This is a genomic window from Xaviernesmea oryzae (assembly GCF_900109605.1).
GTDB classification, from domain to species: domain Bacteria; phylum Pseudomonadota; class Alphaproteobacteria; order Rhizobiales; family Rhizobiaceae; genus Xaviernesmea; species Xaviernesmea oryzae.
This window is the reverse complement of the sequence record NZ_FOAM01000008.1, coordinates 113027-225653: the sequence shown is the minus strand read 5'-3', so window position 1 is coordinate 225653 and position 112627 is coordinate 113027. Positions and strand designations below refer to the sequence as shown.

The 112627-nt window shown below is 62.9% G+C and carries 98 protein-coding genes, 2 tRNA genes and 1 pseudogene (1 of these 101 only partly in view); 27 read left to right on the top strand and 74 right to left on the bottom strand.

The genetic code is table 11. The features are described from left to right. From BMX61_RS12605 to BMX61_RS12530, 16 genes are all read right to left on the bottom strand, one after another. Positions 1-639 (bottom strand): flagellin N-terminal helical domain-containing protein (locus BMX61_RS12605; RefSeq protein WP_092742682.1); only part of this gene is annotated, 639 nt, incomplete at its 3' end. Between the two features lie 369 nt (positions 640-1008). Continuing rightward, complete coding sequence (locus BMX61_RS12600; RefSeq protein WP_092742653.1) at positions 1009-1974, bottom strand: flagellin N-terminal helical domain-containing protein; 966 nt, start codon at positions 1972-1974, stop codon at positions 1009-1011. Positions 1975-2279: 305 nt separating this feature from the next. Continuing rightward, the gene (gene fliP, locus BMX61_RS12595) at positions 2280-3017 is read right to left on the bottom strand and encodes a flagellar type III secretion system pore protein FliP (protein WP_075629389.1); all 738 of its coding nucleotides are present in this window, start codon (positions 3015-3017) and stop codon (positions 2280-2282) included. Continuing rightward, a complete protein-coding gene (locus BMX61_RS12590; protein ID WP_075629390.1) occupies positions 3014-3556 on the bottom strand; it encodes a flagellar basal body-associated FliL family protein in 543 nt (180 codons plus the stop codon). The genes fliP and BMX61_RS12590 overlap by 4 nt, the downstream gene beginning before the upstream one ends. Positions 3557-3623: 67 nt before the next feature. Then, positions 3624-4331, bottom strand: coding sequence for a flagellar basal body L-ring protein FlgH (gene flgH / locus BMX61_RS12585; RefSeq protein WP_075629391.1), 708 nt, complete (start codon positions 4329-4331; stop codon positions 3624-3626). Further along, positions 4328-4885, bottom strand: coding sequence for a MotE family protein (locus tag BMX61_RS12580; protein WP_075629392.1), 558 nt, complete (start codon positions 4883-4885; stop codon positions 4328-4330). The genes flgH and BMX61_RS12580 overlap by 4 nt, the downstream gene beginning before the upstream one ends. Beyond that, positions 4882-5955 carry a flagellar basal body P-ring protein FlgI gene (locus BMX61_RS12575; protein WP_234794674.1) on the bottom strand — a complete coding sequence of 358 codons (1074 nt, stop codon included), beginning with the start codon at positions 5953-5955 and terminating at the stop codon, positions 4882-4884. The genes BMX61_RS12580 and BMX61_RS12575 overlap by 4 nt, the downstream gene beginning before the upstream one ends. 38 nt (positions 5956-5993) lie before the next feature. Beyond that, positions 5994-6491 carry a flagellar basal body P-ring formation chaperone FlgA gene (gene flgA / locus BMX61_RS12570; protein ID WP_075629394.1) on the bottom strand — a complete coding sequence of 166 codons (498 nt, stop codon included), beginning with the start codon at positions 6489-6491 and terminating at the stop codon, positions 5994-5996. Between the two features lie 23 nt (positions 6492-6514). Beyond that, positions 6515-7303: a flagellar basal-body rod protein FlgG gene (gene flgG, locus BMX61_RS12565; protein WP_075629395.1), complete on the bottom strand. Its 789-nt coding sequence runs from the start codon at positions 7301-7303 to the stop codon at positions 6515-6517. Between the two features lie 11 nt (positions 7304-7314). Further along, positions 7315-7671 (bottom strand): flagellar hook-basal body complex protein FliE, encoded by a 357-nt coding sequence (locus tag BMX61_RS12560; RefSeq protein ID WP_075629396.1) that lies wholly within the window; start codon positions 7669-7671, stop codon positions 7315-7317. A gap of 2 nt (positions 7672-7673) precedes the next feature. After that, a complete protein-coding gene (gene flgC, locus BMX61_RS12555) occupies positions 7674-8087 on the bottom strand; it encodes a flagellar basal body rod protein FlgC (RefSeq protein WP_075629397.1) in 414 nt (137 codons plus the stop codon). A gap of 3 nt (positions 8088-8090) precedes the next feature. Next, complete coding sequence (gene flgB, locus BMX61_RS12550) at positions 8091-8471, bottom strand: flagellar basal body rod protein FlgB (protein WP_075629398.1); 381 nt, start codon at positions 8469-8471, stop codon at positions 8091-8093. A 263-nt stretch (positions 8472-8734) separates the two neighbouring features. Further along, positions 8735-9283 (bottom strand): flagellar protein, encoded by a 549-nt coding sequence (locus BMX61_RS12545; RefSeq protein ID WP_234794670.1) that lies wholly within the window; start codon positions 9281-9283, stop codon positions 8735-8737. 2 nt (positions 9284-9285) lie between these two features. Next, positions 9286-10683, bottom strand: a complete 1398-nt coding sequence (gene fliI, locus BMX61_RS12540; protein ID WP_075629579.1) for a flagellar protein export ATPase FliI — start codon at positions 10681-10683, stop codon at positions 9286-9288. 116 nt (positions 10684-10799) lie between these two features. Then, positions 10800-11531, bottom strand: coding sequence for a flagellar basal-body rod protein FlgF (flgF, locus tag BMX61_RS12535; protein ID WP_075629399.1), 732 nt, complete (start codon positions 11529-11531; stop codon positions 10800-10802). 3 nt (positions 11532-11534) lie between these two features. Next, positions 11535-12308: a DUF1217 domain-containing protein gene (locus tag BMX61_RS12530; protein WP_075629400.1), complete on the bottom strand. Its 774-nt coding sequence runs from the start codon at positions 12306-12308 to the stop codon at positions 11535-11537. 176 nt (positions 12309-12484) lie between these two features. On the opposite strand from BMX61_RS12530, the gene motA reads away from it, so the two are divergent. From motA to BMX61_RS12500, 6 genes are all read left to right on the top strand, one after another. Continuing rightward, positions 12485-13363, top strand: a complete 879-nt coding sequence (motA, locus tag BMX61_RS12525; protein ID WP_075629401.1) for a flagellar motor stator protein MotA — start codon at positions 12485-12487, stop codon at positions 13361-13363. A 3-nt stretch (positions 13364-13366) separates the two neighbouring features. After that, entirely contained in the window at positions 13367-14317 is a 951-nt protein-coding gene (locus BMX61_RS12520) for a FliM/FliN family flagellar motor switch protein (protein ID WP_234794669.1), read from the top strand. A 46-nt stretch (positions 14318-14363) separates the two neighbouring features. Then, positions 14364-14921, top strand: a complete 558-nt coding sequence (gene fliN, locus BMX61_RS12515) for a flagellar motor switch protein FliN (protein WP_075629402.1) — start codon at positions 14364-14366, stop codon at positions 14919-14921. Positions 14922-15070: 149 nt separating this feature from the next. Then, complete coding sequence (gene fliG, locus BMX61_RS12510; RefSeq protein ID WP_075629403.1) at positions 15071-16096, top strand: flagellar motor switch protein FliG; 1026 nt, start codon at positions 15071-15073, stop codon at positions 16094-16096. Between the two features lie 285 nt (positions 16097-16381). Further along, on the top strand, positions 16382-17458 hold the full coding sequence (gene flhB, locus BMX61_RS12505) for a flagellar biosynthesis protein FlhB (protein WP_075629404.1): 1077 nt from the start codon (positions 16382-16384) through the stop codon (positions 17456-17458). A gap of 6 nt (positions 17459-17464) precedes the next feature. Beyond that, positions 17465-17893: a hypothetical protein gene (locus tag BMX61_RS12500; RefSeq protein ID WP_075629405.1), complete on the top strand. Its 429-nt coding sequence runs from the start codon at positions 17465-17467 to the stop codon at positions 17891-17893. A 531-nt stretch (positions 17894-18424) separates the two neighbouring features. Here BMX61_RS12500 and visR read toward each other — a convergent pair. The 13 genes from visR to BMX61_RS12435 all read right to left on the bottom strand — a co-directional run bounded on the left by visR (position 18425) and on the right by BMX61_RS12435 (position 31690). After that, a complete protein-coding gene (gene visR / locus BMX61_RS12495; protein ID WP_075629406.1) occupies positions 18425-19156 on the bottom strand; it encodes a transcriptional regulator VisR in 732 nt (243 codons plus the stop codon). 9 nt (positions 19157-19165) lie between these two features. Continuing rightward, the gene (gene visN, locus BMX61_RS12490) at positions 19166-19912 is read right to left on the bottom strand and encodes a transcriptional regulator VisN (protein WP_083639606.1); all 747 of its coding nucleotides are present in this window, start codon (positions 19910-19912) and stop codon (positions 19166-19168) included. A 1094-nt stretch (positions 19913-21006) separates the two neighbouring features. Beyond that, positions 21007-22692: a flagellar basal-body MS-ring/collar protein FliF gene (gene fliF, locus BMX61_RS12485; protein WP_075629407.1), complete on the bottom strand. Its 1686-nt coding sequence runs from the start codon at positions 22690-22692 to the stop codon at positions 21007-21009. A 296-nt stretch (positions 22693-22988) separates the two neighbouring features. Continuing rightward, a complete protein-coding gene (locus BMX61_RS12480; protein ID WP_075629408.1) occupies positions 22989-23381 on the bottom strand; it encodes a hypothetical protein in 393 nt (130 codons plus the stop codon). Between the two features lie 229 nt (positions 23382-23610). Further along, on the bottom strand, positions 23611-24168 hold the full coding sequence (cheD, locus tag BMX61_RS12475; RefSeq protein ID WP_075629409.1) for a chemoreceptor glutamine deamidase CheD: 558 nt from the start codon (positions 24166-24168) through the stop codon (positions 23611-23613). Beyond that, positions 24165-24554: a response regulator gene (locus tag BMX61_RS12470; RefSeq protein ID WP_075629410.1), complete on the bottom strand. Its 390-nt coding sequence runs from the start codon at positions 24552-24554 to the stop codon at positions 24165-24167. Before BMX61_RS12470 ends, cheD begins: the two co-directional genes overlap by 4 nt. Then, complete coding sequence (locus BMX61_RS12465) at positions 24555-25613, bottom strand: protein-glutamate methylesterase/protein-glutamine glutaminase (RefSeq protein ID WP_075629411.1); 1059 nt, start codon at positions 25611-25613, stop codon at positions 24555-24557. After that, positions 25610-26518: a protein-glutamate O-methyltransferase CheR gene (gene cheR, locus BMX61_RS12460; RefSeq protein ID WP_075629412.1), complete on the bottom strand. Its 909-nt coding sequence runs from the start codon at positions 26516-26518 to the stop codon at positions 25610-25612. Before cheR ends, BMX61_RS12465 begins: the two co-directional genes overlap by 4 nt. Further along, positions 26515-26982, bottom strand: a complete 468-nt coding sequence (locus BMX61_RS12455) for a chemotaxis protein CheW (protein WP_075629413.1) — start codon at positions 26980-26982, stop codon at positions 26515-26517. Before BMX61_RS12455 ends, cheR begins: the two co-directional genes overlap by 4 nt. 6 nt (positions 26983-26988) lie before the next feature. After that, the gene (locus BMX61_RS12450; protein ID WP_075629414.1) at positions 26989-29274 is read right to left on the bottom strand and encodes a chemotaxis protein CheA; all 2286 of its coding nucleotides are present in this window, start codon (positions 29272-29274) and stop codon (positions 26989-26991) included. 24 nt (positions 29275-29298) lie between these two features. After that, positions 29299-29664 (bottom strand): chemotaxis response regulator CheY1, encoded by a 366-nt coding sequence (gene cheY1 / locus BMX61_RS12445; RefSeq protein WP_075629415.1) that lies wholly within the window; start codon positions 29662-29664, stop codon positions 29299-29301. A 1-nt stretch (position 29665) separates the two neighbouring features. Then, a complete protein-coding gene (locus BMX61_RS12440) occupies positions 29666-29959 on the bottom strand; it encodes an STAS domain-containing protein (RefSeq protein WP_407703768.1) in 294 nt (97 codons plus the stop codon). 81 nt (positions 29960-30040) lie between these two features. Continuing rightward, positions 30041-31690, bottom strand: a complete 1650-nt coding sequence (locus BMX61_RS12435; protein ID WP_075629417.1) for a globin-coupled sensor protein — start codon at positions 31688-31690, stop codon at positions 30041-30043. A 1048-nt stretch (positions 31691-32738) separates the two neighbouring features. Here BMX61_RS12435 and BMX61_RS12430 point away from each other — a divergent pair. The 7 genes from BMX61_RS12430 (at position 32739) to BMX61_RS12400 (ending at position 37469) form a co-directional block, all read left to right on the top strand. Then, positions 32739-32993: a GlsB/YeaQ/YmgE family stress response membrane protein gene (locus BMX61_RS12430; protein ID WP_075629418.1), complete on the top strand. Its 255-nt coding sequence runs from the start codon at positions 32739-32741 to the stop codon at positions 32991-32993. A 13-nt stretch (positions 32994-33006) separates the two neighbouring features. Then, entirely contained in the window at positions 33007-33198 is a 192-nt protein-coding gene (locus BMX61_RS12425) for a hypothetical protein (RefSeq protein ID WP_075629419.1), read from the top strand. A gap of 186 nt (positions 33199-33384) precedes the next feature. Further along, positions 33385-33846, top strand: coding sequence for a YbaK/EbsC family protein (locus BMX61_RS12420; protein ID WP_075629420.1), 462 nt, complete (start codon positions 33385-33387; stop codon positions 33844-33846). Positions 33847-34329: 483 nt separating this feature from the next. Continuing rightward, entirely contained in the window at positions 34330-34920 is a 591-nt protein-coding gene (locus tag BMX61_RS12415) for a sigma-70 family RNA polymerase sigma factor (protein ID WP_075629421.1), read from the top strand. Then, positions 34907-35677: an anti-sigma factor family protein gene (locus BMX61_RS12410; RefSeq protein WP_075629422.1), complete on the top strand. Its 771-nt coding sequence runs from the start codon at positions 34907-34909 to the stop codon at positions 35675-35677. The genes BMX61_RS12415 and BMX61_RS12410 overlap by 14 nt, the downstream gene beginning before the upstream one ends. 154 nt (positions 35678-35831) lie before the next feature. Beyond that, positions 35832-36551 (top strand): Bax inhibitor-1/YccA family protein, encoded by a 720-nt coding sequence (locus BMX61_RS12405; protein ID WP_075629423.1) that lies wholly within the window; start codon positions 35832-35834, stop codon positions 36549-36551. A gap of 270 nt (positions 36552-36821) precedes the next feature. Then, positions 36822-37469, top strand: a complete 648-nt coding sequence (locus BMX61_RS12400) for a DUF2076 domain-containing protein (RefSeq protein WP_075629424.1) — start codon at positions 36822-36824, stop codon at positions 37467-37469. Positions 37470-37674: 205 nt separating this feature from the next. Here the strand turns inward: BMX61_RS12400 and BMX61_RS12395 are convergent, their stop codons facing one another. The 5 genes from BMX61_RS12395 to BMX61_RS12375 form a co-directional block, all read right to left on the bottom strand. Then, a complete protein-coding gene (locus BMX61_RS12395; protein WP_075629425.1) occupies positions 37675-37893 on the bottom strand; it encodes a hypothetical protein in 219 nt (72 codons plus the stop codon). 104 nt (positions 37894-37997) lie between these two features. Next, positions 37998-38621, bottom strand: coding sequence for a dual specificity protein phosphatase family protein (locus BMX61_RS12390; protein WP_234794668.1), 624 nt, complete (start codon positions 38619-38621; stop codon positions 37998-38000). 299 nt (positions 38622-38920) lie between these two features. Beyond that, on the bottom strand, positions 38921-39649 hold the full coding sequence (locus BMX61_RS12385) for a copper homeostasis protein CutC (RefSeq protein WP_075629427.1): 729 nt from the start codon (positions 39647-39649) through the stop codon (positions 38921-38923). A 55-nt stretch (positions 39650-39704) separates the two neighbouring features. Further along, positions 39705-40637, bottom strand: coding sequence for an ROK family protein (locus tag BMX61_RS12380; RefSeq protein ID WP_075629428.1), 933 nt, complete (start codon positions 40635-40637; stop codon positions 39705-39707). Positions 40638-40857: 220 nt separating this feature from the next. Beyond that, positions 40858-41991, bottom strand: a complete 1134-nt coding sequence (locus BMX61_RS12375; protein WP_075629429.1) for a hypothetical protein — start codon at positions 41989-41991, stop codon at positions 40858-40860. Between the two features lie 332 nt (positions 41992-42323). Between BMX61_RS12375 and BMX61_RS12370 the strand changes: the two genes are divergently transcribed. Beyond that, a complete protein-coding gene (locus tag BMX61_RS12370; protein ID WP_075629430.1) occupies positions 42324-44687 on the top strand; it encodes an Orn/Lys/Arg family decarboxylase in 2364 nt (787 codons plus the stop codon). A 189-nt stretch (positions 44688-44876) separates the two neighbouring features. Continuing rightward, positions 44877-45437: a GNAT family N-acetyltransferase gene (locus tag BMX61_RS12365; RefSeq protein ID WP_075629431.1), complete on the top strand. Its 561-nt coding sequence runs from the start codon at positions 44877-44879 to the stop codon at positions 45435-45437. Positions 45438-45599: 162 nt separating this feature from the next. Here the strand turns inward: BMX61_RS12365 and BMX61_RS12360 are convergent, their stop codons facing one another. The 15 genes from BMX61_RS12360 to BMX61_RS12285 all read right to left on the bottom strand — a co-directional run bounded on the left by BMX61_RS12360 (position 45600) and on the right by BMX61_RS12285 (position 59954). Then, complete coding sequence (locus BMX61_RS12360) at positions 45600-45920, bottom strand: hypothetical protein (RefSeq protein ID WP_234794667.1); 321 nt, start codon at positions 45918-45920, stop codon at positions 45600-45602. Positions 45921-46139: 219 nt separating this feature from the next. Further along, positions 46140-48044, bottom strand: a complete 1905-nt coding sequence (locus tag BMX61_RS12355) for a methyl-accepting chemotaxis protein (RefSeq protein WP_075629582.1) — start codon at positions 48042-48044, stop codon at positions 46140-46142. Positions 48045-48531: 487 nt separating this feature from the next. Then, positions 48532-48607: transfer RNA gene (locus tag BMX61_RS12350), tRNA-Phe, on the bottom strand. 190 nt (positions 48608-48797) lie between these two features. Further along, on the bottom strand, positions 48798-49016 hold the full coding sequence (gene yacG, locus BMX61_RS12345; protein WP_075629433.1) for a DNA gyrase inhibitor YacG: 219 nt from the start codon (positions 49014-49016) through the stop codon (positions 48798-48800). 296 nt (positions 49017-49312) lie between these two features. Then, positions 49313-49942, bottom strand: a complete 630-nt coding sequence (locus BMX61_RS12340) for a Maf-like protein (protein ID WP_075629434.1) — start codon at positions 49940-49942, stop codon at positions 49313-49315. A 319-nt stretch (positions 49943-50261) separates the two neighbouring features. Continuing rightward, positions 50262-50480, bottom strand: coding sequence for a translation initiation factor IF-1 (gene infA, locus BMX61_RS12330; protein WP_004435948.1), 219 nt, complete (start codon positions 50478-50480; stop codon positions 50262-50264). Between the two features lie 289 nt (positions 50481-50769). After that, positions 50770-51186 carry an arsenate-mycothiol transferase ArsC gene (locus BMX61_RS12325; RefSeq protein WP_075629583.1) on the bottom strand — a complete coding sequence of 139 codons (417 nt, stop codon included), beginning with the start codon at positions 51184-51186 and terminating at the stop codon, positions 50770-50772. A gap of 110 nt (positions 51187-51296) precedes the next feature. Next, entirely contained in the window at positions 51297-51788 is a 492-nt protein-coding gene (locus BMX61_RS12320) for a UPF0262 family protein (RefSeq protein WP_075629436.1), read from the bottom strand. Beyond that, positions 51785-53089 (bottom strand): histidinol dehydrogenase, encoded by a 1305-nt coding sequence (gene hisD / locus BMX61_RS12315; RefSeq protein ID WP_075629437.1) that lies wholly within the window; start codon positions 53087-53089, stop codon positions 51785-51787. The genes BMX61_RS12320 and hisD overlap by 4 nt, the downstream gene beginning before the upstream one ends. A gap of 210 nt (positions 53090-53299) precedes the next feature. Next, on the bottom strand, positions 53300-53737 hold the full coding sequence (locus BMX61_RS12310) for a DUF2948 family protein (RefSeq protein WP_075629438.1): 438 nt from the start codon (positions 53735-53737) through the stop codon (positions 53300-53302). Between the two features lie 214 nt (positions 53738-53951). Continuing rightward, a complete protein-coding gene (gene murA / locus BMX61_RS12305; RefSeq protein WP_075629439.1) occupies positions 53952-55247 on the bottom strand; it encodes a UDP-N-acetylglucosamine 1-carboxyvinyltransferase in 1296 nt (431 codons plus the stop codon). 268 nt (positions 55248-55515) lie between these two features. Continuing rightward, positions 55516-56556, bottom strand: a complete 1041-nt coding sequence (locus tag BMX61_RS12300) for an ABC transporter ATP-binding protein (RefSeq protein WP_075629440.1) — start codon at positions 56554-56556, stop codon at positions 55516-55518. Beyond that, complete coding sequence (locus tag BMX61_RS12295; RefSeq protein ID WP_234794672.1) at positions 56553-58130, bottom strand: ABC transporter permease; 1578 nt, start codon at positions 58128-58130, stop codon at positions 56553-56555. Before BMX61_RS12295 ends, BMX61_RS12300 begins: the two co-directional genes overlap by 4 nt. 450 nt (positions 58131-58580) lie before the next feature. Continuing rightward, positions 58581-59603: an iron ABC transporter substrate-binding protein gene (locus tag BMX61_RS12290; RefSeq protein WP_075629442.1), complete on the bottom strand. Its 1023-nt coding sequence runs from the start codon at positions 59601-59603 to the stop codon at positions 58581-58583. A gap of 276 nt (positions 59604-59879) precedes the next feature. Beyond that, positions 59880-59954, bottom strand: a tRNA-Thr gene (locus tag BMX61_RS12285). 179 nt (positions 59955-60133) lie between these two features. On the opposite strand from BMX61_RS12285, the gene BMX61_RS12280 reads away from it, so the two are divergent. The 7 genes and pseudogenes from BMX61_RS12280 (at position 60134) to BMX61_RS12250 (ending at position 76199) form a co-directional block, all read left to right on the top strand. Continuing rightward, entirely contained in the window at positions 60134-60328 is a 195-nt protein-coding gene (locus tag BMX61_RS12280) for a hypothetical protein (RefSeq protein ID WP_075629584.1), read from the top strand. 230 nt (positions 60329-60558) lie between these two features. Continuing rightward, positions 60559-62625 (top strand): putative bifunctional diguanylate cyclase/phosphodiesterase, encoded by a 2067-nt coding sequence (locus BMX61_RS12275; protein ID WP_083639608.1) that lies wholly within the window; start codon positions 60559-60561, stop codon positions 62623-62625. Between the two features lie 574 nt (positions 62626-63199). Then, positions 63200-70687: a type I polyketide synthase gene (locus tag BMX61_RS12270; protein WP_075629443.1), complete on the top strand. Its 7488-nt coding sequence runs from the start codon at positions 63200-63202 to the stop codon at positions 70685-70687. Further along, a complete protein-coding gene (locus BMX61_RS12265; protein ID WP_075629444.1) occupies positions 70684-72099 on the top strand; it encodes an aminotransferase class I/II-fold pyridoxal phosphate-dependent enzyme in 1416 nt (471 codons plus the stop codon). Before BMX61_RS12270 ends, BMX61_RS12265 begins: the two co-directional genes overlap by 4 nt. Then, positions 72096-72941: an SDR family NAD(P)-dependent oxidoreductase gene (locus BMX61_RS12260; protein WP_075629445.1), complete on the top strand. Its 846-nt coding sequence runs from the start codon at positions 72096-72098 to the stop codon at positions 72939-72941. The genes BMX61_RS12265 and BMX61_RS12260 overlap by 4 nt, the downstream gene beginning before the upstream one ends. Before the next feature lie 302 nt (positions 72942-73243). After that, positions 73244-74860 (top strand): annotated as a pseudogene (locus BMX61_RS12255) (LTA synthase family protein); the annotation flags it as partial. 64 nt (positions 74861-74924) lie between these two features. Beyond that, positions 74925-76199 (top strand): capsule biosynthesis protein, encoded by a 1275-nt coding sequence (locus BMX61_RS12250; RefSeq protein WP_075629446.1) that lies wholly within the window; start codon positions 74925-74927, stop codon positions 76197-76199. Between the two features lie 20 nt (positions 76200-76219). Here BMX61_RS12250 and BMX61_RS12245 read toward each other — a convergent pair whose 3' ends face one another. The 7 genes from BMX61_RS12245 to BMX61_RS12215 all read right to left on the bottom strand — a co-directional run bounded on the left by BMX61_RS12245 (position 76220) and on the right by BMX61_RS12215 (position 84757). Continuing rightward, positions 76220-77233, bottom strand: a complete 1014-nt coding sequence (locus tag BMX61_RS12245) for a KpsF/GutQ family sugar-phosphate isomerase (protein ID WP_075629586.1) — start codon at positions 77231-77233, stop codon at positions 76220-76222. Between the two features lie 353 nt (positions 77234-77586). Beyond that, complete coding sequence (locus BMX61_RS12240) at positions 77587-78057, bottom strand: RrF2 family transcriptional regulator (protein ID WP_075629447.1); 471 nt, start codon at positions 78055-78057, stop codon at positions 77587-77589. 407 nt (positions 78058-78464) lie between these two features. Beyond that, entirely contained in the window at positions 78465-78710 is a 246-nt protein-coding gene (locus BMX61_RS12235) for a hypothetical protein (RefSeq protein WP_075629448.1), read from the bottom strand. Between the two features lie 570 nt (positions 78711-79280). Beyond that, positions 79281-81815, bottom strand: a complete 2535-nt coding sequence (secD, locus tag BMX61_RS12230; RefSeq protein WP_075629587.1) for a protein translocase subunit SecD — start codon at positions 81813-81815, stop codon at positions 79281-79283. Positions 81816-81931: 116 nt separating this feature from the next. After that, complete coding sequence (locus BMX61_RS12225) at positions 81932-82327, bottom strand: hypothetical protein (protein WP_075629449.1); 396 nt, start codon at positions 82325-82327, stop codon at positions 81932-81934. Between the two features lie 211 nt (positions 82328-82538). After that, a complete protein-coding gene (locus BMX61_RS12220; protein ID WP_075629450.1) occupies positions 82539-83732 on the bottom strand; it encodes a pyridoxal phosphate-dependent aminotransferase in 1194 nt (397 codons plus the stop codon). 149 nt (positions 83733-83881) lie between these two features. Continuing rightward, on the bottom strand, positions 83882-84757 hold the full coding sequence (locus BMX61_RS12215; RefSeq protein ID WP_075629588.1) for a dimethylarginine dimethylaminohydrolase family protein: 876 nt from the start codon (positions 84755-84757) through the stop codon (positions 83882-83884). A gap of 615 nt (positions 84758-85372) precedes the next feature. Here BMX61_RS12215 and BMX61_RS12205 point away from each other — a divergent pair. The 3 genes from BMX61_RS12205 (at position 85373) to BMX61_RS12195 (ending at position 88574) form a co-directional block, all read left to right on the top strand. Beyond that, a complete protein-coding gene (locus tag BMX61_RS12205; RefSeq protein WP_075629451.1) occupies positions 85373-86482 on the top strand; it encodes a hypothetical protein in 1110 nt (369 codons plus the stop codon). A 125-nt stretch (positions 86483-86607) separates the two neighbouring features. After that, positions 86608-87765, top strand: a complete 1158-nt coding sequence (locus tag BMX61_RS12200; protein WP_075629452.1) for a DegT/DnrJ/EryC1/StrS family aminotransferase — start codon at positions 86608-86610, stop codon at positions 87763-87765. A gap of 56 nt (positions 87766-87821) precedes the next feature. Then, positions 87822-88574 (top strand): cephalosporin hydroxylase family protein, encoded by a 753-nt coding sequence (locus tag BMX61_RS12195; RefSeq protein WP_075629453.1) that lies wholly within the window; start codon positions 87822-87824, stop codon positions 88572-88574. 450 nt (positions 88575-89024) lie between these two features. On the opposite strand, the gene BMX61_RS12190 is transcribed toward BMX61_RS12195, so the two are convergent. The 9 genes from BMX61_RS12190 to BMX61_RS12150 all read right to left on the bottom strand — a co-directional run bounded on the left by BMX61_RS12190 (position 89025) and on the right by BMX61_RS12150 (position 98462). After that, on the bottom strand, positions 89025-89684 hold the full coding sequence (locus BMX61_RS12190; RefSeq protein ID WP_075629454.1) for a GNAT family N-acetyltransferase: 660 nt from the start codon (positions 89682-89684) through the stop codon (positions 89025-89027). A gap of 2 nt (positions 89685-89686) precedes the next feature. Then, positions 89687-90724 carry an N-acetylneuraminate synthase family protein gene (locus tag BMX61_RS12185; RefSeq protein ID WP_075629455.1) on the bottom strand — a complete coding sequence of 346 codons (1038 nt, stop codon included), beginning with the start codon at positions 90722-90724 and terminating at the stop codon, positions 89687-89689. 13 nt (positions 90725-90737) lie between these two features. Then, positions 90738-92531, bottom strand: coding sequence for a thiamine pyrophosphate-binding protein (locus BMX61_RS12180; protein ID WP_075629456.1), 1794 nt, complete (start codon positions 92529-92531; stop codon positions 90738-90740). 138 nt (positions 92532-92669) lie between these two features. Further along, positions 92670-93146: a 3-hydroxyacyl-ACP dehydratase FabZ gene (gene fabZ, locus BMX61_RS12175; RefSeq protein WP_075629457.1), complete on the bottom strand. Its 477-nt coding sequence runs from the start codon at positions 93144-93146 to the stop codon at positions 92670-92672. Beyond that, on the bottom strand, positions 93143-93391 hold the full coding sequence (locus BMX61_RS12170) for an acyl carrier protein (RefSeq protein WP_075629458.1): 249 nt from the start codon (positions 93389-93391) through the stop codon (positions 93143-93145). The genes fabZ and BMX61_RS12170 overlap by 4 nt, the downstream gene beginning before the upstream one ends. Positions 93392-93438: 47 nt before the next feature. After that, positions 93439-94644, bottom strand: a complete 1206-nt coding sequence (locus BMX61_RS12165) for an acyl-CoA reductase (protein WP_075629459.1) — start codon at positions 94642-94644, stop codon at positions 93439-93441. Continuing rightward, positions 94628-95722, bottom strand: coding sequence for a LuxE/PaaK family acyltransferase (locus tag BMX61_RS12160; protein WP_075629460.1), 1095 nt, complete (start codon positions 95720-95722; stop codon positions 94628-94630). Before BMX61_RS12160 ends, BMX61_RS12165 begins: the two co-directional genes overlap by 17 nt. Before the next feature lie 29 nt (positions 95723-95751). Further along, complete coding sequence (locus BMX61_RS12155; RefSeq protein WP_139198917.1) at positions 95752-97206, bottom strand: AMP-binding protein; 1455 nt, start codon at positions 97204-97206, stop codon at positions 95752-95754. 32 nt (positions 97207-97238) lie between these two features. Continuing rightward, on the bottom strand, positions 97239-98462 hold the full coding sequence (locus tag BMX61_RS12150) for a glycosyltransferase family 2 protein (protein WP_075629461.1): 1224 nt from the start codon (positions 98460-98462) through the stop codon (positions 97239-97241). Positions 98463-98663: 201 nt separating this feature from the next. Between BMX61_RS12150 and BMX61_RS12145 the strand changes: the two genes are divergently transcribed. Then, complete coding sequence (locus tag BMX61_RS12145) at positions 98664-98966, top strand: chorismate mutase family protein (RefSeq protein ID WP_075629462.1); 303 nt, start codon at positions 98664-98666, stop codon at positions 98964-98966. A 213-nt stretch (positions 98967-99179) separates the two neighbouring features. Here the strand turns inward: BMX61_RS12145 and BMX61_RS12140 are convergent, their stop codons facing one another. The 9 genes from BMX61_RS12140 to mscL form a co-directional block, all read right to left on the bottom strand. After that, positions 99180-100409: a class I SAM-dependent methyltransferase gene (locus BMX61_RS12140; protein ID WP_075629463.1), complete on the bottom strand. Its 1230-nt coding sequence runs from the start codon at positions 100407-100409 to the stop codon at positions 99180-99182. After that, positions 100406-100969, bottom strand: a complete 564-nt coding sequence (locus BMX61_RS12135) for a dTDP-4-dehydrorhamnose 3,5-epimerase family protein (protein WP_075629464.1) — start codon at positions 100967-100969, stop codon at positions 100406-100408. Before BMX61_RS12135 ends, BMX61_RS12140 begins: the two co-directional genes overlap by 4 nt. Continuing rightward, on the bottom strand, positions 100969-102054 hold the full coding sequence (gene rfbG, locus BMX61_RS12130; RefSeq protein WP_075629465.1) for a CDP-glucose 4,6-dehydratase: 1086 nt from the start codon (positions 102052-102054) through the stop codon (positions 100969-100971). Before rfbG ends, BMX61_RS12135 begins: the two co-directional genes overlap by 1 nt. Before the next feature lies 1 nt (position 102055). Continuing rightward, positions 102056-102826 (bottom strand): glucose-1-phosphate cytidylyltransferase, encoded by a 771-nt coding sequence (gene rfbF, locus BMX61_RS12125; protein ID WP_075629466.1) that lies wholly within the window; start codon positions 102824-102826, stop codon positions 102056-102058. Between the two features lie 181 nt (positions 102827-103007). After that, the gene (locus BMX61_RS12120) at positions 103008-104033 is read right to left on the bottom strand and encodes a glycosyltransferase family protein (RefSeq protein ID WP_075629467.1); all 1026 of its coding nucleotides are present in this window, start codon (positions 104031-104033) and stop codon (positions 103008-103010) included. A gap of 53 nt (positions 104034-104086) precedes the next feature. Next, entirely contained in the window at positions 104087-105772 is a 1686-nt protein-coding gene (locus BMX61_RS12115; protein WP_075629468.1) for an O-linked N-acetylglucosamine transferase family protein, read from the bottom strand. 314 nt (positions 105773-106086) lie between these two features. After that, positions 106087-107082 carry a UDP-glucose 4-epimerase GalE gene (gene galE / locus BMX61_RS12110; RefSeq protein ID WP_075629469.1) on the bottom strand — a complete coding sequence of 332 codons (996 nt, stop codon included), beginning with the start codon at positions 107080-107082 and terminating at the stop codon, positions 106087-106089. Positions 107083-107182: 100 nt separating this feature from the next. After that, a complete protein-coding gene (locus tag BMX61_RS12105) occupies positions 107183-108349 on the bottom strand; it encodes a pyridoxal phosphate-dependent aminotransferase (RefSeq protein WP_075629470.1) in 1167 nt (388 codons plus the stop codon). Between the two features lie 154 nt (positions 108350-108503). Then, positions 108504-108953: a large conductance mechanosensitive channel protein MscL gene (mscL, locus tag BMX61_RS12100; protein WP_075629471.1), complete on the bottom strand. Its 450-nt coding sequence runs from the start codon at positions 108951-108953 to the stop codon at positions 108504-108506. A gap of 354 nt (positions 108954-109307) precedes the next feature. Here mscL and BMX61_RS12095 point away from each other — a divergent pair, with 354 nt between their 5' ends. Beyond that, positions 109308-112627: the 5' portion of a hybrid sensor histidine kinase/response regulator gene (locus BMX61_RS12095; RefSeq protein ID WP_075629472.1), read on the top strand. 214 nt of this gene lie beyond the right edge of the window; 3320 of the gene's 3534 nt are visible here — the first part of the coding sequence; it begins with the start codon at positions 109308-109310; its stop codon lies off the right edge, out of view.

Here is a 112627-nt window from a genome sequence, read left to right as displayed (position 1 = left end):
GGTGGTGCTGCTGGCATTGATCAGGAAGTAGGTACCCGTGGAGGCTGCCGTACCGTTGGCATTGTAGGTATACCCGTTGACGCTTTTGGTCAGGGCACCCCTGGTGGCGTTGTTGGTGTCGATCAGAACCGAGTTCGACGTGTCATAGCTGATCGTGCCGATCGAGACGCCTGATGCGGTACGGGTGAACGAGCCGACCATGGTCTTGGCGCCAGGGGCCGTCGACGAGGTATTGTAGAGCCAGTTTTCGCCCGAGAAGGACGAAGACTGGGCCGTCGACATGATCTGGTTCTTGAGTTCGACGAGCTCCTTGTTGATCTTGTCCTTGTCGGCGCCCGGTTCACGGGCCGTCACCAGCTTGGCCTTAATCGAGGTGATGATGTCGATGGTGTTCTTCAAACCAGTATAAGCAGTGTCTGTTTTTGCAGCGCCAAGGCCGAGAGCGTCTTGGACAGCTGAAAGCGCTTTTTCGTCAGAGCGCTGGGTCGTGGCGATCGACCAATAGGAAGCATTGTCGCTTGCATTAGCAATTTTCAGGCCGGAGGAAACGTGAGCCTGTGTCGTTTCCATGTGGGAATTGATGGAACGCAGGGTTGCCAGAGCAGAAATTGCGGCTGTATTGGTAATGATGCTGGTCATTTTTAGATTGTCCCTTAGATACACGATACGATTTTGGGGACATGCCGGACTGGTTACTAAACCGGCTAAGACGTCTTGGCTTCATGCCAGTCAGATGACTTTATTCGTTAACAGTCTGACTGTGTCTTGTTGAGGATGAAATTAAACCGTTCATCATTAACAAATCACTAAAAAAACTATTTCTTATTTATGTTTTTCGAAAAAGCCTGCTCTTGTCTGAACGTAAGCGCCTGCCCTGCCACGCGCGCTTTCTCGCCCCACGCCGCGAAAGCCGAGACGGGCGCGCAGACAGACGCAAAAAGGCCGCGCCCAGAGGGGCACGGCCTTTCCTGTCGATCTCGGTGATGTCGACTTACGTGACGTGACGGCTTAGCGGAAGAGCGAGAGGACGCTGTCGGCGCTGGAATTGGCGATCGACAGGGCCTGGATGCCGAGCTGCTGCTGCGTCTGCAGCGCCTTCAGCTTGGTGGACTCTTCGTTCATGTCGGCATCCACAAGGCGGCCGACACCCTTGGTGATCGTGTCGCGCAGATCCTTGACGAAGCTGTTCTGCGTGTCGATGCGGCTGTTGGCGGCACCGAGCGTGGAGGCAGCATTGGTCAGGCTCTGCAGCATGGTGTCGACAGAGCTCAGCATCTGCTCGACCTGGGCGTCGGTGGTGGTCGAGGAGATCGAGATCACCGAGCCGGCAGCCGAGGTGGTGCTGTTGACGTTGATCAGGAAGTAGGTGCCGGTGGAGCCGGCCGTGCCGTTGGTGTAGGTGCCGTAGCCGGTGACGGCTTTGGTCAGCGCACCCTTGGTGGCGTCGTTGGTGTCGATCAGAACCGAGTTGGCCGTATCGTAGCTGATGGTGCCGATCGAAACGCCATTTGCCGAGCGGGTGAAGGAGCCGACCATGGTCTTGGTGGTCGCAGCCGTCGTCGACGTGTTGTAGAGCCAGTTTTCACCCGAGAAGGACGAGGACTGCGCCGTCGAGATGATCTGGTTCTTGAGTTCGGTGATTTCCTTGTTGATCTTGTCCTTGTCGGCGCCCGGCTCGCGCGCGGTGACCAGCTTCTGCTTGATCGTCGAGATGATGTCGATGGTGGTGTCGAGGCCGTTATAGGCCGTATCGGTCTTGGCGGCAGCGAGGCCGAGCGCGTCCTGGACGGCCGACAGCGCCTTGTCGTCGGACTTCATGGTCGTGGCGATCGACCAATAAGCGGCGTTGTCCTTGGCCGAACCGACCTTTAGGCCCGACGAAATGTGAGCCTGGGTGCTTTCCATGTTTGAGCTGATCGTCCGCAGGGTCGAGAGCGCAGCGATGGCGGAAGCGTTCGTGATAATGCTGGTCATAAGAGAGTGTCCCTCAGTACGAAATACAGGATTTGGGGGACATACCGGACTATATACTAAAACCGGTGAAGACTTTTCGGCATCATGCCAGCTAGAAGAGCGATTTTAACTTTCGATCTACCTTGCTTGTCTTGCAGGAACAAAGTCTCACTTCTCGCTTACCAATATATTAACGGTAAAATTCGGTATTTTAACATGTTCTTTTCTAAGTAACTCTAATATATTTAAGGAAACAACAGAACGCGCCTGACCTTAACCAAGAGGAAACCCTCTTAGTTTGCCGTCAGTTAACCATGACGAAAACTTCAGTTGAAAGAGCGCACCAGACTGCCAACGAGCAGGTTCCAGCCGTCGATCAAGACGAAGAACAGAACCTTGAACGGCAGGGAAATCGAGGTCGGCGGCAGCATCATCATGCCCATGGCCATGGTGATGGTGGCAACGATCAGGTCGATGACCAGGAAGGGCAGCATGATCAGAAAGCCGATTTCGAAGCCACGGCGGATTTCCGAGATCATGAAGGCCGGCACCACGGCGCGCAGATCGACGCGGCCATTTTCTTCCAGCGATAAATTCTTCTCACGCGCCATGTCGATGAAGAGCTGGAGATCCTTGTCGCGCGTGTTGGCCAGCATGAAGGCGCGGAAAGGCTCGGCGATGCGCGGCAAGGCCTCCTGCTCGGTGATCTGGTTCTGGATCAGGGGATCGACCCCTTCCGGCCAGGCACGATCAAAGGTCGGCGACATCACGTAAAAGGTCATGAACAGCGCCAGGCTGACCATGATCATGTTGGATGGCGTGGTGGCCAGCCCCATGCCGGAGCGAAGGATGGCAAAGGCGATGACGAAACGCGGAAAGCTCGTCACCATGATCAGGATGCCAGGCGCGACCGACAGAACCGTCAGCAGGCCGAAGGTACGGATGATCCATGACGCCACGGATCCGTCGATCGGCGTGTTGAACAAGTTCGACGGAAAGCCCTGTGCGAGAGCCGTTCCGGACATGAACGCCATGGCGGCGAGAAAGGCGACGAGACGAATCATTGAACCACAAAAGTTCTGAAGATCACATCCGATACGCGCCCCTCGGAGCGCAGGTCAACCCGCTCCTGAATGTCGTCCTTTAGATATTGGAAACCACGCGGTCCCTGGATCTGCTGCAGCGAGACCGTGCGCAGATAGGCCGTGAGATCGTCTTGGATCGACTTTGCCACTGCGACATCCGGATGTTCCTTGAACACCAGCGCCAGCTCCAGCCGGATCCAGTTTTCGCTGGGATAGGCGAGATTGACCGTCATCGGATCGAGCTGCAGAACGCCGCCCGCCTCGGTAAAGGCATGGGGCAGGCCTTCCGGCTTCTTCTCGCCATGCCCGCCGCCGCCATGTTCCTCCGCCTTAGCGGGGGCCGCCGGCGCGGCTGCGGCAGCAGCGGGTGCATCATGGCTGGCGCTTGACGGCGCCAAGAGGCCGCCGACGAACCAGCCGCCGCCGCCGCCGAGGATCGTCACCACCACAGCGGCGATGATCGTACCCACCATCGGATTTTTCTTCTTCGGCGCATCCGCGCCTTCGGCGTCTTCCATAATCTTTCAAGGCCCCTTGGCATCGATGCGGCATGCGCGCGCGGGCAGACCCGCGCGGCCGTGACGATCAGATCGGCGACAGGATATCCATGACCTGCTGGCCGATCGGCGGCTGCTGGATTTCGGTCAGGCGACCGCGGCCGCCGTAGGAAATACGGGCTTCGGCGATCTTGTCGTAGGAGATCGTGTTCTTGGCATCGACGTCCTGCGGGCGAACGATACCGGCGACATTCAGGATGCGCATTTCATGATTGACGCGCACTTCCTGGCTGCCGCTGATCAGGAGATTGCCGTTCTCCAGCACGCCGGTGACAACGGCGGCGACCAGCAGGACGAGCTTTTCGGCCCGCTCCGTCGAACCATCGGCCTTGGTCGAGGTGTTCGAGCCGTAGTCGAGATTGCCCTTCCACGCACCGGTGCTGACAGCGCCGGACGAATTCGCGCCAATGTTGAAGCCGCTGTCGTTCTCGCGCTTGCGATCGGTCTTGTTGTCGAAGGAGGCCTTGTCGTCAATGCGGATATTGACCGTCAGGATGTCGCCGACATTGATGGCGCGCGCGTCCTTGAACAGGGCGGAGCGCTGGTCGTTCCAGAGCGAGAAGCCGTTATTGGCGTGCAGCGGCTGCTTGGGATACATGGCCAGCTGCGGCGTCTGGGAATATTGCAAGCCGGAGCCGATCGGGCTCATGGCCGGCGCCCGGCCGACATCGCTCAGCGCACTTTGGCAACCCGTCAGGAGGCTGGCGGCGAGAATCGCGGTGATGCGGTGTCTCATGAGGGTTCCTTCGAGGTTTTGGGATCCGTCGCGCTGGCGATGATGGCTGTGATCACCGCCGCCTTGTCGCTGGCCATTTCCGCCAGGATCAGACTGGATTTCTTCGGCGGCAGCTTCATGATCAAGGCCGCCGCGATTTCCGGATTGACTTCCTGCAGCTTGGCCGCCGCCGCATCCGGGGCCATGCCCTTGTAGATGCCGACGAGCCCGACCTGGGCCTGTTCGAGAAAGTCGTTTCGACGCTTCAACCAGTCCTGATATTCGTTGCGGCGCTTTTCGAGCTCGGCGATGCGGCCGTTGACCTCGGTCTGCAGATCTTCCAGCTGCTTTTTCTGCAGCACATAGCGTTGGTCGCGCGCGCCATCGGCGATGTTGGAGCAGAAGCGCTGGATCTCGCCATTATCGGGCGCACCGGTCGCCGCCGGAGCGCCGACTTCCTGGGCAAAGGCGCCGGGGATCAGGCCGAGACCGGCAATCGCAAGCACCAGGCCAAGACGGCGGCCGCTTCGGGTGTTCCGGGTCCAGGCTGAAAGCGTATCGAGAAACAGGATCATTGCAGCACGAGCTCCGCCTGGAGAGCACCGGCGGACTTGATGCCCTGGAGGATCGAGATGATCCCGTCAGGCTTGACGCCGATGGAGTTGAGACCGGAGACGAGACTGCGCAGGTTCGAGCCGTTGAGCAGCGCGACGGACCCGCCATTCTGCTGCACCTGAATTTCGGTATTGGGCTCGACTGCGGTCTCCCCGCGGGAGAAGGGTTCGGGCTGGACCACCTTCGGCGCCTCGGTCACCTGAACGGTGAGCGTGCCGAAACTGACCGCCACGGGGGCAATGCGCACATCCTGGCCGATGACGATGGTCCCGGTACGCTCGTTGACGACGACGCGGGCCGGCGTATCGGTCTGGATTTCCAGGTTTTCGATGTCGGCCATCAGCTTGGCGAGGTCGGCCATCTTCGGACGGTCGATGACCACGGTCTGGCTGTCGCGCGCTTCGGCAATCCGGCCACCATAGCGGTGGGAGGCGTAGCGGTTGATCGTGTCGGCCATGCCGACGGCGGTCGAGAAGTCCGGATTGCGCAGCTGGAGCGTGAGATTGACGCCGTCCTTGAACTTGGCGGGCAGTTCACGTTCGATAATCGCGCCGTTCGGCACGCGGCCGGCGGTCGTAACACCCTGCTGGACGCTGGACGCCTGGCCTTGGGCGGAAAAGCCCGTCACGACCACCGAGCCTTGCGCGACCGCATAGATCTGGCCGTCCGCGCCCGAAAGCGAGGTCATGACCAGCGTGCCGCCGCGCAGCGAGGTGCTGTCGCCGAGCGAACCGACGGTCACGTCGATGCGGCTGCCGGGACTGGCGAAAGGCGGAAGATTGGCGGTGACGAGCACGGCCGCGATGTTCTTCGAACGGCTCTCGCCGCCCTGCGTCGAGATGCCGAGATTCTGCAACATGGCGCGCAGCGACTGTTCGGTGAAGGGCGAAGAGCGCAGGCTGTCGCCCGTGCCTTGAAGCCCGACCACGAGGCCGTAGCCGATCAGCTGGTTTTCACGCCCCGACTGCAGCGAGGCCACATCCTTGATGCGCGAGATGGCGAAGGCCGGCTCGACCGCGAGAAGGAGCATCGCGGCAAGCGCGATGAGGCAACGCGTGACATTCTTGATCATTTCGCCACCACCTGAACGGTGCCGTCCGCCATGACCGTTCCGGAAACGATGATACCGGAGTCGGTATTGCGCACGCGGATCAGATCGCCAACCGCCGCATTTTCAAGCGGCGAGCCGCCGGCGGAGATGACCAGGGGACCATTGTTGAAGACCAGCCGCACCGCCTTGCCGCGCTCGACGGCATAGGGCTGGCGCAGACCGGAGACGAGGATGACGCGGCCGGACAGAAGCGTGCGGGTCGTCACCTTGCCCACGACCTGATCGGCCGTCTGGGCGAAATCGCCCGAGAGGTTGGGATTGGTGACGTCCACGACTTCCAGCTGGCTTCCCACGATGGTTTCGCCGGGATAGATCGTTTCCTTGGGGATCACGGCCGTCATGCCTTCGGCACGCGCGGGCGCTGAGCCCGTGAGTGCCGCAAGCGCGACCGAGGCGGCTGCCAGCGTGGCGGCGGCCAGACGGTGATGGCGGAAGGAAATCCGGCGAAACATCATGTTTGCCCTTCGTTTGGAGCGCGTTACCGCAGGTTCTTGGAAACCGTGCCGGCCATTTCGTCGGCGGCCTGGATCACCTTGGAGTTCATCTCATAAGCGCGCTGGGCGGAGATGAGATCGGTGATCTCCTTGACCGGATCGACGTTGGAAGCTTCGAGATATTTCTGCTTGACCGTGGCATAGCCGGGATCGCCGGGCACACCGACAACGGGGGCGCCGGAGGCCGGCGTCTGCTTGAAGAGATTGTCACCCTGCGGATCGAGGCCCGCTTCGTTGACGAAGTTGGCAATGGTCAGCTGGCCAAGGCTGGTCGGCACGGTGGCGTTGCCCACAGTCGCCAGCACCTCGCCCGAAGCGGAGACCGTGACGCTCTTGGTGTTCGGCGGCACGGTGATGCCGGGAACGACCGCGTAACCGTCGATGGTGACGAGCTGGCCGGTGTCATTGGTGTTGAAAGCGCCGGCGCGGCTGTAAGCCGTCGTGCCGTCGGGCATCTGGATCTGGAACCAGCCCTTGCCGATCAGCGCCAAGTCGAGGTCGTTGCCGGTGGACACCAGGCTGCCCTGGAGGTGCAGGTTGCGCACGGCGGACGTCTGAACGCCGAGACCGACATTGGCACCTTCCGGCACGATCGCCTGGCCGGCCCGGTTCGGCACGCCCTGAACCCGCTCGGCCTGATACAGCAGGTCGGAGAATTCGGCGCGGGCGCGCTTGTAACCCGTCGTGTTGATGTTGGCGATGTTGTTGGCGATGACTTCCAGGTTGAGCTGCTGGGCGTTCATGCCGGTGGCGGCGATCGAAAGCGCTTTCATCTATAATATCCTCAGATCGCCATGCGGGCAATTTCGAGATAGGCGGTGACGACCTTGTCGCGGATGGCGACTGCCGTCTGCAGGGTCTGGTCCGCATTCATCACGGCGTCGACGACCTGGCGGGAATCGGCCTTGCCCTGGACGCCGGCGAGCGAGAGGCTTTCGGCGTTGCGCAGCGAGCCGATCGTGTCGGTGGCCATGTCGGCCATCACCGCCGAGAAGCTCGGCGCGTTGGGCGTGCCGGGCGTGGCCGTGCCCATCAGGCCGCCAGCCAGGCCGCTTGCCGTGGTGGAGCCCGAAGAGCTCAGCGAGCCGAGTTCGCCCGCGCCTGAAATGGCCGAGGAAATGCTGTGAATAGAGTTGATCATGATTAGCTCTTCAGGAGATCTATCGTGGCGGAGATCAAATCTCGAGCCTGGCGGGTGGTCTGGAGATTGGCCTCGTAAGAACGGTTGGCTTCCCGCATATCGGCCATCTCGACGAGGACGTTGACGTTCGGCAGCTTGACCATGCCTTTTTCGTCGGCGGCCGGATTGCCGGGATCGCTTTCCTCGATGAAATCGGAGTCATCGACGCCGAGGCGCTTGATGCCGACGCTGGCCGCACCACTGATACGGTCGACCTCGGCGCGGAAGCTGATCGTCTTGCGGCGATAGGGGTCGGCGCCCGGGCTGTCGCCCGTGGAACGCGCGTTGGCGATGTTTTCCGAGACGATACGCAGGCGCGTCGATTCCGCATCGAGACCGGTCGCGGAGACCTTGAGGGCTGAGACCAGGGGATCCATGGCTTAGCGCCTTACCGTCAGAAGCATCATGCGGTTGAAGGACTTGACGAGATTGGTGCTGAGATCGAAATCCCGCTTGATCTCGCCAGTCTTCATCAACTCCTTCTCCATGGAGACGGTGTTGCCGGACTGCTTCATTTCATTGCCGTCGGAGACGCTGCTCTCGACGACTTCGGCGGCGGAGTTGCCGCTGAGGAAATGGGCGGGATTGGTGGTCGCGAGCTGGAAAGGCGTCTCGCGCAGTACGCTTTCGAAGGGCTTGACGTCCTTGGCCGCGTAGCCGGGCGTGTTAACGTTGGCAATATTGCCGGCGACGACGTTCTGGCGAACTGCCAGCCATTGCGCCTGTCGCGAGGCCAGATCAAAGAGCTGTATCGGTTGCATCATGCGACTCCGTGCTTGATGCTTCGACACTAGCCCGGCAAACTTGCGTCAGACTGTTGCGGACCGGCCGGCGTAGTGTAAGGCAAAATCCTTAAAGAAAGCTTAACCGAAGAATTAAATCGGCCGAAATCCGATCTTTTGCGAAGCAGGCCTGACGATGGCCAGAAGCGCACAGGAAGAGGCTAAAAACAGATCAGGCCGGGAAAACCCGGCCTGCAATCGACGTGAATGGTGCGCCGAAGGCATAGCGCCGGCGCTTTATCTTACTGGCCGGCCTTGAAGACGTCGCCCTTGCTGGTGACCATTACCCAGTCGCCGCCACGCTGCTCCAGCGCCGCAATACGGCTGTCGTCTGGCAGGACCGAACCGACACGCACGAGATAGACGCCCTTGTCATCCTCGATCAGCGCCCGGCCGTTTGCGACATGGCGCAGGCTGAAGCGCGGATTGGCGGGGAAAGGCTGCTCGGGCGGGCCGCTCGGCTTCACGATCGCGCCAGGGATAGAGGCCGTCAGCAGCGCATCGACGGTGGCCTCGGTCTCTTCCTGCCGCTGCTGCTGCGCCATCGTCAGCGAGCCGCTGCCGATCTTGGCCGGCAGGTCGCGCAGCCGGCCTTCCCAGAGCGTGGGAATGCTGATCTTGTCCTGATTGAGATAAGCCCACCAGGGAAAATAGGAGGCGAGACCGGCCAGGACGATCCCGAAGGCGCCGAGCGCCATGTCCGATCTCGGCATTCCGCGCTGGCGTTGCTGGCTGACGACTTCGTCGGCATCCGTATCGCGCATCTGCGCGGGCCGCTTGATCCTGGTCATCCCTATCCTCGTGCGATGGCGCCGCCATTGGCTGCGGCTGCCTTCAGGGCATTGGCGAGATCGGTGAAGGCGTCGAAGGACGGCCGCTCACCCGGTGATTGTTTCAGCGTCTCGTAGATCACGGGCACCTGACGAATGGCCATGTCGAGATCCGGGTCGCTGCCGGGGCGATAGCCGCCGATCAGCCGGAGATCGCGGGTTTCCTCATAGCGATGGATCAGCGCCTTCAGGCGGGCCACCAGCTTTTCCTGGTCGGGCGTCCAAGCCTTGCGCGCAAGACGCGAGACCGAACTCAAGGGATTGATGGGCGGATAGCGCCCCTCCTCCGCCAGGCTGCGCTCCATGACGATATGGCCGTCAAGAATACCACGGGTGGAGTCGGCGATCGGGTCGTTGTGATTGTCGCCATCGACCAGGATCGAGATGATCGCGGTGATGGTGCCCGCGCCTTCGATACCGGGCCCCGCCCGTTCGAGAAGCCGCGGCAGCTCGGTGAAGACGGATGCTGGATAGCCGCGCGCGATCGGCGGCTCGCCGGAGGCCGTCGCCACCTCGCGGATCGCATGAGCAAAACGGGTGACGCTGTCGACGATCAGCAGAACGTTTTCGCCCTGATCGCGAAAATGCTCGGCGATGGTCACCGCCGTCATCGGCGCCATCTTGCGCAGCATCGGGCTCTCGTCGCTGGTGGCGACCACGGCCACCGTCTTCCGCATATCCTCGCCAAGCGTGTCCTCGATGAATTCGCGCACTTCGCGACCGCGCTCGCCGACAAGCGCGATGACGACGCGGTCAAAGGCTTCGGCGCGTGCCAGCATGGACAGAAGCGTGGATTTGCCGATGCCCGAACCGGCGAAAATGCCGAGGCGCTGGCCAAGGCAGAGAGGCGAAAACAGATCGATTGCCCGCACGCCGGTGCGAAAGCCTTCCTCGACGCGACGACGTGTCATCGAAGGCGGCGCGCTGTTGGCGATCGAACGGGCGACCGGGCCATGGCTCAGCGGCGCCCCGCCATCGATCGGCTCGCCGAGCGCATTGATGGCGCGCCCGCACCAGCTTTCATCCGGCGCCACGCGAAAAGCGCCCTTGCGGATCACCGTATCATGAATGCCGATCGGCTCGCCCGGCTCGATCGGGCAGATATAGACGAGCTCCTGCTCGACGCGCACCACCTCGCCGAGATGGACGCCGGTCTCGCTCTTATGGGCAACGAAATCGCCGAGGCGGACCTGACGCGAGAGGCCGGAAACCGTGTAATGACCGGCGGCGATCGTCTGCACACGCCCGCCGGCGGCCACGGAATTCTCGCTCTGGCCATAGCGTGCAGCCAGCGATCCCAAAGCCGCAAGCCGGCTCGGGCCGAAGCTGAAGGTGTCCGTTTCATCCAAGGCAGCGCTCATCTCATCATCCACTCTGGCCGTGCATCATGCCGGCAAGCCTTGCGCACGAAGCGTGCGCCGGCCGTGATCGTCTTGTTCTTGCAGGATCGCACCGCGCGCCGGCGATGCGCGCCGCATCAGCTCTTGGCGCCGCCCAGCGTCTTGATCGCCTCGCTCAGGCTGGTCTCACCATCGCGCATCAGGGCGGTGATATTTTCAAAGGCGCGGGAAACAGTGATCAGCTGCGTCATTTCTGTGATCGGATCGACGTTGGATTCTTCGACATAGCCCTGCTTGACGCCAACATCCATGCGGTCCACGACCGGCTGCGGCTGCGCGCCCTTCGGCAGAACGCCGCTGTTGTCATAGCGGTTGAAGCCCTTGGAGAAGTCAGCCTCGAACAGGCCGAGCGCGGAAACCTGCTGGCCGTTCTGACGGATCACGCCATCCGGCGTGACGATCAATTCGCCGGCGCCTGCATTGACCTGGATCGGTGCGCCGCCGGCATCCAGCACCGGATAGCCGCGTACGGTGACGAGATCGCCCCCATCGGTCAGCGAGAAGCGGCCATCACGCGTCAGCACGGGGCCGGCCGGCGTCTGGATCTGGAAATAGGCATCGCCTTTGATGGCGAGATCGAGATTGTTGCCCGTGGACGTCATCCCGCCGCCCTGGGTCTTGAGAAATTCCTTGCCCTCGTTGACGAAGGCCACCTTGGTGGGCTTGGTATCGCCGAGCACGGTGTTGAACTTCATTTCCGTGGCCCGAAAGCCTGCGGTATTGGCGTTGGCGACATTGTGCGCCAGCGTCGCCATGCGCTTTTCCAGCGCAATCTGGGACGAAACGGCGACGTAAAGACCGGTCTGCATCTTTCAGCGACCTCCAAGCTTCAAATTGTTGATCGACAGGAGAAGATCGGCCGAAATGCCCGAGCTGCCGCCAAACAGCTTGAGCGTGTCGGAGGCGGCAGGATCCTTCTGCGCTTCCCATAGGGCGGTGAAGCGTTCCATGAGTTTCGAAAGCTTCTTCGGATCCTTGAAGGAGCTGATGTCGATCTTCTCCTTGATGTGATCCGCCTGGGCATCGATATCGGCGGCGGCGAATTCATCCGGCACCTGCAGGAGGGTCCGGGTCACCTGGGCCAGTGCCTCATCGGCGAGAAGGCCGAAGGGGCTGGTAATCGAGGGGGCCATGCGCTCGAAATAAAGCGCCAGACGCACGCCCGAATCGTCCTCGCCGACTTCTTCCTCCAGCGTTTGCCGGCTGAATTTTGCGGTCACCCCCGTCTGCGCGCTGTCCTTGGCGGTAGCAGCGGTTCCGAACTTGGCGAAATTCAGCGAATTCACCAGATCGGAATAGCGGCTGTCGGAAAGCTTCTTGGCGAAGGCATCGTCCTTCTCGTTGCCCTCGGTCAGCACCTTGCGGATGAAAGCCTTGGCGTAGGACATGTCTTCAAGGCCGTGGGCCTTCAGTGCGTAGTTATAGAGACGGCTGTCGGCCATGAACTCGTCGACCGTCTTCACCGAGCCGATCTTCGACATGTAATAGGCCGTCTCCCGCGCGACGTCGGGCTGCTCCTGCACGCGCTTCAGCGAGGAGGTGAGGTCGCTGGTGATCTGCTTGTAGCTGGTGAAAGTGGTCGTCACGGAAAGAAAATCCTAAGAGGGCTGGAACAAAATGCTCCGAGCGTCCGGCATGAAGCCAAACTGGTGCGTTCCCCTTGTGCGAAGCTGTCCCCGCGGCAACGCATCAGAGCCAGCCTCACGCAAGCAAGACAGCCTATCCCCTATCCTCGAAATCCACCCGTGCGGCAGGTATCAACATGAACATCATCATCGGGCTCGTCATGACGCTCGGCTGCATTCTCGGCGGCTTCATCGCGATGGGCGGCCACATGACCGTTCTCAACCAGCCCTTCGAGCTGGTGATCATCGGCGGCGCCGGCGTCGGCGGCTTCATCATGGCCAATTCGATGAAGACCGTGAAGGATGCCGGCAAGGCGCTCGGCGAGGCCTTCAAGCATAAGGTCCCCAAGGAGCGAAATTATCTGGACACGCTCGGCGTGCTCTATTCGCTCATGCGCGACCTGCGCACCAAGTCGCGCAACGAGATCGAAAGCCACATCGATAATCCGCAGGAAAGCTCGATCTTCCAGCAGGCGCCGACAGTTCTTTTGAACAAGGAACTGACGGCCTTCATCTGCGACTATGTGCGCCTGATCATCATCGGCAATGCACGCAGCCACGAGATTGAGGCGCTGATGGACGAGGAAATCGAGACCATCAGCCACGACAAGATGAAATCCTACAACGCGCTGGCAACGATGGGCGACGCCTTTCCGGCGATCGGGATCGTCGCGGCCGTTCTGGGCGTCATCAAGGCCATGGGCGCCATCACGGAATCGCCCGAGGTTCTCGGCGGCAAGATCGCGGCGGCCCTTGTCGGCACCATGCTCGGGATCTTCCTGTCCTATTGCATCGTCTCGCCGATGATCGCCAACATCAAGGCGGTGCGTGAAAAGCAGAACCGGCTCTATGTGATCGTGAAGCAGACGCTGATCGCCTACATGAACGGCTCCGTTCCCCAGGTCGCGCTCGAATATGGCCGGAAAACGATTTCCGCCTATGAACGCCCTTCCATTGATGCCGTCGAGCAGGAGATGATGAATCCGGGCGGCGGCGGCGAAAGCAAGGCAGCTTAATCCATGACCGACACCGCCATGACGGCGCGCACGGCGCCCCTTCCCTTCGACAAGAGCCTGCTGGCCCGCATGACCGGCCTTCTGGCCGACCGCGAGCCGGTTGAAAAATTCGCCGTCGACCTCGGCCAGGTCTTCGCCGAATTCCTGCCCGACATGCTGCAGGCCGAAACCGGCTTTCCGGTCGAGATCGGCTATGCAGGCTTCGACAGCGGCGTGAAGCAGGAGCTGGTCGCGGCTCTTGGGAGCACGGTGGCCGTCTGCGACGGAACGCTGCGCAACTGGTGCGATTTCGTTATCGCCTGCGACAGCCCGATCGTCATGGGCATGGTGGAAATGCTGCTCGGCGCCGCCCCGGAAACGATCAGCCCGCCGGTCCCCCGCGCGCTCTCGGCCATCGAGCTCGACGTGGCGGCGATGCTGTTCGAGAAGGTCGCCAATGTCCTGAAATCGGCGGTCAATGCGAGCGGCGGCTTCGAGCCGACACTGGAACGCCCGCTCAACGCGACGGAGCGTTCGATCCCGGAAGAAGCGGCCGATATCCATGCGGCCGCCGTCAAGATCAGCCTGGTCGCCGGGCCGATCTCGGCCATCTTCACCATCGTCATTCCGCACAAGGCGCTCTTGAAGACCAAGATCGTCTTCCCCAAGGGCATCGGCCAGGCGCGCAAGACGAAGAATGCCTGGAGCGACCAGCTGGAACAGCAGGTTCATCGCTCCGCCGTCAGCCTGGAGGCCCGCATCCGCCTTGAGGACCTGACCCTTAACGATGTCTGCCGCCTTCAGGCCGGCGACATCATCGCCTTCAAGGACGTCCACGACGTCCGGGTGGATGTGAATGCCAACGGCCGCGACCTCTATGTCTGTGAATTTGGCCGTTCCGGCGAACGTTATACAGTCCGCATCATGGACACCCATGGTTCGGAAAAAGAGATTCTCGACCATTTGATGGGCTGAGCGACGAAACAGGCTTGGGGCAAGCTTCAATTGGAATAATGCACACATGGCTACGATAAAAGCACCCGATGACGTATTTCCGTCTCTGTCCGAAGGCGACGCCGAACTCGATCAGGCGATCGACGATCTGCGTGGCGTTCTGAAGGAAGGCGCAGACGGCGGCGTTTCCGACGCCGACGTATTCTCCGGCTCCCTGTCCGGGCTGGACGGCGCTTCGTCCTTCGCAGCATCCGACGATCTTGGCGGCTTTGGCGGTGATTTCGCTGCCGATGCGGCAAGCTCCAGCAACGCGGGCCTCTCCGGCGCAAGCCGTGGCAGCCGGTCACGCTCGCTGCGCGCCGGCGCGGAGATCCCGGCCAATCTCGAAATGATCATGGACATCCCGATCGATGTTCAGATCGTGCTCGGCGCCAGCCGCATGCAGGTCTCCAGCCTGATGGCGCTTACCGAAGGCGCAACCATCGGGCTCGACCGCAAGATCGGCGAGCCGGTCGAAGTCACCGTCAACGGCCGAGTGATCGGCCGTGGTGAAATCACCGTTCTGGACGAAGACGATACGCGGTTCGGCGTTCGCCTGATCGAAATTCGCAGCGGCCGCGGCTGAAAGGCTGTCACCGACTGAACCCGACGAAGCAGGGCGCGCATCGAGCGCCTTGCACACGAAGACCTGAAGTAAATGTGTAACGGCAGGTCGGCGCTCTCCACGCAACGCGCCACCTCCGGTCCGGCGCCAGGGCGCTGACGAAAGGATCCATGATGGATTTCGACAATTTCGAGTCTTCGGCACCGACCCGGCCTCTTAGTCAGACAGACAAGGCCGCCGCCGTTCTGCTTGCCATGGGTAAGGGCGTCGCCGGCAAGCTCCTGAAGTTTTTTACCCAGGGCGAGCTGCAGGGCATCATCGCCGCGGCGCAGGCTCTGCGCACCATTCCGCCGCATGAACTGGACCAGCTGGTCAGCGAGTTCGAAGACCTCTTCACCGAAGGGGCCGGCCTGATGGATAATGCCAAGGCCATCGAGGCCATTCTGGAAGAGGGCCTGCCGCCTGAAGAGGTCGATGGCCTGCTGGGCCGCCGCGCGGCCTTCCAATCCTACGAACAGAATATCTGGGAGCGCCTGCAGGACAGCGATCCGGTCTTCGTCTCGCGCTACATCGCCAAGGAACATCCGCAGACCATCGCCTACGTCCTGTCGATGATGCCCTCGAACTTCAGCGCCAAGGTTCTCTTGGAACTGCCGGAAACCCAGCGCGCCGATATCGTCAACCGGACGGTGACGATGAAGAGCGTCAGCCCGAAGGCCGCGCAGATCATCGAACAGCGCGTCATCGAAATGTTTCAGGCTGTGGAAGAGGATCGCAACTCCACCGGTTCGGTCAAGGCGGCCGAGGTCATCAACCAGCTGGAAAAGACCCAGGTCGACACCCTGCTCGGTGCACTCGAATCGCTCAGCCAGGAATCGGCCGGCAAGATCCGCCCGAAGATCTTCCTCTTCGACGACATCATGCTCATGCCGCAGCGCAGCCGCGTGGCGCTGTTCAACGACGTCTCCGGCGACATCATCACCATGGCGCTGCGAGGCACCGCCATGGACCTGCGCGAATGTGTCCTCTCGGCACTGGGCGCACGCCAGCGCCGCATGATCGAGGCCGATCTGGGTACCGGCGAGCAGGGCATCAACCCGCGCGAAATCGCGATTGCCCGCCGCTCGATCACCCAGGAGGCCATCCGCCTGGCAGCTGCCGGCATGATCGAACTGAAGGAAAAGGCAGCCGCCTGATCCCACGCATTTTATCGACGACAACGGCCATACGAGCTCCGCTTGCATGGCCGTTGTCGTTTGCCGCATTTTCCCTCGCCGGAAATCACCCGCCTGCCTCTTGCAAGGCCCGACCCGCCGCCGCAAGAAGAGCAGGATATCGGTGCCCGCGACATACAAACCCTGCTTGGCCAGCCACCTGGCTGGCAAGGTGCCGACGGTCCGGGCAAAAAGTGCCAAAACGAGGACGACGGGGCATTCGCCGCGAATCATCGCATGAATGCTCCCGTCTGACGGAGATCCGCTGTGGCCGAGGACGACGACAAGGAAAGCAAAACCGAGAGCCCGTCGGAGAAAAAGCTGAACGACGCCATGGAGAAAGGCAACGTGCCCTTCTCGCGCGAGGTGACGATGTTCGCCTCGGTGTTCGCGAGCTACATCTTCGTGGTCTTCTTCCTGCCAGGCGGCTTTGCCAATTTCGCTGAAGCCTTGAAGGATATTTTCGAGCAGCCGGAGGCTTGGCGGCTCGAAAATGCCACGGATGTCACGGCGCTAATTCTCTTTCTGTTCAATCGTGCCGCAGGCCTGGTCGTGCCGATCATCCTGCTGCTCGTCAGCTTCGGCATAGCCTCATCCGTTCTCCAGAATTTTCCCCGCATGGTGCTGGACCGGATTGCGCCGAAGCCGGAGCGGCTCTCGCCCATGGCCGGCCTCAAACGGATCTACGGCAAGCCGGGCCTGGTGGAATTCGGCAAGGGCTTCTTCAAGATCGCGATCATCTCGACGATCATCGCCGTCACCCTGAAGGACGATTTCTACGGCTCTCTGGATGCGATGTTTTCGGATCCGGTGACGATCTTCAGCCGCATGTCCGGCGATCTCAATCAGATCATGGTGGTCGTGCTGCTCTGCAGCGGCGTCATCGCCATCGCCGATTTCTTCTGGACCCGTCATCATTGGCTGTCCGAGCTGAAAATGACCAAGGAAGAGGTGAAGGAGGAATTCAAACAGTCGCAGGGCGATCCGATTGTACGCGCTCGCTTGCGCTCGATTGCCCGGGATCGAGCGCGCCGGCGCATGATCACGGCGGTGCCGCGCGCCACATTGGTGGTGGCGAACCCGACCCACTATGCCGTGGCGCTGCGCTATGTCCGCGAGGAAGGCGACGCGCCGGTGGTGATCGCCAAGGGCCAGGACCTGGTCGCGCTCAAGATTCGCGAGATCGCGGAGGAAAACGGGATTCCGGTGTTCGAGGACCCACCGCTGGCGCGCTCAATGTTTGCGCAAGTCTCGGTGGATAGTGTGATTCCACCGGTGTTTTACAAGGCTGTGGCCGAGCTCATTCACCGTGTCTATGCAGCAAATCAAAAACGGACCCGCTGACAAACGATGAAAAGATGTTCCTATTCCGAAGAACGCGAAAAAATCGTCGCAGACGCCATCCGCCCTGTGGCAACGGAACTACGGCTGATCGACGCGGCCGATTTCATCGCTCTCTTGCGCTTTGAATCGCATGCCAGCCTTGCCGACCTCGTCTCCTCCGCTGCGGAACTCTATTTCCAGCCCGGAACGGTCAATTTCGGCATCGGCGGCAATTACCGGCTCGACTGGGGCAATTCGCCCGAGATCCTGCTCGATCTGGAGCTGAAGCCAGACGGCGTCACCGTCTATGCCCAGCTGCAGCTTGCCAAGGACAAGGCCGGGATTGAAATCAGCCATATTGCTTTCAATCGTCCATCCGAAGATCCGAACGAAAACACCGCCTTCCTCGCCCGCAGCCTGGACGCGGCCAAATTTTCGCGCAGCCTCGCCTGCTGATCCAGCGCGCTGCCTTTCATACCACTCGATCCCCACAAACCGACCCCACGACACCTTGGTTCTGGCCTTAAGCCATCGCCGGAGGCGCAGACGTGTCGGTCGGGCCCTTTCGAAAGTTTCAGCGAACCCTGATGCAGGCCGCGTAAAGCAAGCGCGGCCTGCGAGGCCATCCTGGAAGCATCCGCGACGGAAGGACGTGGATGCATGCCCCCGAAATTGCGACCTGGCTTTTGTGACAGGATGGTGGCTCCGCCAGCCGCCCTCCGTCGCTGACTGATCTGGTGTCCGATCTGCCGACCCCAACACCGTGATGCCACGCCGGCCGCCGTCCCCGCGGCCAGGCTTGGCGCCGACGATAAGTGCCAGCGCCTGCCGGTCCGCCCCGGCACCCTGGCTTGGCCGGCGCGAAACTATGCAGCTTGAGAATGCGCCTGGGCGTCGAAAACACGAACGGGCTGGCAGGTCCCTTGCGGCTCTGCCAGCCCGTGAAAAATCGGGTTCATGTCTGACGGTCGATAAGGAGCCAGAGACCTACCGAATATATCCGAGCCGAATGGCCTTGGCGATCGCCTGGATCCGGTTGACCGAGTCGAGCTTGGTGGTGGCTGCTCCGAGATAGGCATTTACCGTATGCACGGAGAGGCCCATCTTCTCGGCGATATCCTCGCTGATATGGCCGTTGCCAGCCATCTGCAGGCAGTCGATCTCGCGTTCGCTGAGCGCTTCGGCCGGCAGCATGCGTCGTTCATCGGCCGCCAGAAGATCGGTCAGCACCTGGCAGGCTTGACCATGCAGGTCGATGATCGCTTCCGGGTTCAGGTCGAGTTCGCCACCGATCACGACGACATAGCCATTGCCCTGCGCGCCCAGCCTGACGGGAAAGGCGATGCCGGCCTGGCTCAAGCCGCCGGCGATCAGCCGCCGGGTGAAGGACTCAAAGCCGGTGACATCGGCGATCTGATCTGCGGCCGTGCCGTTCCAGACCAGCGGCAGGATCGAGCCGTCGATATGCTGCAGCATCGCGTCGCTGTAGGCGCTGAGCAGATTGTGCGCCATGGCTTCGGAATGAGCGCCCCAATTGTCAAGCACGCAGGTCAGCTTGCGTGCTCCGGGCAGGCCAGAGCCGCTCAGGCGCAGGACGGCGAAATTCCGGCCGCCCAGCGCACGCTGGATCTGCTGGAGACGGGTGATGAGGGAGGAGATGCGTGCGGCCCGTTTGCCGCCCTCCGAGCCCGACGTCATGCCGGGCGGGGTGCCAGCCATGCCGCCCTCCTAGACGAGATTGTTTCGGACGGAATAGGCGATCGCTTCCGACCGGGTCTTGGTCGCGGTCTTTCGCATCACGCTGGTAATGTAGTTGTTGATGGTGTTGCGCGATATGCCGAGGATCACGGCAATCTCATCACTGGTCTTGCCTTCGGCAATCCAGAATACGCATTCGAGCTCGCGCTCGGTCAGGTCGCAGTCACGATCGGGCTCGACGCGCGCTTCCGGCGCCGCGCTGGCGAAATAGCCCGTCAGGAGTGCCATTTCACGTAGCGTCTCGCGCGAGAGAATGACGTCCTGCGGGAAAAGCATCAGCAGCGAAAGGCGCACGCGGCCAATGGCAAAGGGGATGGCGCAATATTGCCGGCTTACGCCGCGCGGCAGCACGGCCTCATCCGGCAGCATGGCGAAAGCCGGCTGCAGCACCGAAATGCATTTTTCCAGCTCGTTGCTCTTGGCATGCTGGTCCGCCATGACCCGGCCGATACGCCGCACGAGATCGAAAGGCCAATCCGAGCAGATGGCGAAATCGACGCCGCCATTTTGCGCCCGGTCGCAACGCGCCAGGAGATAGTGGCTGGCACCGACATACTGCGTCAGGAGGTTCAGCGCCTTTGCCAGATGTCCACATTCGGCATGGTTGATCAGCCGCGCGATCATCTGCCGACGGGTATTGGTGGTGGGCGCGCCGACAAGTCGGCCCTGCACGGCAGGCACAGGCCTTGCCGTGATCTCGGTCTCAATCATGGTCATATCGTTTTGTCCCCGTGAAGGAATTCTCGGGCTGTCTTTGCCGAAGCGCCTTTTCAGGCGCCGCGCCGGGGTCGTTCCGCCATCCCCGGCCACATCGACTGCCGTCCGAATCACACGATAAAAGGTACCTTACCTGTCGAAAAAAACTACTGATTCGATGTTGGGATTTACTTTTTCGAAAGGTTGTGGAACGATTCGCCGCATGAAGGGACCGGGCCAATAGCGATTTTGCCCACCCTTGGCAACATTCAATCTATATTATTGAATATAATAGATTTTCGAAAATATTAGTGAAAACGAACCAATATTTTTCGCGGGCCGAAGCGTTTTTGTGTGACGCGCGATGACGGCAAAAAGCCCTTCTGGTTAATTCTGCCGTTTTGCATCCAGCGCCGCATTGGAGGCTTAAATCTCAGGCTGTGGCGGAATTGCACCATGTCTATTATCGACCCTGACAAGCCTATCCAACTATAATATCGTTTATAACATACAATATAATCTTCTTTATACTCTAGCCGGTACCGTGAACATCGCAGGAACCGTGACGCAAATCATCCGACAAATGCGGCAAGTGCGAAGCAATCCCGTTTCTCCACAGCGAATTTTTTACCAAAAGTTAACGTTTCGACTCTGACGGCGGATGCGGCAGGCGGCACTGGCGCTGACGAATCTTTGACTGTGAATCCCGCAAGGAAAATCTGGCGCCACGACACTGTTGCGGATGCGAAACAATCCGGCTGGGCCTGCGGCCGGCGCGCCACGGTGTGCTTTTTGGAAAGTCCGCTTGAGCGAGCGGAAGATGCACCGTCGGCACAGCCCGGTCAGCTCTCCCGTGCCTGTTTCGATCGGATGGATGAGGCAACGGATGAAAGCCGGCATTGACCTCAAAATACCGTGACGCAAGCCAGGCAGTAAGCGGTCGCAAAAATTCGGGCCGCCGTTTGGAAAGCCCGCTGCATCGTTTTCAAGCTGCACCCCGTGTTGCCGGGATCAGGTCTGCTTACCCGATCGACGAATATCGAACAGAGTCCGTTCATGCGAAAAGCCGGGCGCTGGGGCGTCCGGCTTTTTTCGTTGGTGCCTGGCTGGTGATGTCAGGCGGCCTTTTCGGTGATCCACTTGCGCAGGATCTTGGCGGCGCGCTCCTCGCTGATTTCGACCATCCTGGACAGGCGCTTCTCGGGACCTTCCTTGATCCGCCGGTTGAATTCGTCCTCGCTGCCGGAGCCAAGACTGAGGAGATCGTCGGTGCTGTCGAAGCCGAAGTCGGATCCAAAGCCATCCATCAGTGCGCCACCGGCCGGAGCCCCGCCCACGGCGGGCGAGAAGTCGGGCAGTTCCAGGCCTGCGGCTTCCCCTTCCCCGGCCTCGCCATGGCCGGCACCGGTAACCGAGCGAGCCAGAGGACGCAGGCCCATCCAGATGACGAGGACGGCGACCAGGACAAAGGAGCCGGCATTGATGATGCCACCGAGATTGCGCGTCAGGATTTCCATGAAGGAAGGACCGGCAACGGGATCGGTCAGCAGTTGGTTGTCGACGAAGTCGAGCGAGGTGATGGTGACCACGTCGCCGCGTGCCGTGTCCAGGCCGGCTGCGGACGCCACCAGCTTCTGCATTTCGGCGATGTAGGCGTCGACCTTGGCCTGATCGGCATTTTCGCCGAGCATGGTGGAGACGCGGGTCTTGTTGAGCACGACGGCAACGGAGAGCTTCTCGATCCGGTAGCTGCCCTTGGTGGTGGCAACGGTCTTCGAGTTGATCTCGTAATTGGTCTGCTCTTCCTTCTTTTCCGCCTGGTCGCTGGATTGGGCACCCGCTCCGCCCTTAGGCGCAGCCTGGGGCACGTTCTGCTCGACGGTCGCGGCGTTGTCGGCCTGCTGCTGCTTGGAGTTGGTCTGCTCCTTGGTAACCCGCGTGGAACGCTCGACGCGCGATTCCGGATCATAGACCGTTTCGTGGATCTGCTGGGCATCGGTGTTGAGTGCGGCAGCGACGCTGGTGCGGAAGTTCTCCATGCCGAGGATCGGCGACAGGGCCTTGTCGATGTTGCGTTCGATTTCGCCCTGGACGTTCTGGACGATGCCGAGCGACTGGCTGAGCGCGCTATTGCCCGGATCGTCGCCGGAAGCCAGGAGCTGGCCGGCGGAGTCGAGAATGGTGACATCGTCCACGGACAAGCCCGGGACGGAGGAGGAAACGAGATGGCGGATCGAGGCCGAAGCATTGCGCCCGACATTGGCGCTTGCCCGGATCATCACCGAAGCGGTCGGTTTCTGCTCGGCTTTGCGGAAGGAACCGCGGTCGGCCATGACGATGTGGACACGCGCTGCGGAGATGCCGGCGATCTGCTGGATGGTGCGGGCGATTTCGCCTTCCAGAGCACGGACCCGGGTGACCTCCTGCATGAACGAGGTCAGGCCGAGGGAGCCGACCTTGTCGAACAGCTCATAGCCGGCATTGGTGCTGTTGGGCAGGCCACGCTCGGCCAGAAACAGCCGCGCCTTTCCGACCATGCCGACCGGCACCTTCAGGCTCGTGCCGTCGGTCCCGACCTGAAAGTCGATATTGGCCTCGGCCAGCGCCACGCTGATCTGGTTGAGGTCGCCTGTTTCGAGGCCCACATACAGGGTCTCATAGGCTGGCTTGTTGACGTAAAGGCCTGCGGCAAGAACCATGCCGATGGCAATCACCCCCGCGGAAATCAGCGCGATGATCTTGCCCTGCCCCAGATTCGCGAGGTTCTTCGTCACCGAAGAGAGTTGTTCCAACAGATTCATTCTGTTTCCGCACCCCGAAAGCGCGCCCGGCCCGGCTGATTGCAGAGGGCTAGGTGTCATGCGCTGTCCAAACATCGGGCCTTTTTCGATGTCATCCTCAGGCCGTCCGCAAAGATGCGAACAGGCATGGGAATCCACCGGACCCAAGGGGACACTAGGGAGCGAAACTTGCGCGAACTTAACCTGCGGTCAGCGCGCGCGCCCGATCGTCGGGAATGGGGCAATGCAGGTCGGCACCCGCAGGCCGGCATACAGCGGCGGAGCACGGCGGCCTCATGGAGGACAGCCAGCGCTCATCAAAAGAATTCGAGATCGCCGGCATCCTGCGTCAGGGGCTGCGAATGGCCGTGGCGCATCTGCCCGCGGCTCAAGGACGCCTTCATGTCGGCAAGCGTCACCAGATTGAGCGCGGTAGCGATGTCCACCAGCTGCGTCTTGGGAATGCCCGCAGTCATCGTATCGATAAATTCGGCGATGCCACGCGTCTTCTGCACGGCAAGATCGATCCCCTGTAGCACCTTGATCCGGTCTGCGGCGGCCAGCTCTGCGTCCTCATGCGCATGGGCGAGCATCGGCTCGATCCGCTCGATCAGATAGACGACATCGTGCAGCTCGCTGACGACGCGCATCATCACGTCGGGCAGGGAGTCTTCGCAGCCCTCAAGGGCCTTGACTGCCGGTTTGCTCATCGTCCTTCCTCTTCCTCGTAACGGGCGGGTGTCTTCAGCATGCAGACGCCGGCATAGTGTTCTTGCGAATGCCGCTTCGTTCACCGCCCTCAAGGCTTCGAGGGTCGGTCGCGCCGATCCTGCGGCGGATCGACGACAGCGAGACGGAAAGCTTGCCGCGGCGTGACGGACCAGATGCCGGCTTGGCCCTCCCCTCTCCTGCCCCGGGAAAGCGGCGGCGTCCTGCGTCTCAGAAGAATTCGATGCCGTTGTCCGCAGGCTTCGGCGGTGCCGGAACGGGTCGCTGCTCCATGGCCACCGTACGCTGTGTCTCCACGCCGGAAAGCTGGTGCTGACGCGCGCGGCCCGACGACGGCCAATATTCAAGCTTGCGGCCATGCTCGCCGCCCGTGCTCTCCCCGACGATGCGAATGCCTTCATCCATCAGAAACTGACGGGCGAAGCGGGCATTCTGCTCGCCGACATTGGAGAAGCGGGCGATCGTCTTGGCGCCGCCAAAGATCTTGGCTTCCAAACGATCGCGCCGGGCGCCCTTCTTCAGGAGGCCGTTGATCAACAGCTCCATCAGATGCACGCCATAGCGCGTGGCATCTCCGCCGGCGGCCAGAGCTTCGGCCGAGCCCGGCAGGAGAAAGTGGTTCATGCCCCCAACACTCGCGACCGGATCACGCATGCAGGCCGCCACGCAGGAGCCAAGGATCGTCGAAAGCACCACGTCGGGATCCGTGACCACCTTGAACTCGCCCTGAATGACATGCACGCGCTTGGTCGCGACGTCTTGGATCATTTAAGCGCTCCAAACACGGCCTCGATGGCCGCCTTCATCTTTTCCATCGTGAACGGCTTGGCGAGAACATTGTTGGCGCCAAGCGCAGCCGCCTTCGTGACCAGCGCGCGGTCGCCCTGCGCGGTGAGCATGATGAAGGCAGCCTTCTTGGTGGCCGGGTTGTTGCGCACGGCGTGCAGCAGCTCCAGACCGTCCATCTTCGGCATGTTGAAATCGGAGATGACCAGATGATGCGGCTGCTGGGCCATGATCTTCATGCCCTGTTCGCCGTCACCGGCGACCGTGATCTGCTTGAAGCCGAGCTGCTGCAAGGCATCGCCCAGAAGCAGGCGGCTGGTGACCTGATCGTCAACAATGAGAACTTTGATTTTTTCGGCGATCGACATTTATTCCATTCCTTCTCTTCGAGCGGCGGCGCGCTTCAGAACTTCTTCCCCAATTGCATTAAGAGGCAGTTGAAACTCGACCGCACCCAACTCGTAGGCCACACGCGGCATCCCGTAGACCACACAGGTCTTTTCGTTCTGCCCGAATGTCCGAGCGCCATTATGGCGCATTTTCAAAAGACCGGACGCGCCGTCGCGGCCCATTCCCGTGAGGATCACCCCGATGGCGTTGCGCCCTGCCAGATCCGCGACGGAATCGAACAGGACGTCGACCGAGGGACGGTGACCGTTCACAGGTTCCCGATCGATCAACCGGCAGCAAGGCGCCGACGGATTGGCGATGGTCAGGTGGCGTTCGCCGCCTGGCGCCAGATAGACCTTGCCGACCTCCAGCCGCGCCCCATCCGTCGCCTCCTCCACCCGTGGCGCGCAGAGGCGGTTCAGCCGCTCGGCGAAGCTCTTGGTGAAGGTATGCGGCATATGCTGCGTGATGACTGTCGGCGGACAATTGGCCGGGAACTTCTGCAAGACCGCGATCAGTGCCTCGACGCCGCCCGTCGACGAGCCGATGGCGACGATGCGCCGGCTCGCCCGATAATCGACGCCGGCATTGTTGGCGTTGGCCGGGCTCGGCATGGCCGCGCGGTTGACGCTGATCATCTGTTTGCGCGGAGAGCGGGCAGCCGCCTTCACCTTGTCTGCCAGATCGGCAAAAGGATGCGGGTCGCCCGGCGCCGGCTTGCCGACGCAATCGAATGCGCCGATCTCCAAGGCCGCGACCGTGGCTTCCGCACCGCGATGGGTCAGCGTCGAGACCATGATCACCGGCATGGGCCTGAGACGCATGATCTTTTCCAGGAAATCGAGCCCGTTCATATTCGGCATTTCGATATCGAGGGTTACGACATCGGGGTCGAGTTCCTTGATCGCAGCGCGCGCCTGCAGCGCATCGGCGGCCTGGCCAACGACGCTAACGCCGGGATCGGCGCTGAGCACGGCGGTGATCAGATTGCGCATGGTCGGGCTGTCGTCGACGACGAGAACGCGGGCGGGGCTCATGCGCGGCCTCCGCTCGTGCGGCCGATCAGGCGATAGGTGGTGACGCCGATATTGTCGAACACGGCCTTGGCATCGCCCGAAACACGCTCGGAATGGCCGATATAGAGGTGCCCTTGCGGATGGAGCATGCCGGCAAAGCGCGACCAGACGCGCATCTGCGTCGGCTCGTCGAAATAGATGACGACGTTGCGGCAGAAGATCACGTCGAACATGCCCTTGAACGGCCATTGCGACAGCAGATTGAGCTCGTTGAAGGTGATCAGACGCTTCACGCGGTCGTCGATCTGGTACTTCGTCCGTCCGGCGATCTGGGTCTCCGTGAACCACTGCTTGCGCATGGCGGGCTGCACCGTCTCCAGCGCATTGAGGTCGTAGGCGCCGACGCGGGCGATCGCCAGGATCTTCGGGTCGATATCGGTTGCCAGGATGCGGATGTCGTAATCAGCCGCGTTCGGCAGCACCGAGAGCAGCGTCAGCGCGATCGAATAGGGCTCCTGCCCATCCGAACAAGCGGCCGACCAGATGCGCACGCGTCCGCCAGACTTGGCGCGGGCAATCAGGCCAGGCAGGACCTCGTCACGCAGATGCTCGAAATGGTGGTTCTCACGGAAGAAGCGCGTGAAATTGGTGGTCAGGTAGGACAGCATGTCCTTGCGCTCGGCCGCCCCGGCAGGCGATCCAACCAGCGCGCAATATTCGCGGAAGTTCTTCAGGCCGAGATTGCGGATATGCTTGGACAGGCGGGAGTAGACGAGCGAGGCCTTCGTCTCGTTGAGCGCGATACCAGCGTCGTCGTAAATCATCGCCGAGATCTCCGCCAGATCACGGCGGGTCAGCGGAAATTCGCCACTGGCAAGGCATTCGTCAGGGCTCTGACGCAGATCGATGGCCATGGGAGGTGTCATGCCGCCTCGCTTTCACGGTCGCCAAAAATGGCATCCATTTCGATCAAACAAATCATGCGTCCCTCGATGGCCAAGACACCCCGGGCAAAGGACCGCTCGAATTCCGAGGCGACCTCCGGTGTCGGCTGTATCTTGTCCTCCGTAACCGTCAAAATATCGGAAACGGCCTCCACCAAAAGTCCGATAATCTTCTGGCCGACCTGCGCGACGATGATGACATGACGCACGCTGGGCTCTGTGCGGCGCATGCCGAGGCGTGCGGACAGGTCCACGATCGGCAGCACGGCACCGCGCAGATTGATGACGCCCAGCATATAAGACGGGCTGTGCGGCATCGGGGTGGCCGGGGTCCAGCCACGGATCTCGCGCACCGACATGATGTCGACGCAAAACTCTTGATCGCCGATGCGGAACGCGATCAGCTCGCGTCCGCCCTTCGTCAGATTTTGTGCGAGATAGGCCATGGGCGTTTATCCGAAAGCGGCCAGGGCGTTTTCGTGGCGCAGCGGCTGCCCGCGAGAGGCCGCGACCACGGCATCGACGTCCAGGATGAGGGCCACGCGCCCATCGCCGAGAATGGTGGCTGCGGCGATCCCGGGAACATGGGTGTAGTTGGCCTCGAGGCTCTTGATGACCACTTGGCGCTGGCCCTGGATGGCATCGACCATCAGCGCGCGCTGACCGCCGCCTTCCGACTCCACCAGGAGCGCCACGCCTTCGACCGGATTGGCAGCCTGGTAGCGGAAATTCAGGATCTTGCCCACATCCACCAGCGGGCAGAAGGAGTTGCGGATCGAGATCAGCCGTTGGTTGGCACCGAAGGAATGGATCGAATTGGCTTCCGGCTGCAGCGTCTCGACAATCGCCGTCAGCGGCACCACCAGGGTCTGGTTGGCAACGGTGACGACCATGCCGTCGAGAACGGCGAGCGTCAGCGGCAGGCTGAGCGTGAAGACGGAGCCATGCCCCGGCTTGGACTGGATCGAGATGCGGCCGCCGAGGGCCTGGATCGAGCGCTTGACGACGTCCATGCCGACGCCGCGGCCCGACAAGTCCGAAACCTTCTCGGCGGTCGAGAAACCGGCATGGAAGATCAGGTTGTCGATTTCCTCGTCCGACAGATTGGCATCGGCAGCGATCAGATCGTTGTCGATGGCCTTCTGGCGCACGCGCTCGCGGTTGATGCCCTGGCCGTCGTCGGCCAGTTCGATGATGATACGACCGGAACGATGCTTGGCGGTCAGGCGAACGGTGCCCTCGGGGTTCTTGCCGAGCGCGACGCGCTTCTCCGGCATTTCCAGCCCGTGGTCGACCGCGTTGCGGATCATGTGCGTCAGCGGCTCGGCCAGCTTGTCGATCACCGTCTTGTCGACTTCGGTGTTCTCGCCTTCCGTGACCAGACGAACCGACTTGCCGGTGATGTCGGCAATTTCGCGCACCGTGCGGGCCATGCGCTGGAAGACCGGCTTGACCGGCTGAGCGCGGATGGCCATCACCGAGTCCTGGATCTCGCGGGTGAGCTGCTGCAGCTCTTCCAGACCCATATTGATCGATGAGGTGCCGTTGGTGTCGTTCTCGATCACGCTCTGGGACAGCATGGCCTGGTTGATGACCAGCTCGCCGACGAGGTTGATCAGGCGGTCGACGCGGTCGAGATCCACACGAATGGTCTGAGCGGCGGGAGCAGCAGCAGCTGCAGACGCGGCTGCGGCGGCCGCAGCGGCCGGCGCGGCAGGCGCGCTCTTGGCCGAATCGGCAGCCTTGGTGCCCGGCAGCTGCACGACATTGCTGGCGGCTGCAGCGGCCTCGGCTTCGCTGGCAGCGATGCGTTCTTCTTCCTCGACCAGGCCGACCGGCGGCTCCGGCTCGTCGAAGAGCGCGGAGAGATCGAAGGGCACCGGCGTCATCGGCGATTCGTCATCGCTCTGCTCGCCATTGTCTTCTTCCAGCGCCTTGATTTCGAGATCGCAATCCCACTCGGCGAATTCGAAGACGGCACGGACGGCATCCTCACCCTTGTCGGTCTTGATGACCGCCCTCCAGGTGAAATAGGCGTTTTCCGGCTGCAGCTCTTCGAGCGACGGCAGCGCGTCCATGTTGCAATAGATGCTCATCTCGCCGAGGCGCGAGAGATCGCGCAGGAGCAGCGTTGCCTCGTTGCCCTTGCGGTAGAGGTCGGCCTTCGGCTTGAAGATCACCTCATAGGCCGGCAGAACGCTTTCGACCGGCATGTCGTCGCCGAAATCGTCGAAGGAGAAGGCAACAGGGACAAAGCCCTGGTCATTGGCGACCGGCGCAGCAGGCGCCGCCGGAGCCGCAGCCTTGGGCGCAGCCACGGGCTTGGCGGCCGGAGCCTCGGCATGAGACGGCATCTCGCCATGCGCCAGCGCTTCGAGTTCGCGGATCAGCTGCTTGCTGCGCGCCTCATCGACCGAGCCGCCGTCGCGGGCACAATTGGTCAAGTCGGCCAGGACGTCGGCCGACTTGAGCATGACCTTGAGCACGTCCTGGTTCGGCTCCAGACGGCCGGAACGGACGCAATCGAGCGTAGTCTCGAACACATGGGCGAACGAAACCAGGTCGTCGAGGCCGAATGCGCCGGCGCCGCCCTTGATCGAATGGACCGCGCGAAACACGGCATTGACCGTTTCGGGATCGCGGTCGCCGTCATTCAGGCGCAGGAGACCGGATTCCAGTTCAGCAAGCTGCTCCTCGCATTCCTGGAAGAAGATCTCTTTGATTTCATTCATGTCCATGGGATTATGAGTCCTGGCTCGATTTTAAGCGGTGACGCGCTCGATGGCGTCGATGAGCTTGGTCGGATCGAAGGGCTTGACAATCCAGCCGGTGGCGCCGGCCTGGCGGGCGCGATTCTTCTTTTCCGCGTCGCTTTCGGTCGTCAGAACAAGGATCGGGATCGCACGGTATTTTTCGTTGCGGCGCACGCCCTCGATGAAGCCGAAGCCGTCGAGACGCGGCATGTTGATGTCGGTCACGATCACATCAGGATTACAGTCTTCGAGTACCTCGAGACCTTCGACACCGTCTTCAGCCTGGATCGTTTCAAAGCCGGCATTGTTGAGCGTCACGAGCAGCATGTTGCGGATCGTGCGCGAGTCATCGACCGTCAGAACCTTTTTCTTCATTTCAATTCTCCTTGGCCATCAGGTGATCCACGTTCACCCCGATGAGCTGTGTGGTTTTGGAAAAGGCATCCGACGCCTGGGAGATGACGAAGGACAGATTATCGGCCTGCCAGCTCTTCGCGCCAGCCATCAGGACCTGGACGCACAGCGCGCCGACTCGCTCGACCTTGGAGGCGTCGATCACGATGTCGCTGCCGCGCAGCCCCATCAGCTTTTCATGCAGCTCCGAAGCGGCGTTGAGATCGAGAACCGGCGCCAGCGGAAGCGTCTTCGCAGTGTTTGTCTTGGACATCAGGCTTTCTTTCATCGAGGACGCGAACGGAGACCGGGCGCGGCAGGCAAGAAGGGAGCGTTGGGCATCAGGGCAAAAGCCATCTCAGCGCCCCCATGCCGCACGCCGCGCCGGGGACGGCACGGCCAAAACATCGTCTTCCTCGTCCTCCTCGACCGGTCGATTGGCCGGAGGCGGAACGTGACGGGGTGGCCTGGACGCGGGCGCTGCGGCCGGAAGACGCGCCGCAGCAGGGGCGGAGGACCGTGCAGAACCGGTCTGCAGCGCCGCGATCGCCTCGGTCAGCGCAGCCAGCCCCTGGCAAATCTGGCCGGCTTCGGCTGCGGCCTGTGTTCCATCGGATTCGAGTGTGCGCGCGGCAGCGGCGGCCTGCGCGAGTGCCGCGCGTAGTGCCGTGAGCTCGTCCATCCGGCCGGCGGTTCCCTCGGCAATCTCGGCGACCACGTCGCTGATGCCATGGATCCGGTCCACGACTTGGCCGATGGCGTCCTGCGTGCGGGCAACGCGGGTGACACCCGCCTCGACCTGCCCCTTTGTCTCGCCGACGAGCTGCTTGATCTCGCGCGCGGCATCGCCAGAACGCTGCGCCAGTGCGCGCACTTCCTGGGCAACGACCGCAAAGCCGCGTCCGCTCTCACCGGCGCGCGCGGCCTCGATGCCGGCATTGAGCGCCAGCAGATTGGTCTGGAACGCGATTTCGTCGATCACGCCAATGATCTGGCCGATCTTCTCGGCGGAGCGCTCGATATCGGCCATGGCGGCAATCGCCTGGCCAACGACGCTGCCGGTCTGTTCGACGGCCTGACGGGTGAGGCCGGCATCCTTTTCCGCCGCACGGGTGCGTTCGGCGACTGCACGCAGGCGCTCACCGGTTTCGCCCATGCCTTCAAGCGTGGCGGCAAGCGCCTCGCCCTGCGCCTGCGCGCCCTCGGCCAGAGCCTGGCCGCGCGTGGCAAGCGCACCGGCCACAGGCGACATGCCCACGATCTCGGCGCGCGCCTTCTCAATCGCGGCTTCGGCGGCGGCGAGCGCTTCGTTCATGCCGCGCGCCAGGGGTTGATAGGCCTGCGGCACGTCGTCCGGCAGACGGGCGGAGAGCTCGCCGGCTTTCAAGGCTTCGATCAGCGGGGCGAACAAACCGTCGACGCTTGCCTCCTCCTCCCGCTGGGCTTCGGCCATCTGGCGGTGATGAGCCTGACGCTGTTCGTTGAAACGCAGGGAAACGGCGACCTCGGCATCGACAAAGACGAGGCGGATCAGGGCACCGACGAGATCGAGCACCTCCTGACGGCGTGATTTGGCGCCCGATAGCAGCGAGCGCGGCCAGGCTTCGTCGATCACGGCGCCGAGAACATGTTCGAGAACGACACCATGGCCGGACAGCAGCCAGCGCGGATCGAGTCCCATCTTGCCGCAGGCATCGGACAACACCTTGACGCGCTCGGCATAAAGGCTGTCGAACCGGGCGTCGGTCAGCACGCTCCAATGGGCGGCGCAGAGATCATGCAGGCGATCGATCTGGCGGTCGCTGGAGAAATGGCGGGCTGCTTCGGGATGGGTCTGCAGGCGCTGGAAAAGATCGCGCAGGCCAAGTTCGATCGAAGGCAGAAGCTCCTGACGGTGCGCACGCACGGCATCGCCGGCGGCCTCGTCGAGGTCGGCAAATCTCAGGCGCTCAAGCAGGCTGCCTGCTTGCGCTTTCCTGTTCTGTTCTGCCGTGGGTTCCTGCCGCACCGTCACTCCGCCCGCACCGAGACCATGACCGGACAAGCCAAAAGGCCGCCGGCGCTAAACTGCACTGCTTGAGATGAACCGGATCGGTGTCGGCGCCTCACACACGGGCGCCGAGAGGGGTGCCCGTCGGAAGACCGGCCGTCAAACATGCGCGCCAGCAAACGTCGATCAACGCCGGCCCTGAAGGGACGTGCGATGGCCGAGCCGCCTGGCTCACCCATTCCGGCTGGTCATACCGGGTTGCTACCGGTGCGTCGGCTTCGGCTTCATGCCTCTGGGATGCCGTGGTCGCATTCCCATTTCGACGCGTCCCTCATCTTTATGGTTAATGTGTTGCGCGAACGTTAACATCGGCGCTCCGCATATCAGCGTTTCTGTGGATAGTTACCAGTTGATGCGGCGAACGCCGTTCTCATGCCTCGCTCGGGCCGGTCAAGTGCCGCTGGCTGAAGGCTTGCAGATCAGCTCGACAGAAATAAAATCAAATTGTAGCAATGCATTGTCTAAAAAACGAAGTGACTAAAGTCATGTCGATCGCCGAGATCGGGCAAAAAAGATCTCACCCCGATTTCTCATCGATAGGAACTTGCACTTGCCGTTTTCCCTGTCGATGGTTAAAAATCCGTTAACACTCGGAAAAGCTTCTTACGGGGCCATTCGGGCGGTGCGGCATCATGAGGATGCTGCGAAGCGGGGACTGGGAACAATGACTGTTCTGGCAGCGGGCGCACTTCTGATAGCGGCTCTGACGCTTACGGCAGTGTCCCTCCTTATCAATATCGAAAGACCACGGCGGAAGACGGTGACACCCGTTTTCTGATCGTCAATCGGCGGCTTGCGGCATCAGATGCCCAGCCGCCTTTTCTTTGTCCGGGACCGAGACCACCGGATCGGGCGCGCCCTTTTCCTGTCAGGCCAGCCGTCTGTTATGTGCCCCTATGGCAGGCACATCCGTCACGCGATTGTGGCGGACTTGCACAAAGATCCCTCTCAACAAAGCCGCAGCCTGCCCTATCTCCCTTTTCAGTCAAATGGAAAGGAACCATCCATGGGTATCGAAAGCCTTCTCATCTTTCTTCTGATCGGCGCGATTGCCGGCTGGCTGGCCGGCCTCATTGTCGCCGGTGGCGGTTTCGGCCTGCTCGGTAACATCGTCATCGGCATTATCGGCGCGGTCATCGCTGGCGCCCTCTTCCCGCGGCTTGGCTTTCGTCTTGATGGCGGCATTCTCGCGGCGATCGTGCACGCCACCCTTGGCGCAGTGATCCTGCTGGCTCTGATCCGCGTGCTCAAGCGTGCCTGACGGAGACGAGATCATGGAAACCCAGACCTTCTCGCCCGACATTGAGAAAGCATTGGCCGATTTCCTGACCGATCATCCACATCTGGCAGATCGTCATGCGGCCCTGTCGGACATTCTCAAGGCCTATTTTTCCGCCAATGGCTATCTGCCAACCCATCAGGAGGGCAAGCGCCCCGATCAGCTCGACGCCACCAACGACGACTGAGCGGAGACGCTCGGTCCGGTCGCGGGATTCGGCAGGAAATTAAGTCCATCGGCCAGGCGGGAGCACCCGGCTTGGCCGATTGCATTTGCGCAAGGAGGATGGCAGACATTCCGATGATGCGCGGCGGCGCCTTTTACGTCACGCCGATGCATTGCCATTGTGCCTTAATCACACCGAAGCGCGCCCATGAGTCTCTCGTCCGTCAAAGCGTTCCTCGCAGCCGCAGCGCCTGATCTCCAGGTCATCGAACTTCAGCAGAGCACGGCGACCGTGGCGGAAGCAGCGGCAGGCCATGGCGTCGAGCCTGGCCAGATCGCAAAGACCCTGGCCGTGCGCCTCGGCGACACCATTATCCTCATCGTGACCGCCGGCCATATGCGGCTGGACAACAAGAAATTCCGGGGCCTGTTCTCCGCAAAGCCGCGCATGCTGGAACTCGACGCCGTCGAGCGCGAAACCGGCCATCCCGTCGGCGGTGTGTGCCCCTTCGGCCTCGCACAGCCGCTGAAGATCTATTGCGACCGCTCGCTGAAGGCCTATCCAATCGTGGTGCCGGCGGCAGGCGCCATCAACGCCGCCGTGCATATCGCGCCGGACCGCATGGCGGAACTCACCGACGCGACATGGATCGACGTCTGCTCGGCCTGATCTGAACGAGCGCACCCGCTTTCAGCCCGGTTTACGCGAGCCGGCTTCACAAGCCCGCTTGGCAGGTTTTTGCCGCATGAGCTTGTTCGGGATCTGACGCAGGCCCGCCTTGCACCTCAGCCGATGACGGCCGCCAGCATCAGCAGCGCGCCGCAGGTCAGCGCGCCAAAAATCGGGATCAGAAGACGCATTGCATAGACAGCCATGACTTCGCTCCTCTCGCGACCGGCCCTTCGCCGCTCGCACGAAACCTGCTGCAGGGCCTGTTCGCGCCGGCAAGGCTCTCCTCCGCTGCCGACTCAAAGCCTCTCCCGCCGCCTGGAGGCTGGCAGGGCGCACATGCAAACCCTTGGCCGTCTCCATATGCCGATTATGTGGGCACAAAGCTTAACCGAGAGGCATGCGCGACTGCTTAAATTGAAGCTTGTCGAAAAAATTTCTGCACCTCGGGAATAAGCCTGCGCTGGCTTGCGTATATCGGTCATGGACAAGGGAAAGACCCCATTCGACGTGATCGGCCAGCTCGGCGCGCTCAGGCGTTATGCCCGGGCGCTGACGCGCAATCCGCATGATGCGGAGGATCTGGTGCATGACGCACTGGTGCGCGCCTATGAACGCCGGCCAAGCTTTCGCACGGGGGAAAATCTTGGAACGTGGCTGCGCGCCATTCTCCACAATGTCCATATCGACGGCCTGAGGCGGCGGCGTTCGCAGGAAAGCCGCGCCGAAGGTGCTGCGCTGGTGGCCGAGCAGACCGGTGGCCCGGTTCAGGAAGAGGCGGTTCGCCTGGGACAGATTCGCGAGGCCTTTGCGTCCCTGCCCGAGGAACAACGCGCCGCGCTGCACCTGGTGGCGGTCGACGAGCTGTCTTACGCGGAGGCCGCCAAGGTGCTGGGCATTCCCGTGGGCACGCTGATGTCGCGCATCGCCCGCGCCCGAACCCGGCTTCGTGCCTTGGAAGAAGGTCGCGCGCCCGACAGTGAGTTGGATGAGGCCAAGCCGGACGCCAACGCACCCGGCGTCAGGATCGCCGGCTTGAAGATCGTAGGAGGTACGGACAATGACGCTGACTGATCCGATCCTGCAGGGCGATCTGGATGCCTATGTCGATGGGCAGCTTCCGCCCGAGCGGCGTATTCAGGTGGAAGCGCATCTGGCGGCCCATCCCGCGATTGCCGCCCAGGTGATGTCCGATCTGTCGCTGCGCGGCCGGCTGAAGCTGGCCTTGCGCCAGGGCGAGCCGATGGGACGGCCGGAAACGCGCGAGGCAGCGCGGCGGCTCGAACGCAGCCTGCGCTTCTCGCTGTTGGTCGAGCGTGGCCGGCGCATGGCCGCAGCGGCTGCCATCATCGCCTTCGCCTGGACGGCGACGAGCTGGCTCGGGCCCTTCAGGGCAACCGAAGTGGTCGCCTCGGAGCCGCCGCCCGTCCATGTGGAGGAAGCCGTCAGAGCGCATCAGACAGCCATGCTGCGCGAGAACATGCGCTCCCAGCCCGAAACGCTCGCCTATGACCGTGAAGATATTCGTGCGGCCACCGCCATTGTCATGCCGACTTTACCGGCCGGCTGGAAGGTGGTGGATGTGCAGATCTTCCCCTCGCGCTTTGGACCGAGCGTCGAAGTGGCGATTTCGACCGATGAAGGCGCGCAGCGCTCGCTCTTTGCCGTGCGTCCGGGCGCCTTCTCGGTTCGTCCCGTCCATCTCTACCGGATCGACGGGACGCAAGCCGCCGACTGGCAGATCGGCGAAGTCGCCTATGCCCTGGTCTCGGGCCAGGCGACAGACAAGCTTGCCCGCGAGGCCGAAGCGCTTTCGGCCACGCTCTACTAGATCGTGAAGGCGCCAGACCCGGCAGGTTCAAAGGCACCATCATGATCCAGATCGACATCCCGGTGCGGAAGGGCGAGGAGCGCCCGATGCTTTCGTCCTCCCGCCCCGTTCACCCCGTTTCCTCGCGTTGCTCGTCTTCAAGGAGAACCACATCATGAGCTTCAGCAATCCCAACCAGCGCTTCGGCGTGTCGGCCCAGCAGGCCGCCTATTTCGATGAAGCGCTGCGCCAGCACATGCTACGCGTCTTCAACTATATGGGCCTCGGCCTTGTCATCACCGGCTTGGTCGCCTTCATCGTCGGCACCACACCGGCGCTTTATGTGCCGATCTTCCAGTCGCCGCTGAAATGGGTGGTCATGCTGGCCCCGCTCGCCTTCGTGCTGTTCTTCTCCTTCCGCATCCAGACGATTTCGGCAGGGACCGCGCAGGGCATGTTCTGGGCCTTCTGCGCCGTGATGGGCCTGTCGCTTGCCTCGGTATTCCTGGTGTTTACCGGCGTCTCGATCGCCCGCACCTTCTTCATCGCGGCCACGATGTTCGGCGCCACCAGCCTGTTCGGCTATGTCACCAAGCGTGACCTGACCAATATAGGCGGCTTCCTGATGATGGGTCTGATCGGCGTGGTCATCGCCTCGGTCGTCAACATCTTCCTGGGCTCGAGCGCCCTGCAGTTCGCCATCTCGGTCATCGGCATCGTCGTCTTCGTCGGCCTGACCGCCTATGACACCCAGAACATCAAGCAGCAGTTCGCGGAGAACATGGACCAGGAATCGCAGCAGAAGCTTGCCGTCTTCGGCGCGCTCTCGCTCTACCTGAACTTCGTCAACATCTTCCAGCTGCTCTTGAACTTCACCGGCGAGCGCGAAGGCTAAGCTTTGGTGCAAATTCTCCGCGGCGGGACCGGCGCAAGCCGCCCCGCTGCGGAAACAAGGACGGATCGCGATATCGGGCCGAACAGGCCGAAGGGGATAGCGATCCGATCCGGGAGCCTCTGACTCCCCTGCTCTTGATCCCCCGTTTTCGAACGACAATCCGCGCCTGCAGCACCCGGGACCGCGCCTTCTTCAAGCAAGAGGCGGCCCTGGCCGGGCTCGCGCGCGCCGATCACACCGCAACCAGACAGACAGAAGGATTTTCTCCTCATGGACCATAACGACCGCCAGACGATCGACGGCTTGTTCAACCGTCTCGCCGAGGCAGAACGCCAGGCCGGACCGATGGACAAGGAGGCCGACGGCTTCATCCACGAGAAGATCGCCCGCCAGCCCGCAGCACCCTATCTGATGGCGCAGACCATCGTGGTGCAGGAACAGGCCTTGGCCATGGCCGAGCAGCGTATTGCCGAGCTGGAGCACCGGGCGCAGCAGGCGCCCGCCGGCGGTGGTGGCTTCTTCTCCAGCCTCTTTGGCGGCGCTGGCGCATCCCGCACCGCTCCGCCCCGCAATCCGGCGCCGGGTGCCGCAAACCCCTGGGCGGGGCAGCCGGGTCGCCAGACCGGTTATGGCCAGCCGCAGGCCTATGGTCAGGGTGGCTATGGGCAGGGCCAGCCGCAGGGTGCCTGGGGCCAGGCTCAACCGGCACAGCGCGCCGGTGGCGGCTTCATGGCCGGCGCCGCGCAGACGGCCATGGGCGTGGCCGGTGGCATGTTGCTCGGCAGCGCGATCTCCTCGATGTTCTCCGATCCGGCTCAGGCTGCCGAGACAGCAGCCGGTGACGCGCTGCAGGAAGCCGGCCTTCAGGACGCGGGCTTTGAGGATATGGGCGGCTTCGGCGGCGACGAAGAAGTGTAAGCGCTTAAACGCGGTTTCTTACCTTGCCGAACCGCATATGCCTATTTTCCGTCCCGGCACGAGAGCGGGGACGGAAGAACAAGATCCATGGCGCCCGCACGCCATGGATCTCAGCATGTCGACAGGAGGCGTCATCCTCCACCGGATGGCGCGGCGACGATCCGTCAGTCGAACGCTTGCCCCACTCGATCAGGATCGGTCCGGCTCAGGACCAATGCGGCTCGTCGTCCTCGCCATCCCGACGCAAGCCGACCACCAGCAGCGTGAACAGCCCGAGCAGCACGACGGCGGCGATGCCATAGCCGATCAGATGCACGACCGCGGGATGGTGCTTGTCGATGAGCCAGCCGAGATTGAACACCGAGATTGCCAGAACGGTGAGCACCGGGGGCAGGAGGTAACTCAGCAATCGCTTGAAGGTCATGGTGACAGTCTTTCTGAACGCAAAGGACGGCAGAGACGACGACGGCAGTGTCTGTTTCCACCGCGAGCCGTAAGGCAGGCGCGCGATGGGCGCCAAGGCCTTCATCAGCCCTCTGCCGGCTTTGCGGGAACGGCCAGGCCGACCACATCATCCCAAGCAGACTTCGGATAACCGAAGCGGGGCTCCATCAGTTCGAAGCTTTCGTCCATTGGATAGGCGCGGCTGAGATAGGGCACTGAAATATGGCCGAAGACGAGCGACAGCTGGCTTTCGGCCTCGGCTTCCGGCGCCCTGTCGATGCCGGCGAGATAGAGGGCAGCGGCAAGCCCGGTGCGGTCGGCACCCCAGGCGCAATGGATCAGCAGCGGCTTCGGTGCGTCCTTCAGGAGCGCGATCAGCTTTTCCAGCCGCTCCGGCGTCTGAAGCTTCGAGGACGACATGCGGAAATCCAGATGGACGATCCCGCGCTTATTGGCTTCCGCCACCTCGTCATCATACCAGGGGCGACCGACCGAGGCGCCGCGCAGATTGATGATCGAGCGGATGCCGTAATTCTGCTGATAGGATGCGATGTCCTTGGCGCTTGGCTGCGCCGCGCGATAGACCTCGCCAGGCACGACGACATGGAAGTTGCCGGCTGCCATCAGCAGCCCCCAATAGACGCCATAGGCAAGCAGAAGCCCGGCCAGCCCGCGCAAGCTCCAGCGAAAAGCGCTCGATAGGATCAAGATTGAAGCCCCTAGGTCCAAGCATGAGGCGGCCGGTCAGGACCACACCCACACGTGACGTCTTTGGTTTGGCGCCTGACGCGATACGGGCGAAACGCTCCCCCGCGACCCGGCGACGATTGCATCTGTGAAAGACGGCCGAGCTGCCGCATGCGCGCGGTCCTCCCAGCCTTTTCTACACCAGCGGATCGGGGGTGATCAGGGCGAATCCAAGGCTCCACGGGCTTGCGCTGGGCCGGCTGACAGGCATTGGACAGCTTGGGGACCGTGGCGCCGCTTAAGGGGCGCCGGACGGGTGTTCAGGCAGCGTTCAACAGGGCTTTCAGGGCACGCACGGTGGCGCGATCCGTCATTCTGCTACCGGCATGGACGAAGCCTAAAGCGGCGGCCCGAGGATCATGCGGCGCATAGGCACGGCCGCATGAGGCATGGACTTCGCGCGGGTCGAGCCGCGCCAGAAGCGGACCGATGGTCGCGGGCGACAGGCCCGACCCCGGCATGATGACGATCCGGCCTGCAGCGGCTGCAAAGATGGCCGCCAGCGCATCGAGCGCCTGTGGCGCGGCGGGCGCACCGCCCGATGTGAGGATCCGTTCGAAGCCGAGCGCGACCGCCACATCAACCGCTGCGGGAAAGTCCTCGCCCGCCAAGTCGAAGGCGCGATGCAGCGTGCGCCCCAAAGGCCCGGCGGCATCGGACAGCCGCGACAGGCAGTCGCCGTCCAGGCTGCCATCGCGCCGGTTGGCGCCCAGCACCACGCCTGCAAGGCCTGCTTCGCCGACGGCTTCGAGATCGCCCCGCATCACCGTTTCGTCCTGCGTCGAAAAGACGAAGTCCCCTGGCCGGGGCCGGATCATGGCATAGACGGGAATGGATGCCTGCGCGGCGAGCCGCATCAAGCCCGGCGATGGTGTGAGCCCACCGCATTCCAGCGCCGCGCAAAGCTCGATGCGGTCGGCGCCGCCATCAATGGCGGCTTCCAGTCCCTCGGCGCTATCGACACAGACTTCGAGCAGAATCTTGGCCATATCCCTCTTCCGATTTTGAGCTTCGAGCGCGCCGATATCCGGCTCTTTTACGGTTTCAGGACAAGGGGCGGAGTGGCGCGCCATCACGCGCCTGAAAACCGAGGATCGCCGCGCCCGTCAGGCCGGGCTCGGAGGTCAGCGCCGCCTTGACCAGAAGCGGCCCTTCGACCCGCCGCAGCACCCGGCTGCGCACTGCGGCGTCCAGCGCCTCGATCAGATCCCAAGCATTGGCAAGACCGCCACCGACGGGGACGATGGACGAGCCGGTGATGTTCAGCGTGAGCGCCAAAGGCGGAGCGACCAGCTCCAGATAGGCGGCGACCGTCTGCGCTGCGCTGGCCTCGCCATCTCGCCAGGCGGACAGGATCGCATGGCTGTCCAGCGCCTGCCCGCTCAACGTCAGGTGCAACCGCTCCAGGCCCCGTGCGCCGCCGATCGTATCGACACAGCCCTTCTGGCCGCAGCCGCAAGCGAAATGGCCGATCCGACGCGGCGGCGTGCCGATCTCGGTGGCCAGCGCCTGCCCATGCCCCCATTCGCCGGAAAAGCCTCCGGCACCGGTGACGATGCGGCCGTCGACGACGAGGCCGCCACCGACGCCCGTTCCCAGGATGACGCCGAAGACATTGCGATGCCCGGCCGCGGCGCCAACCGTTGCTTCGGCCAGGGCAAAGCAATCGGCATCATTGGCGATAAAGACCGGCAGGCCGATTGCCGCTTCCAGGTCACGGGAGATTGCCCGCCCATCGATGCAGGGGATGTTGGCGCATTTCAGCCGGCCCGTCTGCGGATCGACGACACCGGCAATCGAGATCGAGACGGCTTCAACCAGCCCTTGCTCATTGCCGCACAGCTGGCGGATCGCCGCCGCGAATGCCGCGAAGTCATCCAGCGGCGTTGCCACCCGCGCACCGTTGGTCAGCGCATCGGGCGCTACGGCATAGGCCGCCTTGATGGCGGAGCCGCCAATATCGAAACAGCCGATCAAGATCGATCCTCATCTCAGGCTTCAGCCGGCCCTTGTTGGAGAAAATCATGCAAACGCGCAAGATGGTCGAGCGTGGCGTATTCCCGGGATCGCAGGAGGACATTCGACGATCCCGGACGCAAGACGAGGGATGACCATGGCTATCCCCGGTCGCCCGCCGATGAGGCGGGCGCTGTCACATCAAAGCGTTGAGGCAGACCACCTCAGTCGCGCCGCTGCCTTATTTCCAATAGGTGTCGTCAGCCAGACCGGCGAGCATGCCACTATACCGGCTGGCATCAGGGCTTTCAGCGGCATTGGTGTAGTCTTCGCAGAGCGTCATGTACCAGGTGTGCTGCTCGCCCGTGGCGGGATTGAGGATCACCTTGGAATAGGCGCCGTCCGTGGTCTGTGACGGGATCACCTGCATCGACTTGTTGAAGGCGACGGGCTGGGACATGGGGGCGCTGCAACGGCCGGCGGCAAAGAGCGCCTGGGCCAGTTCGGGGGCGGTCTTCTTCGCGCGCGGATGCACCCAGTCTTCGCGGGCCCATTTCTCCCAGCGCGACAGGCCGAATTCCCGCGTCCAATAGGTCCGCTCCACCTGCTTTGCATCGCCCGGCGTCTGCCCATCCGGGGCGCCTTGGGCATAATGATCGGCGACGATCGAGACGAGCTTGCGGTTGGACTTAAAGGTGACGTCATTGACCGACCATGTGGTCAGCGCCCGGTTGTAGCGGTCGGCACAGCCGCCCATCAGCGTGGCAGCCTTGCCGGTTTTCAGCTTGCTGGGAAAAATGCCATAGCCCGACGCACCGAGCGCCGGCACTTCGGCGGGGCCGATCACCCAGCCGCGGAAGAAGCGTTGCGAGGAATTGCTGTTGGTCAGGCAACGGTCGCTTTCGAAGGTGGATAGGGCCACGGGGCTGTAGCTGCCCATGATGAAGCCATAGCCTTGGTCGAACCACTGGATCGAGGCGCCGTTCTGGTTGCCGTCATCGTCGCCGCCGCCCGTCGGGCCTGGCTTGCCACAGGCCGGCTGACGGATCGTCGAGCTGACGATGCGGGTGTTGCCATCCTTGATCACCGGCACATTGACCTTGGCGATCGGCCCGTTCGGACAATTGGCGCGCGGCGAGGCAAAGTTCTGCAGCGTGTAGGAGGGCGCTTCCCCAGGCTTGATGTCGCGATGGCGCTTGCAAGCACCGTCGCCAGGAATGCCGGCAACCGGACGCCCATCCGCGCCGACGCAGACATCCATGGTCATGAAATCGCTGATAGGCCCGAAGCCGGCGGCAAAAGCCGAGGGCGTGGCGGCGGACAAAAGGCCAAGACCAAGCATGGCCGGGCTCAGGAAGCGCAGGAAGGACGTCATCGAAATTCCCCAGGAGGGTGTTGGACCACCTCGACCTTCCACCCGTTGGTGACGAATTTGAGACGCCTCATGTTTTTTCTGACTTACCAAGAAGCAGCTCAATCAAAGCAAGTCCTGGGAAAACAGGCGTCTTGTCTGTCGTGATCCTGTCATGAAAGCCGGAGATGAAAGCGGAAAGGACATGGCCGGCAGACGTCGCGCGGGCATCGTCCTGATCGGTGCGCGTCCTTCCCGATGGCGTGGTCTTTCTGCAAGGAGTCGCCTGTTCTTGACGCGCACGACCAGACGCGCCATGTCGCAAAACCTGCTCCGCCAACCCCGTGGGAACCAGAATGGATTACTTCAAACGCTTCAACTTCCTGTTCGCCACGCCGAATTTCGATGCGGATGCTTTGGAAGGGGCGCGCTATCATCAGATCGTCAGTGAGATCGAGCGTTCCGGCTTCGAGGTCGTGCGCGCCCGGTCCATCGAGGATGCGGAGATCGCCGTGCAGACCGATGCCGCCATCGGCTGCATGATGGTCGACTGGGGCAAGAAGGGACTGGAAGGCAAAACGGCGTCGCTGATCAATCTGATGCGCCGGCGCGGGCTGGATTTCCCGATCATCCTGTTGATCCGCCGAAAGCGGCTCGAAGACGTTCCGGTCGAGGTGCTCGACTTCATCGACGGCTATGTCTTCCTGGCCGAGGAGACGCCGACCTTCATCGCCCGCAACCTCATTAGCCGGCTTAAGCAATATGCCGAAACGCTGAAGACGCCCTTCTTCGGCGCGCTGGTGGATTATGCCGAGGAAGGCAACCAGCTTTGGACCTGCCCGGGGCATAATGGCGGCGTGTTCTACAGTCGCTCGCCGATCGGGCGGGTGTTCATGGAGCATCTGGGCGAAGCCGTCTTCCGCGACGACCTCGACAATTCCGTTCTCGATCTCGGCGACCTCCTGACCCATGAGGGCCCGGCGCTGGCCGCGCAGAAGGAAGCGGCCAAGATCTTCGGCGCGGAGAAGACCTATTTCGTGCTGAACGGCACCTCCACCTCCAACAAGGTGGCGCTCGCCGCTCTGGTCACCGATGGCGATCTCGTGCTCTTCGACCGCAACAACCACAAGGCCGCCCATCACGGCGCGCTTCTGATCTCGGGCGGCATTCCCGTCTATGTGCCGACGGCGCGCAATTCCTACGGGCTGATCGGGCCGATGGACTGGGCCTCCTTCGATGAAGACGCACTTCGCGAGCACATCCGCACCCATCCGCTGGTCAAGGATCCCGAAGCCTGGAAGAAGCCGAAGCCCTTCCGCGTGGCCGTGGTCGAGCAGTGCACCTATGACGGCACGATCCACAATGCCGAGATGATCCTCAAGAAGATCGGCCACCTCTGCGAGTATATCCTGTTCGACGAGGCCTGGGCCGGCTTCATGAAGTTTCACCCGCTCTATGCCGGCCGCTTCGCCATGGGCCTTGCCGATCTCGGGCCCGACAGCCCCGGCATCATCGCCACCCAGTCGACGCATAAGCAGCTCGCCAGCTTCTCCCAGGCCTCGCAGATCCACATCAAGGATCGGCACATCAAGGGCCAGAAGCGACGCGTGGAGCATCGCCGCTTCAACGAGAGCTTCATGCAGCATGCCTCGACCTCGCCCTTCTATCCCCTCTTCGCCTCGCTCGATGTCGGCGCGCAGATGATGAAGGGCCGCTCAGGCGAAGTGCTGTGGGACGACACGATCCGACTGGGCATCGAGCTGCGCAAGAAGATCCGCGCCGTGCGCCGGGAATTCGAGGAGAAGGAGAGCCGGCCGGAGCGGCGCTGGTTCTTCGAACCCTTCGTGCCGGACCGGGTGCAGATCCCCGATGTCTCCGCCCCCGGCGCCGTGCATGACGTCGCATGGGAAAGCATCTCGACCGACCAGCTGGCCACCGACCCCGCCTTCTGGGCACTGACGCCGGGTGCGGCTTGGCACGGCTTTGCCAATATGGAAGCCGGATTCGCGATGACCGATCCCAACAAGCTGGTGCTGCTGACACCCGGCTTCGACGGAGCGGCCGGCGGCTATGCCGATCACGGCATTCCCGCGCCGATCGTCGCGCAATATCTGCGCGAGAACCGGATCGTGGCGGAAAAGAACGATCTGAATGCGCTGCTCTTCCTGCTGACGCCGGGCGTAGAGGCCTCCAAGGCCGGCACGCTGATTTCCGGCCTCGTGGCCTTCAAGAAGCTGCATGACGAGAACGCGCTGCTGGAAGACGTGATCCCCGAATTCACCCGCCGGCGCCTTGCGCGCTACGCCGGCGTGAGGCTGCGCGATCTCTGCGCCGACATGCACCGCTTCTTCCGCGAGGCCAATGTCGCGGGGTTGCAGGCCAAGCAGTTCTCGGCCGCGCATCTGCCCGAAATCGCCATGTCGCCCCATGATGCGGCACGCTGCCTGGTGCGCAACGATGTCGACTACCTGCCGATCGACGCGATTGCCGGGCGCATCGCCACCACGCCCTTCGTCGTCTATCCGCCAGGGATCGCAACCATCGTACCCGGCGAGCGGCTGACGGAGCGCGCCCAGCCGATGATCGACTATCTCAAAATGTTCGAGACCTGCTTCAACACCTTCCCCGGCTTCGACGTGGAGATCCAGGGTGTCTATCGTGAGGCAGACGCAACGGGACGAGTGCGGCTCTACACCTATGTCGTGGCTGAACAGGCTTGATGTTGCGCCGGCAGAGTGCCCGCGTTCGGCGCGCTCTTTCGCCGGCGCAGCATCCCTCCTAAGAATGAAGCGCGATTCGGCCGGCGTAGCCTTTCGATGGATGTGCGCCGGCCATTGAGCCGACAAGACAGGCGATGATGCCAGGCTGGGCCAACAGGGTTCCCAGCAGGGCCCGACACAGGTTTGCACATGAACAAGGACTTGGAGGTCGTCATCCGTCCGTCGAAGGACGGCGATGTCGAGGCCATGCTGGCGATCTATCGCCGCCACATCCGCCAGGGGGTCGAAGCGGGCGTGGACGAAGGCGACACGCCCGAGCCCGACGACCTGCGCGACCGGCGCAAGAACCTCAAGAACCGGCGCCTGCCCCATCTGGTGGCCACGCGCGGCGGCGAGGTGGTCGGCTATGCCTATGTGGTGCTGTTTCGCAAGCGCCCGGCCTATCGCTATACGGTCAAGCATTCGATCTATGTGCACCATCAGCATCTCGGCCAGGGTATCGGCCGGCTTCTGATGCGCGGGCTGATCGATGCCTGCGCGGCGGCGGGGTTTCGCCAGATGATCGGCTATATCGATGCCGACAATGCGGCCTCGCTTGGCCTGCACGCGTCCTTCGGCTTCCAGCGCGTCGGCCATCTGCCAGCTGTCGCCTTTCGCCATGGCCGCTGGTCGGATTCGGTGATGGTGCAGCGCTCGCTCGGAGCAGGCGCCACCACGCCACCGCCTCCCCCGCCTCTATCTACGCGCTGAAGAACAAGCACAAAGCGCGCACACATGCCCGGCGTCGGGCACCGGACACCGGCCGAGTGAAGATAGCAAAAAGTGAGCGCGCCTCCCCTTCCCGGCGGAAGAGGAGGCGCGTGCTCTTATTCGACGTTCGACAGTGTATGTTTCGTCAGGCTTGAGGAGCCCTCAATCGCACTGGCGGGTGCGGTACATATCGCCCCAGCCATCCTGGTGCCAGACGACGCGGCAGACGGGCTGGCTGACCACCACCTCGGGCGCATAGGCCGGAACGGCATAGGCTGGATAGGTGGGCGCCGCATAGACGGGAGCGGCATAGGCCGGGTGGCTGGCGCTGGCGACCAGTGCGCCGCCGATCAGCGTGCCGGCGATGCCTGCAGCGAGGCCGCGCCCGAAATTATTATGTGCTTCAGCCTGGGAGGCGGTGGCAATTGTGGTGCCCGCAATTGTCAAGGCGACCAGACCGGTGGTGAGGAGGTTCTTCCGCATGGTCCACATGGTCCTGTTTCCTTCTGTCTGACCGGCGCCCGTATCGGGTTCGGTCTTGATGACGATCCAAGACTAGGCCTTCGCAGCCTACGGGAACATGTCCATCTCGTTACATTTGCGTAAGCTTGGCAAAACAGTGCTGATGCCCTCGACATGACAAAGCCGGCGCAGACCGCCGGCTTTGCAGATGTTTCGGCTGGAAGCCGTTCAGCACAAAGTTCAGGCGGCCGCGCGCTGGGTCGAGGCCGTCCGTCCCGCCTCCAGCCGGAAGCGGGTTAGTTCCGCCTGCAGGCGCCGCGCTTCGCTCGCCAGCACCTCGCTGGAGGCCGTGGTCTCCTCGACCATGGCGGCGTTCTGCTGTGTCATCTGGTCCATATGGTTGACCGAACTGTTGATCTCGCTCAGCGCTGATGCCTGTTCCTGCGCAGCGCGGGCAAACATCGTCACATGCTCGTTGACCCGATTGACGAGGCCATCGATCTCCCGCAGCGCCTCTCCGGTGGAAGCGACGAGCGAGACGCCGCCCTTGACCTCACCGGCCGAGCTGCTGATCAGCGTCTTGATTTCCTTGGCGGCCTGGGCGGAGCGCTGGGCAAGCTCGCGCACCTCCTGCGCCACCACGGCAAAGCCTCGGCCCGCCTCGCCCGCGCGGGCGGCTTCGACGCCGGCATTCAGCGCCAGGAGATTGGTCTGGAAGGCGATCTCATCGATGACCGAAATGATCTGGCTGATCTTCTGCGACGAATTTTCGATGCGGGCCATGGCGTCGATAGCGCTCTGGACGATCGCGCCGGAGCGTTGGGCACTGGCCTTGGTTTCCGCAACCAGATGCGAGGCTTCCTGTGCGCGATCGGTCGAGGCCTTGACCGTGGTGGTGATTTCCTCCAGCGCGGCAGCGGTTTCCTCCAGCGAGGCGGCCTGCTGCTCCGTGCGATGGGCAAGCTGGCCGGCGGCCGAGGAAAGTTCACTGGAATTGTCGGTAATGGTCCGCCCGGCCTCCTGGATGCCGCGCATGGTAGCGCTGAGGATCTGCATGGTCGCGTTGACATTGTGCTGCAACTCGCCGAAGGCCCCCTGAAAGCGGCCATTCATCTGCTGCGTCAGGTCGGCATCGGCCAGCGCCGCCACCACGCGGCGGACCTCGGTGATCCCCTGGTCGACGCTTGCGACCAGCTCGTTGATGCCCGTGGCAAAGCGTTGCAAATCGGCATCCTCATAGGATTTGGAAATCCTCTGGGAGAAATCGCCGCCGGCCGCTGCACTGACGATCGCGCTGATCGAAACCTGAAGATCCCTGCTTTGCGCATGGAGGGCGGCCTCCTGGCGTTCCATACTGCGCATCTGCGCCTCGTTTGCACGGAAGACTTCCAACGCGCGGGCCATCTCGCCGATTTCGTCGCGACGGTCGGTGGCCGGAATATCGGCCGGAGGACGGCCCGCCGCCATCTCGGCCATCACAGCCGTCATCATGCGGATCGGCCCAACGATATCCTTGCGCGCCAGGCGGAAGCTCAAGGCCGCGCCGACCGCGATGCAGACAGCCGTGGCGCCCAGCAGGACGAGGATGGTGTCGCTGGATTGCGCAATGGCCGCCGCACGCGCCGCCGCAAGGCTCTGGCTGGAGGAAGCCGAATAATCCTTCACCGCCGCCGTCACCGCCTTCTGTGCATCGAGCGCCTTCGCCAACTCGGCTTTCATGGCAGCGGGCTCCTGGCCGGCCGCCGTGCCCGCCGCCTTCACCATCTGGCGGATCTGGCCGAAGTAGCGGTCCAGCGCCTGCTCTATGGTCTGCAGCAGGCGCTGCTCGTTGGCATCTGCGGTGGACGCGATCTTAGGCAGGCGCGCCAGCATCTCGCCGGCCCGCTTTTCCGTCTCCGCCGCGAAATCGCCAGCCTTTTCCGGCGCGAGCGCCAGCTGATAGGTCATGCGGCTGATGGCGATGATATCGACCCGCAGATCCATGGCCTCGCGGGCTACTTCCTCACGCGCGCCTGTGTTCTGAAGCGCCGATGCAAGCGAGAACAGGCCCTGCCCGCCCGTGGCCGCGATCATGACGGCGGACATCCCCATAAGGGCCAGCAGCAGGCTGATTTTCTTGAAGATCGACAGGTTGGCAATCGTCATTGCAACGGGTCCCACCAGCGCGCACGCGATCGTCATATCGCACAGGCACCCTCACTGGCCGAGCCTCATGCCCGCCAACATCATCACGAGTTTTCGCGAGAGATTATTGATTTTCGATAAATCACAGACCCCATGAAGTTGCAGTGCAATATAAGGGATTTCAGTAATTTACCCTGATGTGATGAGCGATGTACACGCTTGAGGGGTTAGTATGCTGCAAAGCATGACAAGGCGTGTTTAACCTATCTCTGCGCGCGGACAGGCCTAATACCGACGCCCAAACCATCCGAAGGCAGGCCATTCGATTTGACGGAGACTCGCTTGCACGTTTGTGGCGTCGATCGCGGCCGCTTCGGCCAGCCATATTTATCGTCTTGGCAAGGCAAAAAGCGTCGGGGGCGAGCCCATCCAAAACGACGCACTTTGGGCGCATGGACCTGTTCTGAATTTCGCGATTGTGGGCAGAAATCGGGAAATAGGCTTATAATGGTGCCCGGAGGCGGATTTGAACCACCGACACGCGGATTTTCAATCCGCTGCTCTACCAACTGAGCTATCCGGGCATCTGCCGACATGCGGCCGGTGGACCGTGAGGTCCGAACCGCGGGGCTTTGGTGCGCCCCGGGAGCGAGCGGGGTTATAACATCCTGTTTCGCGGTGGCAAGCGGCAAAAGCCGGAAATTCGAATTTCGGCGACATTTTCGTGAAAAAACGCACTAAGCGACTGATTTCACAGGTATCCTCACAAAGACTTCAAAGAGTGCCGCGCTCGTCGGCATCAGGATCGGGCTCTTCTGCGGCGGGAATCGCATAGGAGCCGGAGAGCCAGCGATTGAGATCGACATTGCGGCAGCGGTCCGAGCAGAAGGGATAATGGCTGCGCTCCGAGGGGCGGCCGCATTCGGGACAAGGACGCGTCTTGCGCAAGGGCTCAACCTTGGCGGAGGGTGAAGCGGGATGGTCAGTGGGCATGTCGGAGTCCTCGAAGTCTATCGTTCTCGTGACGGATCGGCAAAGCGGTTATGAGCATCGCGGTCCTTCGGAGTGTTGCGCGCGGTCACGCTCGGCTCGATGCTCCAGACGCTTCTTGCATCCAACCGAAAGCCGGCTCTTCCCCTCGGTCAATGCTGTGTGCAGCCGAAGATGCGACACGCGCCGCCGATAGCGGCTGGCAAGGCCTCGAACGGGTTCCGGCGCATATATAGGTACAGTTGACGGCTTTTGAACCGGCCTCTGCAAGCAGACAGCAAAGGATGATAAGGGTCGGCTTAGCCTTCCAGCCAAGCGTCGTGAACCTTGAAGCCCTCGCCCAGAAGGAGATTGACCGTTTCGGTCAAGGGCAGGCCGACGACATTGGTATAGGAGCCGGAGAGCTTCACCACGAAACTGCCGGCAATGCCCTGGATGGCATAGGCGCCAGCCTTGCCGCGCCATTCGCCTGATGCGAGATAGCTTTCGATATCCAGCGGCGAAAGCCGCTTGAAGCGCAGTTTGGTCTCGACGATCTTCTGGCGCAGGCTGCCGTCAGGGGTCGCCAGGCAAATGCCGGTATAGACACGGTGGCCACGGCCGGACAGCAGGGTCAAGGCCGCCGAGGCATCGGCGGCGCGCTCGGGCTTCGGCAGGATGCGCCGGCCAACGGCGACCACTGTATCGGCCGCCAATACATAGGCGCCTGCGGCGTCCGGATCGCCCTTCAGCGCCTTCAGCGCCGCGCGGGCCTTATCGCCCGACAGCCGCCAGGCCAAGGAGCGCGGATGTTCCGCACGCTTCGGCGTCTCGTCCAGATCCATCGGCATCAGCCGCGCAGGCGTCAACCCGACCTGGGCCAGAAGCTCGACCCGCCGCGGCGAGCCGGAGGCGAGGATGAGCGTTTGCGGCGGGGATGTCTTGGGCATGATGAAGCGGCCTCGCCAGAAGGAACAGAGGACAGCCGCGAAAGCGCGGCTCAAGCATGTCGCGCAAACTGCACAGCAGATTGACGACAACGACTGCGCAATCCAAAATGGAGCACAGGGAAGCAGACCGCAACGCGCCCTGCAGCATGAAGCAATCTTGATCCGTGCTCACGTGCACAGATCAGCCGTGCCAATTATGGCCCTGAGCGGCCGAACGACACGCCTCGGGTCTAGTCCCGGCTCGACGCCCATCCTCATCGCAAGGCCGTTGCAGGCGCTTTGCGATGAGGATGGGCTCCGGGCCTGAGGCCTTTGCGGCTTACTTGAAGCGGTAGGTGATGCGGCCCTTGGTCAGGTCGTAGGGGGTCATTTCCACGAGCACCTTATCGCCTGCCAGAACGCGGATGCGGTTCTTGCGCATGCGGCCGGCCGTGTGGGCAATGATCTCGTGCTCGTTCTCGAGCTTTACCCGGAATGTCGCGTTCGGCAGGAGTTCGGTGACGACACCAGGAAATTCGAGGACTTCTTCTTTCGCCATTGACGGGTGATCTTTCCAATCGGTAACGGGGCGCCTTGCGGGCTCCCTCTTAAAAATTTGCCGGAAACTACACAATCATCGGCCGTTTGTGAACAGCGGCACGATGGTTTTGCCATTTTTGTCGCGCGTCGCGGAGAAAGGCTTCTTGCGCGGGCGTGGGCAGCGGGGGATAGACGCTCCCGTGGATCGAAAGCCGGCGCCTGGTGCGGGTCGGCGTGTTCGAGCCGGGAGCTTCTCGAAACACCGGCTCTATATGGACGCAAGAGCGGCCCCAATCAAGCGCCGCCGTTTAATTGCCTGTCGGCATCCGGCCATTGGCCAGACGCTTGTCGATCAAAAGGGCGAGATGATCCCTGACAGCGCGATAGGCGTCGAGGATCTGCTCGCGCGTGCCGGTGGCCACCGTTGGATCGAGCGTTGGCCAATAGGTGACGTCCACGGCCATGGAGCGGGTGAGTTCCAGCGCTGCGTGATGGGCTTCGGGTGCCAGCGTCACGATCAGATCGAAATAATCATCCTCCAGATCCTCCAGCGTGTGGGGCTGGTGGCGGCCGAGCGTCAGCCCCATTTCCTCCATCACCACATCGACGAAGGGATCGCGCTCGCCTTTGCGCACGCCGGCAGAAGCCACATAGACGCTGCCGGGCAGCATGGCGCGGGCCAGCGCCTCGGCGATCGGTGAGCGGATGGAGTTCATCCCGCACATGAACAGGATGGAGGCAGGCGCAACCTTGCCCTGCGCAGCCTGCCCAGGCGCCTCGGCGGCCTTCGACGCGCCGGGCACCGAGCCGGCGGAAGCCGCCGCGCCCATGGCGCTCAGCCCTTCCAGTAGAGCACGCAGACGAGCGTGAAGAGCCGCCGCGCTGTATCGAAATCCACCTCGATCTTGCCGTTCAGTCGGTCCTTCAGCGTCTGCGAGCCCTCATTGTGTATGCCCCGCCGGCCCATGTCGATCGCCTCGATCTGGCTGGGCGTGGCACTGCGGATTGCCTGGTAGTAGCTTTCGCAGATCAGGAAATAATCTTTCACGATCCGGCGAAACGGCGTCAGCGAGAGAATATGCGTCGCCACATCCGCGCCGTCCTCGGTGGAAATCGAGAAGATCAGCTTGCTGTCACGCAGCGACAGCTTCAGCCGGTATGGCCCGCTCTCGTGCCCGATCGGCGCGAAACTGTTTTCCTCGAGAAGATCGAAGATCGCCACCGCGCGCTCATGCTCGACATCGGGCGTCGACCGGCCGATCGTCTCATCGAGCGCGACATCGCAAAGCCGCTGTCGCGCCTGCTCTGAGGTGGGGGCTGACGTCATCCCGCCTCCCCGAGATTGAGACGGATGGCAACGGAGCGCGCATGTGCCTCCAGGCCCTCGGCCCGCGCCAGCGCGATGGCCGCCGGCCCGAGATCGCGCAGGGTGTCGGGCGTCAGCCGCAGGAGGGAAGTGCGCTTCATGAAATCGAGCGTGCCCAGGCCGGACGAGAAACGGGCGGAGCGGGCTGTCGGCAGCACATGGTTGGAGCCGCCGACATAATCGCCGATCACCTCAGGCGTGTGGCGGCCGAGGAAGATGGCGCCGGCATTGCGGATCTTGTCGACCATGGAGTCGGGATCGGCGATTGCCAGCTCCAGATGCTCGGCGGCAATCCGGTTGGCGAGCGGCGGGGCATCCTGCAGACTGTCGAGCAGGACGATCGCACCGAAATCGCGCCAACTCGCCGCCGCCGTCTCGCCACGCGGCAAGCTCTTCAGCTGGCGCTCCACCGACTGCTCCACCGCATCGGCGAGCGCCGCATCATCGGTCATCAAAATGGATTGCGCGCCGGTATCATGTTCGGCTTGGGCCAAGAGGTCAGCCGCCAGCCAGTCCGGATCGTTCTCGCCATCGGCGATGACGAGGACTTCGGAGGGGCCGGCGATCATGTCGATGCCGACTGTGCCGAAAACCTGACGCTTGGCGGCGGCGACATAGGCATTGCCCGGGCCAACGATCTTGGCAACGGGCGCGATGGTCTCCGTGCCATAGGCCAGCGCCGCCACGGCCTGGGCACCGCCGATCCGGTAGATCTCGGTAACGCCAGCCAGCCGCGCGGCGGCCAGAACTGCCGGGTTCAGCTTGCCCTCACTGGCCGGCACCACCATGACCAGACGCTCCACACCGGCCACCCGGGCAGGAATGGCGTTCATCAGCACCGAGCTTGGGTAGCTCGCCGTGCCGCCGGGCACATAGAGGCCAACGGCCTCGATCGCCGTCCAGCGCGAGCCGAGGCCGACGCCCATGGCGTCCTCGTAAATATCGTCCTTCGGCCGCTGGCGGCTGTGATGCGCCTCGATCCGCACCGCCGCCACCTTCAGCGCGCCAAGCACCTCCGGCGCGACGCTGTCGATGGCCGCATCCACCTCTTCAGCGGTGACGAGCATCGGCACGCTGGCAAAATCGAGGCGGTCGAAGCGGCGCGTATAGTCGGCCAGGGCTGCATCGCCTCTGCGGCGAACATCCTCGATGATGGCCCGAACGGTCTGGTCGACATCCTCGGAGACTTCACGCTTCGTCGTCAGAAAGGCGGAAAAGCGCGCTTCGAAATCGGGCGCGCGGCTGTCGAAACGGGTGGCCAAGATCGTCGGTCCTTCAATGGGTATGCTGGCAGTCGATAAGGCGGCACTGGGGCAGGCTGACGTCAGGCATCAAGGCGTCGATGCAAGACCATCCTCGATGCAAGGCAGGCCAGCCAAGCGCCGCTTCAAAGCTTTACAACCTCGGCAGGCTTGAAGTCGATGGTGAATTGAGCGCGCAGTTGGGCCGTATCGAAACGCGGGGGCTTTTGCTCAGGCCTCGTCATGGCGTGGGCGGGAGCTGGTCTCCCAAGCGCCGCCCGTCTCGGCAAGTTGAAGCTCGATGCATTCGACATCGAGCGCGATGGTCGCACCGCCGGCAAGCAGCAGCTCCACCGTACCATCCGGCCCCTCGCCTGCCTTGTCGAAGCGGATGGCCAGAAGCACATGCACGGCTTCGGTATCCTGCCTGTCGAGATTGAGCGAGCGCACAGCCCGCACCCGCTTGAAGGTGATGGCCGCGCGTCGCCGCTCGAAGGTCTTGGCGCTGCGCAGCGCCTTCTCCCAGACGAAGCGGTTGAGAACCAGCGTGAAGTGACCATTGGACGGACGGTAGGCAATGCCTTCTAGCTTGAAGACGGCATCTTGGACATGGGCGGAAATCACCGCCAGATCCTCCTCGTCCAAGGCCATCAGCTTCAAAGCATCCATGTCTCACCCATTGTCTTGCCATGCCATGCCGGCCCGGCCTCGTATCGACGCCTATGTGTTCGCAAGAAGCCAATGCCTGCGCGCGGCCTTGCTAGGCACATAGGGTGGGCAGGGGCGGCGTGCAACGCTCACGGCCAGCCTTGCGCATGGAGACCATGCAAAAAGGCCGACAGGATCATCCCCGCCGGCCTTAAACGCCCAAAAGGCTGGTGGCTTATTCGGACACGCGCTCGACCTCGGCGCCGCAGCGCGTCAGCTTTTCTTCCAGCCGCTCGAAGCCGCGATCGAGGTGATAGACGCGCGACACCATGGTCTCGCCTTCCGCCACCAGACCGGCGATGACAAGAGAGACCGAAGCGCGCAGATCCGTCGCCATCACGGGAGCGCCCTTCAGCCTCGGCACGCCTTCGATCTTGGCCGTTTGGCCAGAGAGCGAGATCTTGGCACCCAGACGAGCGAGTTCCTGCACATGCATGAAGCGATTTTCGAAGATCGTTTCGGTGATATGCGAAACGCCGCTGGAGCGGGTCATCAGCCCCATGAACTGAGCCTGCAGGTCGGTCGGGAAGCCCGGATAGGGATCGGTGACCACATCGACCGGCTTGATGCCGCCGCCATTGCGATAGACGCGAATGCCGTTGTTGGTGGGCGTGATCTCGGCGCCGGCCCGGCGGATGGCTTCGAGCGCGGTGTCGAGCAGGGCCGCATCGGTGTTTTCCAGAACGACATCACCGCCGGCCATGGCGACTGCCATGGCATAGGTGCCGGTCTCGATCCGATCGGGCAGAACGCGGTGGCGCGCGCCGGACAGCGAGGTGACGCCTTCCACCGTAATGGTCGAGGTGCCGGCGCCGGTGATCTTGGCGCCCATGGCGATCAGGCAGTTGGCGAGATCGACGACTTCGGGCTCGCGGGCGGCATTGCCGATCACCGTGGTGCCCTTGGCCAGCGTCGCGGCCATCATCACCACATGGGTGGCGCCGACGGAGACCTTAGGGAAGACATAGCGCGCGCCGACGAGGCCGCCGGGCGGCGCTTCGGCATTGATATAGCCGCCATCGATCTCGATATTGGCGCCCAGCGCCGTCAGCCCCTCGATGAACAGATCGACCGGCCGCGTACCGATGGCGCAGCCGCCGGGCAGAGAGACGCGGGCCTTGCCTTCACGCGCCAGAAGCGGACCCAGCACCCAGAAGCTCGCCCGCATCTTCGACACGAGTTCATAAGGGGCGGTGGTATCGACGATGTTGCGCGAGGTGAAATGAACGGTGCGGGCATAGCTATCGCCCTGCTGGCGCTCACGCCGACCATTGACCGAGATATCGGCGCCATGATTGCCGAGAATGCGGATCAGCTGCTCGACATCGGCCAGATGCGGCACGTTTTCCAGCGTCAGCGTGTCGTCGGTCAGGAGCGAGGCGATCATCAGCGGCAGGGCCGCATTCTTTGCGCCCGAAATCGGGATCGAGCCGTGAAGCGCGTTGCCGCCTCGGATTCTGATACGGTCCATAAGTCCCCCGGACTGTCTGGGGCGCCGGGCGGATCCGCAGGGCAGCGATCCGGGCACCCGTCATTGAAAGGCTTCGCATGCCAAGCACGCGATGCGCCGGCTTTGCGGTGAAGACATGCATCAAGACAGCGCGCACGGGACCGGTGCCGGCCTCAGGCGCGTTCATCAAAGGCGTCTGTCTACGCAAGGCTTGGTCAAATGAGAAGCTTTTTGAAGGCAGCCAGTGGCGTTAGCGAAAAATTTCGCGCCAATCCACGCGAAACCGCGCTTACGCCTGCCCGAAAACATGCGCCTTTCCAGCGATGTCGAGCCGGACGCGGTCTCCCGCCTCCAGCACGCCGACGCTGGACGTCTTGATCACGATCGGCGGCAGGGCAACGCCATCCAGCACCACCGCGATCGTCGAGGTCGCGCCGCTGAATTCGACCTCGACCACACGGCCGGCTGGCGGTGGCGCATTCTCGTCGCGCATCACGCGGATCTGCTCCGGGCGGATCATGATCTCCACCTTGCCTTGGCGGGCGGGCGCGATCTCCACCCGACCCAGCGCGCAATCAGCCACGTCGCCGCGGGCAATGGCCGGCAGGAGCACGGCATCGCCCAGAAAAAGAGCTGTCTCGCGGTCCTTCGGCTGAAGGTAGAGCCGGCGCGGCGTGCCGGCCTGCACCAGCCGTCCCTCGCGCAGCACCGCAACCTGATCGGCAAAGGACAGCGCTTCGGCCTGGTCGTGGGTGACCAGGATCGTCGCAATGCCGGCGGCTTCCAGAACGCGGGCGACCGCCTTGCGCATGTTCTCGCGCAGACCGGTATCCAGCGCGGAAAACGGCTCGTCGAGCAGCATCAGCCGTGGCTTGCGGCCAAGCGCACGCGCCAGTGCCACGCGTTGCTGCTGGCCGCCGGAGAGCTGGTGCGGCCGGCGGCTCATCATGCCGCGATCGAGCTCGACCATGTCGAGAAGATCGAGAATGCGCTGCTCGCGGTCGGCCAGGCCGCGCTCGAACCCGAAGGCAATATTGTCGGCGATGCTCAAATGCGGAAAGAGCGCGCCATCCTGGGCGACGATACCGATGCCGCGCTTGTGCGCCGGCACGGCCGCTGCGCCTTGCGCCAGCACCTCGCCCTTCAGGACGATGCGACCGGCATCCGGCGCCTCGAAGCCCGCTATCAGCCGCAGCAGCGTGGTCTTTCCGGAGCCCGAGGGGCCGACGACCGCCGTGCGGCTGCCGCTGACGATCGACAGCGAAACGTCCGAAAGCGCAGTCGCAGGGCCATAGCGCTTGGTCAGCGTCTCCAGGGTGAGCAGGGTCATTGGCCGGCCGTCCGTTTCGACTGGGCATGAAGGGCAAGGGTGAGAGGCAGCGACAGGACCACCATCATCACCGCATAGGGTGCGGCCGCCAGATAGTCGATCTCGCTCGTCAGCGACCAGAAGCGCGTCGCCAGCGTCTCCACGCCATTGGGCGCGAGCATCAAGGTGGCGGTGAGTTCATTGGTGATGCCGAGCGCCACAAGCGCCACGCTCGCCGCCGCGCCCGGCGCCGCCAGACGGAATGTGACCTGACGCACGGCCTGGCCCGGCGTGCGGCCAAGCGCCATGGCAGCGCGCTCGAGCTCCACCGGCGCCTGGGCAAGGCTTGCGCGCAAACCCACCATGGCGCGCGGCAGGAACAGCAGGACATAGGCCACCAGCAAGGTGGCGAAGGTTTGATAGAGCGGCAGGATCAGCCGCACGGTGATGCTGACCAAGGCAAGGGCCACCACCACACCCGGCAGGGAGCCGACATAATAATGGCAAGCCTCCAAGGCGCGCTGCAGCCGGCCGGGCGCGCGAACGGAGAGCCAGGCCATCGGCGCGGCCGCCAGAGTGGAGAGCATGCCGCCGGCAAGCGCCAGGGCGATGGTCTGCACAAAGGCATTGCCGAGCGGCCCGGCCTTCCAGATATCCAGCCCGCCCAGCCAGAGCCAGCGCATCAGCGTGTAACAGGGCACACCAAGCGCCAGGAGCGCCGTGCCTGCCGCAAGAAGAAGCGCCGGCACCTGATAGGTGCCAAGCCGCCGGCGCTGCGCCGGGCGTGCCGCGCCGGCACCGACGCGCGCATAGCGCTCGCTGCCGCGCCACAGGCTTTCGCCGCCCATCAGGAGAAGGCAGCAGAGGATCAGCACGCCGCCGAGCATGTTGGCCGCCGGGCTGTTATAGGCCGACTGAAACTGGTCCACGATCGCGGTTGCGAAAGTGTCGAAGCGGATCATCACATAGAGCCCGTATTCCGACAGAAGATGCAGCGCGATCAACAGCGCGCCCCCGCCAATGGCGAGCTTGAGCTGCGGCAGAATGGCACGGAAGAACACCCGCCACGGCCCAAGCCCGAGCGAAGCTGCCGCATCCTCGATCGCCGGATCGAGCCGTCGCAACGCGGCGGCGACAGGCAGATAGAGAAAGGGATAATAGGCCAGAACCGAGACGAAGGTGGCGCTGGACAGGCCGCGCATGCCGGGCACCAAGCTGATCCAGGCATAGCTGTGCACGAAGGCGGGCACTGCGAGCGGGGCCACGGCCATCCAGGACCAGAACCGCGCGAAAGGCAGATCGGTGCGCTCCGTCAGCCAGGCGAGCGAGACGGCCAGTGCGACACAGGCGGGAATGCTCGTGGCTTCCAGAAGCGCGGTATTGATAAGAAGACCGCCGACGCGATCGCGAAAGACCAGTGCCCGCACGGTGTCCCAGCCAACATCATAGGTCACCCAAACGACGAAGCCGAGCGGCAGCAGGCTGAGGAGCGCGACGAAACCGGCCATCACATGCACCGACACATGCGGCAAGCGCCGGCCACGCTGGCGCTCAGCGGCGGCAGCCAGATCCGGCAGCGGGCCAGAAGATGCGATCGAGCCGGAATCGTGCTGCAAGAGGCAGGCCTCTCCTTGGCCGGTTAGACCATCGTGCCGGAAATCGAGATCGGCTCGATGCTCAAGAATTGCGTTTGCATCCGATCGACCTGAAATCCGGTTTCCACTTTTCGGTCCGATGCTTTCAGGGACGAGAACCGCTCTTATTTCGCGCGAGCATTGCCCAGCGCTGTATGTTTCGTCCGTCTTACACAGCCTCGTCCAGGCGGCCGGCGCGGGCTGGACGCTGCTCTAAAGTTTTCTTGAGCCTTCGGCAATAGTTTTAACGGGCGGCGATCTGAGCCAGGTTTGCAACGAAGGGAAGAGAAGGCTTTGCCTGCGTTAAAACAGAGATAGGCCGGGCGGAGCCTGCCCGGCCTATCTAATGTGTCGGCCTGCCCGGCCGGAAGCGCTATGGCTTCGGCCGGACGGGCCGCGAGAAATCCACCTTCAGATCAGGCCGGCAGCGGTCATCAGTTCGGTGACCTTCTTGCTGTTAAGCTTGGAAGGATCGATCTTCGGTGCGTCGAGCTCAGACAGGGGAACCAGCTTCTCGTTGGAGGCTGAATCCTTGCCTACGGCATATTCATAGGAGGTGCCGGTCTTCAAAATGTCCTGCCCGGCCTTGCCGGTGACGAATTTCAGGAATTCCTGCGCTTCCTTCAGATGCTGGGTCGACTTGATGATGCCGCCGCCAGAGAGGCTGACAAAGGCGCCCGGATCCTGGTTCTTGAAATAATGCAGGGCGACGTTTTTGCTGTTCTCGCCACCGGTCTTGGCCTGATCGCCGAACCAGTAATAATGATAGATGACCGCGCCTTCGATCTCGCCGGCATTGACCGCCTTCATCGCCACGCTGTTGCCCTTGTAAGGCGTAGCATTTTCCTTCAAGCCCTTCAGCCACTTGGCGGTCTCGGCCTCGCCTTTCAGCTCCAGAAGCGCACTGACAATAGCCTGGAAATCGGCGCCGGCGGGCGAAGCGCCCCAGCGGCCCTTCCAGGCGGGATCGGCAAGATCGAGAAGCGACTTCGGCAGCTTGTCGGCCGAGAGCTTGTTCTTATCATAGACAAAGACGGTCGAACGCGCGGCGATACCGACCCAATGGCCATCCGAAGGCTGATAGCTTTCGGGCACCTGGGCAAGCGTGTCCTTCTCCACCGGCGCGAACAGGCCGGCACCATCGACGAGCGTCATGGCCGGCGAGTTTTCCGTCAGGAATACATCGGCCGGCGACGCCTCGCCTTCCTGGATCAGCTGATTGGCAAGCTGCATGTCGCTGCCCTGGCGCATGGTCACCTTGATGCCCGTAGCCTTGGTGAAGGCATCGATCCACTCTTTGCCCAGGCTCTCGTGTTGCGCATTATAGACAACGATGCCGCTATCTTCCGCGCTGACAGGGCCGGCAAGCACGGTGGCGCCGAACAGGGCCGCAAGCGCGGCTGCAAGCTTGAGCTGATTGACAGGCATTTTCATGAAACCTCCATGGCAAGTCTCGCCCGACGGGCGGGGTTCGCGCCGCTATAAATTTGTTGAGTAGAGATTTCAAGTTTTATGCAAGGACGATGTGCGCACCGGCGGACACAAAGGACAAGATCAGGGTTCACGCTTTGGTGAGCCTTTAAGCCAGGACGCTCAGGTGGCGGCAATGTTGTGCATGGCGGCAGTCTCCAGCACGGATCGACAAAGATTAGCGCGACGCCATAACCCAGCCTGTGACTGGCATATATTTCCACAATCTGATGGGTAAAATGGTGCTGCTAGAGAGATTTGAACTCTCGGCCTCTCCCTTACCAAGGGAGTGCTCTACCCCTGAGCTATAGCAGCTGATGCGACGTCTGAAGCGGTGTTGAGCGCTTCGTCGTGCGAGCGAGGGCCTATTGCCACAGCTCTCCGTGGAGTGCAAGCATGGCGGCGAAGAAAATTCGAAAGGGGCGCGTTTTCGTCGGCTGCAGGCCAAGGGCGCAGCCATTGAATCAAGCGCGGCAGGCAGGGATGACGACGTGGTGAGCAAGGACCCTGAATCGAAAACGGCACGACCGATCAGCGAAGCGGAGCGGCAGGCCATCGCCCGACGCGAGCGGCAGGCGCAGACGCTGCGCGAAAACCTGCAGCGTCGCAAGCAGCAGAGCCGCGCGCGCCGGCAAGGGGCTGCGGACGATACGGACGGCCTGCCGGCATCCGGCCGAGAACCGGATTGATCCGCGCGCGCATGCTTGTTTCAGTCCCTTGATCTTGCCACAGTTTAGAACCGAAATTTAACAGGCGAACTTCTAAGATTAGGCATGTTCCAACGGGGATGGCCTATGTGTCCTGCAAAACGACGGTTTGGCACGACTTTGTCGCCGGCAGCTGCCGATTGGCGAAGAAGGACGGCTGACCGAGATGCTGGCCGCATCCTGTTCGTCATCGTGCAAAAGAAAGCTGGACGATGACGAGCGAGCGCCATGACGGTCAAGCCCTGATGAACCAGCTGCCGGCCGTGACGACCGCAGGTTCAGCCCTGCTCGAACGCATCTCCTCGGCTTTATGGGTCTATGATCTCGATCTCGGGCATGTCGTCTGGGCCAATGCCGCCGGCCTACGCCTCTGGCACGCCAAAAGCCTGACCGAGCTGAGCGCGCGCAACCTCAAGCGCGGCATGTCGCCTGGCGTCGCCCGGCGGCTCGACCAGTATCGCAGCGACTTCGTTCAAGGGGACGCGCGCATCTGCGAGCGGTGGACGCTTTATCCGGGCGGCAAGCCGCAGCAGGTCATGGTGCGCATGAGCGGCGTGCGGCTGAGTGATGACCGCGTTGCGCTGTTTTGCGAATCCTATGATGTCGATGAGCAGACGCCCGATACACGCCGGCGCAGCGATGCCCTCCTGCACACGCCGCTGATGATCTCGCTGATCGACGCGGAAAGCGGGGATACGCTGTATCTCAATCCGGCGGCACATGATGCTTATGACAACCGGAAAGGCAATTTTGCCAAACGCTTCGAAAGAAAGCGGGATCATCGCGGCCTGATCGCCAGCCTGAAGAAAGCCGGCGAAGTGCAGCAGACCGTGCAGATCAGGACGACCGAGGGGCCGCGATGGCATGAGATCAGCGCCCGCTCCTGCCTGGATCCGGTCACCGGGCGTTCGGCCTTCCTGATCAGCGAAACCGATGTCAGCCGCCTGCGAGAGGCCGAGGAACGCGCCCGTCAGGCAGCGACAACCGATGCACTGACCGGTCTGCCCAATCGCATGGCGGTGGCCCCACTTCTGGAGGAGTTGATCAGGCACGCCCAGAAGCGTGGCCGCGAAATCGGCCTTCTCTTCATCGACATCGACCAGTTCAAGACCATCAATGATCTTTTGGGCCACACGTCTGGCGACAGTCTGTTGAAAGACATCGCGGAGCGGCTGAAAGCGCTCGCCCGCCCCGAAGACCGAATCGTCCGGCTGGGCGGCGACGAATTTCTCTATCTCGCGCCGCGCCGTTCGGGCATGGAGGCGGAGATGCCGGCGCTTGCCAACGAGATCCTGAGTTCGCTGTCGATCACGCTGCCGTTCGGCGAGCGGGCCATCACCGTAACCTCCAGCATCGGCGTCGCGCTTTATCCGCAGCATGCCGTCACAGAGCCAACGCTGATGCAATGCGCCGATCTCGCCATGTACGAGGCGAAGGGTGCAGGCCGGAACGCATTGCGGATCTTCCGCCCGCAAATGCAGAGCGCCTTCGAGGAGCGGCTGACCATGGCGGCGGATCTGCGCCAGTCGATGGAAGAGAATCACTTCGAGGTCTACTACCAGCCGCGCGTCTCAACGCGCGATCATGCCATCGTCGGGGCCGAGGCGCTGCTTCGCTGGAACCATCCCCGGCGCGGCATGGTGCCGCCGAACCAATTCATTCCGCTGTGCGAGGAAACAGGCCTCATCCGCGGCCTTGGCCTCTTCGTGCTGACCGCAGCCCTGCGCCAGCTGCATCAGTGGCAGCAGGCCGGCCATCGCATGTCCATGTCCGTCAACGTCTCCCAGCGCCAGCTCGCCGATGCGGATTTTGCCGCGCTGGTGGAGGACGTGCTGGCGGAAACGGAGGTCGCCGGCCCGTCGCTCGAACTCGAGCTGACGGAAACGATGATCCTTGAGGAATCGCCTGTGCTTCAGGCCAATATGAACCGCATCCGCCGCGCGGGCGTGCGGCTGTCGCTCGATGATTTCGGCACCGGCTATTCCAACCTTGCGCGTCTGCGCCAGGTGGAAATCGATTGCCTGAAGATCGATCGCAGCCTGATCAAGACGCTTCCCGACAATGCGGCCGTGACCAACATGGTCGTCGCGATTGCGAGGCTGATGGACGTCAAGGTGGTGGCGGAGGGCGTGGAAACGCCGGAACAAGCCGCTTGGGTGCGCGACGCGCATTGCCATGAAATCCAGGGCTTTCTCTTCGGCCGCCCCATGCCAGCCGCGCAGTTCACGGCGGTTCTCCAAAGACAGCGCGATGGCGAGCGCAGCGAAACGGCCGCCTGATGGACTGATCCATTCGCCCGGATCCGCGGCACAGAGCGTCAAGGATTGGGGGCAATCCTCCTCGACGCCGTTTTGTGAGCCGGATGGCTTGCTGACGTCATTTCAGCCGAAGGCAATCAAACCTACCCTTAATTGCAAATTTTCAGATCAACGGGCTTTCTGACGCAGTGTCGCTTTTTTGCCGTCTTGGTCGACAAAAAGCCGCCTCTGTCGCAGCAGAGCATTTTCCCCTAGGGATAATCCTGCCGATCAACTCTGTTACCAGTTGTCGCTTTATGTGTCTTGGCCGTGAGGGTCAAAGCGCTAGTGTGCGTCCATGCAGGATGGCGACCATATCTTGTGGTATGAGCGGCGGATGACGCCATCGCCGCCGTCAAGAAGACCAGTGCCTGCGCCATCGTCAGCGTCGAGATGGCGTCGTCCCTGAAGCCGGCTGCGAGGAGACCCTGCCAATTCGCCCAAATGGGGGATGAAATTAGCAATCTCTTGTTATACAACCGGTTGTGATTGATTTTTGACCGACCAAATGCGATCAGCCTAGGCTGACCTGAACGATTAGAGTGTTCCATCGGACATGACAGCAGATATCATTGGGCGTGCTTGCCTGGCACCGGGGGCCGATTCTCCACAAAGCCTTTTCCGCCTGCTTCGCCAAGGCAAGTGCACCGTGACCCAGATCCCGGCCGGACGGTGGGATCTCGCGCGCTTCTGGCATCCGGTCATGGGCAATGCCGGCAAGACCTATTCCTTTGCCGCCGGCGTGATCGACGGCATTTATGAATTCGACCCTGCCGTGTTCGGCATGTCGCAGCGCGAGGCCATGTATATGGATCCGCAGCAGCGCGTGCTGCTGCAGCTCGCCTGGCGTGCGCTGGAAGATGCCAATATTCCGGCCGCGTCGCTGCGTGGCGAGAATGTCGGCGTCTATGTCGGCGCGTCGAGCCTCGACCACGCCAATCTGACGGTGGAAGACCCTGCCGCGGCCGGTCCTTATTTCATGACCGGCAACACGCTGTCGGTGGTCTCCAACCGCATCTCGCATATTTTCGGCCTGAGCGGTCCGTCGATGACGGTGGACACGGCCTGTTCGTCTTCGCTGGTGGCACTCGATCAGGCGATGCGGGCGTTGAACAGCGGTGAAATCGACACGGCGATCGTCGGCGGCGTCAACATCCTCGCCCATCCCCTGCCCTTCGTCGGCTTCGCGCAGGCGCGCATGCTTTCGCCCGAGGGGCTCTGCCGTGCCTATGACAATGAAGGCATGGGCTATGTACGCGCCGAAGGAGGCGTGGTCTTCGTCCTTCGCCGCTCTGACCGGGTGCGCCAGGATCGCGATCGCAGCTATGCGCGCATCGTGGCCACCGGCGTCAATTCCGCCGGCCGTACCAATGGCATTTCCCTTCCGTCGCGCGAGGCGCAGGCGGCACTGCTGGGCTCGATCTATGACGGTCACGGCATCGATGCCAACCAGGTGGCCTTTGTCGAAGGGCATGGCACGGGCACCAAGGTGGGCGACCCCGCCGAGGTCTGGTCGATCGGCACCGTAATCGGCGCCAAGCGCCGCGCGCCCGTGCCGATCGGCTCGATCAAGTCCAATATCGGCCATACGGAGCCGGCATCCGGCCTGTTCGGCATGCTCAAGGCGATGATGGCGCTGGAGAACAACTATCTCCCGGCCTCGCTGCATTTCGACACGCCGAACGAAAACATCGACTTCGACGAGCTGAACGTCCGCGTCACCGCCAATCCGATCGAGCTTCTGCGCGGCAAGAAGGCGCGGCTGGCCGGCATCAATTCCTTCGGCTTTGGCGGCGCCAATGCCCATGTGGTGATCAGCGATCCCGAGCCCCTGCCGGAAGAGCGCCAGCGCGCCTCTGGCGGCGGCCATGTCTTCATCGCCAGCGCCCACACGGCCTCGGCGCTCGAAAGCCTGCTTTCGGCCTATCGGTCGAGCCTTGCCAAGGCATCGCGCGAGGAGGCACGCGCCATCGTTGCAGCCTCAGGCGCCAACCGGGCGGCGATGCGTCACCGTTTCGTGGTCCGCGCAGACGATCCGGCCGCCATCCAGCGCGCGATCACCGACCATATCGAAGATCCGACCAAGGGCATCGGCGAGGCTGGCGAGGCTGTGGGGCGCGACGCCAAGATCGCCTTCGTCTTCTCCGGAAACGGCGCTCAGTGGGCCGGCATGGGCGTTGACGCCTTCCGTGAAAACCTGCATTTCCGCCAGTGCTTCACCTCGGTCAGCGCGCTTTTCAAGTTCCATGCCGATCTGGACCTGACCGAGCTTTTGAACGATCCAACGCTCGAAAGCCGACTGTCCGACACGAAGATCGCCCAACCGCTGCTCTTCGCCATCCAGGCGGCCCTGTCCGACAGCCTGATCGCCATGGGCATCAAGCCTGCTGCCGTCTTCGGCCATTCGGTCGGCGAAATTGCTGCTGCCTACGCCGCCGGTGCCCTGTCGCTGGTCGATGCGGTGACCATTGTCGCCAAGCGCTCGCTGCACCAGGACATGCTGGCCGGCCAAGGCACCATGGCCGCCGTCATGCTGGGCGAAGAGGCCGCTCAGGCCTTCGCCAACGCCCATGGCATGAGTCAGGTCTGCATTGCCGCGATCAACGCCCATAATTCCGTAACGATTTCCGGCCCCACGGCAGAGGTCACCGCGTTCCGCGATGCCGCGCGCAAGGCCAAGATCCCGGCCCAGGTTCTGGATATCAACTACCCCTTCCACCACCCGATCATCGATCAGGCAAAGAAGGCCTTTCAGGGCGATCTGCCCGATATCGCGCCGCGCAATTCGGACATCACCTATATCTCGACGGTCACGGGCACGCCGCTCGACGGCGCCGAGCTCGATGCCGATTACTGGTGGAAGAACGTGCGCGAGCCCGTCCGCTTCGAAGCCGCCACCCATTCGGCGATTGCGCTGGGATGCACCCTGCTTCTGGAAATCTCGCCGCGTCCGATTCTCTCTTCCTATCTCAAGGAGACCGTGAAGCAGGCCGGCATTCCCGGCTCGGTCGTGCCGACACTCTATCGCGTGGCTGGCGAAAAGGATGTCGATCCGGTGGCCCGCGCCATGGCGCGTGCTGTGGCCCATGGCGCACCGATCGACGAAGCGCGGGTTTTCGGCAAGCGCAATGCTTTCATTCGCCTGCCGATCCTTCCCTTCGAGCCGACCGAACTGCACCCGGCAACGACGAGCGATTCGACCGATCTTTTCGGCCGTGGCGCCCGCTTCCCCTATACGCTGGCAGGTTGGCGCGCCGATCTGAACAGCGGCAGCTGGAAGAACCATGTGGATGCGCATCTCTTCCCTGATCTGGCCGAGCATGTCGTCGACGGCAAGCCGATCCTGCCCGGCAGTGGCTTCGTCGAGATCGCTCTGTCGGCTGCCCGCCAGTTCCATGGCGGCGCCGACGTCGAGGTGACCAACCTGGAAATCGTCCGGCCATTGGAACTCTCCGACAGCAGGATCATGGAGCTGTCCACCATCATCTCGCCGGAGACGGGCGATCTGGAAATCCGATCGCGCGAGCGGCTGTCCGAAGATGACTGGGCCGTGCATGCCGTTGCCCGCCTGCGCAAGCCGGCGGGGGAACCGGCCGGCGAGGAACGCCCCTCGTTTATCGGCATGGAGCGGAGCGCGACCGTCGAAAGCCAGGTGGCTTATGAGACGGCGCGTCAGTTTGGTCTGGATTACGGCCCGCGCTTCCAGCTCATGGCCAAGGCCGTGGCCTATGACGATCGTGTGATCGACGTGACGCTGAAGGCCCCTGCCGCGAATGGCCACCCCTTTGTCAGCTATGCGCTCAACCCGATTTCGGTCGATGCCACCTTCCATGGCATGGTTGCGCTGTTTGGCCGGCTGACCGGGGAGAACGGCGGCGCGCCCTATATTCCCGTGCGTTTTGGCAGCATTCGCCTGTCGCGCCCAGGCGAAACGGTGGTCCGCGCCGTGGCCGAGATCGAGCGCATCAGCGCTTATTCGATCAAGGCCGCCTTCCGCTTCTACAACGAGACCGGTGCGCTGATCGCCAGCTTCGCCGATTGCCGGTTCCGCCGCACCTTCCTGCGCCAGCACAAGACGCTCGACGGCCTGAGCTATCACTACCAGACGATCGCGCATCCGCGTTCGCCGTCGCTGGCCGGCGCGGCCGAGCGGGCGCCGCTTGCCTGGCCGCTGGTTGCCGCGGCACAGGGCGAGGATGTCGACAACACGACGCTGCTGCTGAATGCCGCAATCTATCGCGCGGCGCATGAGATCGCGCTCGCCCTGTCACGCGGTGGCGAACGGCTCGACACGGTCGATCTGCCAGGCGATTTTGCCTTCCGCTGCTTCCTGACGAGCTGCCTTTTCACGCTGGAGGATGCTGGCCTTGCTCGCCACACCGGCGAAACCTGGTCGATCGCGACCGACTATTCGCTGCCGCCGGTCGGAGACATTCTGAAAGAGGTCTATGCCGAGCGGTCGGGCCGCGTGGTGGAAGCCGTGCTGGTCAACAATGTTCACGGGGAAGCCCTTGAACGGCTCGAGCGGCTGCGTGCAAGCGAGGCGAGCGATGGCGATATCCTCAGCTTCCCGACACCCGTTGCCAGCGACGCGACGCTGGACCATCAGGCCGTTCATTCCGAAGCGGTGGAACACCGTATGGCCATCGTGCTCGATGCCGTCACGACGGCGCTGGAGCAGGCGGGACGCGGGCGTGCCTTGCGCATTCTCGAAGCCGGCACGCTTTCGCCGGCCTTCAGCCAGCGGCTGGCAAACCTTGCCGATGCCCATGGTGCAACGCTCGCCTTGTTCGAGCCGCGTGACAATGCGCACCGCAATCTGGAGCTGGCCTTCGAACAGACGCCGCAGGTCGAGATCGTCAAGGCCGATCGCTTGGCCGATCTCGGCGGCCTCGACGTCGTGGTCAGCGCATCGGATGTCTTCTCGACGCTGATCGATGAGGATACGGCATTGCGCGGCGTCCTGCGCGCCGGTCTTCTGGACGGCGGCGTGCTCGTTAGCGCCGCCAGCGCGCCATCGATCTTCGCGGATTTCTGCTACGGCCTGTCGGATAGCTGGTTTGCCCGAAGCCAGACGGCCGAATTCCCGGTTGGCCGCCTCGCCACCCCGCAGCAATGGCAAAACAGCCTGGACGAACTCGGCCTCAAGAATATCGAGGTCGAAGAGCGCGAGTTTGGCGCGGGAATGGTTCTGGTCACCCAGGCCCGGGGCGCAGCCGTGCCGGCCGCGCTCGATCCCGCCATGGATGCAGGCAGCCTGATGATCATCGCGGCGCCGGGCTCTGCTGGTGGCGATGCGCAACGCATTGTCGCGCGCGGTGACCTGGATGCCGATCAGGCGCTCTTTGCCCAGAGCCTGAACGCGCTTCATGGCCGCCGGCCGCGCGCGCTGTTCGTCTCGCCCGCCGAGGACGATGACGATGCCGCCGAGGCGCTGCAGGCCCACATGCTCGCGCTCAGCGCCTTTGCCCGCGCCACGCGTGAACATTACGGCGCCAGCGAGCCGACGGGCGATGCCCGCCCGCAACTGGTGCTGGCCCTGCCGGGCGGTGCGCCTTGCGAACAGCCGCAGGCCGTCTCCCCCGTCAATGCCGGCTTGTGGACCTTCGCCCGCGTTTTGCAGAACGAATATGATCTGCTTGACGTCTATCTGATCGACAGCGGTGCGGCCGATCCGGTCACGACGGCGGCCGAGGTGCTGGCGCTCGCCGATGACGAGCGCGAATGGCTTGTCGATGCCCGCAACGGCCTGTCGGTTCTGCGCGCCGTTCCCGGCCCTGCTCCGGCTGCCGCGCGCGACACGGACGATTTTTCCGCTGCCACCATTCGCCAGCGCGTCGCCTCGCAGGTGGGGAGCATCGCCTGGGAAGAAGCCAGCGTGCCGACACCGGGCCCCGGTGAGATCGTCGTCAAGGTCGCCGCCACAGGCCTCAACTTCCGCGACGTGATGTGGGCCATGGGCCTGCTGCCGGAAGAAGCGCTGCAGGATGGCTTTGCCGGCGCGACGATCGGCATGGAACTTTCGGGCCACGTCGTTGCCGTCGGCAGCGATGTCACCGATCTCGAAGCCGGCGATCCGGTGATGGCGATTGCCTCCGCGGCCTTCTCCACGCACGCCGTGGTCGCCCGCGAAGGCGTGGCACGGCTGCCGCGTAGCCTCGATCCGGTCGCTGCCGCCACCGTTCCGGTCGCCTTCCTCACGGCCTATTACGCCATGGTGGAGCTTGGCCGCATTCGGGAAGGTGAGACGATCCTCATTCATGGCGCGGCCGGCGGTGTCGGCCTTGCCGCCTTGCAGGTCGCCAAGCTCTTCGGCGCCAAGGTCGTCGCAACGGCCGGCACGCGCGAGAAGCGCCGCTTCCTGCGCATGCTGGGCGCCGATCATGTCTTTGACAGCCGCTCCATGGGCTTCGTCGCGGATGTCAGGGCCGCAACCGGCGGCGCAGGCGTCGATCTGGTTCTCAATTCGCTTTTCGGCGATGCGATGGAGCAGAGCCTTGGGCTGGTGAAGCCGTTCGGCCGGTTCCTGGAGCTCGGCAAGCGCGACTATTATGCCGATAGCAAAATCGGGCTCAGGCCCTTCCGCAAGAACATCAGCTATTTCGGCATCGACGCCGACCAGTTGCTGGTGAATCAGCCCGACCTGACGCGACGGATCTTCACCGAGATCGGCGCGCTGTTCGACGATGGACGCCTGTCGCCCCTGCCCTACCGCGCCTTCCGGCATGACGAGATCGGCCAGGCGTTCCGCCTGATGCAGAATGCCGGCCATATCGGCAAGATCGTCGTGCGTCCGCCGGTTCGTGGACAGGATCTGGTGGCCCGCCTGCCCCGTCGCGCAGTCCCGGCTTCGGCCGATGGCGTCCATCTCGTGGTCGGAGGCATCGGCGGCTTCGGCCTGATAGCGGCGCAATGGCTGGTGGATCGTGGCGCGCGGCGTCTGGCCCTGGCCACCCGGCGCGGCCAGCCGGACGCCCAGACTCTGGCAGCGGTTGCCCGCTGGGAGAGCCGCGGCGTCAAGGCCAGCTTGCATGCCTGCGACGTGACGGATGCAAAGGCCACGGAAGCACTCCTTGCCCAGTTGCGCGCCGAAGCGCCGCTGGTCTCGGTGATCCACGCTGCCATGGTGCTGGATGACGCGCTGATCGCCAATCTCGATGCAGGCCGCAACCGGCCGGTGGTCGAGGTCAAGGCGAAGGGTGCGGCCAATCTCGACCGGCTTACGCGTGAGGACAGGCTGGACATGTTCCTCCTGTTCTCGTCGGCGACGACGCTGGTGGGCAATCCCGGCCAGGGTAACTATGTCGCGGCCAATGGCTTCCTCGAAGGACTGGCCAGACGGCGCCGTGCGGAAGGATTGCCGGCGCTGGCCGTCGGCTTCGGCGCAATCGCCGATGCCGGCTATCTGACGCAGAATGCCGAGGTCAACGAGATCCTGTCCAAGCGCATCGGCAAGACGGCGCTGAAGGCTCGCCAGGCACTGGATGAGGTCGCCGCCTATATGAGCCGCGACCCGGGCACGCCCGACGCGGCCGTGGTGATGATTTCCGATTTCGACTGGGGAGCGGCTCGGTCGCTGCCCGTCGTGCGTGGGCCGCTGTTCGAGGTGGTGTTGCGCGGGGCCGACCAGCATGCGGGCGCCAGCGATGGCACGACACTCGATCTGGTGGCGCTGATCGAGGGCAAGTCGCCGGATGATGCCGAGGCCCTGCTGTTCGACATCGTCGCCGGCGAGATCGCGGCTATTCTGCGCGTCTCCAAGGACACGATCAATCGCAACAAGATCCTCAAGGAAATCGGTCTTGATAGCCTCATGGCGGTTGAACTCGGCATCAGCTTCCAGCAGAACACCGGCTTCGACATGCCGCTCTCAGGCGTTGCGGAAACGACAACGGTGGGCGATGTCACGCGCAAGCTCTATGAAAAAGTGAGCAAGCGTGATCAGGATGCCCCGGAAGAGCCGCAGGACGACAGCAAGATGGTGAGCGAACTCGCCAAGCGTCACCTTGGCAGCGCCATCGAGAAAGAGGCCACAGGGTCATGAACCAGGACGGGCAACGCCCCTTCTCCCCGAAAATGAGCAGCAGCCTGAAGGAAAATCTGATCGACCGGATGCGCAATACGCACCAGTCCTCGGAACGAAACCGCATGGCCCGCACCGAGCGCGAGGCGCCGGTGACGGTGCGGCGCAAGCAGCCGCGTTTTGAGGACATGCCCGAATACAAGCAAGTCCTGACCCAGCAGCTTGCCAGCCAACAGCTTCATATCGACAACCCCTTCTACCGCGCGCATGAGACGGCGGCGGGTGCCACCACCGTGATCGACGGTCGCAAGCTGGTGAATTTCGCCTCCTACGACTATCTGGGCTTCAACAAGCATCCCAATGTGCTGGCTGCGGCCAGGACGGCGATCGAGGGTTTCGGCATTTCCGCCTCTGCCAGCCGGCTGGTGGCGGGAGAGCGGCCGATGCATGCCGAACTCGAAGAGCGCCTGGCCACCTTCTACGGCGTCGATTCGGCCATCGCCTTCGTTAGCGGCTATCTGACCAATGTCGCGGCGATCTCCTGCCTCATGGGTCCGCAGGACCTCGTCGTGCATGACGAGTTCATTCACAACAGCGCCCTGGCCGGGATTAAGCTCTCAGGCGCCACGCGTCGGCTTTTCAAGCACAATGACGCGGCCGATCTCGACCATGTTCTGCGCACCGTCGCCGGTGATTATCGCCGCATCCTCGTCATCGTTGAAGGCGTCTATTCGATGGATGGCGACGTTGCCAACCTGCCGGCTATTCTCAAGCTGAAGGCGGAATATGGCTTCTGGCTGATGGTGGACGAGGCTCACGCGCTTGGCATTCTCGGCGCCAAGGGACGCGGCACTTTCGAGCATTTCGGGATCGACTCCAAAGAGATCGATATCTGGATGGGGACGCTGTCGAAGACCACGTCGAGCTGCGGCGGCTACATTGCCGGCAGTGCGGCGCTGATCGCGATCCTGAAAGCCCAGGCCGGCGGCTTCGTCTACAGCGTCGGCCTCGCGCCTGCGCTGGCGGCCTCGGCCATTGCCAGCCTCGATATTCTCCGCAAAGAGCCCGAACGCGCCGCCGCGCTGCGGCGCAATGGCGCGCTGTTCCTCAAGCTTGCCCAGGAGGCCGGGCTCGACACGGGCCTAAGCGGCGGTTTTTCCGTCGTGCCGATCCTGGTGGGCGACTCGCTGCGGGCCGTGCAGCTTTCCAACGACCTCCTAGCGGCCGGCATCAATGCCCTGCCGATCATCCATCCCGCCGTACCGGAAGGCCAGGCGCGGCTTCGCTTCTTCATCACCAGCGACCATACAGAGGCGCAGATTCGCGAGACCGTGGCGGTAACGGCCGAACGGCTGAAGGGCTTGACTGAGCGTAACTTCGGCCTTGCATCAATCGATGTCGAACAGATGATGAAGCTGCTTGCCAACCAATGATCCTCGGCAGCACCGTGTCTGACGGCCGCTCCTCCGCTGCTGAGCATGTGGTGATCACAGGCGGGTCGAGTGGCATCGGGCTGGCGGTGGCCAGGATCTACGCGGCGAGAGGCGCGCGCGTGACGCTGATCGCGCGCGGGCAGGCCGCGCTCGATGCCGCTGCGGCCACGCTTCGCACGCTCTCGCCCTCGGCTTCCATTGGCGTCCAAACCGCCGATATTGCCGACAACGCTGCCGTGGCGGACGCGCTTGCCCAAGCCGAGGCCCGGTTTGGTCCCTGCAGCATTCTGATCGCTTGTGCCGGCGTGGTGACACCCGCCCGCTTCGACATGCTGTCCTCACCTGACTTCGACCGGCAGATCGCCGTCAACCTGATCGGCACCGCCAACACCATCCGTGCCGGTCTGCCGGGCCTGCGCAAGGCCGGTGGGGGCCGGCTGATGATCGTCGGCTCGGGAGCGGGACTGATCGGCCTCTATGGCTATGCAGCCTATTGCGCCTCGAAGACGGCCTTGATTGGCCTCGCGGAGGCGCTGCGGCTAGAACTGGCCGAGGATGGCATCAGCATCGGCCTCTGCTTTCCGCCCGACACAGAAACGCCGCAACTGGACCAGGAGCGCCATCTGCGGCCTGCAGAGGCCGAGATCATGATGGGCAAGGTTGCCCCCTGGCCTGCGGAAAAGGTGGCCCGGCGCATCGTCGCAGCCATAGACCGCCGCAGGGCCACGCTGTTCTTCACGCTGGAACTTGCCTTGCTCGGCCGGCTCGGCGCACTTCTCCGGCCGCTCCTCTATGTCTGGTTCGCCCGCCAGATCACGGCCTATCGACGCCGGCGGCAATAGACGATCGCGCGCGGAACGCCGATGCGGCCAAGCAAAAAGACCACACCGGGCCTGAAAGAGCCTGTGGAAATGGCAGGGAACTGGGGACGACCAATTGGCCGCTTTCGACCGGATGGAAAATGCTCTAGAGCTGACGTTCAGGGGCGCTCTTCTCGCTCTCGTGATCGAGTTGCCGCATATCCGTCTGCGGCGCGAAGCATTGCTCAATGCGGCGAATGGACGAAGCCGCTCGTCTAGCGCAGCATCCGAGATAGAAAGACGGCCGGGACGTTCTGCCATGAGCCTGGACAAGCACCCGACCGATGATGCGTGAAGAAGAAATAGGCGTGGCGCCGATGTCGTTTCAGTTGCATGCCCATCCCGTCATGCTCACTCTTTTTTGCTACGGACTGGCCTGTGTCGTCATCTTGATGACGGACAAGTTCGCCATGCCGACGCGCGAGCGGCGGATCATCGAGAACAGCGGCCAGGCAGACAGGATCTGGCGCGATATGGCGGCGCGCCTGCCGATTATCGCCCTGGTCTTCACCGGGTTTTTCGCCATCTCCTGGCGCCCGCTCTATGCCGCAGCCGGCGCGATGAGCTTCTTCATCATTTTTACCGGCATTTCCCGCGCCAAGTACAAGTTCATCCGCGAGCCGCTGGTGTTTTCCGACATCGCCATGGTCGCCGATGTCTTCAAATACAAGTCGATCTTCTACGCCAATTCGCTAAATATCGTCTTCTGGCTGGTCGCCTTCTCCTACGTTTTCGGCGTGTCCGGGCTCTATATGTATTTTGAGCCGAGCGTTTTGCCTGATCATGCACATCTGTTCTATATTCTCCTGGCGATCGCGCTGGCGGACGTGCCTTGGATCCTTCTGTTTTACGGGCCGGTGAACCGGCCGGTGGCTGCGCTCGTGCAGCGGCTCGTCGGGCAGCCGAACGTCAAGATCAGCACGCTTCGCTTCGGCACCTTCTGCTCGGTGATCTTCCACTTCATCCTCTGGCTCGCCCGGCGACGCGAAAAGGTGGTCGCGGAAATTTCCGAGGCCTTCTTCGCCGCCGTCCAGACCATTATCGGCGGCGAGGATGAAAAGGCGCCGCTGATCGTCGTCTGGCAGTCGGAATCCTTTATCGACATGCGCCATTTCGGCGTCGACACGATCAAGCTGCCGAATATCGACCGGCTGCAGAAGCTTGCCGCGCAATGGGGCCGGCTCTCCACTGTGTTCGAAGGCGGCTACACGCTGCGCACGGAGTTCGCGGTGCTCAGCGGCCTGGAGCCCGACCATTTGCATGTCGATGCGAGCTATCCCTATCTGCGCGCGCGCAATTATTCCGACGTCGTCTGGCCGACCAAGCTGAAGAAGGCCGGCTGGGAGACGCATTTCATCCACCCCTATGCCCGCACCTTCTTCCTGCGCCACAAGGCCATGCCACTGCTCGGCTTTGAGAAGATGAGCATGCTCGACGCGTTCGACCATGTGCCCGAGCGCGATGGCCCCTATGTTTCCGATGCGGCGCTGACGGACAAGGTGATCGAGGAGGCCCAGGCGCAGACCGGGGAACACGGCGACTATCTCTTCGTCGCCTCCATGGCCAATCACGGACCCTGGGAGCCTGGGCGTGTCCAGGGCCTGACCGATCCGGTCAGCATCTATCTCGAGATCCTCCAGCAGTCGGACAAGGCGCTCGGCCAGCTGGTCGATCAATTGAGCAAGCTAGACCGGCCCGTCTGGCTCTTGTTTTACGGCGACCACGCGCCGCTGCTCAAATCCTTCGCCGATCCCTTTCCCGATCCGCGCACCGATTACTTCATCGTGCCGCTCGCCAAGGCACGCACGGCCCAGCACGGTCCGGTCTTCCCGCGCAACGAGGAGCCCTGGAACCTGATGGGCACGCTGTTGAAGCTGGCAGGATTGGAAAAGGAACGTCTGGCCAAGACGCAGGCGCCTGCCCCGCCGCGCACGGGCGCGCCCAAGTCTTCCGGCACGGCGTGATATGACGCGGCGCGTCTTTCTGTTCCTGCAAGGCCCCTCCTCGCCGATCTTCTCCAAGATCGCCGACCGGCTGGAGGAACGGGGCCATCTCTGCCAGCGCATCAACCTCACCATGGGCGACAGCCTGTTCTGGCGTCGGCGCGGCGGGCATGCCTATCGCGGCCGGCCAAGAGACTGGCCGGCCTTCCTCGATGGCTTTCTCACGCGCCATCACGTCACCGACCTTGTCCTCTTGGGCGAGGAGCGGGACTATCATCGTGTCGCCACAGTGGCAGCCCGCAGGCTGGGCATCGACGTCTACGTCGTGGAGATGGGCTATTTGCGGCCGGACTGGCTGACGATCGAGCGCGGCGGCATGTCATCCAATTCGCATTTTCCCACGCAGGCCGCCCAGGTGCTTGCGGCTGCCGCGGACTTACCTGAGCCCGATTGGACCAGACGCTATCGCCAGAGCTTCTTCATGGAGGCGGCCTACGACCTGGCGTACAATTTGCCGAATGTCTTTCTCAATTTCGGCTATCCCTTCTACCGCCGCCACGCCCTCTATCATCCTCTGGCCGAATATGCGGGCTGGATCCTGCGGTTGGCGAGCGAGAAGAGGCGCACCCGCCAGGCTGCCGAGGCTCTGGATAGGTTGAACCAGGGTCATGGACCGATTTTTGTCTACCCGCTGCAGCTTCAGACGGATTTTCAGCTCAGGGCGCATTCTCCCTATAACGACCAGCGCGAGGCGATCAGCGAGGTGCTGTCCTCCTTCGCACGTCACGCGGGCAGCGATGCGCGGCTTGCGATCAAGGTCCATCCGCTGGACAATGGTCTGATCGGCTGGAAGGCGCTCATCACGCGACAGGCGCAGGCGCTGGGGATCGGTGCGCGTGTGACCTATCTCGACGGCGGCGTGCTCGAGCCGCTTCTCGATCTCTGCGCAGGCGTGGTCACCGTCAATTCTACTGTGGGCCTACATGCGCTTCAGCGCGATCTGCCGGTGAAAGTTCTCGGCGCGGCGATCTTTCGCATGGAGGGGCTGACGGACAGTCAGCCTCTCGACCGGTTCTGGACCGCGCCGCGCAGGCCCGATCCCGCACTCTGCCGCGCCTTCCTCCGGCTTTTGGCGGTCAGCGTGCAGGTGCGCGGCAATTTCTATTCGAAGGCGGGGACGGATGCCGGGGCGGAAGCGATTGCGGAACGCCTCCACCGGCGCGACGTCAACGAGCCCGGCGCCTTCATCGACCCGCCGCCGCGCCTCCGGCCTGCAAAAACCGGACGCTCTGCCTGACCAGGCGCATTGGCAGAGCCTCAGGCAACGCCAGCGCGCAAGAGGTCATGAATATGCAGGATGCCCTCCGGCACGCCCTGCTCATTGACGACGAACAGTACGGTGACCCGCTTGGCCGATTGCATGGCCTTGAGCGCCGCACTGGCGAGAATATCCCCCCGCACCACGCGGGGGCTATGGGACATCACCGCTTCAACCGGCTCGACCAGCAGGCCATCCGACATATGGCGGCGCAAGTCGCCATCGGTGATCACGCCGATCAGGCGGCGCGCGCTATCGATGATGCCGACCACGCCAAAGCCCTTGGACGACATTTCGATCACCGCCATGCTCATCGGACTGCCGACAGGCAGAAGCGGAACTGCTGCGCCGACATGGGCAAGCTCGATGGCGCGCTGCAATTGGGCGCCCAGCTTGCCGCCGGGATGGAAGGTGCGGAAATCCTCCGGTGAAAAGCCCCGCCGCTCCAGAAGCGCAATGGCCAGGGCATCGCCCACGGCCAGCTGAAGCAGCGTGGACGTGGTGGGCGCCAGACCATGTGGGCAGGCTTCCTGAACCTTGGGCAGGACGATGGCAACGGCCGAATTGCGGGCAAGATTGCTGTCGGCATTCGATGTGATCGAAACGATCGGCACCTGAAAGCGACGGGCATAGGTAATCATCGACGCCAGTTCGACCGTCTCGCCCGACCAGGACAGGAGGATCAGCGTATCATCCTCCGTGATCATGCCGAGATCGCCATGGCTGGCTTCGGCGGGATGCACGAAATAGGCCGATGTTCCGGTCGAAGCGAGGGTGGCCGCAACCTTGCGGCCGATATGGCCACTCTTGCCGATGCCGGCGACGACGGTGCGGCCGCGCCGCTCGCCGATCAGTTCGACGGCATCGACCAGGCTGGCGGCGAAGACGGGATCCGTGGCGAAGCTGGCCGAGAAGGTGGCAATGGCGCTGACGATAGTCGCGATCGTCCGGCCTATCGAGCCCTGCAGCGCGTCACGCCCGCTTCCTTCGCTCTCGATATGCACCTTAGTCATGTTCCTCGCCCTCCCGGCCTTGATCGGCGGCGAAACCACCATTCAACGTTGCGGCTGCACGTCCTTGTCCCGAAGACATCTCGGCACACCGCAGTTCTGCGGGCATGCTCTAACCTATCGGGCGGGAAATCGGAACGGATTTTGACATGCGGATGACAGTGGCCGGCTTGACCGGCCGCAAGCAAGGACAAGCTGCGCGCCGCGACCTGAAATCGCGACTTGCTATGGCGAGCGTGCTCTACGTTTTTGCATGGGAAAAGGTCCAGAGGGGAGAGGGACCTCATCGAACCTGGTTTTGTGCTTGGCTACGGCATCGCTCTTTGCGAGCCGCTTCCATGATCGTCAGGCGATCTTCAGCCGGCGCGTTGAACCACGACGGGCTCTGCCTCTTCGGTGCGCCCGGCCATGTCGGGATTGTTGACGAAGTCATCCAGCGACATGGAGTCTAGGATCTCGGCGACGGCATCGCGCACCACCGTCATCGAGCGGCGGACTTCGCAGGTCTCGGGATCGGCGCAATCATCGCAGACCTCGTAAGCCGTGCGGCTCGCACAGCGGATAGGCGCCAAAGGGCCATCCAGCGTGCGGATGACATGGCCGATGCGGATCTGTGCAGCCGGACGGGCCAGCGCATAGCCGCCACCGGGGCCCTTCTTCGACTTGAGAATGCCGACATTGCGCAATTCGAGAAGGATGGTGTCGAGGAATTTCTTGGGAATGTTGTTGCGTGCCGCAATCTCGGTGATGAATGCGGTCTCACCCGGATCGAGCCGCGCCAGATCGACCAGCGCCTTCAAACCGTACTTGCCCTTTTTCGTCAACATGGTCTGCTCTTCACAAAAAGCGGGCCTGTCCCTCGACAGCCAGGACCCTCAATTCACGGTGAAAACGAGCTTTCACCGCTGTTATCTGCGCATCCAAGATGATCACACCGAAATTCTATGTCGAAATTGGTGCGTCACCTGCGCTTTTGCAGGCCTTATAGCAGAAAATTGTGACCAAGTCGCAGCTTTTACCCGGTCGTTGCCGCAAAGATTGCAACAGAGCGCAAAAAATCGCGCGCAACGCCAAACGCCGGCCAGCAGGATTGCTGACCGGCGTTCTCGCCTTGGGAGGGCGGTTGGATTTATCGTTCACGTGCGCTGAAGCGATAGACGCTTTTCAGAGATCACGACCTAAGCATCAGGCCGAACTCATTTGAAGAGCGGCGCTGCTGCCGCTCGTCCATCGATCAGGCGGCAAGTTCATCCAGGCGCGCGATCTTGCCGCGGCCGGCGCTCGGCAGATTTGCCGCGGCACGATTGGCCTTGCCGGCAACCAACTGCCGCACCGCCTCGCGCGCATCCTCTGCACTAGCGAAATGACGAGCGTCCAGATCCCAGACGTGAAACTTAACGGCAACGAAGCGCAGAAGATCCGCATCGGGAACGACAACGCCGACAGCCTCTCCATTGTATTCGATCACTTGCTTGCTCATGGCAACACTCCCTCCGCACCCATGAGAGGGCCGGAATTTCTGTCAGGCAATTTCATCGAGGAGCCTGCAAGGAGCAGGCGATGCGCGTTACATTCGCCGACAGGCGAGATACGCGATATCCATTGCCATTTTGCGACAGTAGGATGTGCAACCGCCGAGGGCGGCGAGGCTGTACGAAGCAGTCATTGCGCTCTCCTTTGGCTTAGCGCGGCCTCGTCTGTGTGACGGGGCCTGTTGCATGAGTTGGTCTTGTCGATGACTCGGACCTTAGAATAATCGACCAATCATGTCAATTACCGGACCGCATTCTTCGAATTTTTTTTCTCACAATCGACAGATCGAACGAGCCTTAGGACAAAACCATTCCATCGGTGGCCCGAAACTTCATTCCCTGCCGACGCACCCAGATATAAGCGACGCTTTGGGACAAAAAAGGGCGACCCAGTGGATCGCCCGTGAAATTTTCATGACAGCATCTTGAGCCGCGCCGTTATCGCGAGGCCCGCTTGCGTCAGGCGTTTAACGCCGCATTTGCCATGCGGCGTGAATCCGTCCAACCAGAAGCCGTGGTCAGTTCTTGGCGGCCAGCTCCGGGGAGCCGGCTCGCACCGTTTCCCGGTCTTTCCACCAGCGCGACAGGAAGAGCAGGATCGGGCCGCCGATATAGATCGACGAGGTCGTTGCCACGATCACGCCGAAGACCATCGGCCAAGCGAAGGGCTTCACCGGATCGCCGCCCCAGATCGCCATCGGCAGAAGCGAGGCGAGAATGGCCACCGAGGTGAAGATGCATCGCATGACCACCTGGTTGATCGACATGTCGATCAGCTCCGAGAAGGGCATGGTCTTGTACTTGCGCAGGTTTTCGCGCATGCGGTCGTAGACCACCACCTTGTCGTTGACCGAATAGCCGATCAGCGTCAGCACGGCGGCAATCGCCGTCAGGTTGAAGTCGATCTGGGTCAGCGCGAAAAAGCCGATCATCTTGGTGATATCGAGAATCAGCGTCACGATCGCACCGATGGCGAAGTGCCATTCGAACCGCCACCAGATGTAGAAGAGGATCGCCACCATGGCGAGCCCGACGGCCAGGAAGCCGGACCGGGCCAGTTCGGCGGAAATCGTCGGGCCCACCACTTCGGTGCGCTCGAAGGTGGCGCCGGGAATGGCCTGCGCCACGGCGTCCTTGATGGCATTGAGCGCCACGGTCTGCTCAGCCTCGCCGCCGGGCTGGCGCTGGATGCGCACCAGCACGGATTTGCCCTGATCGAAATCCTGCAGCGCCACTTCGCCGAGATTGAGCGATTCGAGCTTTTCGCGAACGGCCGGCAGGTTCAGCGCCTGCTGCGAGGTGGCTTCGACCTGGATGCCGCCGACGAAATCGATGCCGTAGTTCAAGCCGGGCTTGAAGAACAGGACGACCGAGCTGATCGACAGGAAGGCCGACATGCCGATGGCGATATAGCGTCCGCGCATGAAAGAGAAGCTCGGCAGGGCCGGCACCCGGCCGAAGATCGAGTGAATCTCAATCTTCTTCATTTTCCGGCGCACGACCATCTGCTGCATCATCAGACGCACCACGGTGATCGAGGTGAACATCGAGATGACGATGCCGATCATCATGGTGATGGCGAAGCCGCGAACCGGCCCAGTGCCGAAGAGGAAGAGCAGAAGCGTGCCGACCAGCGTGGTCACATTGCCGTCGACGATGGTGGCATAGGCCTTGTTAAAGCCGACATCGAGCGCCTTCATCGCACCGGCGCCATTGGCTGTTTCTTCCCGGATACGGGCATTGATCAGGATGTTGGCGTCCACCGCCATGCCGATGCCGAGAATGATACCGGCAATGCCGGGCAGCGTCAGCGTCGAGCCGAGCATGGCGAGAACGGCAACGGTCAGGATCGTATGCAGCAGCAGGCCGAGATTGGCGATGACACCCCAGGAGGTGTAGAGCGCCAGCATCATCAGGCAGACGGCGACGAAGCCGGCCAGACCCGTATAGATGCCCATGCGGATGGAGTCGGAGCCAAGATTGGGGCCGACGGAGCGCTCTTCGATGATGGTCAGCGGCGCGGGCAGCGCGCCGGACCGCAGAAGCGCGGAGAGAACCGTCGCTTCCTGCGCCGTGAAGTTGCCGGAGATCTGGCCCTGACCGCCGACGATCGGCTCGCGGATGACAGGCGCCGTCAGCACCTTGCCGTCGAGAACGATGGCGAAAGGTTTGCCGACGGCCTCGCGGGTGATTTCGGCGAATTGCCGCGCACCCTGGCTATCGAAGGAGAAGGAAACGATCGGCTCGTTGGTCTGCGGGTTGAAGCCTGCCTTCGCATCGGCCAGACGCTCGCCGGAGATGGCGACGCGGCTTTCGACCGCATATTTGTTCTGGTCATTCGCGCCGGGAAGGATGTCGACGCCGCGCGGCGGGTTGGGCGCGTTCGGATCGACGCTCTGGTCGACCATGTGAAAGCTCATCTGCGCGGTTGAGCCGAGCAGCTGGCGCAGCCGGGTCGGATCCTGCAGGCCCGGCAGCTGTACGAGGATACGGTCGGAGCCGACGCGCTGGATCAAGGGCTCGGCGACGCCGACCTGGTCGACGCGGCGGCGGATGATCTCAAGGCTCTGGTCGACGGCCGCCGTCATGCGTTCGGTCAGGCCCGCTTCCGTCAGGCCGACGGTGATGGTGTTGCCATTGGTATTGACGGCAATATCCGAAGAGGCCGTGCCGAAGCCGAGCGTGCCGACCGGGGCGGCGAGCGCCTGGATCTTCGGCTGGATGCGGGCAAGGGCTGCCGGATCGTCCAGCGTGACGGTGACCGTGTCACCGGTCAGGCGGGCGGCAGCGGTCGAGAGCCGCTCGGCGCGCAGCGCGTTGCGGATGTCATCAAGCAGCGTGTTCAGCCGCGCGCGGCGCAGGCCGGCGGCGTCGACTTCGAGAACGAGATGCGAGCCGCCTTTCAGATCGAGGCCGAGGGTAACGGGCTTGACCGGCAGGAAGGCGTGATAGCGCTGCTGCTGCTCTGCCGTCAGGAAATTGGGGAGGACCGCGATAATGCCGAAAAGCGTGATCGCGATATAGGCGAGAACCGCCCATTTCGAGGTGCGCATGGTGTGTTCCAAATGATCCATGCCGCCGCTGGGGCCAGAGGCCACGGTTCGACGGTCAGGCGAAAAGCGATGGCAGATGCCGCCGCGACGAAGGTTGGGATTGCCGGTTCCGGCGCTCAGTCCAGGGTGGTCGGCGGCGCACGCGGACGATGCGCCTGGCTAAGGCGCAAGGGCCGCACCGGGATTTCCGCGACCGCAAGCCGGCAGGCAACGACGCTGGCTTGGGCAAGACCGAGCGGACAGGACAGGATGGCAGGGTCTGGACCGCCCGGCACGGCCTTCGGGTCGCCTCGCTCGGCGGAGAATTTGAGATCGGCCGGCGGCGCGGCGCGTAGCGCCTGGCGGGTCAGCGCGGCGGGCTCACCCGCTCGGCCGGCAGAGCCCGTAGCGTCGCCCGCGCTGCGTGGCAGGCTACCCTGCCCGGCCGCGGGCGCAGCGGCGACGATGGGCATGGATAGGATGGCAAGCAGCATCCACAGCGCGGCCAGAAGCCGGCCGGGCTCGCTCGTCATCCGTCTTGCCAGTCTTCGCCGCAACCGCACCGTCTCCTCTTCAGGCGCAATCCGCGCCTTCGTCCAGAAAGAGCCTGAGGGGAGCTCCTCCACTCCCGCCACTCAAGGCGTGGTAGAAAACATCCGCCGCCCTCAAAGTCAAATCGCCCGATTGCGGGGAGCAAGCGGGCCGGCTGGCTGGGAGCCAGAATTTCCTCATGCAGGCCTGGCGTCAGGCCGTCGCCACATGCGGCCCTTCCATCCGGCGCGCCGCCAACCGGCCGATCCGCCGGCCGGCCTCGATCAGATCCTGCATCGGCATGGTGAGGCTGATGCGCACGAAGCCGCGGGCATTCTCCCCGAAGGAGCCGCCGGGCATGACGGCCACATGCTCCTCTTTCAAGAGCGCCCAGGCGAAGTCCTCGCCGGAAAGGCCGGTCTGGGATACGTCGATCAACAGAAACATGCCCGCATCCGGCAGCATCGGCTTCAGGCCGGGCATGCCCGAAAGCGCTTCGGCCAAGGCAACGGCACGGCTGCGATAGGCCTCGCGCATCTCGGCGGCGGTGCCGATCTCGTGGCTCAGCGCGTAGGCTGTCATGTCGGCGATGAAAGGTTGCACGCCGAAAAGCATGGTCTCGGATACAGGCAGCAGCCGGGCGCAGAATTCTTTCGGGCCCACGGCCCAGCCGCTGCGAAAGCCCGGCGCGGCATGCGACTTGGAGATCGAGGAGACGACGATCACCCGCTCTGCCAGATCCGGGCGGTCGAAGGCGCTGTCGAAGCGGCCTGAAAAGATTAGCTGTTCGTAGACCTCGTCGCAGACGATCCAGAGATCATGACGCCGGCAGAGCGCGCCGATGGCATCGATCTCGTCCGCGGTCAGCACCGCGCCGGTCGGGTTATGCGGCGAATTCAGCAGGAGAACACGGCATTCGGGCGTCACCGCCGCTTCGAGATCGGCCGCCTGCATGCGAAAGCCGTGTTCGGGACGCAGCGTCACCGTCACCCGATGCGCGCCGGTTGCGCGGATCACGCCGTCATAAGTGGCGTAGAGCGGGTCGCCGACGAGAACCCCGTCGCCGCTTTCCACCAGACCGGTCATCACCGCATAAAGCGCGGCCTGGGTTCCGGGAAAGCAGAGGATGTTCTCGGCCGTGATATCCGGCCGGCGCTTGGCATAGCGCGCTGCCAGCGCCGCCAGCACCGATGGCTCGCCCCGCCCGCTGGAATAGCGCGTACGGCCGGCATTCATCGAGCGCTGGCATTCGGCCAGCAGCGCCGGGTCCGGCGCAACGTCCGGCTCGCCGATGGTCAGCTCGATCACGTCGACACCAGCCGCCTTCATGCGCCGCGCTTCATGGTGCAGCACCCATTTGCCGGAGCCGAGATCGGCCAGACGATCGGTGATCGACGCATAGCGCATGAAGGACACTCCTGCTTCAAACGGAAAAAGGCGGCCGGCGACCTTGCAGCGGCACGAATGCCCGGCAGATCACGCCACGGCACAGGGCGGCAATAGACGCGCTCGTTTCCGCAAACAAGCCCGGAAAGCGCGCAAGGCCGTTCAGAGAGTCAATTCTCGCGCAGAAGTGGACAGACGAGTCCGCCGAGCCCGCCCTCGCAGCCGATACACAGCACATCGGCTCTGATCGCATGAACGGTACAGCCCGCCGACTCCAGTGCGGCGCGGGTCTTGGGATAGCCGTCGAGCATGACGACCTCGCGTGGGCCCAAGGTCAGGATGCCGACGCTCATGCCGCCGCTGGCGCGGAATTCGTCGGAAGGTGCCTCGATCATCGACACGCCCCATTCCTCCAGCAGGCGATAGAAGGAGACCGGCAGGATCGGCGGGAAGATCAGCGCCAGATCGCGCGCCAGGAAACTGGCGATGGAGCCGAGATGCAGGCAGGCTTCGGCGCCGCGCCAGAGCGGCAGATCATAGCCGAGCACGTCGATACCGAGAGGCGCCAGCAATTCGGACAGCGCGGCGATCCCGTCCTCATCGGTGCGCAGGCCGCGCCCCACCGCGAGCGTTTCGGCATCGATCCAGAGGCAATCGCCGCCTTCCACCGTGCCCGGGCTCTTCAGGCGCCCGAGGATCGGGATGCCCGCCGCCCGACATGCAGCCTCGTGCAATGCCGCCTCGCCTGCCCGCGCCGGCTTGCCAGGTCTGAGGATCACGGCGCCCTTTGCGGTGACCAGCGAGAGGTCGGCGGTGAACATCGAATCGGCGAGACCATCCTCGCGCTCGGCCAGCCAGAGGATCTCGACACCCTTCTCGAGCAGCAGCCGGACAAGGCTCTCATATTCGTCGATTGCCTGCTCCGCATTGAAGCGCGCGCCATAATGCCAGCGCGCCGGATCCGCCTTGAGCAGCGCATCGCCTGGCCGGCGCATCAGCACCCGCCGCAAAGGCAGGGACATGTCCTGGGCACCGTAGTCGCTCACCGCGCTCTCCATCGATCGTGATTGCGCCGGTTTTTTCCACGCCTCGATGATGCTTTCAAGGCGTGGCGCCGCAATTCGGCGCCGAGTGAGCCCGGCCGGACCCTTCACGAAAAAATGCCGCAGGACGGGACAGCATCCTGCGGCAAAAAGGAGGTCATCGATCTGCGCAATCCGCGCAAGGCGAGGCCGATGGCAGGGGACCCTCGGCCTCGTCTTGAAGGCATGATGCCCTGCGAGCCCTGATGTCGCGCTTAAACCGATCGTGACAATTTGAAGGGTCGACATAAAATCGTGCGGCCTTGAATGCCGGCATGCGCCGCGGGAAAAGAGCAGCCCTCAGCGGATCCTGCCTTGCACAATGCGATTTGGCGCTCATCGCCTGTCGAAGCGGGCCATTCTCGGGCGGCCTCTGATGGTCATAGGGCTTTCAACGAGAGCGCCATGTCATCCCAAGCCTCGCTCAAGCTTTGCCTCCTACAAGAACAGCGGGCGACCAGCTGGACGCATGCCCGCTTTCTTCGCGGCCTTGAGGCCAGGCGAAGACAGGCAGCCACGACCGCCCATCACAATTCAGGCGGCGCCCATCGCTTCGGGCGCCCGATCCGGGAGATACCCATGGCCACGCTCTCCATCTGCATTCCAGTCGACGCCGACGCGCCGGATCTTGCGCGCCTTACCGGCAAGCTCCTGGCCGAGCGGACGACGGATATCGAGGTGATTGCCCTGTTTACGGCCGACGCGGACAAGGTTCCGGACGAGCTGATCGCGCAAGCCGCCAATGACGACAGGCTGATCATCGAGCGGCTGGACACGACACCCGAGACCCGTGCCCTCTGGCGCCTCGTCGCCAGCCGCGCCACCGGCCGCTGGGTCACGCTCGTCCGCCCGTCCGATACGGTCGACCCCGACCTAGTGGTCATGGTGCATTATCTAGAGCGCCGTGATGCCTCCGTCGATGCGCTCGGCTGGAACAGCTTCCAGATCGATCCGCTGGCAGTGCCCGGTCTTGCCGGCCCCGTGGCAGTGCCGACGCATTACCATATCAATTCCTTCGACAAGACGGCGATGCTCAAGGCCTTCTTCTATTGGGAGAAGAGCCTCAACGCGCCGCGCATGCCCTTCGGCCTTTATCACGGCGCCCTGCGCCGCTCGCTTCTCGACACGCTTCTGGCTCTCCCGGTCAATGACAGCTGGTCCTCGCCGGTGCCGCAATATGAATGGGCAGCGCGCGTGCTGCTCTTCAGCGACGCCTTGGCCTTCTGCGACCGTCCGATGTCGGCGATGAATATGCCGGCCTATCGCCCGCCGGCGGTGCATCGCACGTCGCATGATTTTCCCTTCCATGCCGGTCTCGGCCTGACTGGCGCCGTTGCGGAGGCGCAGTTTCACGTCCTGGGCGAACTGGGCAACAACTGGACCGCCGATGAAAACTTCCTGCGCGCCTGCATGATCGACTGCATGATGGAAACGGAGCGTCCCGCCTTCGTTGCCAAGGGCAACGGCTATTTCGCTGCTTTCCAGGCAATGGGCGGCACGCTTGCCTCCGGTTTCCGGCCCGAATTCCAACCGAACCGCCCGGAGGACCGCCGCCGCGGCCTTCATGGCGGCGCCTTGATGGTCGATCGTTTCCTTGGCGGCGCACGCACGGCACAGGAATTCTATGACGCCGCCAACTGGATTCTCGCCCCCGTGCCGATGATCTGCCACGAAGAGCAGCTGCAGTAAGGCCCATAAAACAGCGAAGCAGCCCGCGCCGGCTGCTTCGCTTCGAGCTGATGCCGCAGGTCCTTGCGTGAGACGTCGGTCGAACCGCCTGGCACCCACACCGTGACAAACCGGACCCGCCCGCCATGACCCAGAGCCTGCCGCGCATTCTCTATACGAAGCCATCGATCGGCCCGCTGGAAGTCGCTTATGCCACTGATGCCGCGGCCAATGGCTGGGGCGAGCGCTGCTACGACTATATCAACCGCTTCGAAAAGGCTTTTGCCGATCATCTCGGGATAGCGCATGCGATCGCCACGTCGAGCTGCACCGGGGCGATGCATATGGGTCTTCATGCGCTCGGTATCGGCCAGGGCGATGAGGTGATCCTTGCCGACACCAATTGGGTCGCCACCGTCTCGCCCATCGTCCATCTGGGCGCCACACCTGTTTTCGTCGATGTGCGCGCCGACAGCTGGTGCATCGATCCGGCCGCCGCAGAAGCGGCGATCACGCCGCGCACCCGCGCCATCATAGCCACGCATCTCTATGGCAATCTCTGCGACATGGACCGCCTGCTGGAGATCGGCCGGCGCCACGGTATCGCGGTGATCGAGGATGCCGCCGAAGCGATCGGCTCGGAACTTGCCGGTCGGCGCGCGGGCTCCATGGGCCTGTTTTCCACCTTTTCCTTCCACGGCACCAAGACCGTGACCACGGGCGAAGGCGGCCTCTTCGCCACCAACGATGCGGCGCTGTATGACCGCGTTCTGACGCTTAGCAATCATGGACGTGCGCGCGGGCAGACCAAGCAATTCTGGCCAGACGAGATCGGCTTCAAATACAAGATGTCGAACATCCAGGCCGCGATCGGCTGCGCCCAGCTGGAGCGGATCGAGGAACTGACCGCGCGCAAGCGCGCGATCCTCGCCGCCTATCGCCGGCACCTGCAAGACATCGACGCCATCGCGCTCAACCCCGAACCGGTATCTGGCGTCAACGGCGCCTGGATGCCGACCGCCGTCTTCTCCCGGGAAAGCGGCATCACGCGCGAGGCCCTGCAGGCAGCCTTCAAGGCTGCCAATATCGACGCGCGCGTCTTCTTCCATCCGCTGTCGAGCCTCGACATGTTCGACAAGGTTCCGGCAAACCGCAACGCTTACGACATTCCCGAACGCGCAATCAATCTGCCGAGCTTCCACGACATGAGCGAGGCAGAGATCGAACGGGTTGCCGATGTGCTGAGGGACATTCTGGCCGAGCGCACATCCTCCCATTCGCTGCCTCGCGCAGCCATCGCCTGAAGCTCAAAGCCCACGCCTCGAAGCGCCGGGTCGATCAAGGAAAGAACAGGACCGTTATGACCGTGAAGGACGACCGCCAGGAATTCGAAGCCCATAAGCGCGAAATGTGCTTGGCACTCGGGCGCGACCGGGAAGCGCTGGAGCAGTCCACCGAGATGCTCGTCACGCTCGACAAATATGACTATGCCTATCTCTGGTCCTTCCTCGGTCTGCCGATCATTCAGCAGCCGGCCGATGTCATGGCCACCCAGGAAGTCATCTGGGCGACGAAGCCGGACGTCATCATCGAAACCGGCGTAGCCCGTGGTGGCTCCGTCATCATGATGGCGGCCCTGCTCCAGCTCGTCGGCAAGGGCAAGGTGGTCGGCGTCGACATCGACATCCGCGCGCATAACCGCGACTCGATCGAAAGCCATCCCATGGCACACCGGATCGAACTGATCGAAGGCCCGTCGACCGACGCTGCCGTCATGGACAAGGTCAAAGTCGCTATTCCCGAGGGCGCATCGGTCATGGTGGTGCTCGATAGCGACCATAGCCGCGACCACGTGCTCGACGAGTTGCGCCATTACGGACCGCTGGTCACCGAGGGCCAGTATCTTGTTGTCGCCGACACGCTGCTCGGCCAGAGCAAGCCCTCGCAAATTCCGACCAAGCGCTCGAAGATCTGGATGCCGGGCAATGAGCCCTTTGCTGCGCTCAACGCCTATCTCACCGAAACCGACCGCTTCGAGCCAGATGCTGTCGTCAATGGCAAGCTGGTGCTCTCCAGCTCGCCGGGCGGGTATCTGAAGTGCATCAAGGGCTGAGCCCAGCCTCGCCCACCTGAAGCAGGCAGAACGAGCCGTGCAGGCCGTATGACCATCTTTAACAAGGCCCTTCCCTAGACCATAGGGAGGGGCCTTGTGCATTCGGGCCTGATCGCAACGGGCCTTGGGGAAGCCTGAATGTCCAGGACAGGAAGAGCAGGTATGGAGACAGGCCGAACGCTACTTTCAGGCGGCTCACGCTGTCCGTTTCAAATCGATGCAGCGATGTGGGCAGAGCGTTGCGGGCACGATTCAGCATGTCGTGCCGGCGCGTGGGGTGCTGTCTCCGGCCAAGCGGAGGAGCATTGCAAGGCTCAAATCGAAACCGGCAAGATGGTTGAACCGCAGGGGATGCGCTGACGAGGCATGGCGCATCCTTCAGCATAAGGCGAAGCTCCGCAACCAGGCCCTCGCGCCGAACATCGGCGCTCACCTTTCCGATCCGATGATCTACGCCCGCTCGCGGACGATCTCGACCCGGTAGGCATAGACGCCATCACGGCTGGACGTTCCGGGCTCGCCTTCGATCCAGCGGGTTTCGCCGTTCTGCACGCTCTTCTCCAGAGGGTACTTCTCCCAGAGGCCGAAGCCCATGGCGCGGTTCATCATGATCGCGGGGACATTGGTGGTCAGCACCGTGCCAATGACCCGGCGAACCTTCGCCGCCTCGAAGAGCCAGTTGATCAGCGTCTCGCCGGCGATCTGAAGCAGCTTGGGATGGCCGCCGCGCTCGCCGCGCATGGCATTGTCGAGCAGAACGTCGTCCTGCGTGAGATCCTTGAAGCCAAAATGGCCAATCAGCGCGCCATCCTCGGCGATGATGAGAAAGATCAGCTGCGTCGTCGACGCGAACACCACCTTGTCCAGCCAACCCCGTGTGCGCTCAGGCGTTGCGGTGAACTGGGTGAAGAAGGCATCCTTATTGGTATTGCGCCAGTCGGTGAGCTTGCCGATGACATGGGCATCGTCGAGATGCGCGCGGGTCAGCGGCACGAGGCGGCCGATCTCCTGCCCGTCGGATGTTTTCAAGGGTAGAGCCAGCGTCGTGCGGCCCTGGATAATGTCCTGGACGATCTCGCCGAAAGGCCGTTGCAAAGCAGCCTCTACCATGGTCACGATGCCTCGACATCGGTGATCAGGATCGCTGCATCGGCCTCGATATCCCGGGTCAGGCGCTTGCCGATGAGAAGATCCATCGAACCAGGCGGAATGCCGGTGCCCGGCCGCTTGGCGTCGAGATCCTCCGCCGCAATCACCTCTCCGGCCTTCAATGGCCGGGCGGCGATGAGGCTGCGGCGCATCTTCGGAATCTGGTCTCGCTCGGCTGCGTCGAGAATACGGCCGGTGCCGCCCAGCGCCTTATGCACCGTATGGCAGGCGGCGATCATCCTGGCCATTTCTTCCGGCTCGGTGGCCATCTGGTTGTCCATACCGATACGGCTGCTGTCGAGGGTAAAGTGCTTCTCAATCACGCCGGCGCCGAGCGCGACGGAAGCCGCCGGAATCTCTATGCCGATGCTGTGATCGGAATAGCCGATCGGGTAGGCCGGAAACTCGCTCCGCAAGCCCACGATATTCTGCAGCCGGATGGTTTCGGGCGGCGCGGGGTAGACGGAGGTGCAGTGCAGGATGACGATGTCACGCTGGCCGGTGGCCTCGATGGTGCGCACGGCGGTGACGATTTCCTCCAGCGTACCCATGCCAGTCGAGAGCACGAGGGGAACGCCGAGACCGCCCAGAAACCTCAGATAGGGCAGATTGTTCAGCTCCATCGAGGCGATCTTGACGAAGGGCACGTTGCAGGCCTCTACCAGAAAGGCCGCTTCCGCGCGCGAATAGGGCGTCGAGGCAAAGTCGATCCCGACCGAAGTGCAGTAGATCGACAGCTCCTGAAGCTCTGCCTCGCCCATCGAAAACTTATGCACGATGCGCTTGGCGATGGCGTTCTGGCGATAATAGCTTTCGGAATAGAGCGACTGCGTGCTCCAGGACTGGAACTTGACGCAATCGCAGCCGGCTTCCTTGGCCTTGTCGATCATCGCGCGCGCGATCGCCATGTCGCCGAAATGGCTCGTATTGAGTTCGGCAATGACATAAGGGGCCAGATAGTCGCCGACGATGCGGCCATTGCGAAGGGTCAGCGTTGCCATTTGGGAGATCCTGCTACTGGTCGATAGGCTCGACGATCATTTCCCTGAGGAAGAGGTCGCGGTCGAGGAACGGTATCTGATCCTCGAGCGGGCGGCGCACGAAGCGGCGGTCGCTCAGGCTGCGTGCTTGGCCAAGCTCGATATATTCCTGATCCGGCCGGCCGATGATCTCGCAAAGAACCGGCCCGGCGCGTCCCATCATGTCAGACAGGCCCTGATCGAGACGATCACGATGGTCGATTTTCACATAATCGAGCCCAAAGCAATCCGCCACCTTCGAGAAATCCGGGCAGCTGACCCCGGTCTGCGGATCGGTGCCGATCACCCGCTTGCGGAACATATCCTGCTGACGCCGGCGAATGATCGAATAGACGTTGTTGTTGATCACCACGATTTTGATGGGCAAGGCGTGGTAGCGGATCGTTTCCAGCTCCTGCAGGTTCATCATGATCGAGCCATCGCCAATGACCGCGACAATGGCGCCCGCACCGGCGAAGGTAGCGCCGATCGTGGCCGGGAGCGCAAAGCCCATGGCGCCCTGCATCGCCGGATGAATGCAGCTCATGTCTGACGTGAAGTGCATATTGGTCGGCAGGATCACCTCGTTCAGGCCGGAATCGGTGATGATCGTGGCCTTGCCGGGGAGATGGGCTGGCAGCCGGTCGGCCAGTTCGTAAAGATCGACCTGGTGCTCATGACGGAAGGCCGGCTCGACCTCGGCGAACAGCCCCTTCCATCGACGGCACTGCTGCGCCCAATGGGCATGGCGCCCTGCATCGGCGGCCGTGTCGGCGGCTTCGAGCCGCGCGAGAAAAGCTGCGATATCGGCATGCACCAGTCGGTCGATGCGGATCGTGTCCTTGGCGTGCTCCGCCGGGTCGATATCGACGACGACGATCTGGGCGGCGCGCGCGAACTTGCAGAAATCGGGGCCTGTCGTCAGAGAGGTCAGCCGGCAGCCGAGGACAAGCACCAGATCGGCATTCTGAATGGCGAAATTGCCCGCGCGCGAGCATCCCATGGCTCCGACAGAGCCGATCGACAGATCGTGCGCGCTGCCGTAGGTGTCTGGCGCGGATGCGGCGAAGGTGACGGGCAAACCACGACCCTCGACAAACCGCCGGAAGGCATCTTCAGCGCCGGCGCCACGGACACCGCTGCCGATCAGAACGACCGGACGTTCGGCGCCTGCCAGAGCGGCAAGCACAGCCTGAACGTCATCTTCCTGCGGCTCCGGCCGGTCGGGCACGAGATCCGGCGCCCCAGTGATCTGTTCGGGATCGATCTGAGCACTTTGTAGATCCAGCGGCACATCGATCCAGACCGGCCCCTTGCGGCCGGTATTGGCGAGCGTCAGAGCCCGGTCCATGGCTTCGACGATCTGCTCCGGTGCGGTGATCATCGTCGCGTATTTTGTGATCGGCGTCACCAGGGAGACAATGTCCGCCTCCTGCTGCCCATAGGTGCGCAGCGCAAGCCCGGTCTGGCGCGTGGTTTCCTTCAGCGTGTTCTGGCCGGAAATGAAGATGCAGGGCACCCCATCCTGCCACGCCGACAGCACGCCGGTCATGGCATTGGTGGATGCGCAGCCGGTGGAGACCAGGCATGCACCGATCCCGGAGGACTGATGCGCATAAGCGATCGCGGCAAAGGCCGCTGACTGCTCGTGATGCACGGAGACGGCCGTCAGCGCCGTGTTCTTGGCCAGCGCATCGGTCAGAAACAGCGCGCCGCGGCCCGTCACCAGGAAGACATGACCGATCCCGGCGGCTTCCAGGCGCTGCATGATATAATCGGCGACGCGCATGGCGATCGACCCCTCTCTTTTTCCGGCACGCCCGGCTCGTCCTATCCGGGAACAGTCCGCAGCCCTTGGAGCCCGGGATCATCGGCACGCGCCGGCCTGAAACAGGCTCCGTCGCGGCATGCCCTTCTCAAACGCACCTCAGCCGCGCGGCTTGTAGCGGTCGAGGATCTCCGGCACGGCGACGACGAAGTCCCCACTGCAGGCGGGCTCCCCGTCGACAAAGCTTTCCGCCGAACCAATGGCCAGACCACGTTTGAACGACGTCAATCTTGCCTCGATCTTCAGCACGTCGCCCGGAACCACTTTGCGCTTGAACCGCACATTGTTGATCGAAACGAAATTGGTCTTCATGCCGCGATACTCCTCCATGCAGAGGAACGTCATGATGAAGGTCTGCGTCAGGGACTCGATTTGTACGAAGCCCGGCACATTCGGCTCGTCGTCGAAATGACCCGGAAAGAACCATTCATTGTAGGTGAAGCACTTGACCGCCCGCGCGCTCTTGCCCGGATCGACATCGGTGACCCGGTCGATCAACAGAACAGGATATCGGTTTCGCTGGTGGCGGATGATGCCGTTGATGTCGAAACCCGGATGGGCGGGTGCCTGGCTCATACGGCGGGCTCAATGGCGATGTTGTATTTGGTCAGGATCGCCTGACCAGCCTCGTAGCCTGAGAATTCGATGATGTCGTCAATGTCCATCTCGATGCCGAAGGCCTCTTCCAGCGCCGCCATCAACGCCATGTGCCCGACACTGTCCCACGCCGAGATGTCCTGGTACTTCAGGCCCGGCAGGTCTTTCGTCTCGATCATGAAGGTTTCGGTGAAGGCGGTGTTATACGTGTCTCGATTGCTCATGTCTTTCAGATCCTTGCTGCGGCTTGCAGCGCCGCGCCGGCTTGCCCTTACGCCGTATGGACGATTCTGGAGAGTTCACCGATCAGGTCGTAGCCGTCCCAGATCACCCCGATGTCCAATGCCTTGCCGACGGGAACCACCCGGTCTATGCCCGACAGACCTTGCGCGATGATGGACTGCACGAGCGTGGCCCGGTCAATCCCGAAGGTGGTCAGTGTCTGATACCGTTCCTCGACGATTTCGCCGAGACAGCTGAGGTCGTCGACCGCATGCTCATAGAAAAAGCCGTTGCGTCCGCGGTGGCGCTCGATATCGGCAGGCAGGCTGTCCAGCCGGACCCGGTAGACGAAATTGTCGTGGCGCCGCGTGGCGCGCGCCTGCGGCAAGGCAATGGCCGTTGCGCAGAGATGAACGAATTTGTCGACCGCATGTACGGGCGCAAGATCGTAATTTTTCTCCAGATAGTCGGTCATCGCCGACCAGAAGCGGCCTTGGGCCGCCTCGGCCTGGCCCGTGCCATGCCACAGCACCAGATGCGGGCTCGAGCAGGCATTCTGATCGAGCAGGAAGACGTCATCGTAGAAGCCTTTCACCAGCGCTGCGAGAACCGTGTCGCTGGCCCCCAGAACGGCCTGCGAATCCAGCACGCAGAACGAATAGCGATCTGCAAAGGCAATATCGACGCAGCGCGGATGAACGGGCAGCGCGCGCAGCCGAGAAACGGTTTCATCTCCGCCCCAGATCAGGCGCGCCTGGCAGAGCTGCGACAGGGTGGCCGTGATGCTGTCGCTGCGCGGATACCGGATCAGCCGATTCATGGCGGCAATCCGGCGATGCGCGGGATCGTCAAACAGCGCCGCTATCCGATCGCAGATCACGTCGACCTGCGGATGACCGGCATCCGGAATGCGCACGATATTGGCATTGCCCGCCAGAACGCCAAAGGCAAAGGAAAAGGCGAAATTGACAGGCACGTTGGCGGGCGCGATGTGCAGCGCCAGCCCTCGGCCAAGGCGCGCATGCGCCGCGCCAAATTCGCGCTGCAGCCGCGCCAGACTGGCCGGCCGGCACCAATAGGCGAAAGCCGCAATATCGGGAAACTGCCGCGCCTCCGGCAAGGCCAGCAGTTGCTTGGACAAGGCCGCCAGAAAAGCGGTCGCTTCCGGTGCATAGGGCGGCAGAGGCTGCCTGGTGATGTCGGACAGGCGGCCGCCGACCCGCAGCGTCACCGGTAAGTCAGGAACGGGCTTCATAGGTATCGCTGCATCCTCGTACCTCGGCCTTGGCAACGCGGCCCGCCACGGAGAAATAGGTGCCAAGCCGGCCGCAGGGGCAGGTATCGACGCCCTCGATACGGCCGACATCCTCGGTCAACAAAGCATGGCCCGGATAGCTGCGCGGCAGAAGCGAGAGCACCTCGATGAGGCCCGTCTCGCCAATCTCCATGCATCGGAACGTGCGGGGATCGCGGATCAAAACATCGGCATGAACGGACGCATGCAGGTGCCCCTCCTCGCATTCGAGGAAGATCGAGCCGGTCTGTTCGACCATGCCATAATAATTGACGACGCGGGAAATACCGGCGCAACGCTTCATCGCGGCCCGGAAGGCGTCATTGTCGACCGCCTCATCCTGCAGCTTTTTCCAACCGCCGCCATGCAGGAGAATGCCCTTATCGATCGGCAGGCTGCGGCCCGCAGCCTCCAGCGCGCGGTAGAAGTGGCTCCAGATCATGAAGGTGAAGCCAAAAAGAAAGATCGGCTGACCCGCGTGACGCTCGAGGAACGCTTCGATCGCCGGCAGGTTCAGCTGCATGTCCTCGTCCAGTGCGTAGGTCACATCTTTGCCGAACAAGGAGAAGCCGAGAATGCCGGCGCCGCGGGCGGAGAAGGCATTGCGATCACGCAGCACGCTGGGCGAATCGATGACCAGCATGGGCACGCGCTTTGGCCCAAGAAGATGGCTCATCAGCCGTGCCAGGACCTTGCCCTGCAGCGCCGCCGTCTCACGATCGAGATAGATGCGGGATACGGCCTGGCCACTCGTTCCGGACGAGGTCATCGTCTTGAAGATCTGGTCGCGCGGCACGCTGAGGAGGTCGAACATCTTGAACAGCCGCACGGGCAGAAATGGCACATCCGCCAGCGTCTCGAATGGCGCATTCTCATCGGCCGTAAGTTCGAGGATGCGCCCGTACTCCGAAGAGAGCGCTCGGTGATGCTCCGTCAGTGCGCGCATGACCGCCGTCAGCGCCGCATCCTTCTCGGCAGCCGCCATGCCGTAGGGATCGACATCCAGCCAGGGAGCAATATCGAATGCGGCAGACGCCATCGGTTTGTCCAGGCGAAGGGCTGTTGTTGTCACGCCAGGATCTCCCTTGCAAGCGTTTCAAGCGCGCCATAGCGGATCTTGCCGGCATCGCTGCGCGGCAGGGCGTCAACGCCAAAGACCTTGATGGCCTGCGGCGCGATTTTCATCTGCAGAACCAGGCGGGATTTGACGGCCTTGCCGCCCTCTGCCGTGCCGCCAACCAGATAAACCTCGAGAAGATCGTCGCGACCGGCGCAGGCCGCATCGTGGCCCTCGGCCGCCAGGCTGGCCTCTATGTCGGCCAGATTGACGCGGTAGCCGAAGAGCTTGAGGAAGCGCTTCAGCCGGCCGACGATCGTGTAATCGCCATCCTCGTCGCGCATGGCCAGATCGCCGGTTCTCAAAACGCCGCCGAACACGTCGCCTAGGGCCAGGTCGGCAGCGGTCTCGGCATAGCCGAGGCAGACATTCGCGCCTTCATAGACCAATTCGCCCGCGCAGCCGGAAGAGTTGATCCTGAGACCATCCCCATCGATCAGGCTGAATGCCCCACCGGGAATGGCGCGGCCGATGCTCCCCGCCTTCTCGATTGCCTTTTCGGGCGCGAGATAGGCCATGCGCGCGGTTGCTTCGGTCTGGCCATACATGGAGAAGAAGCGAATATTCCGAGCCGCACAAAGCTGCGCGAATTCACGCGTCAGCGCCGGCTCCATGCGCCCACCAGCCTGCGTCAGCGTGTTCAGGGCCGGCAGATCCATCTTTGCGAAGCGAAGCTTCTTCAGCATCTCATAATGGTAGGGAACACCGGCGAGACTGGTGACTCGGGCCTGGTTAATAAAGTCCCAGAACCCCCGATCGAAGAAGGTTCTCCCGGTCAGCGCGATCGTGCTGCCCGCCAGAAGGTGGCTATGAAGCACGGAGAGGCCATAGGAGTAACCGAGCGGCAACGTCGTGACCGGCCGGTCGGCCGGCGTCAGCGACAGATAGGTACGGATGGCCTCCGCATTGGCCAGCAGATTGCGGTGCGACAAGCGCACGAATTTCGGGCTTCCCGTGCTGCCCGATGTCGTCAGAAGAAGGGCGAGATCTGCATGGATCTCCTTGCTGCTTGAAGCCTTGGTCGATAACAGCGCATAGCCCCATTGCGCATGTACGATCGGGAGCCCTTCGAACTCCGCCAAACGCTTTTCCGGCAACCACAGGAAATCCGGCTGATAGGCCTTTCTCAGCGTCCCGATCGCATCCAGCGGAAGCGTGGGGCTCAGCATCGCCGGCACTGCCTCCGCCTTCAGCAACCCAAGATAGCCCGCAAGACCGCCTGGATCGTTTTCACTGAAACAGAAGACGACGCGCCGGCGCGTCTGCGCGAAGGCGGCATTCTTCGCCAATGCCAGCACCTCGCCCAGAGCCATTTGCGACCCGTCGTCACAATGAAACAGCGCACGGCCCTCTTCCGCACCGATGGCATCCATCAGGCCAGGCGATGTCTCATGCGCAGTCATCATGGTCAGCGTTCCATCGGCCGCCTGCAACCGCCTCAGGCGGACTTGGCCTGCCACATGCCCGAGTGATCCTCGATTACCAGATCTTCAGGCCGTGCTACGATCTGCTCCACGAAATCGTAGAGCTCGCGCGGCGTCGAAATAAAGTCGATCCGCTCGTGGATGAACAGATCGCCTTCGATCATTCCGGTCCACAGCTTCGTGCCGTATCGCTCGACAAAGGGCTCTGGCTTGAAGAACGGAAGATACTTGCCGCCATGCCATTTACGCAACGCCTGCCGATAATTCTTGATCGTCCGGTCGTAGCTATCCTTGGTGTCCATGAACTGGGCGTTCAAGGCGCAGGCTTTGGCAAAGCCTTGCTCCCAGCCATCGACCATCTGATAGCCAAAGGTCGATGTGAACCACAATTGCACCTGCAGGATCGAAGCGGCTAGACCATGTTCCGAACGGAACGGCGTCAGCTTCATGTAGGGATCCTCGTCCATGTTCCGGCCGAGTTCCTTCATGAACTGCGCATGCGCGCGGGCATGGCCCTCAGAGTTATAGATGGCCGCTGAGTTGCTTTCCGCGCAGGCGCCCATCACCGAGAAGGGGCGCGAGGAGAAATACAGCCCATTGGCCGAAGAGACGACCTTGCAGACATTGTCGAAATCGACAGTCGGATGGGAACAATAGCTGCCGAAGCGTTCCTTGAAGCTGTCCATCAGCGCCATGGAGATGGCACCATGATAGAAGCCCATGGGAATGCGGGCGCTCGACGGCAGCGCGCGCCAGCCGAAGAATTCAGCATAGAGAACGCCGCGTGCAATCTTGCGGATCTCCGGCTCGAGCTTGATATGCACGTTGGAAGGCGGCCGCGGCATGCCGGGCCAATTATACGTAAGGCGGTTCCAGCAGAAGGCGTCCAGTGTCGGATCCTGTTCCTGGATGCGGTTGATCGTATCGATCATGTTGACGTCGACATAGTCGTCATCGCCGATCATGCAGACGAATTCGCCTTCTGCCGCCTCGACGCACCGGTTCCAGTTGTCGACCATCGACAGAGCAGTGTCCTGGGATCGCAGATAGACGACGCGCGGATCGGCCAGATGGTCGGCCATGAAGTCGTCCATGATCGATGCATCGTCGGAATTGTCGGCGAAGACGAACTGCACATCGATGCGGGGGCGCAGCAGAAGCGCACGGATCGTCTCCTTGAACGTGCGCTGGCGATTTCGCGACGGCACGCAGACAGTCAGTTTCGGCCTGGGAAACATGGAGATCCTCTTGAACGTTTGCAGGCAGACTAGAGGTGAGGGCTTTTGCGAGGCTTGCCGGATGGGCGAACGCCGGCCCTTTTATGCGAAAGATCTCACGAAGCGTTTTTGTCGCGGTTCAGCCGGGCAGAGGGTGCGGGAGAGGCTTGCCGCCGGCTGTTGTGCGGCGCATATGAGGGCCCGAACGATCCGGAGACCCCGATGAAAACACCAGCCGAATGCCGGACCATGCCGGAAATCCGACAGGAGATCGACCGCATCGATGAGGCGCTGATGCGCCTGTTCAGCGAGCGATGGGGCTATATTGGTCGCGCAGCCGAAATCAAGCGCGAGATTGGCCTCAAGGCGGACATTCCCGCCCGCGTCGACGAAGTGCGGCGCAATGCGCGCGCCAATGCCGAGCGCCACGGGCTCGATCCGGATTTTTACGACATGATCTGGGAAAAGCTGATCCGCCACGCCATCGCGCATGAGCGCGCGGCCTTAGGCGAAAGGGACGAATAAGACATGCCAGCGGGCTGAAGACGTCAAGCGGCGAGAGGTCTGTGACGGTCGCAAGGTGTCGTCCGCTTCGGTTTTATGCAGGGCGCTGGCCGCAAGGCCGCTGCCATAGGGCTGGACCCTACCGCTTCCGGACGATCGGCGCGATGAGCACGGGCTCGACCGGCAGCTCTGGCAGCACGCGGCTCAGATCCGCCTTTTCGGCCTTCTCGGGCTTCAGGAATGCACCGTCAGGCTCGGCACCGCCGTCACGAACTTCCCACCCCAATCGGTTATATATTGAAGCTGCTGCATGATTTCGGTTCGAAGATTCCATGGCAGGATCACAACTCTTTCCGGCTTCTCCGTGCGAAGCCTCTCCTCGGTGACGATGGGAATGCGGCTGCCCGGAAGAAGCAGCCCTTGCTTGGCCGGATTCTTGTCCACGACGAAGGACAGGAGATCCGGCTTGATGCCTGAGAAATTCAGGAGCGTATTGCCCTTGGCAGCCGCGCCGTAAGCGGCGACCTTCAGTCCCTGCCGGCGGCAATCGATCAGAAAGTCGACGAAGCCGTCGCGCACCTGCGCCGCCGTCTCCTGGAAGCGCGTATAGAAGCCGTCCTCGCGCATGCCCGCCGCCGTCTCGGCATCCAGCATATCGGCCACGGCCGGCGTTATGGCATGCGCGCCCGTGTCGCTGCGCATGGCAAAGACGCGCAGGCTGCCACCATGCCAGGGCGTCGTCGCGACGTCGAAGACCGTCAGGCCGTTTTCGCTGAAGATCCGCTCGACCGCGATCAGCGAGAGATAGGAATAATGCTCGTGATAGGCGGTATCGAATTGTCCTTCGCGCACCATGTTGAGGAGATGCGGGAACTCGAAAGTGGCCACGCCCTGCGGCTTTAGAAGCCGGGCAAAGCCCCGCACGAAATCATTGATATCGGGCACATGGGCCAGAACATTGTTGGCCGCCGTCAAATCGGCCGAGACGCCTTTTGCGGCCAGTTCGGCCCCCAGCGCCTCGCCGAAAAAATCCTCGACGATCTCGATGCCCCTGTCGCGAGCGGCGGCGGCCGTGCTGGCGGTCGGCTCGATGCCGAGGCATGGAATGTTGCGGGCCACGGCATGCTGCAGAAGGTAGCCGTCATTGGCGGCGATTTCGATGATGCGCGACGTGGGGCCTAAACCGAAGCGTGCTTGCATGTCCGCCACATAGCGCTCGGCATGCGCCACCCAGGACGAGGAGATCGCGCTGAAATAGGCATAATGCGGCGAGAAGAAAGTTTCCCGTGCGGCGAAATCCTCGGTCTGGACCAGGCGGCAGGCCTGGCAGCAGCGCACGACCAGCGGATACCAGAGCTCGGGTTCGGCGCGCGCGCTCGGCTCGACATAGGAATTGGATGGCGGAGCGGTGCCGAGATCCAGAAACGGCACCATCCGCTCGCTGCCGCAATGCCGGCACTTCATGCGGAAACCCTCTCGTCGAACGAAGAAAAGCGGGGAAGTGCGCAATCGCGCGGCGAGCGCTGCGCGACCGGCAGCGGCCAGGCGATCGACAGCGTCGGATCGGTGGCGTCGATGCCGGCCTCGGCCTCGGCGGCATAGAGCGCTGAGTGAACGTAGATCATCCGGACATCGTCGCTCAGCGCCTGGAACCCATGGGCAAAGCCCTCGGGAATCATCAATGCGCCCGCATTCTCGGCGGAGAGTTCCGCAGCATAATGCTGGCCGTAGGTTGGCGACTGCGGACGCAGATCGACCGCCACGTCGAGGATCGCGCCTTCGATGCAGGAGACGAGCTTCATCTCCGCAAAGGGTGGCTTTTGGTAATGCAGGCCACGGACCGTGCCCTTCAGGCGCGTCCGGCTCTCGTTGATCTGCGCCACCGGCGCCTTCCAGCCGAGCGCGGAAAGCTCTTCGGCGCAAAAGAGACGGGCGAAGCTGCCACGTGCATCGGCCATCGGGCAGCGCTTGACGAGCAGCAGGCCGGTAAGCGGCGTCTCCTCGATCTCGAACCGCTTGTCCATCAGCCGACCAGCCGTTCCTGCTCGCCCTGTGATTCCGCGCCGATGAAGTCGCGGATATCGGTCAGGCAAAGCGTTCTCACATCCATGCCCTCCTGCTGCGCGCGATACCATTGCATGGTGCGACGCACGGTCTCCGTCAGGCCCCAGCGCGGGTAGTAACCGAGTTCGCTGCGGGCGCGGCTGCTGTCGAGCACGAGATAGCCGGCCTCGTGCGGGCCTTCCGTGCCGTCGCCCAGAATGACACCGCCGCCGGTGCCGCCATAGTGACGCTCGGCAAGCCGCAGCACGGTGCCGACCGAGGCGGCATCACCGTGATTGGGACCAAAATTGAAAGCTTCCACGCCCTGGGGCGCTTCGAAGAGGCGGCGCGCCAGCCCGAGATAGCCGCCAAGCGGCTCGAGCACATGCTGCCAAGGGCGAATGGCCTTGGGCCGGCGCACGTGCAGCGCCGCGCCCGCCTGCCAGGCCCTGACGGCATCGGGGATCAGACGATCCTCCGCCCAGTCGCCGCCGCCGATGACATTGCCGGCCCGCGCCGTGGCAACGCCGACATGACGGCCGGCGAAATAGGCCGAGCGATAGCTGGCGGCAACGATTTCGGCCGCCGCCTTGCTGGCGCTGTAAGGATCATGGCCACCGAGCGGATCGCTTTCCATGAAAGCGAGACCGTTTTCCGGGTTCTGATAGACCTTGTCGGTCGTCACGACCACGACGGCTCGCACATCCTCGCAGGCGCGCAGCGCGTCGAGCAGATTGGCCGTGCCGCGCACATTGATTTCGAAGGTGGCGAGCGGATCGCGATAGCCGGCGCGCACCAGAGCCTGGGCCGCCAAATGAAAGACGATCTCCGGCCGGCTGCGCAGGACATGCGCCAGAACGGCCTCGCGGTCGCGAATATCAAGGATATCAGGCCCTTCGACCGACGCGCCCAGCAGACCATGGAGCGACGGCTCGGTCTGCGGCGCCAGCGCAAGGCCCGTGACCTCCGCGCCCAGTTCCTTCAGCCACAGGGACAACCAGCTTCCCTTGAAGCCGGTATGACCGGTAACCAGGACGCGTTTACCCTGCCAGAAATTTCCCTGCATATTACCACACCTTCCACGGCGGTGTCCCGCCTTGCCACAGGCTTTCGAGATGGTTCTTGTCGCGCAGCGTATCCATCGGCTGCCAGAACCCCTCATGAAAGAAGGCGCGCAACTCGCCTTCCGCCGCCAGCTGCATCAGCGGGTCGGCTTCCCAACTCGTTTGATCGCCCTCGATCTTGCCGAGGACGTCAGGCGAAAGGACGAAGAAGCCGCCATTGATGAAACCACCCTCGCCCTCCGGCTTCTCGATGAAGCCCTGGACCTGATCGCCATCGAGCTGCAGCGCGCCATAGCGGGCCGGCGGGCGAACCGCCGTAACCGTTGCCTTACGTCCGTGCGCCTTGTGAAAGGCGATCAGCTTGGTGATGTCGATGCTGCTGACGCCGTCCCCATAGGTGAAGCAGAAGGCGTCCTCATCCTTCAGATATTTCTCGAGCCGCTTCAGGCGGCCGCCGGTCAGCGAGGTCTCGCCGGTATCCACCAGCGTCACGCGCCAGTCCTCGGCGCTCTTGCGGTGGAACTTCATGCTGCTTTCGCCAAAGTCGAAGGTGATGTCCGACATATGCAGACCGTAATTGGCGAAATATTCCTTGATCACATAGCCCTTGAAACCGCAGCAGATGATGAAGTCGCGGATCCCATGGGCATAGTAGATCTTCATGATGTGCCAGAGGACCGGCCGTCCGCCGATCTCGACCATCGGCTTGGGACGCAGATGCGTCTCCTCGGCAATGCGCGAGCCGAGCCCGCCGGCGAGAATCACCGCCTTCATCGGCGCCCCTCCTTGAAGTTTGCGCCGCTGGACCGCGCCGTCTGATGGGGCGCTCCCGTCGCTATGCGGCACGTGTCGGATCTCGTGTTCATATCAATGTCAAAACTAGGCGATGAACCTGTCTTGAGGCTGGTGAAGACGCCCCCTTGAGGGCAAGGGACGATGGGAACGAGGTTTGCCGTCATGCTTCCTGCACCCGTTCGAGATAGGTGCGGTAGTCGCTGCCAAGCCGGGCCTTGCCGAGGTCGCAGGCATCGAGGAAGTCACACGCGACGTCAAAGGCGACATCAGCGTCCGGCATATGGGTGACGGCCAGGATGATGGGCGCCATCGGATTGGTCATCAGATCCAGCTTCTGCTCCATGCGTTGCGCGAAGGCGCAGAAACACATGCGGCTGTTGGCGTTCAGCGCTGCTTCCCGGTCAGCCGGCGAGATTTCGAGAGATGCGAGCTGCAGGAAGCAGTGAATGTCCATGAACCTCAACAAGGGTTCAAAAACGTCATCGACATTCGTCAGGCCGGCCGCAGTGAATAGCGACTTATTCGCCTGCTCGATCCCCTCGACCGTTGACCATCGCTCCCAGTCGTATCGGAAGAGAATGGCTGGATCGAACACCATTTTTCCCACTGCAAGAAGCGTGAAGACGATCGCCCAGTCAATGTAACCACCTTGAGCTGGATGCTTCGTGAATATATTCAAGATATCCCTTAGCGCATTGGATCGGATAATCGAGTAATATATCGTATTATTGCCCATCGCCTTGACGTTGTACTCACGAAAGCGGCCTTCACTGCCCTCCGAGAGAATTTCGAAGGACTCGCTTTGCCGGATGCCGTCGGGCACCGTCCAGAGGAAAGTCTGTGGGCGGACACCGACGACATTGGCCGGAAGCCGCGCCAGATCGATCGGCATCACGTCGTCCCGCAAGAAGATCTCGTCGTCATCGCCCAGCATCATCAGGAAAGGCGTATCGACATGGGTCAGCGTATTGCGGACATTGCTGTCGACATCGCAAGCGCCGGGCGTCAGATAGATGAGATGCGTCGAGCGGTCGATCCAATAATCCCGCTTCTCGGAATCCTCCGAATTGTCGGACACGATCAGCCGGCACCCATATTTTTCCGCGAAGATCAGAGCGGTCTCGATCGAGCTATAGGACCGGGCGAAGGATCGGTTGCTCGGCATGCAGAGAGACAGAAGTGCCATGTCTGTCAGGTTCCTTTTGGCGACGACGGGAGATGGCGGCATGGATTCGCCGATCACAGGACATCGATGCGCAGATGCTGCGGCTCGACACCGGAGCGCGCCCGCTCGGCCATGGAGTGGATGGCTTTTTGAAGATGCACGACAAAGCGGGCCGGATCGAACAGCGGCGCAGAGGCTGCCGTCGGGGCGCTTATCTGCGCGCCTCGTCGCTCCATGATGCCTTCTGCAAGATCAAGCGCCCGTGTGAGATAATCATCCTCGTCGCGGGCGAGACCGTTCGTCTGTCCGGCCGCGCACAGCAGACTGGCACCCCGGCGTGAGGCGAAAGTCGAGCCAACCAACGTGACCACAGGCACCCCGGCGCAGAGCATGTCGAGAGTTTCGGCAAAGCCTCCGCAAGGTGTGCTGTCCAGCCCGATATCCGCAGCGGCGCAGCGCGCTCTGCGCGCGGACGTGCTGGCGTCCTGCGCGAAGATGATGCGGCGGCCGACACCGCCGGCCTCCATGAAGTCGAACAGGTTGAATTCGGCGAAAGGGTGCTGTGGATCGAGCCAGAGGAAGCCGTTTTCGAGACGCTGGAGCAGGCTGCGCCAGAGCGTCAGCGTTTGCGGGGTAAAGCGTTCGGCAGGGCCGAAGGCGCCGAAGAGAACAGCGCCATCCGGCAGCAGCGGACGAGATGCCGATTGACGCGAAGCGGACGTCGGCTCCGCAGCGATGAAGGTTTCCGGTAGCAGGCAGAATTGCTCCCGGTAGTCTGCCTCGCTGCCGGGCGGCAGTGCGACGGCATCCGCGATCACATAGTCACAATCGATCCCAATCGAGGGACAGGGCGCCCCACACCAGATTGCTTGCACCGGCGCCACGCCGCTATTGAGAATGCCGGGCCGGCCCCCTTGGCCGTGACCGCTGAGATCGATGAGCACGTCGAGATCGAGGGCTCGCAGGTGTTTTGCTGCCGCGTCATCGTCAAGACCATCCAGCGGGACCGTGTCGACTCCCGATAGCGCCTTGCTCTGCTTCTTGAGCTGCGCGGCATCGGCGCGGTTCTGGCAGATGAGCACCAAGTGAAACGACGCCTTATCATGGGCGGCCAGGATCGGCAGAAGAAGACGGGGCATATCGGGCGCATGGTCAAGCGCGGCCAGGAGATAGCCAAGGCGAACAGGACCCTCGGCACCGCGGCGTAGGGCATGGCGCGCCGCGCGCGCCTGTGGTGTCATGGCGATCTCGGTATCGATCCGCATCTGCCGCGCATTGAGATCTTCATCGCGACTCCAGAGCAGGTGATCGCGGGGGTGATCGACCGCGAAGGCCGCAGCATTGCCCCGATGCGCCATCTGGTCTCGCAGGCGCTGGTTTTCGACAAGCATTTCCTCGACCAACGCGACATGGCGCAGGCTGGCGCGATACGCGGCCTCGGCTTCTGGATCGAAGGCCCCGGCACGCGCGGCCTTGCGTGTCTGCGCAACGAGCGCCCCGCCCTCCTTCGCGTTTCGCGCCAGACTCTTGGCAAGGGTGCGCAATGTCTCTTCGGATGTCCCACTAAATGCTGCTGCGCGCAGGAAATAGTTGGCCGCCCTCAAGTCTTCGCCTGTTTTCATCGAGCACTGGCCCGCTAGCAGCAGAACTTGCAGATCGACCTGTGCCGTCGGAACCAGAAGAGGTTGAAGCGTGACGAGGGCCTGGGCGGGGCGGTCCTGTCTGTATTGCTCGAAGGCTTTCTGCAGGGCAGGCGACATGAGGTGGCTCTCGTGACCTTGAAGACGTCGCATCTTCCATGCCGGATCGCTGCGCAGACCTCTCTGGCGTGCCTGACATGGAAAAAGTGGGACGAAAGACAGGTCGCGCCAAACGTTCCGCCCTGCTGATTTAGCCAGAGAGACTTACGCCGGGCTGTAAACGCTCATGGCAAAGATCGCGGCGGCAAAGTGTGCTGCGCGTGATGGTGGCGTCCATTTTCGATCAGACGGCCTTGGTCTCAAGTGCAGAGCGCGCACAAAAAACGCGGCCTTGTGAGCAAGGCCGCGCGCTCTTGATCAAGTCAGGACTGTAGTCAGCTCGCGCTGTTCTTGCGCATCAGATGCCGCTCCCAGTCGAGCGCGCTGGCGATGATGCCTTCGAGATCGTCGAGTTCGGGTGTCCAGGCCAGTTCCTTCATCGCCAGCGCCGGATTGGCGACAATCATGGCCGGGTCGCCGGGGCGGCGCTCGGCAAAGGTGACGGGGAAGTCGCTGCCATGCACCTTGCGCACGGCGTCCAGCACTTCGAGCACCGAATAGCCGTGTCCGTAGCCGCAGTTGGCAGCCAGTGAACCACCGCCGGCCCGCATGCGCTGCAGAGCCTTTAGATGGGCCTGAACCAGATCCCAAACATGGATGTAATCGCGCACGCAGGTGCCGTCGGGCGTCTGATAGTCGGTGCCGAAGACGCTCATCGAGGCGCGCTTGCCCAGCGCGGTGCCGCAGGCGACCTTGATCAGATGGGTGGCGAGCGCGGATGACTGGCCGCTGCGGCCTTTCGGATCGGCGCCGGCGACGTTGAAGTAACGCAGCGCGGTATAGGTCAGGTCATGCGCGGCGGCCGTGTCCTTCAGCATGATCTCGGTCATCAGCTTGGACGAGCCATAGGGCGATTCCGGCCGCAACGGCAGGTCTTCCGTCACCGGCTCGAGCACGGAAGGCGTGCCATAGACAGCGGCGGTGGAGGAGAAGACGAAATGCGGAATGCCGGCCTCGACCGCACTGGCGATCAGGCTGCGCGACTTGACCGTATTGTTCTCGTAATAGCCAAGGGGATCGGAGACCGACTCCGGAACGACGATCGAGCCGGCAAAATGGATGATCGCATCCACCTTGTTTTCCGAGACGATGCGGCGCAGCAGATCCGCATCGGCGATATCGCCCTCATAGAAGCGGGCTTCCGGCGCGATGGCCCAACGAAAACCGGTCGACAGCCGATCGATGACGACGACGTCTTCACCGGCATCCAGAAGCGCCCACACCATGTGGCTGCCGATGTAACCGCCGCCGCCCGTCACCAGAACTGCCATGTCTGCCCTCTTTGGTCGCCTTGTTCGTCGGCGCGATATAGACCCTGTCGTGGTGCATCGCACAAGAGAAAAATAAGAGAGGGCCGACGCAGAATCCCTGTCAGAGCCGCAAAATATAGTCGCTGAGGCGTGCGGCGGCTTCCTGCATCTGCCGCGGGTCGCGCAGGAAACAGGCGCGCATGAAGCCTGCGCCGCCGGGACCGAAGGCCGTGCCAGGCGCAAGACCGACGCCGGTCCGGTCGACGATGTCGATGGCGGCGGCACGGACATCGGCAAGGCCGTCGATCTTCAGGAAGGCGTAGATCGCCCCGTCGGGCTTGCGCGTTTCCACGCGGTTGGTGGCGATCAGGGCATCGAGAAACACGTCGCGCGCCTGGCGTGCCTGGGCGATGTTGCGCGCCACCAGCTCGTCGCCGGCTTCCATTGCCACCACCGCACCGGCCTGGATGAACTGCGCCACGCCCGAGGTCGAATATTGGATGAGGTTTTCCAGAACCTGGCCAAGCTCCGCCGGCGCGACGATCCAGCCGACGCGCCAGCCGGTCATCGCCCAGTTCTTGGAAAAGGAATTGACGAAGAGAATGCGGTCATCCGCCTCCATCACGTCAAGGAAGGAAGGTGCCCGCGTCTCCTTATAGGTGTAGCGGGCATAGATCTCGTCGGCGACGATCCAAAGGCCGTGGCGACGGGCCAGATCGAGCAGGGTCTTCAGGTCTGCATGGCTCGCCGTCCATCCGGTCGGGTTGCCCGGCGTGTTGATGAAGAGCATGCGGCTTGCCGGCGTGATGGCCCGCTCAACTCGATCGAGATCGAGCTGCCAGCCACCATCGACAAAGGCCAGTTCCACTGGGCGCGGCACGGCGCCGGAAACGGCGGCGGCGGCAGAGAAATTTGGCCAGGTGGGCGTCAGATAGATCACCTCGTCGCCCGGCTCGCTCAGCGCCTCGATCGCGATCTTGATCGCCTGCATGCCGGACGCCGTGACATAAATGTTGTCGGGCGACAGCGCCGCGCCGAAATGGCGGGCATGGTAATCGGCAATCGCCTGACGCAAAGGCGGGATGCCACGCTGCCAAGTGTAAAAGGTCTCGCCGGCCGCCAGGCTTTCATGCGCGGCGGCACTGATGAAATCAGGGGTCGGCTGATCGCCCTCGCCCACCCAAAGCGGAATGAGCCCTTCGCGCCCACGGGCATAGTTGACGACCTCAACGATGCCGCTCTCGGGAGACGCAATGGCGCGCCGGCTGACGCTGGACAGAAAGGACATGGACAGGCTCCTGCAGACAGGCGAAAGCGCGCCGGCAAGCGCGCTCGAACATCGTCTTGTCTTAGCGCTTCCCCTGGCAAGGATCACATGAGAAAGGCTTAAGCATCGATCGACAGCATTGATCGATCGGCCCTGCTTGGTCCTTCAGGTAGGTTTACGGCGTCTGCGGCCGCGCGCTGGTCTTCAGCAGATCGCGGATCTCGGTCAGGAGCTGCACATCGGCCGGGGGCGGTGCCGCCTCGGCCTTGCCGGATTTGGAATCACGCTCGACCGACGCACGCAGGCGATTCACGCCCTTGACGATCAGGAAGATGATCCAGGCGAGAATGACGAAGTTCAAAAGCACGGTGATGAAATTGCCATAGGCAAAGACCGCGCCCTGCTCGCGGGCCTGGGCAAGGGTCGATGCCGTCACCTTGGAGGACAGCGGCAGGAAATAGTTGGAAAAATCGAAGCCGCCGCCGGTCAATGCGCCGACCACGGGCATGACCAGATCGTTGACCACGGAATCGACGATCTTGCTGAAGGCGGCGCCGATGATGACGCCGACGGCAAGGTCCATGACATTGCCACGCGCGATGAATTGCTTGAATTCGTTCAACATGTCCCGTTCTCCTTGGTGCCCTTGCCCCGCGCTTACGCGGCCGGGGCGCTCCCATTCGTGCCCGCGTGCCGCCGTCACCGCCGCGTGCATATGCTCAAGTGTGGCGTGTTTCCTGCGCAGCCCCACGCTTGATTTCTGCATTTTCCTATCCGTCGACACAACCGCTGCACTCTGTTGCGCGACAAGATCCAATCTATCGCAACCCTGCAGGAAGAAAAGGCACCGACGAGCGGCAAGGGCCTGCAAGCAATCATCACGTGCGCGGCCTCTTCAACTTAAGACCAAGAGCGAGGCGATTTCTCCCGGTCGCCCCTTCGGCTATGATCGCGCTCCATCCAGACCCATGGAGGGGGCATGCTTTCGGGACCGATCATCGCCGCGGTGGCCTTTGCCTATCTGCTGCTGCTTTTCGCGGTGGCAAGCTATGGCGACCGGCGCGCTCGCAAGGCCCGCATGCCGGCCGGCCGGGGACGACCGCTGGTCTATGCGCTGAGTCTCGCGATCTACTGCACCTCCTGGACCTATTTCGGCGGCGTCGGCCTCGCCGCCGAGCGGGGCTTCGAATATCTGGGCATCTATATTGGGCCGATCCTGATGTTCACGCTCGGCCTGCCCGTCATCCGGCGGATCATCGCGCTCGCCAAGGCAGAAAAGCTCACCTCGATCGCTGATTTCATTGCCGCACGCTACGGCAAGAACCAGGCGGTTGCTGCGCTGGTGGCCATCATCTCGCTGATCGGCGCCATTCCCTATATCGCCATGCAGCTGAAAGCCGTGTCCGGCACTGTTGCAGCCATTGTCGCGACCGTGCCGGAAGGCGGCGGCCCGGCAACGATCGCCATTAGCCAGGCAGCCGGCATCATCGAACTGCCATTGCTTGTCACCCTCTGCCTTGCTTTCTTCGCCGCGATCTTCGGCACCCGCCACACCGATGCCACGGAGCATCAGGACGGGCTCATCCTCGCCATCGCCATGGAGTCGCTGGTCAAGCTCGTGGCGCTGATCACGGCAGGGCTTTATGTCGTCTTCATCCTCTTCGAAGGGCCGGCCGATCTTGCCAGCCGTGTGATGGAAACGCCGCAGGCGCTGGCTGCGCTTTCCTATGAAACACCGGTCAAGCGCTGGGTGCTGGTTATCGTGCTCTCGGCCTTCGCCATCATTCTCCTGCCGCGCCAGTTCCATGTCACCGTCGTGGAAAATCGTACGGAAGGCGAACTGCGCACCGCCGGTGTGCTCTTCCCGCTCTATCTGGTGGCGATCAACCTGATGGTGCTGCCGGTGGCGCTGGCCGGGCTCATCCATTTCGGCGGCGGCGGCGTCCCCGATCTCTATCTTCTGACGCTGCCGATTTCGGGCAGTGACCCCTTCTTCACGCTGGTCACCTTTATCGGCGGCTTTTCGGCGGCAACGGCCATGGTGATCGTCGCCTCCGTGGCGCTGTCGATCATGCTGTCGAACGACATCGTTCTGCCCGTGCTCCTGCGCCGTAGCCTGATGGGGCGTGGCCGCGCCACGGAGGATCTGGCAGCCCTGCTTCTCAAAGTCCGGCGCACCGCGATCTTCGTCGTGCTGATGCTCGCCTATGCCTATTATCGCGCCGCAGACATGAGCGCCGGCCTTGCCTCGCTGGGGCTCCTGTCCTTCGCCGCCATTTCGCAAATGGCGCCTGCCCTGTTCGGCGGGCTCGTCTGGCGCCAGGCCAATGCGCGCGGGGCGCTGGCCGGCATGGGGCTCGGCTTCCTCACCTGGGCCTACCTCCTTTTCCTGCCGAGCCTTGGCGGGCCCGACAATTCGGCGCTGGCCGAAAGCGTGCTCGGCTTTCTCTTTCCCTTCGGCGCGCTGTTTGCCGGGCCGGAGGCCGATCCGCTGGTCAACGCGACCATGCTCAGCCTGCTGGTCAACACCATCGCCTATGTGGCCTTCTCGCTCTCACGCGCGCCGCGTCCTCTGGAGCGGTTGCAGGCCAGCATTTTCATCCGCCGCCGGTCGCGCAGCGAACGCGCCTTTCGCGGCCGCAAGACCAAGGTCACCGTGGCCGAACTGAAGAGCACCGTCGCCCGCTATCTCGGGGATGAGCGCACCCAGCGGTCCTTCCGCGCGCAGGAACGCCAGACTGGACGGGCGATCCGCGATGCCGACGCGGCCGACATGGCGCTCCTGCACTTTTCCGAGCAGTTGCTGGGCTCGGCCATCGGTTCGGCCTCGGCGCGGCTGGTGCTGTCGCTGGTCTTGCAAAGGGCAGACGATGCCTCACCCGATGCCGCCTGGCTTCTGGACCAGGCGAGCGAAGCGCTGCAGCACAATCAAGGCATGCTGCAGACCGCGCTTTCGCAGATGGACCAAGGCATTGCCGTCTTCGACAGCACGCACCAGCTCAGCATCTGGAACCGCCGCTTCCGCGATCTTCTCGATCTGCCGGAGAGCGCCGGCCGGGTCGGCATGCCCCTGTCGGAGATCGTCGCCATGCTCGCGGCGCGGGGCGATGTGGCCGCCGGCGACGAGGCAGCAACGGCTGCCGCCTTTCTCAGGCTCGATACGCCCGTCGTGCTCACCCTGCGCGGCGGGCAACGGATGATCGAGGTGCGCAGCAATGCCATGCCCGATCGCGGAATCGTCACGACCTATAGCGACATCACCGCCCGGGTGGCCGCAGACCTCGCACTGAAGCAGGCCAATGAGACGCTGGAGCTGCGGGTGAGCGAGCGCACGGCCGAGCTCATGCATGTCAACCATGCGCTGGCCGAGGCACGTCAACAGGCCGAGGATGCCAATATCGGCAAAACCCGTTTCTTTGCCGCGGCCGGCCATGACATTCTCCAGCCTTTGAACGCCGCCCGGCTCTATTCTTCCTCGCTGGTGGAGCGGCTGGGCGCCTCGCCCGACCGGGACCTGGTGCTCAATATCGATTCGGCGCTGGAATCGGTCGAGGCGATCCTCGGTGCGGTGCTCGATCTCTCGCGACTGGATACCGGCGCGATGAAGCCCCGGCTGCAGCCGGTGCCACTCGGCGACTTCCTGCGGCGGATCGAGACCGACTTTCAGCCGCTGGCCCGCGCCAAGGGGCTGACGCTGCGTGTCCTGCCAAGCAGTCTGACCGTGCGCAGCGATCCCAATCTGCTTCGCCGTCTGGTGCAGAACCTCGTATCCAATGCCATCAAATACACGCCGACGGGTACGGTTCTGGTTGGCGTGCAGCGGCGCGGCGGCGAGGCCTTGATCCAGGTGCTGGACAGCGGCATCGGCATTCCTGCCTCGAAACACCGCACCGTGTTCAAGGAATTTACCCGGCTTACTGAAGGCGCGCGCACGGCCAGCGGGTTGGGCCTTGGCCTGTCGATCGTCGACCGGATCGCTCGCGTGCTGGCACATGAGGTTTCGCTTCAGTCGACGCCCGGACGTGGAACGCGCTTTCGCGTGCGGCTGCCGCTCGCGGCGATGGCGTCGCGGCCAGGCCGCCCACAGGTCGTGCCGCCTCCTGCCGCCATGCCGACGCCGCTCTCCGGCTTGAAGGTGCTGTGCCTCGACAACGAGCCGCAGATTCTGGCGGGCATGGCGACGCTTCTGTCCGGCTGGGGCTGCCAGGTGGAAACGGCCGCGCAAGCGCAAAGCTGGCTCGCCGGCACCTCCCCGATGCGGGGCGACGGGCCTGACATCCTGATCGCCGACTATCATCT

Bases quoted from the DNA above. Each gene is read 5' to 3' on its own strand.
- BMX61_RS12600 (WP_092742653.1), bottom strand. From the start codon at position 1,974: ATGACCAGCATTATCACGAACGCTTCCGCCATCGCTGCGCTCTCGACC.
- fliP (WP_075629389.1), bottom strand. From the start codon at position 3,017: ATGATTCGTCTCGTCGCCTTTCTCGCCGCCATGGCGTTCATGTCCGGA.
- BMX61_RS12590 (WP_075629390.1), bottom strand. From the start codon at position 3,556: ATGGAAGACGCCGAAGGCGCGGATGCGCCGAAGAAGAAAAATCCGATG.
- flgH (WP_075629391.1), bottom strand. From the start codon at position 4,331: ATGAGACACCGCATCACCGCGATTCTCGCCGCCAGCCTCCTGACGGGT.
- BMX61_RS12580 (WP_075629392.1), bottom strand. From the start codon at position 4,885: ATGATCCTGTTTCTCGATACGCTTTCAGCCTGGACCCGGAACACCCGA.
- BMX61_RS12575 (WP_234794674.1), bottom strand. From the start codon at position 5,955: ATGCTCCTTCTCGCGGTCGAGCCGGCCTTCGCCATCTCGCGCATCAAG.
- flgA (WP_075629394.1), bottom strand. From the start codon at position 6,491: ATGATGTTTCGCCGGATTTCCTTCCGCCATCACCGTCTGGCCGCCGCC.
- flgG (WP_075629395.1), bottom strand. From the start codon at position 7,303: ATGAAAGCGCTTTCGATCGCCGCCACCGGCATGAACGCCCAGCAGCTC.
- BMX61_RS12560 (WP_075629396.1), bottom strand. From the start codon at position 7,671: ATGATCAACTCTATTCACAGCATTTCCTCGGCCATTTCAGGCGCGGGC.
- flgC (WP_075629397.1), bottom strand. From the start codon at position 8,087: ATGGATCCCCTGGTCTCAGCCCTCAAGGTCTCCGCGACCGGTCTCGAT.
- flgB (WP_075629398.1), bottom strand. From the start codon at position 8,471: ATGCAACCGATACAGCTCTTTGATCTGGCCTCGCGACAGGCGCAATGG.
- BMX61_RS12545 (WP_234794670.1), bottom strand. From the start codon at position 9,283: ATGACCAGGATCAAGCGGCCCGCGCAGATGCGCGATACGGATGCCGAC.
- fliI (WP_075629579.1), bottom strand. From the start codon at position 10,683: ATGAGCGCTGCCTTGGATGAAACGGACACCTTCAGCTTCGGCCCGAGC.
- flgF (WP_075629399.1), bottom strand. From the start codon at position 11,531: ATGCAGACCGGTCTTTACGTCGCCGTTTCGTCCCAGATTGCGCTGGAA.
- motA (WP_075629401.1), top strand. From the start codon at position 12,485: ATGAACATCATCATCGGGCTCGTCATGACGCTCGGCTGCATTCTCGGC.
- BMX61_RS12520 (WP_234794669.1), top strand. From the start codon at position 13,367: ATGACCGACACCGCCATGACGGCGCGCACGGCGCCCCTTCCCTTCGAC.
- fliN (WP_075629402.1), top strand. From the start codon at position 14,364: ATGGCTACGATAAAAGCACCCGATGACGTATTTCCGTCTCTGTCCGAA.
- fliG (WP_075629403.1), top strand. From the start codon at position 15,071: ATGATGGATTTCGACAATTTCGAGTCTTCGGCACCGACCCGGCCTCTT.
- BMX61_RS12500 (WP_075629405.1), top strand. From the start codon at position 17,465: ATGAAAAGATGTTCCTATTCCGAAGAACGCGAAAAAATCGTCGCAGAC.
- visR (WP_075629406.1), bottom strand. From the start codon at position 19,156: ATGGCTGGCACCCCGCCCGGCATGACGTCGGGCTCGGAGGGCGGCAAA.
- visN (WP_083639606.1), bottom strand. From the start codon at position 19,912: ATGACCATGATTGAGACCGAGATCACGGCAAGGCCTGTGCCTGCCGTG.
- fliF (WP_075629407.1), bottom strand. From the start codon at position 22,692: ATGAATCTGTTGGAACAACTCTCTTCGGTGACGAAGAACCTCGCGAAT.
- BMX61_RS12480 (WP_075629408.1), bottom strand. From the start codon at position 23,381: ATGAGCAAACCGGCAGTCAAGGCCCTTGAGGGCTGCGAAGACTCCCTG.
- cheD (WP_075629409.1), bottom strand. From the start codon at position 24,168: ATGATCCAAGACGTCGCGACCAAGCGCGTGCATGTCATTCAGGGCGAG.
- BMX61_RS12470 (WP_075629410.1), bottom strand. From the start codon at position 24,554: ATGTCGATCGCCGAAAAAATCAAAGTTCTCATTGTTGACGATCAGGTC.
- BMX61_RS12465 (WP_075629411.1), bottom strand. From the start codon at position 25,613: ATGAGCCCCGCCCGCGTTCTCGTCGTCGACGACAGCCCGACCATGCGC.
- cheR (WP_075629412.1), bottom strand. From the start codon at position 26,518: ATGACACCTCCCATGGCCATCGATCTGCGTCAGAGCCCTGACGAATGC.
- BMX61_RS12455 (WP_075629413.1), bottom strand. From the start codon at position 26,982: ATGGCCTATCTCGCACAAAATCTGACGAAGGGCGGACGCGAGCTGATC.
- BMX61_RS12450 (WP_075629414.1), bottom strand. From the start codon at position 29,274: ATGGACATGAATGAAATCAAAGAGATCTTCTTCCAGGAATGCGAGGAG.
- cheY1 (WP_075629415.1), bottom strand. From the start codon at position 29,664: ATGAAGAAAAAGGTTCTGACGGTCGATGACTCGCGCACGATCCGCAAC.
- BMX61_RS12430 (WP_075629418.1), top strand. From the start codon at position 32,739: ATGGGTATCGAAAGCCTTCTCATCTTTCTTCTGATCGGCGCGATTGCC.
- BMX61_RS12425 (WP_075629419.1), top strand. From the start codon at position 33,007: ATGGAAACCCAGACCTTCTCGCCCGACATTGAGAAAGCATTGGCCGAT.
- BMX61_RS12420 (WP_075629420.1), top strand. From the start codon at position 33,385: ATGAGTCTCTCGTCCGTCAAAGCGTTCCTCGCAGCCGCAGCGCCTGAT.
- BMX61_RS12415 (WP_075629421.1), top strand. From the start codon at position 34,330: ATGGACAAGGGAAAGACCCCATTCGACGTGATCGGCCAGCTCGGCGCG.
- BMX61_RS12410 (WP_075629422.1), top strand. From the start codon at position 34,907: ATGACGCTGACTGATCCGATCCTGCAGGGCGATCTGGATGCCTATGTC.
- BMX61_RS12405 (WP_075629423.1), top strand. From the start codon at position 35,832: ATGAGCTTCAGCAATCCCAACCAGCGCTTCGGCGTGTCGGCCCAGCAG.
- BMX61_RS12400 (WP_075629424.1), top strand. From the start codon at position 36,822: ATGGACCATAACGACCGCCAGACGATCGACGGCTTGTTCAACCGTCTC.
- BMX61_RS12395 (WP_075629425.1), bottom strand. From the start codon at position 37,893: ATGACCTTCAAGCGATTGCTGAGTTACCTCCTGCCCCCGGTGCTCACC.
- BMX61_RS12385 (WP_075629427.1), bottom strand. From the start codon at position 39,649: ATGGCCAAGATTCTGCTCGAAGTCTGTGTCGATAGCGCCGAGGGACTG.
- BMX61_RS12375 (WP_075629429.1), bottom strand. From the start codon at position 41,991: ATGACGTCCTTCCTGCGCTTCCTGAGCCCGGCCATGCTTGGTCTTGGC.
- BMX61_RS12370 (WP_075629430.1), top strand. From the start codon at position 42,324: ATGGATTACTTCAAACGCTTCAACTTCCTGTTCGCCACGCCGAATTTC.
- BMX61_RS12365 (WP_075629431.1), top strand. From the start codon at position 44,877: ATGAACAAGGACTTGGAGGTCGTCATCCGTCCGTCGAAGGACGGCGAT.
- BMX61_RS12360 (WP_234794667.1), bottom strand. From the start codon at position 45,920: ATGCGGAAGAACCTCCTCACCACCGGTCTGGTCGCCTTGACAATTGCG.
- BMX61_RS12355 (WP_075629582.1), bottom strand. From the start codon at position 48,044: ATGACGATTGCCAACCTGTCGATCTTCAAGAAAATCAGCCTGCTGCTG.
- yacG (WP_075629433.1), bottom strand. From the start codon at position 49,016: ATGCCCACTGACCATCCCGCTTCACCCTCCGCCAAGGTTGAGCCCTTG.
- BMX61_RS12340 (WP_075629434.1), bottom strand. From the start codon at position 49,942: ATGCCCAAGACATCCCCGCCGCAAACGCTCATCCTCGCCTCCGGCTCG.
- infA (WP_004435948.1), bottom strand. From the start codon at position 50,480: ATGGCGAAAGAAGAAGTCCTCGAATTTCCTGGTGTCGTCACCGAACTC.
- BMX61_RS12325 (WP_075629583.1), bottom strand. From the start codon at position 51,186: ATGTGCGGGATGAACTCCATCCGCTCACCGATCGCCGAGGCGCTGGCC.
- BMX61_RS12320 (WP_075629436.1), bottom strand. From the start codon at position 51,788: ATGACGTCAGCCCCCACCTCAGAGCAGGCGCGACAGCGGCTTTGCGAT.
- BMX61_RS12310 (WP_075629438.1), bottom strand. From the start codon at position 53,737: ATGGATGCTTTGAAGCTGATGGCCTTGGACGAGGAGGATCTGGCGGTG.
- murA (WP_075629439.1), bottom strand. From the start codon at position 55,247: ATGGACCGTATCAGAATCCGAGGCGGCAACGCGCTTCACGGCTCGATC.
- BMX61_RS12300 (WP_075629440.1), bottom strand. From the start codon at position 56,556: ATGACCCTGCTCACCCTGGAGACGCTGACCAAGCGCTATGGCCCTGCG.
- BMX61_RS12290 (WP_075629442.1), bottom strand. From the start codon at position 59,603: ATGAAAATGCCTGTCAATCAGCTCAAGCTTGCAGCCGCGCTTGCGGCC.
- BMX61_RS12275 (WP_083639608.1), top strand. From the start codon at position 60,559: ATGACGAGCGAGCGCCATGACGGTCAAGCCCTGATGAACCAGCTGCCG.
- BMX61_RS12270 (WP_075629443.1), top strand. From the start codon at position 63,200: ATGACAGCAGATATCATTGGGCGTGCTTGCCTGGCACCGGGGGCCGAT.
- BMX61_RS12265 (WP_075629444.1), top strand. From the start codon at position 70,684: ATGAACCAGGACGGGCAACGCCCCTTCTCCCCGAAAATGAGCAGCAGC.
- BMX61_RS12260 (WP_075629445.1), top strand. From the start codon at position 72,096: ATGATCCTCGGCAGCACCGTGTCTGACGGCCGCTCCTCCGCTGCTGAG.
- BMX61_RS12250 (WP_075629446.1), top strand. From the start codon at position 74,925: ATGACGCGGCGCGTCTTTCTGTTCCTGCAAGGCCCCTCCTCGCCGATC.
- BMX61_RS12245 (WP_075629586.1), bottom strand. From the start codon at position 77,233: ATGACTAAGGTGCATATCGAGAGCGAAGGAAGCGGGCGTGACGCGCTG.
- BMX61_RS12240 (WP_075629447.1), bottom strand. From the start codon at position 78,057: ATGTTGACGAAAAAGGGCAAGTACGGTTTGAAGGCGCTGGTCGATCTG.
- BMX61_RS12235 (WP_075629448.1), bottom strand. From the start codon at position 78,710: ATGAGCAAGCAAGTGATCGAATACAATGGAGAGGCTGTCGGCGTTGTC.
- secD (WP_075629587.1), bottom strand. From the start codon at position 81,815: ATGCGCACCTCGAAATGGGCGGTTCTCGCCTATATCGCGATCACGCTT.
- BMX61_RS12225 (WP_075629449.1), bottom strand. From the start codon at position 82,327: ATGACGAGCGAGCCCGGCCGGCTTCTGGCCGCGCTGTGGATGCTGCTT.
- BMX61_RS12220 (WP_075629450.1), bottom strand. From the start codon at position 83,732: ATGCGCTATGCGTCGATCACCGATCGTCTGGCCGATCTCGGCTCCGGC.
- BMX61_RS12205 (WP_075629451.1), top strand. From the start codon at position 85,373: ATGGCCACGCTCTCCATCTGCATTCCAGTCGACGCCGACGCGCCGGAT.
- BMX61_RS12200 (WP_075629452.1), top strand. From the start codon at position 86,608: ATGACCCAGAGCCTGCCGCGCATTCTCTATACGAAGCCATCGATCGGC.
- BMX61_RS12195 (WP_075629453.1), top strand. From the start codon at position 87,822: ATGACCGTGAAGGACGACCGCCAGGAATTCGAAGCCCATAAGCGCGAA.
- BMX61_RS12190 (WP_075629454.1), bottom strand. From the start codon at position 89,684: ATGGTAGAGGCTGCTTTGCAACGGCCTTTCGGCGAGATCGTCCAGGAC.
- BMX61_RS12185 (WP_075629455.1), bottom strand. From the start codon at position 90,724: ATGGCAACGCTGACCCTTCGCAATGGCCGCATCGTCGGCGACTATCTG.
- BMX61_RS12180 (WP_075629456.1), bottom strand. From the start codon at position 92,531: ATGCGCGTCGCCGATTATATCATGCAGCGCCTGGAAGCCGCCGGGATC.
- fabZ (WP_075629457.1), bottom strand. From the start codon at position 93,146: ATGAGCCAGGCACCCGCCCATCCGGGTTTCGACATCAACGGCATCATC.
- BMX61_RS12170 (WP_075629458.1), bottom strand. From the start codon at position 93,391: ATGAGCAATCGAGACACGTATAACACCGCCTTCACCGAAACCTTCATG.
- BMX61_RS12165 (WP_075629459.1), bottom strand. From the start codon at position 94,644: ATGAAGCCCGTTCCTGACTTACCGGTGACGCTGCGGGTCGGCGGCCGC.
- BMX61_RS12160 (WP_075629460.1), bottom strand. From the start codon at position 95,722: ATGGCGTCTGCCGCATTCGATATTGCTCCCTGGCTGGATGTCGATCCC.
- BMX61_RS12155 (WP_139198917.1), bottom strand. From the start codon at position 97,206: ATGATGACTGCGCATGAGACATCGCCTGGCCTGATGGATGCCATCGGT.
- BMX61_RS12150 (WP_075629461.1), bottom strand. From the start codon at position 98,462: ATGTTTCCCAGGCCGAAACTGACTGTCTGCGTGCCGTCGCGAAATCGC.
- BMX61_RS12145 (WP_075629462.1), top strand. From the start codon at position 98,664: ATGAAAACACCAGCCGAATGCCGGACCATGCCGGAAATCCGACAGGAG.
- BMX61_RS12140 (WP_075629463.1), bottom strand. From the start codon at position 100,409: ATGAAGTGCCGGCATTGCGGCAGCGAGCGGATGGTGCCGTTTCTGGAT.
- BMX61_RS12135 (WP_075629464.1), bottom strand. From the start codon at position 100,969: ATGGACAAGCGGTTCGAGATCGAGGAGACGCCGCTTACCGGCCTGCTG.
- rfbG (WP_075629465.1), bottom strand. From the start codon at position 102,054: ATGCAGGGAAATTTCTGGCAGGGTAAACGCGTCCTGGTTACCGGTCAT.
- rfbF (WP_075629466.1), bottom strand. From the start codon at position 102,826: ATGAAGGCGGTGATTCTCGCCGGCGGGCTCGGCTCGCGCATTGCCGAG.
- BMX61_RS12120 (WP_075629467.1), bottom strand. From the start codon at position 104,033: ATGGCACTTCTGTCTCTCTGCATGCCGAGCAACCGATCCTTCGCCCGG.
- BMX61_RS12115 (WP_075629468.1), bottom strand. From the start codon at position 105,772: ATGTCGCCTGCCCTGCAGAAAGCCTTCGAGCAATACAGACAGGACCGC.
- galE (WP_075629469.1), bottom strand. From the start codon at position 107,082: ATGGCAGTTCTGGTGACGGGCGGCGGCGGTTACATCGGCAGCCACATG.
- BMX61_RS12105 (WP_075629470.1), bottom strand. From the start codon at position 108,349: ATGTCCTTTCTGTCCAGCGTCAGCCGGCGCGCCATTGCGTCTCCCGAG.
- mscL (WP_075629471.1), bottom strand. From the start codon at position 108,953: ATGTTGAACGAATTCAAGCAATTCATCGCGCGTGGCAATGTCATGGAC.